We start from the raw sequence: 115343 nt of genomic DNA, 5'->3' as shown, positions 1-115343 counted from the left end.
GGATGAACCACAGGATATTCAGCGACTACTAATGATTCACCTGAATGCGGAATTTTACCCCAAATTTCTTCTGTCACAAATGGCATAATTGGGTGTAAAAGACGCAATGTTTGATCTAAAACATAAACTAAAATGCTCTTGTTGGTTTTCTTAGAAGCATCATCTTCACCATATAAAACCTCTTTACTCATTTCAATATACCAATCACAAAAATCATCCCACACAAAATTGTACAATTGACGACCTGCTTCTCCAAATTCAAATTGGTCGAACAAATTCGTTACTTTTTCAACTGTTTGGTTCAAACGAGTTAAAATCCAACGATCAGCTACTGTTTTTTCACCGGTTAAATCAATTTCTTCAACAGTCATGCCTTCTACATTCATCAGGACAAAACGAGAAGCATTCCAAATTTTATTAATGAAATTCCAAGCCGCATCCATTTTTTCATAACTAAAACGCACATCTTGTCCAGGCGCTGAACCATTAGATAAGAACCAACGTAAAGCGTCAGCACCATATTTTTCAATCACGTCCATCGGATCAATTCCGTTACCTAGTGACTTACTCATTTTGCGGCCTTGTTCATCACGAATCAAACCATGAATCAAAACATTTTCAAAGGGGCGTTCTTCAGTAAATGCCAAACTTTGGAAAATCATGCGACTTACCCAGAAGAAAATAATATCGTAACCAGTCACCAATGTATTGGTTGGGAAATAGCGTTTGAAATCAGCAGCCTCAGTATCAGGCCAACCCATTGTTGAAAATGGCCATAAAGCCGAAGAAAACCAAGTATCTAATACATCTGGATCCTGTTCCCAGTTTTCAGCATCTTTGGGTGCTTCCATCCCAACATACATTTCACCAGTTTCTTTATGATACCAAGCTGGAATCCGATGTCCCCACCAAAGCTGACGAGAAATTACCCAGTCATGGACATTGTCCATCCAAGATAGGAAGGTTTGATTGAAACGTTCAGGGAAAAATTTAACTGCATCTTCTGTTTTTTGATTGTCGATGGCTTCCTTTGCTAAAGGCTCCATTTTTACAAACCATTGTGTCGATAATCTTGGTTCAACTACCGCACCACTACGTTCAGAATGACCAACACTATGAGTCATTTTTTCAACTTTGATTAGTCGACCCATTTCCTTCAAGTCAGCAACAATCATTTTTCGGGCAGCAAAACGATCCATGCCAGCATATTTGCCAGCTAAATCATTCATACTACCATCGTCATTCATTACATTTACTCGTGGTAAATCATGACGGTTACCAATCTCAAAGTCATTCGGATCATGAGCAGGAGTGATTTTTACTGCCCCAGTACCAAAATCCATATCCACATAGCTATCGGCAATAATTGGAATTTCTTTATCTACTAACGGTAGGATTGCTGTTTTACCAATTAAATTTTTGTATCTGTCATCGTCAGGATGAACTGCAATCGCAGTATCCCCTAACATTGTTTCTGGTCGAGTTGTCGCAATTTCTAATACACCGCTGCCGTCAGTTAACGGATACGATACATGATAAAACGCACCTTCTAAATCTTTATGAATAACTTCAATATCAGATAAAGCTGTCCGCGCTTGTGGGTCCCAGTTAATAATATATTCTCCGCGATAGATTAAATCTTTTTCGTACAGTGAAACGAAAACTTTTTTAACGGCGTCAGATAAGCCATCATCAAGAGTAAAACGTTCCCGTTTATAATCCAATGATAAACCAAGCTTGGCCCATTGTTCCCGAATATGGCCGGCATATTCTTCTTTCCAATCCCAGACTTGTTCCACAAATTTTTCCCGACCTAAGTCATAACGAGAGACACCTTGTTCTTTAAGTTTTTCTTCTACTTTGGCTTGGGTTGCAATCCCGGCATGGTCCATCCCAGGAAGCCATAAAGTATCAAAGCCTTGCATTCTTTTTTGACGAATAATCATATCTTGTAAGGTTGTATCCCAAGCGTGTCCTAAATGTAATTTCCCGGTTACGTTTGGCGGTGGAATCACAATTGAATAAGGTTTTGCATCGGGGTTTTCTGATGGTTTAAATAAATCTTGGTCTAGCCATTTTTGATAACGACCCGCTTCCACTGCTTGTGGATCAAACTTTGTCGCTAAATTATTTTCTTCTGTCATATTAATCGCTCCTTTTTTTCTGATCAAACAAAAAAGCCCTAAAACATCGAAATGTTTTAGGACGTAATTTACGCGGTACCACCTAATTTGCAGACTTGCTGCCTCTTTGACATGAGTTAACGGTCATGACGCGAATCAGCCTACTAATTTCAGCCAATTTACTCACAAGCTACCTTCCAACTGTCTTTGAAAATGTTTCAGCCAGGCATTTTCTCTCTGAAAAGCGTACAGTCGTACTCCTCTTGATCATCGTATGACCAATTCTACAATGAAGTATACAACTTGTAAAGACCAAGCTAGCTGGGATTGACCATTTCATCGAAATAAATTAACGACTGTAGCTCCGAAGTCAAATCAATATAGCGAATATTAACATTTTCTGGCACATTTAAAGGATCAGGAGCAAAATTTAAAATTGCTGTTACACCGTTTTTAACAACAATATCAATCGCTTCTTGCGCATACCGACTTGGCACGGTTGAAATTGCCACTTGAATATTTTCTTTGACAAAAACTTCCGGTAACTCTGATAAATCATGGACCAAAAAACCATCAATAATTTGACCGATTTTATTTGGGTCGTTATCAAATGCACAAACAATATTCAAATTATCATTTCTACGGAAATTATTTTTTAGCAATGCTTGACCAAGATTACCCACACCAATCAATGCAATCTTTTTTTCTTCTTTCGTATCTAAAATACCACTAAAAACGGTGATCAAATCTTTTACATTATAACCATAACCACTGCGACCTAACTCACCAAAATGGGAAAAATCTCGTCGAATTGTTGCAGAGCCCACTTGCGTCAGATTTGCCAATTCAGAGGATTTTATTCGGGTAATATTTTTTGCATTTAATTCCTTTAAGCAACGTAAATATAAAGAGAGTCTTTTCGTAGTGGCTTTTGAAATTGCAGGTTTTTCCTTCATTTTTTCCATTTCAATCCACTCCTTGTTATTGTTTTCACATATTATCATAACATGTATCAAGAATCGTTACAAATAAGATTTCAAATAAAAAAACCACCAAATTACGAAAATTTGATGGCAAAAACTTTTTATAATAAATCAGCAAAGGCGTCAACCATTTCTTGTTGACTCTTCTCTGGTGTGATGGCTTCTATTTTTAAACCAGTTAACGCACGAGCTATCATTCCTTCAATATCTAAGCGGGTCTCTAATGCTTGGACTTTATCAAGTTTTGGTCGGGTTTTTGGTTGTGGCGGTGCAAAAATCGTACAGCAATCTTCAAAAGGTTGGATTGCTAACTCAAAAGTATCGATTTTTTCGGCTAATTCGATAATTTCTGTTTTATCCATTGTTACCACTGGACGAATAATCGGTGTCGTCGTCACTTCATTAATTGCCAACATGCTGTGTAATGTCTGAGAAGCTACTTGACCTAGCGATTCACCGTTGATAATTACTAAACCTTTTCGCCTTTCACGAATGGCATCCGTTATTCGCAACATCATACGACGGGTAATGGTCATCCAGTAACCTTGGGGTGTATGTTTTTTAATTTCTTCTTGAATTTCTGTAAAAGGAACTTCAATAAATTGGATGCTACCAACATATGGTGTTAGTTTTTCTGTTAAATCTTTGGCCTTTTGTAAAGCTTGTTCGCTGGTATACGGTGGCGATGCAAAATGGACTGCTTCAATTTCGACACCACGTTTCATTGCTAAATATCCTGCCACTGGCGAATCAATTCCACCTGACAACATCAACATTCCACGACCGCTAGTTCCTACTGGCAACCCGCCTGCACCTTTAATTGTTGCAAAAGATAAAAAGGCTGCATCACGACGAATTTCCACACGTAAATTAATATCTGGTCGTTTCATTTGAGCTTTGATATCTGGAAAAACATCTACGACTGCTTGACCTAAAAATTGTTGTAAATCATGGGTATTCATTTCAAACCCATGATCACTTCTTTTAGCTGTGATTTTAAAAGTTTCTTCACCAGTATAAATTTCTCGCATAATATCTTCTGCTACTGCTCTTAATGCTTCCGGTGTTTTTTCAACCCGGATACTAGGAGAAAAATTTTGAATTCCAAAAACTTTTTGTAGCTTTGGAATCACCAAGTTAGAATCTTCTCCATTTAAAATTAAATGCATCCGATCACGGTCGGCATGAATTTTTAAAGCAGGAAACTCAATAAGCGCACCGCGAACATTTTGTGCCAATTGCATAATAAAACTCCGGCGATTTTTTCCTTTTGTTGATAGTTCACCGTAACGAACCATAATTTCTGTATATTGCAAGAGAATCCTCCTAATTAATTTTGTTGAATTTTTCGTAGATATGATTGAAAACCACCATAAATTGTTCTATTTCAGCCATCGTATTGCTTTCATCTAAGCTGACGCGAATTGCTGTTGTCGCCAATTCATGAGGAATCTTCATGGCGCCTAAGGTTGAACTATCAGCTTTTTTCTTGCTAGAACAAGCACTGGTAGTCGAAACAAAAATTTGTTTTTCCTCCAAAGCATGAACCAATACTTCCCCACGAATATCTTTAATCCCAAAAGTTAAGATATGGGGCGCGGCATGTTCATCTCCCGAGAAAACGGTGACTTTATCATAGCGCTTCAATGCAGCTTTCAAAGCTTGACGCAAGCTATTCAAATGATCTGGATACACTTTTTCTAAATGAATCCGTAGCGCTTTACTCATGGCAACAATTCCCGGTGTATTTTCGGTACCACTGCGTTGCCCATTTTCTTGTCCGCCGCCATTAATTAAAGGCATTAATTTTCGGCCAGTTTTCCAATAATTAAAACCAACACCACGAGGACCATGAAACTTATGGGCTGAAAAAGTAGCAAAATCTACCCGTGGTGTTAGCCACAAGCTTTGATCAACTTTCCCAATAGCTTGCACAGCATCAACATGAAAGTGAATGGTTGGAAAATCTGCCAATAGCTCACTAATTTCTTGAATCGGCTGTAACGCGCCCATTTCATTATTCACGGCCATCACTGATACTAGAATAGTTTCTGGACGAATCAATTTTTTCAATTCAGCAATCTCCACGCGGCCAGATGAATCTACCGGCACAACACTGACATCAAATCCTTGCGTTGCTAATTGTTCCGCCGTATTTCTAACAGCCGAATGTTCAACACTGGAGATGATCAAATGATTACCAAAATCTTTTTTGGCCCACGCAGTACCTTTGAGGACCCAGTTGTCCCCTTCTGTCCCACCACTAGTAAAGAAAATTTCTTGTGGCTTGACTTGAATTAATTCAGCAATTTGTTTACGAGCTTGTTGCAGTAAACGATGCGCTTGACTCCCCAAGTCATGTAAACTTGAGGGATTTCCTATGATACGTTGACTCGTTTTTACATATGTATCTAAAGCTTGCGGATAAATCGGCGTGGTAGCACTATTATCAAAATAAATCATTTATTTACCTTCCTTCAAAAATTCTTTCTCATTATAACGGGTAATTCACTCAACGTAAAGCGCAGATGTCTTCATAAATTAAGGACAAAAAAAGCAGTTTAACCAAATAAAATAAAAAATTCTGTTTATTCCCGTTCCTGCCAATAGATTAATTCCTCCGGTGAAAAATAGAATTGCTGATCTGAACCAAAACGTACCAGGATTTGATTTTTCTCTTGATAGAAATTGACAATTGTCCCATACTCATTTTTCATTGATCCGGTTACTGGTGTAACGCCATCGCCAATTTTAAAACTTTTCATCAATATTTCTCCTCATTATTTTTATTGTTAAAAAAAGAAGCTGGAATGAAATCATTCCAGCTCCCTGATTTTTAAGCTAAATCACGATTATTAAAATAGAAATCCTCAATTCGTTTAAATGCACCTGGTTCAACTCTTTCTAAAGCTGTGCCAATTTCATCTAAAGCATCTTGATAGCGGAATTCCTTATTAAATAAATCGTAGCTAATTTCGATCGCTTCTTTCACATCCGCATGGGTGTGGCGGTAACGATTCGCATATTGCATCATTTGTTCAGTCAGCGCAGCTGCGTCCACCAAATCATTGGTTTTTTCATCCAATGAAATCATATCTTCATCACACAGAGCAACAAGTTTGTTGATGTCTGTCATGTTGATACGGATTTGGTTAAGCGAACGGCTTAACTCTTCCACCCGATCAGTCGCAATGAAGAAAAATTCTAGATAATCTGAAGGTAACCCTGGCAAACGTTGGTGTTCAACATAACGTTTAAAACCTCGAAGACGGAATTCATATTCCTCAATCCGGTCTTGTGCCACTTTTTCCCCTTTACGCAACTCCTGTAAGTCATTACCAATCTCAACTTGCTTCGCTTCAATATCTTCCAACACTTTGTAAGCATCTTGATAGAAAACTTCCACTTCAGAAAAAGCGATTTGATGTTTATCAATCATTGGTTCTAAGTTACGATTGCGACGTTCAAGTTCTTCGATTTCTGTTTGGAAACCGCGTGCCCGACCTAACTCATTGTTGTTTAAGGTATAGCTTTGGGAAGTGTGATCCAGTTCCACCATCAATTGATGATTGTTAGCTGCTGCATGTTGGATAAATTCAGCAATTAATTTGCGATTTTTTTCAACATATTGGCGAGCATTGAATTCTTTTTCAAGAATACTATATAACTCGTCGATTTTTTCAGCAGTTTCTTTGTTGGCTGTTTCCACTGTTTCCAGTTCAACTTTTTCTAAATCTTCTAACGCATGAGTGACTCTTCTGCGAATCTGCTCAAGTCGTTCTTCAAAGTCTTCTTCTGGTAAAACAACATCTTCATCCATCATCGTTTGATAGGTTTCTTCGAGTTCGTCAATTTGTCCTGGGAATGTTGCACTTAATTCTTCAAATATACTAGGAATTTTTTGGATCGTGGCTTGCACTTTGTACGTGTTGGCCTCAGCATCGTCTAGTACTTCACGGGCTTCAACTGGGTCACCTGATGTATTTAAGGTAACAAATTGGGTGAATTCAAGTTCGACATTTTTGACTTGTTTTTGAATCTCAGGTAAAGCTGGACCAAATTGATCATTGTTTTCCTGTAATTCTTTTTTCAATTCTTCAAAAATATCTAAGGCTTGTTGGACCGCCAATGAATTGCGCTCTTCAGTTTCACGGAGTTCTTTCAAACCCAGCTGCACTTCTTCAGCACTGGCTTCCATCTCATCCATTGTTTTTTCAGCAGCTTCAATTGCTGCTTTACTTTGGAATAAGCGGAAAGTTTCATTTTGGCTTTCGACTTCAAAGATTTGGCTTTCTAATTCAGCAAAATCATTGATGTAAACGTCGTTCCATTTTTGATTCCATTCGCGAAAGGTATTTTGACTTTGGCCTACAAGATGCATCTTTCTGACCTCATCAATTTCTTCCACGATCGGTAAATCAAACCAAGCTTCTTTGCGTTCCTCCAACTTTTTCAGTCGTTCTTGGTTTTTCTTGCGCATAAAATACCCAACCAAGTATAAAGCGGCCGCTATGATAGCTAAACCAATGATGATACCAATAATCAAATTGCTTCCCATGAATGATTTTCCTTTCAACTCATAATAAAAAGATTATTGTTTAGTATAATTGATTCCTATGTTTTTTTGACGAAAACATCTAGCTTAGATTATAGCATAAACTTTGCAAGCCTACACTAATACTTTTCAAATATTCTTCATTTTTTTATGTGAAATCTTTTGAGGTAACGATTCTTTTCTGAAATTTTTTAGTCTATTCGATTAAATAAACAAATATTTTTTCATTTTTCCTTTAAAAAGAACCTTGAAGTCATCGGGCTTTTCGGCTATGATTAAGCTTACATTAAAATAAGAGGTGATTAAAGTGAAAGTAATCAAATTTGGTGGAAGCTCGGTCGCTTCAGCCACACAATTAAAAAAAGTCTTAGCTATTGTGAAGAGTGATGTCACGCGACGTTTCGTTGTTGTTTCAGCACCAGGCAAAAGAAATAATGAAGACCAGAAAGTCACCGATTTATTAATCGCCTATTATGAAGCTGTAAAAGTCAAAACAGATACAACTGAAATCACCCAAGCTATCTTACGTCGCTACGGTGTGATGGCGGAAGAATTGGGAATATCAGAAGAATTGTGCCAACAATTTCAAGCTGAATTAGCTGAGTTGAAAAATAATTTTGATGAAAGCAATCCTTATATGCTAGATGCTTTCTTGGCAACTGGTGAAAACTTAAATGCGCAATTAATTGCTAACTTTTTTAAAAATAGCGGCCTAGATGCCCGCTACATTAATCCTAAAGAATTAGGCATACAAGTTTCTGCACAACCTCATAATGCCAGAATATTAGAAGAATCCTATGAAAAAATCTACCAATGGCGCGACAGTAATGATATTTTAATCATTCCCGGATTTTTTGGTTTTACCGAAGAAGGTCAGATCTGCACCTTTTCTCGAGGTGGTTCCGACATTACCGGTTCGATTGTTGCCGCTGGCTTAAAAGCGGATTGCTATGAAAACTTTACCGATGTCGATGGGATATTTGCCGCAAATCCCAAGTATATCCATGACCCAGAATTAATCGACGTTTTAACTTACCGGGAAATGCGCGAATTAAGTTATGCAGGCTTTAAAGTTTTCCACGATGAAGCCTTAATGCCTTCTTATCATGCAAAAATTCCGGTTGTGATTAAAAATACCAATAATCCTAATTGTACTGGAACAATTATTACTGAATCTTACAACAAAGCGAAACACCATAATGAAGTAGTCGGTGTTGCTAGTGATGGCGGTTTTTGTAGTATTACCATTGCTAAATATTTATTAAACCGAGAAATTGGGATTGTTCGTAAAATCCTCCAGGTTTTTGAAGATTTAGATATCAGCTTTGAGCATATGCCATCAGGAATAGATGATATTTCGATTGTTTTACGAGAAGAACAATTGACTCCTGAAATTGAAAAAGCATTATTAGAAAATATCGAGAATGCTATTTCGCCAGACCTAATGGAAATAGAACATGACTTGTCCGTGCTTGCGCTAGTAGGTGAAGGCATGCGAGATCGTCCAGGTACTACAGCAGAAAGTGCAGCTGCTTTAGCTAGAAAAAATATTAGCTTGCGAATGATCAGTCAGGGCGCTGACGAGCGGAGTATCATTTTTGTTATCCGGGGAGATCAGGAAAGACAAGCTGTACGATCTATTTATTACACTTTTTTTGATTAAAAAAAGACTTGGCAGCTGATTAGCTAGTCAAGTCTTTTTGTCTGTCTAATTCTTTAGAAATAAGTGGCTCCGGTGCAAAATCTTCAGCCCAATTTTCAGGCTTCATGACTTTATGAGTCACTGGATGATAATGTGCTTTACCATCTGGAAATAATTTCCCCATGTTTGCTCGATGAACAATTTCAAAAATTGGTTGTGGGTCAACGCCCATCAAAGCAAAAGAACCATAAGTAAAATACAACAAATCAGTTAAGGCATCCACTTCTGCAACCAGTGGATCTGGTACGGCTTCAGCTTTGTTTAAGATTTTAGTTTTAGCTGTCTCAATACTTTGATGAAGCTCCTCGGTTAAGGCTGAAAAAAGCTGTTCCTCTCCAGCTGCCGCGCCATATAAATATTCAACGATTTCTTCTACTTTAAAACCTGCCCGAAAACTTGCAGCACTACTTTGATAAGCTTGCGGCTTGTTAGGCGGATGAGGTTCAAATTGCTGATGAAATTCTTGGGCCATTTCGTAAGGTGTTTTCATACTTTCTCCTTCATCAAATAATATCAAAATGTTTTAACGCTTTTGCAATACCATCTGCTTCATTGGTGTCCGTTACATAATCTGCACTAGCTTTCGTTTCTGCCTGACCATTTCCCATAGCAACACCGATTCCAACATGGGTGAGCATTTCTATATCATTAAAATGATCGCCAAAAGCCATCACTTCTTCCGGTTGAATATCAAAAGCGGTTAAAAATTTTTCAATCCCATGATATTTTGAGCCATTCTTAGGAATAATGTCTATCGAATAAGGATTGGAACGCTGAAAGGAACAGTTAGGCAATAATTCAGCCAATTTTTGATTTTCTGATTCGGCAGCGAACAAGACACATTGATAAATCGGTTCCTTTAAAATTCCTAGTTTGGCAAAACGTTCTTTTTTGCGATTCGAGCTGAACTTTTGCATGAATTTCCTCGTCATTCTTACTGGAAACCAAGAAGGTATAAAACCTGCAATTTTTTTCACAGCAGCTGACTGAGAGAATTTCATAATACTACTGCCTTCAACATGATGGCGCCCGCCAAAAATAATCTGTCGCCGTTCACGATCAGCAAAATCAACGATTTCATCCAATACCTCTTGGGAAAAAGGCTCGGCAAAAATTGTTTTTTCTTTGCTAAATACAATTTGTCCATTATAGGTCACAAACATATCCATCGGTAAGTGATCAATGCGTTCTTCAATATCTACCGGTCCACGTCCAGTCGCAATCCCGCATAAAATACCTTTTGCTTGAGCTGCGGCAATCGCTTTTCTAGTACTATCCAAAGCTTTTGATTCAGTTGTTACTAATGTCCCATCAATATCAAAAAAAATTGCTTTAATCATGTTCATCCCTTTTTCTAAAATAAGCCTAACTGACTAGGATTTAAGGCTTGATAATCTAAATTTAGTATCTCTTTTAATGTTAAAGCATTTCCGGCCGCATCGCCACCAGAATTATTATTAAAAATAATTGCTACTTCATCCACTTCGGCTGCAACTTGTTGAATTTTCTTTGCCAAGTCATTTAATTCTGTTTGATTATAGCGATAAAGGGTTCTTTTTTTACGCCATTCAGGACTATTATCTTTCCAAAAAGTTTGATTTCTGCCATGAAAACGAAACAGTACAAATTCTGGATTGGTAATCGTCAGATCCAACGGAACTGTATCTAATAATTTCGGTTCATCCACCATTACTAGACTATATTCTAATTTCTTCATGAGCGCCATAGTTTTGTCATGAAAGCCTTCTGCATACCAGCTAGCGTCTCTTAATTCTACTGCTATTGGTAACTCCTGAAACATTTCTCGCAATTCTTCCAGATAACGCACATTTTCTTTTGTTAATTTAAACTGCGCTGGAAATTGTGCCAAAAAACAATAAAGTTGCCCATTTTTTATGATAGGTGCCATCACTTTTAAAAATTGCTGGTAAATCTCTTGCAGGCTTTCTTCTGGCGCCAAATCTTTTTGTTTGGTTAATGGACTAGGTAATTTTATAATAAAGCGAAAAGTCTGAGGTACTTGCGTCAGCCAATTTTCAACGGTTTTTGCTGCGGGAATCCCATAAAAACTGGTATCTAATTCCACCAAAGGTAAAAAACCAGCGTATTCAAATAGGCTGCTTTTCTTTTTACCAGTTAAAGTATCATGTTCACTAAAAGAAGTTAAGCCAATTCTAATCATATCTCTCTCCAATTATTTTTTTACTAGTATACAATATCTTTAGAAGATAGAAAAATTTATAAGAAGGTGATCAATTGAAAAAGATTTTGATTTTACATACTGGCGGGACAATCTCCATGAGCCAAGATGACCATGGTACCGTTCGTCCAGATGAAAAGAATCCTTTAGTCGCTGCCGGTCATGAGATGAATGTTCCTAATAATATTGAGATTGTGGTGGAAGAGTTCTCTAACTTACCCTCTCCCCACATTACTTTAGAAATTATGTTGCAGCTAAAAGAAAAAATTAAAGAAGCTAAAAAAAATGGTTTTGACAGTGTAGTCATTACTCATGGCACTGATACATTAGAAGAAACCGGCTACTTTTTAGATCAAACTATCGGCAAATTAATGCCGGTCATTATCACTGGTGCGATGCGTTCAATTAATGAATTAGGTTCAGATGGTTTGTATAATTTTGCTAGCGCTATTCGAGTGGCTGCTAGTGACGACGCACAAGGCAAAGGTGTGATGGTGGTAATGAATGATGAAATTCACTCTGCTCGTCACGTAACCAAGACCCACACAACGAATGTGGCGACATTTCGGACACCAACTTTGGGACCCATTGGTTTAGTCACCAAGACCCACATTTTATTTTTACAAGAATTACCAGATACCACCCATTATGATATTCAAAGTGTCGACAACATGATTCCAATTATCAAAGCTTATGCTGGGATGCAAGGTAAATTTTTTGAAATATTAACCCAAACTGATTGGGTGGACGGCTTAGTAATCGAAGCTTTAGGTGCTGGTAATCTACCACCACAAACTTTAGGCGCACTGGATACCTTGATTCAAAAAAAACTACCGGTGGTTTTAGTTTCTCGTTGTTTCAACGGCATTGCAGAGCCAGTCTATGATTATCATGGCGGCGGTGTGGAACTTGCCGAAAAAGGTGTAATATTCTGTCCTGGAATCAATGGCCAAAAAGCCCGCATCAAATTATTAATTGCTTTGAATGCTGGCTTAAACTTTGAAGAATTAAAAGCTTATTTAGAAGAATAAGAAAAAAGCCTTCTGAAATTCAGAAGGTTTTATCTTTTTTCCCATAAAAAGTTCGCTTCACAAGCTAATTGATCGCCAAAACGAATTGCATGACGGCTTCGCAATGCCTCTTCTTCTAGTAAATCATAATAACTATCGATATCTACACCGTATAAAACTTCTTTATCAAACTTCAGATTAGCATAAGTCGGACGATATGTTTCCATAAATTCTCTACCTAACACATCAATTAACCAATTAAAATAAATAGCATTATTCACATGATGATTACTATCCAAATCATAATAGCGAACATGATAAGGACGGCTGGTTTCTGATTCAACCTGTTCAATCTTTTCCCAGCGATGAATTTTCTTAATTTGTTCTGATTCGAAAGGTGCCATCAATTCTGCGGAGACACTGGTGATTTTCCGTGCCTTCACGTCCATTAAGGCAAAAGCCATGTTAATTTGCACCAATTCTTCACCGGCTTCATTGTAGATCCAAAAAGAACGATAACAGAAAAATTTATTAAAAGCCGTCGGTTCAGTCACAATCTTGATGGTTTGATCGACTTTCGGCAATTGTTGAATGATCACTTCAGTCTGGGTAATCACCCAAGTAATTCCTAGCGTATTGATGTAATCTGAGCCTACTCCTAGAATATCGCTTTGTTCTGATGATACTTTTATCGCTACACTAATCATCATTGGAAAAGTCATTTCTCCGTTGAGATCACATTCATAATAACTGACTTGATGCATGGTTTCGTGTTTCTTACCCACCTAAATTTCCTCCTAAAATTTTATCTACAGCTCCGCCATAGCTTTCGCCAAACATATTTAAGTGAGCCAATAAATAGTACAGTTGATATAATGGCAAGCGTTCTTCAAAACCTGTCGTCAACAAATATCCTGCTTGATAAGTTTCCAAAAATTCATTGCGAAAGCCACCAAATAGTTGCGACATGGCGATATCTAATTCTCGATGTCCAAAATATACTGCTGGGTCAACAAAAATAGGTTGTCCCGCTTGATCAAAGAAAGTATTGCCACTCCAAAAATCCCCATGTAACAAGGATGGTTTGAAGGTTAAATCGCCCCAATTTTTATAGGCAACTGCCTTTAAATGTGCATAATCTGCCGCTCTTTCCGGTGTCCAATGATTACGGTTTTTAGCAATTTCAATCTGGACTTCTAAACGATTTTTAAAATAAAAATCCCACCAGTTTGCTTCTGGATGATTGATTTGCGGTAATAAACCAATAAAATTATCCTCTGACAAACCGAACAAATCTGATTTGACTTGGTGAATTTTGATTAAATCTTTTGCCAAGTCTTGTTGATCACCATTTCCAGGTTCAATCCATTCCAATAAAAGAAAGGCATTCCCTTCAAAATCGCCAACTTGAAAAACTTTTGGAACCCGCACGACTTGTCCTAGCTGTTCAAGACCAAAAACTTCCGCTTGAAAAAAGGCAGCATCAACATGGGGATGATATTTTAAAAAATAATCGGTTTTTCCATCGGTAACACGATAGGCTTGATTAATATCACCACCAACAATTGGTAACGATTTTTCTTTTAACCCTAATTGCTTTAAAATCGGATCCATTTCAAGCCACCTCTTATTCTAAATATAATCGCTGTAAATCTTTCAGATCTGCTGCATGTAAGCCAATACCATCGATTAAGAAATTGTCTACTGTACCATAATTTTCATCAATCAAATTTAGGCTTTTTGTTAAATATTCCTTGCGAGCCATTGTCATATCTTTAACGCTGGCTAATAAAGCGTCAGGCACACCATTTTCTTTTGCATGTTGCAACATATTATCAGTGAAGCCCTTTAAAAATTCATTGGTAGCTAAATAATCGGTCATGGCAGTAACACGGTCTACACCTAAGCCACTCAATAACAATAACGCTGCAAAACCTGTCCGGTCTTTTCCAGCAGTACAATGAAACAAGACACTTTCATTAGGATTTTCATTGGCTAACACAATCTCAAAAAATTTGTGGTATTGTTTTCTAACATAGTCATCTAATACAAAACTTTCATAGGCATCCATCATTTGTCCAAAGGCTGATTCACCGTTTTCCATGCGCTTCAATAAGGCTTGCGGAGAGGCGGTTGATTCTTCCTTCTTCTCTTGTTTTTCTGGAAAAATTGGCAGAAAAATATTTTCCGCTAAAGTAACGTCTTTGTCTGGTTGAGAAGAACGTTCATCCGTTGAACGAAAATCGACAATCTTACGAATACCATATTTTTCTAAATAATTTTGGTCAGTTTCATCTAATAAATTAATCGCAGCTGAGCGAATCAACTTTTGACTGGCCACTTTTTTTCCATCTTTATTGGTATAGCCACCCAGTTCTCGCATATTTTCAGCATGTTTTACAGCTAAGGGTTTTCCCATTTTTATTCCCCCTCGGTCAAATTTATTTTCTTTAAGTATAGCATAGAAAATTATTTTCGCTGGTGAAAACAAAAAGACCGACTCTTCTAGAGAAGTCGATCTAGTATTTTTAGGCTAAGGCACCCATCGGATCCCACGGTGCTAAAACTTTTGGCTCTGCTTCAAAAGCAGCCCGTTGTTCTGGTGATAAGAATTCTTTTCTCACAACGATTTGATAGGTGTATTCGCTCATCCAGTCATCACTCATGACAAAATAACCTTTTTCACCGACTTTTTCGCCCCAGCTATTTTCTACTTTCCATTTCGCTGATTCACCGTTAATTACATCCACACCGGTTAGAACCATCGCATGAGTCATCATACTTTCACCATAATCTAAGCGTTCTGCTTTCGTCATAGCAAAATCTGTATCAAATAGATCATCCATGTCAAAAATGTCCAATGCCATGATACCATCTTTGCTGACAGAAGACTGACCCACATCACAACCAAACCAAACTGTTTCGCCTTGTTCCAATTGTTGTAAGGCTAATTTTTTCAATTCAGGCATTTCCAAGTTAAGATACTTCACTTGTTTACCACCGACTACATTACCCAGCATGTCGACAGTGTAAGATTGGTTAAATGGTTTATCGTCAGTTGGTGCATGGATAATGCTGACATATTCATCTAAATCCACATCAACATATTTCTTATAAAAACTTTGTGGCGTCATGCCTTGGTCAATATGGTAATTTTTTTCTTCATCCCGATATTCAAAATCAAATTCCTCTGGTGGTGTACCTAGAGAAATGGCCAAGAAATTATAAACTTCTTGTAACATCGCTTGGCGATTGTCTTCAATTTGTTCTGGAGAAGCATTTTCAGCCACCAGTTGACGTAAGATTACAGCGTGTTTCCGCAATAATTTATTTAAGTAATTATTTAAATTGCGTGAATTGATACTGTTTTTACTTTCTGGCATCACAGCTTTTGGTACAACACCGTATTTTTGGAAAATAGAAACAATCATGTCCCATTGCCCGCCATCTTGTTGCGGTGTTTGCATCAAAAATGCAACTTCTCTGCTTGCTGTTGGTTCTTTGGCAGTATTTAAAATATTTTGATAGAAATAATTAGCCTTCTCATATTTGTCCCAAAAGAAAGTATAATTCTGTGACAATTCAAAATCCTTCAGTTGATAACTAGTAATCATTTTGTGGCGGAAAGTATTCAAAGCGGCAAACATCCAGCAACGACCTGATTGTTTTTGGTCAGATACTTTTCCGGTAGTTAAATCAATGGAGAAGACCGGTGCATTTTTTACGTGAGCGCTGACATTTTCAGCTGACTCCACAATCCCATTTTTAACTACACCCCGTTGTAACGCGACTTGTTTACGATTCATTAAAAATTCTTCACGAAATGTTTTTGTAAGTTCTTGATTAATTTCTGTCATGTCAAAAACCTCCTTGCTCTTATTCTACGACTAAAATGCTTGTGAAACAATCCTAACACTCTTGCTTTAATGCCCACAAAAAAACAGTTGAAAAAGTTTCTTCCAACTGTCTCATTTGTTCTATAATCCATTTTCTACAAAATCTATCATTTCATCGACGCTGTCTTCTGCTTGTGCCCAAACGCCAATTTTATCTGCAAAGCCATGACCTAATCCACGATATTCGATGATTTTCACTGGTACATTGGCTTTGTTTAATTTTCTAGCAAAGGCTTCATCTTCAATGCGTAAATAATCAAATTCTCCGACTATCAAAAGAGTCGCCGGCAAATCTTGTAGCTCGCCTAAATAAGGACTTAAATAAGGATCTTCCAAATTTTCTGCTTTTAACATATAACCTAAATTGTTCGATGCCGTTAAACGCAAAGCTTCCAGAGATACTTCAATCAAATCTTTTTGTTCAGTAGCTGGTTTAAAATCAAAAGCTTGGTAATTTAGATTTTCATCTTCTTTAGTGGACATATTAACACTAGGATAATACAGAACTTGTTGATGGACCATTTTTGTTTGCTGGTCGCGATCCATCATGCTACAAACCGCTGCCAAATTTCCGCCAGCTGAGTCACCAGCAATAGTAATTTTTTGGGGATCGCCTTGATATGTTTGAATATTTTGATAGACCCAAGTTAAGCCTTCAAAGCAATCTTGTAAACCCGTCGGAAATGGATTTTCCGGCGCCAAACGATAATCGATTTGCACTGCTAAAAATCCAGTCTTCTCAACGAACAATTTACACAATTCTTCCACCACTTCTGGTTGCCCCGCAGAAAAACTACCACCGTGAATATAATATAAAACCGGTGCATTTAGTTTCGTATTTTTTCGATACAAACGTAAGGGGATCTGATTATCGGTGGTTAAGTGAATCGTCTCAACACCATCAGTAATCGGCAGACTCTTAACCCCATTATTCACCATGCGAGTCAAAGTACCGTCGGGTTCACCACTGCGTTGCCCTAATTGACTCATAAATGCTAAAGTTTCTGCGCCACCGTCCTTTTCAAAGCCAGGCAAAATTTCCGCGTAGTATTTAGGATCCAAAACGCCTTTCGCTGAAACATTGGGAATCGGCTTAATTATTTTTTCTAGTCCGTCTTCTACGATTATTTCCGTTTCTTTTTTTAAAGTAGCTAAATTTAAATTTGTATATTCTCTTTTCAAAAAAATCACCTCATTAAGCTTGTTCGCGTTTTTCTAAGTCAGACATAACTTGTGGATAAATTTTATCTAATTTGTAGAATAGATAAATGATTGGAATAACAATCAATACTGGCAATGGTAAATATAAATATAAAAAGTTAATCGCGTCGATTGCTTTTGTTGCCTGTTCAGCTGCTACACCATTGTAGCCAGCTGCGCCTAAAATTCCTAAAGCAACCGCTGGCGCCAAACCCGCGCCCACTTTTGCACCAAAAGTAGTAGTAGAATACAACATTCCTTCAACTCGCGTACCGGTTTTCCACTCACCGTATTCAATCGTATCGGCTACCATGGCAAAAATAGTTCCCATCAAAGTGGATAATGCCAGACCACGAACGACTGAACAAACAAGTAACCAAGTGATATTGGTTGGATTGATAATCATTAAAACTTGTACGACAACTAAACCAACGCCACCGATTAATGAAAGATTCCTTTTACCAATTTTACGGACAAAGATTGGTAATAAGACCATCGCTAAAATGGCTGGTAATAAAGTTGCAGATAGTAATAATCCACCTAAGTTTTCGTCGCCTAAGATCCATTTGCCATAATATGAAGCCGTCAACATTGATAAATTAATAAAGAAAGATAAAAATACCCAAACAACGACTAACAATAACCAATAGTTATTTTTGATAATAATTTTGAAAGAAGCGATAAACGATAAATTCGTTTTTTGTTCTTCAGAAACGGTCACGCGTTCTTTGGTATTACTGTAACAAAATAGGAAAATAACTGCTGCTAGCACACCATAAATGGCGCCAACGATAATCCAGCTTTTTTGATAGCCAGAACCACCTACAAAATTAACTAATGGCAAAGTAACACCAGAAATGACCAACTGACCAATCTGTGCCATAAACATTCGAAAAACATTAATCACCATACGTTCGTCTTGGTCGCGAGTCATTAATGAATTCAACGTTCCATAAGGCACATTAATCATGGTATAAAAGAACGTACTCACTAGGTTATAAGTAATCGCAACATAGATATATTTGCCGATAGTTCCCAAATTCGGTACGGCAAACATCATAACTGTGGCAATCCCAATCGGAATCGCTAACCACAAAATCCAAGAGCGCGCCTTACCGTGTTTGGAATGCACGCGATCCATCACAAAGCCCATCAAAATATCACTGGTACCATCTAAAAGTTTTGATGCTAATAAAATACCGCCAATAATTCCGGGATTCAAACCTAATGCATCGGTATAAAAGAATGTTGCATACGTAGTAGTTAAAACTAAAACCAAATTACTGGCTAAATCCCCACTACCATAAGCAAGTTTCTCGAGAAAACTAATCTTCCCTGGTTGTTTTGTTTGTTTTTGACTTAATTGCATTTTTTTCACTCCTCCTGATTTAATTGCTTCAATAATTGCGTCAGATCATCTTCACTTACTGCGCCTGCCAATTTAAAACTGCGTAAAGGCATGGTTTCAATACTGGCCATCAACATCTGATAAAGTGCTGGATCTCCTCCAATGGCTTGTTCTAAATTACTAATTAAACTTTGGTAAATCATTTCACCGCCGACTGTTTTCACATCAGCTAATGTGCTATCCACTGTCAATTTTTGACTAGCCGCCATGGTTGGCATTTTTTCAGCTGGAAATAATTCCGCAAAATCTTTTTCCGTAATCGCAAAAGGATGCTCATTTGAATGATTGCTAGGATGAATTTTTTCACCGGGAATTTTTACATCAGTAACGCCTGAAAGAGCTAACTGCATTTCGGCTAAAATATTTCGACTAGAATTCGCTAGATAAATCGTATATTGATCTTCTACTACCTGCCATTTTTTCGTTGAAACATCGTAATAAGCAAAATCATCTCGCTGCAATTCAAAATGAACCATTTTTTTCTCGCCAGCATCTAAATGAACTTTTTGGAAAGCTTTTAAGGTTTTTTCGGCAGTTGGAATTTTTTTGCTGCCAACAACATAAACCTGTAGAACCTCTGCACCGGCAATCGAGCTTGTGTTTTCAATTTCTACGGTGACTTGAATATTGTTATTTCCTTTTTCTATTTCTGGTGTGGCGACTTTAAATTGACTATAGGAAAGGCCAAAACCAAAAGGATACGCCACTTCCCGTTTATTCGTGTCATAAAAACGATAACCGACATAAATGCTTTCTCGATACTGAGTATTTTTAACATCTTTGACAAAGGTCAGTGCACTAGGCGCATCGCTATATTTTTTAGGCCAAGTTTCCGCTAATTTTCCTGAGGGATTTGCTTTACCTGTCAATAAATTTGCAACGGCTGAACCGACTGCTTGACCGGCAAGGTAAGTTAATAAAATACTTTTGACTTTTTCAGCCCACGGTAAAATGACTGGTCCGCCACCCATTAAAATTACTGTGATATTTGAATTTACTTCCGCAATTTTTTCAATTAAATAATTTTGATTCTGCGGTAAATCTAAATGTTGGCGGTCATAACCTTCCCCTTCAAAACTATCTGGTAACCCGGCAAAAATTACTATATTGTCAGCTTTTCCAGCATTTTTTAAAGCTTCAGCTAATAATTCTTCTTCAAATAATTCCTCTGAATCTAGTTGATAGCCTTGACTATAAGTCACATCATTTCCAGTAATAAAATCAATCGGACAATCTAAACGAGTTGGGTTAATTTTACTTGAACCTGAACCTTGAAAACGTGGTGTTTTTGCTAAAGCACCGATCACGGCGGTCTGATTAAAATTAGTTAGTGGTAAATGATTGTCTTGATTTTTTAACAAGACTGCTGATTCTTCAGCAATTTTTCTAGCAATTTGATGTTGTTGTCCCTCAGTAAAAGTTGATTGATGGATATTTTGTTGCGTTTTTTTGACAAAAGTTAAAATAGCGGTTACTGCTGTATCTAATTTTTCGATAGGTAGGTCACCAGATTCGGCTGCAGTGATTATTTTTTCAGCATTGGCTTCATCTTGGTAAGGCATTTCTAAATCCATGCCAGCTAACAAAGTCGCTACTCGATCACTGGTACCTCCCCAATCTGAAACGACCATGCCTTGATAATTCCAATTTTTTCGTAATTTTTCTTGCAATAATTCTTGGCTTTCGCTGGTATAAATCCCGTTCAATCGGTTGTAACTAGTCATCACACCCCACGGTTGACTTTCTTTGATGACCGCTTCAAATTGTGGCAAATAAATTTCTGCCAAAGCCCGCTCATCAATCACAGAATTATTAATCAAGCGTGCCGTTTCTTGACTATTGGCAGCAAAATGTTTGATACAAGCGCCAACACCCTTTGCTTGCAACGCTTTAACTAAAGGAATCGTCAGTTGACTCGTTAAGTAAGGATCTTCACTTAAATATTCAAAATTTCGTCCGCCTAATGGATTCCGTTTAATATTTATTCCGGGACCTAATAATAAGCCGACTTTTTCTGCCAGTGCTTCATTAGCAATCGTGTCGCCTAATAATGCGGTTAATTCTGGATCAAAACTACAGCTATAACTAGCTGCAGTCGGAAAACAAGTCGCCGCTTTACTATCATTAATACCTAGATGATCCGTCGCATCTTCTTGAATCCGCAAACCATTTGGTCCATCTGCCAGCAATACCGCAGGCACTTCTGCTATTGGCAAACTTTTCGTATGCCAAAAATCTTGCCCACAGACAAAATCAGCTTTTTCTTTTAAACTCATTTGTGGGATAATGTCTTTAATCTTTTTTTCCAAAACAAAAACTCCTTTAAAAAATAATCGAGGTAAATTCATGGCGAATATCAATCACGAGGAAGATTTTTCCCTCACTTTAAAACGTGTTGCTAAAAATTTTCAGTTCCAACCAATCACACTAGATAAGCAACCTTCTGATCAGTTTTTCTTTGAACAGCGGGAAAATTTGAACACCCACGACTATTCAGAAAGTTTCAATCTCTTACTAAAATTAATCAAAAACGGCGATACGGAAAAAATTGCTGAAGTTTTAAGTAATCCAGATCCTTCACTACGAGTAGGAAAAATGTCTGCCGATCCTTTACGTCAAGCCCGCTATTCTTTTGTCGTTTTAGTGACATTAATTTCACGGTTGGCGATTGAAGGGGGTATCGATAGCGAAAGCGCATACAATTTGAGCGATTTATACATTCAAAAAATGGATTTACTGACGACTTCTCAAGAAATTGCTGAAATCACCTATAGTATGATTTACGATTACACTTCTCGCATCAATCTCTTACGTTATCCGGCAGAATATACCCAGCTGACGCGTATGACGATTGATTATATTTTAGGTCATTTGCATTATCCGATTCGGATTGAAGAGCTGGCTAATTACGCTTCTGTCAGTAAAAATTATTTGTCGACAAAATTCCATCAAAATACTGGCATCACCATCACTGATTTTATTTTAGAAGCCCGTTTGAAAGAGGCTGCTGAGTTATTGCGTTTTACCCAACAAACGATTCAGGAAATCAGTATGAGTGTTGGTTTTTCGTCGCCCAGTTATTTTGCCAGTCGCTTTAAAAAAATCTATCAAATCAGTCCCAAAAAATATCGTGAACGTTTTCAATAATTATCTTGTCTAAAAATTATCAAATTATCTACGCAAATTATATAAATATTTTACGATTGCTATCATTATTCTATTTTAATAACGCAAAAAAAAAGCTGTGATGTTTTTAAACATCACAACTTTTTTAATCATCATAAGCTTCATCATCAACATCGACACCAACCACATCGCCAGTCAACGCATTAATTGTTACTTCTGTTTCATAAGTACCATCAATAACTTTGACTTCCCAAGTCGTACCGTCAGTAGACGTTTGATCTAGCGCCCATTCTTTTGCTTCACCACGCTTGGCTTGGTCTTCGGCGATTTTACTTGCTTCATCACGGGTGATAATGCCGTCTAAATTCAACGTATATTCAGCTTCTAGCATATCTTCTTGATCTTTCGGATCGGTTTCATGACCTACAACACTTCCTGTTTGTGCATCAATTTTCAACGTGTAATCAGTCGTGTCGTCAAAACCTTCCACTGTATAAACATATCCTGCGCGAGAAACTTCTAATTCCACTTGATTTAATTCTTTGCCTTCAAATTGTTGATTGAATTGTTCAATTGCTTCTTCTTGAGTTACTTTAATTTGACTCGTATTTACAGTTGCCATTTGTTTTGTTTCACTTGCATTACTGTTTGCGTAAACCAAACCTCCTGCAATTCCTGCTACTGCGACTGCTGCAACACCTGCGATAATTTTTTTCGTATGTTTAATCATTTTAAATTCCTCCATCTCTTTGATGACTTTATCTTATCAAGTTCCGAAAAGATAAAAACCAAGATTTAAGTGAAGGTAAATGAAGAATTCTTCATTTTAGAAAATAATCGTAAAAATCGTTCCCTGTGGCTGATTATCCGTCACAGTAATCTCCCCTTGATACTTTTTAACTAACGCATCAACAATCGATAAACCAATTCCTGAACCTTCAATCACACTAGAATGGGCATCATCTACCCGATAAAAACGTTCAAAAATTTTAGTCTTCTGATCATCTGAAATCCCAATTCCTTGATCAATCACCGCTAATTTAATTTTCCCATCAACATTTTTTAAAGTTACTTCTATAGGTTGTTTGTCTGGCGAATATTTCACAGCATTTTCCAATAAGTTTTGCAAAATTTGATTTAAATCATTTTTGACAAAGGTACCTGTAACATCCGGTGCGATTTGGTAACTAATCACGTGATCACTAATCGTTTGGATTTTTTCGATTGATTCCTTAACTAACTGAGATAAATTAACAGTCTCGGTGGCTTCGTCTTTTTGGCTACGACCTAATGTTAATAATTGATTACTCATGACTTCCATCCGTTTTGATTCTTGGTCAATAAAGGCCAATGATTTTTCCACTACTTCTGGATGTTCTTGACCACGACGTTTAATTAGATTAACATGCCCACGAATTGCTGCAATCGGCGTCCGCAATTCATGGGAAGCATCAGTAACAAACTGACTTTCTCTTTCCATAGCTGCTTTTTGTTTGATTAACAACTGATTAAAACTTTGGGTCACCGCCTGCATCTCCATTGGTTCATTAATTTCGGTCACTTGGGGTAAATCTTCGGTTTCTACTAAATGAATTTCATTTGCTAAACGACTTAATTTTTGGCTCCATTTACCCACCACGTAATAAATTAAGGTTGCACCAACAACAATCGTCACGACATTAAGAAAAATATTTAGCATCACCATGCTACTGGTAATATCTAAAATCGTTTCACTATTGACAGCGACCTCAATTTGTCCACCGTTATATTTCTCACTCTGATAAAGATAAATCCCTTCTTCGCTGGATAATAAATCACTAAAGAAAGGCAAATAGCGGCCTCGTGACAATTCGGAAAAAATTTCTTCAGCATCGTCAGAATAGTAAGTCGTGCCATCAGTTAAAATCACCCGCACCGCATCCTCATCGTCACTGGAAACTGTCGCATCTAAAATTTGCTGCAAATTATCTTGGCTGCCCTTTTGAATCGCTTCAATCATATTGTCGCTACGATCTTCTAAATATTCATAAGCCGAAAAAAAAGAAAGGAGGACAAAAAGTAAATTGCCAATAATTAGCAGTAGTAATAACACACCTGTTAAATTTCGGGTTAATTGTTTTTTAGCAGTAATTTCTTTCTTCTTTTTCATTCTCCCACCCTCAAAACATAGCCAACACCACGAACCGTCTGTAAATAGTTCTCATCGTCGACTGCTTTCAATTTATTTCGCAATGTTCGAATATAAACGTCTACAACATTGGTTTGACCAAAATAATCATAGCCCCAAACTTCATTTAATAATTCATCACGGGTTTTCACGGCTTCGGGTTCTTTCATTAATTCATATAAAATACCAAATTCTTTGGGCGTCAAATCAATTATTTGCTCATTCAATAAAACTTGGTGTTTCGCCACATCCATCGTAATGCCATGATATATTAAATGTTGCTCCACTTGTTTTTGCTTTTCCACTCGTCGCTCAATTACCCGAATCCGAGCAAATAATTCTTCAATTTCAAATGGTTTGGTTAAGTAATCATCCAATCCTGTGTCTAAACCTTGGACAATATCTGTGGTTTGGTCTCTTGCCGTCATCATAATAATCGGCACTTCTGATTGTTTGCGGATTCTTCTGGCAACAGTAATCCCATCAGTTTTTGGTAGCATCCAATCTAATAAAATTAAATCGATCGCTTCAGGGTTTTCAAAAAAGATTGTTAGCGCCTCTTGCCCATCGCTAGCCCAAACAGTTTCATAACCCTCAAATTTTAATTCTGTCTCAATAAAATTAGCCAAACTTTCTTCGTCTTCCACGATTAAAATTTTCATACTAACCCAACCTCCTTAGTTCCTCTCACTTATAGCATACTAGATTTTCACAAATAATCCGTCTTTTTTTTAATAAACAAGATGAAGATTTCTTCATTTAAGCAAAAAAAGACAATCCATTAAGGACTGTCTTTAAAAAAAGCAATTAATTTTCTTCTTGTTTCACTTTCTTTTTCTGCCGGTCGGTGTAAATTTTTCTAAATAAGACGATTAATGCCGATAAAGCAAATAAAATCATTAACGCACTCACCAACATACCAGCACCGCCAGTTAACATGCCGCCCACATAAGAATAAATAATCGTCGCCGGTAACTGCCCTAGTCCTGTCGCAATTAAAAAGCTCCCAAAGGACATCGCTGTCAAGCCTGCTGCATAACTAACAATGTCAAAAGAAATAAAAGGTAGTAGTCGCGCAATCAAAATACTCAGTCGACCGTATTTTTCAAAAAAGGTGTCAATTTGTTGCAAGCCACCCTTACTGGTTAATTTCTCAACCACATCCCGACCTAAAATGCGGGCAATCCAAAAACACAAAGCGGCTCCAGCCATCGAGGACACCCAAGACAGGATCGCACCTTGCCACCAACCAAAAAGATTGGCATTGGCAAAGGTGATCAAAAATGCCGGTAAAGGTGCTGCCACTGACTGAAAAATCATTAAGAAAAATGAAATCAGCACGGCATAGCCACCATAAGAAGCTATAAATTGCCGTACCACGGTAAAATCTCCACTGGCAAACATACCGACAATTTGGCGTACTATTTGATTCACACTAGGTACAAGAAAATAGATCAGTACCAAAATAACGACAACACCAACAACAATCAATTTACTAACTAAGCTTTTTTTTGTTTCCTTTTTCATAGGCTCTCCTTTTGTAAACGTATTTCAAACGCCACAAAAAAACCATCCATCCACTACCTATTACTACAAATATACTTACAACAATTCGCAAAGGGATTTTTTGTGGAAAAACTTAGAAACTCTAAGTGTATGGTAACTCAATTTTTTCTCATAAAAATCCCTCCCAATCTAAAATAAAGCGCTTTTTTCTTATTATAAGTATAGCAAAACAAAAAACAGCTATCAATGAATCTTTCTATTTGAAGTCAACTAAAAATAACTAATTTATAAGCCTTTGAAAACTTCCAATTAGGACCAAATTTTTTAAATTTAAATTTGATTGACTTTTAAAAAAAGCTTTTATATAATTATCTGTGCAGCTTAATAAGATAACAAATGCCGCCTTAGCTCAGCTGGTAGAGCGCCACCATGGTAAGGTGGAGGTCGACGGTTCAAGCCCGTCAGGTGGCTTTACAAAAACCAATCCTTTACAGATTGGTTTTTTTGTATCCAAGCAAATTATTTTTTTCTACCTGGCATTTCTCGTATACTGAAATAAAAAAAGCAGGAGATTCCTATGGACTTACAAGTATCCATCGAAAAAAACGAGATTAACATTATTCATCAAAATATAATGATTAGCATCAGCTCAAACCCTAGCAATATACCTCTCAACCATCTATTGCTTTACACTAAAAATCGTCAATTAAACGGAATTGGTATCGACAATCATCAGCCAAGTGTAGATTTTGATACGCTGATTACGATTAGCTGTGACTTTGATTTTCCATTAGCCGACTATGGTGAGTTTTTCTATCAACAGTTAACTGATGCAAAATTAACGATTGCCCGCGAGTTTCCAGCGAAAAAGATTCCACAAAATTATATCAATCAATTAGACGACTTTTACGAATCGGTTGCAACAATTTTAACGGCTTTTGGTTATCCTATGAAAAAAATCAAAAAAGCACCCGCAAAGGCGCAACATCGCTGGCGTAAAGAAATCAGTACCGTTGAATTTTTTATTGATTATAATGAAGCAAAAGGCACTGCCATTTGGCAAAAGCGCAACGAGTTAAAACTTTTAGCCGGCGCAACATTAAAAAAAGAACCCCCTTTAAACAAAGACGGTTCTCTTGGTTTTGCTGCCAAATTCACTCAGAGCTTGCGAGCAGAGCATGCTAAACAAATAAAAAATTTTACTACTACCGAAGATATTATTTTCAAAAGCGTCAATGAGATAGGAAACTTCTTATATTTTGCCGGTACCAACAGCTGGCTCATCTTAAAAGATGTTAACGGTAAAACGATTGATGACTACACATTAGTTAAATAATCTTTCGGCTTAAACCAGTCCTTCAAAAAATGACTGGTTTTTTATTTGATTTTTTTTATCGCAAAAGGTAATTCAGTGACAGACTCGATGATTTCATCAGCTCCGGCAGCCGTTAGCTCTGTACGATCACCAAAACCATATAATACACCAATTGTTTTTAAATGGTTTTCCCTTCCACCAAGGATATCAAATTCACGATCACCCACCATTATTCCCTCTGTCGTGTCCAGCTGATCCAACGCATACTCGATGACTGCTGTTTTACTTGATAATTTCCCGTCCATATCGGCACCAAAAACACCTTCAAATTGATTTAATCCTAGGTTTTTAATAATTTGTTTCGCATATTTTTCAGGTTTTGAAGTGGCTACAGCCAATCTATTTTCTTTTGCCAAACTAGTCAATGTCTCAGCAATATTGGGGTACATCGTTAATTCCTTCAAACCAGCAACCGCAAAATGCTCACGATAAGTGGCAATCGCTTGGTCGATTTCCAGCGGATCAGTCACTTCTAAATATGTTGATAAAGAATCTTTCAAAGGTGGTCCGATAAACAAACGTAAAGTTGCTTGATCTAATTTTTTTAAGCCTAACCGATCAATCATATAGTTTAAACTATTAATGATTCCTTCACTGGAGTCTACCAAGGTGCCATCCAGATCAAATAATATTGTATTTTTCATAAGAGCGCCTCCTTATTTTCATCCTAGCGATTTTTACTTGAATTATCAAGCGGAGTTGAAATTCTTGCTTTAAAAAATTAATCCTGTATACTTACTTTTAGTAAGAGTTAATCAGACAATCAAGGAGGATTTTTCAATGGATACACAAATTAGAGGATTACACCACGTTACTGCAATGACTTCCAGCGCCGAAAAAAATTATCGTTTTTTCACTGATGTACTAGGTTTACGCATGATTAAAAAAACAGTCAATCAAGATGACATCAGTGCTTATCATTTATATTTTACTGATGATGTCGGCGGTGCCGGTACAGACATGACTTTCTTTGACTTCCAAGGACTACCAAAAGGCCAAAAAGGAACGAATACGATTGCTCGAACTGGCTTCCGTGTAGCAACTGATGCTAGTTTAGCTTATTGGGTAGAACGTTTTGATCGTTTAAATGTTGAGCATGGTGAAATTAAAGAACGTTTCGGTAAAAAGTATTTGGAATTCAGTGATTTTGATGATCAATTAATGCAATTGGTTTCCGATGAACATAACAAAGGGGTTGCAGCAGGTATTCCTTGGAAAAATTCCAATGTTCCCGCTGAACACTCAATTATCGGCTTAGGCCCAACCATTGTAGTTGTTTCAAACTTTGATCATATGAAACTTGTCTTGAAAAATGTTTTAGGCTTTGAAGAAACAGCTTCAGACGGCACGATGCATTTATTTGAAGTTGGCGAAGGCGGTAACGGGGCTACTATCATCGTAGATCATCGTGAAGATTTGCCACCAGCAATGCAAGGCTTTGGTAACGTTCATCACCTAGCTTTACGGGTTGCTGACGATGAAGCTTTACGTTTTTGGATTAAAAAAATCAATGAATTAGAATTCCCAAATTCAGGTTTTGTTGACCGTTTCTATTTCCAATCTGAATATTTCCAAGCAGCACCTGGGGTTTTATTTGAATTAGCAACAGATGGTCCTGGCTTCTTACAAGATGAAACTTACGAACACGCAGGTGAAATCTTATCATTACCTCCACACTTACAAAGTGAACGGGAAGAAATCGAAGCATATGTGAGACCATTTGATACATCCGATGCCAATACAAAACGTCAATAAAATAAAGGCTGGACCATTTATACTGGCCCAGCCTTTTTTTAGGAGGAAAAAGATGATTGAATATGAAGCAAATAACTTAACTACACAACAGCATTATAAATTTTTAACTGGTAGTATTATCCCACGCCCGATTGCTTGGGTCACAACATTTAATAAAGCAAAAGAGGTAATAAATGCTGCCCCTTTTAGTTATTTCAGTGTCATCGCCAAAGATCTACCTTTGGTCAGCCTGTCAATTAATCGACAACCCAATCAACAAATGAAAGATACTGCCAAAAATTTATCTGAAACAAATGAAGCAGTTATTCAAATTGTAAACGATGACGTCCTAGTATTGATGAATGCAACAGCTGCGACCTTATCAGAAACAGAAAGTGAATTATCAAACCTACCCGTCACTATGATCGACAGCAAAAAAATAGCCGTTCCAGGCATCCAAGAAGCACCAATTCGTCTAGAAGTAAAAGTCCATCAATACATTCCTATCACTAATAATCAAATAATTATCAGCGACTTATTCATCTTAGAAGTATTGCACTATTCATTTTCAGAAGATGTTTTCGATGCTGACAAAGAATACATTTTACCTGAAAAATTATCTCCAGTTGCCCGATTAGCCGGCGAAACATATAGCCATATCTCAAATCTTATCGATATCAAAAGACCTAAATAAATATAAAAACAACGCTTTGCATTGACAAAGCGTTGTTTACTATAATTATTTAATTTAGTTGCTAATTTTTTCTCTCAAATCAACAATCTGTACGTTTCCATCAATCATACCACTTGGGCCTTTTAACTTAATTAATGACATTCTTGGATCATAATCTAAAATTAAATTGTCTTCCAAATACATTTCAGAGTGTTTTTTTATTGGCATTTCACCAATATCACTAGAAATTACTTCAGTATAATCAGATTGATCTTGATCTTTTCCTAATACCAACAATCTGAAACTTATATTTATAGCACAAGTTCCAAACTTAGAGTATTTGCCCACACCATCATCTAAATCGAGAACAATCGTCCCGTTTTTTTGATAATCTTTCAACTGGTCTATTAATGATTCAGAAATTTTCATGTACATAATTTCATCCCCTTTATGTAAGAAGAATAACATCAAATCAATTTAAACCACAGAAATTTGCTCACAAAAAAAACAATTCAATTTATGAATTGTTTTAATGACTCCGGCAGTAGGACTCGAACCTACGACATCATGATTAACAGTCATGCGCTACTACCAACTGAGCTATGCCGGAATAAATTACGCGTGGCGACGTCCTACTCTCACAAGGGGCAACCCCTCACTACGATCGGCGCTAAAAAGCTTAACTTCTGTGTTCGACATGGGAACAGGTGTATCCTTCTTGCTATCGCCACCACACTATTTAGTTGAGTAAACTTCGCTCACTCAAAACTGGATCAAAAAACATTCCATCTTTTTTTAACTTCCGAGTCCATTTTTTCTTGGTTAAGTCCTCGATCGATTAGTATCAGTCCGCTCCGTACATCACTGCACTTCCACTTCTGACCTATCTACCTGATCTTCTCTCAGGGATCTTACTTTCTTTAAGAAATGGGAAATCTCATCTTGAGGTGGGCTTCACACTTAGATGCTTTCAGCGTTTATCCCTTCCCTACATAGCTACCCAGCGATGCCTTTGGCAAGACAACTGGTACACCAGCGGTAAGTCCATCCCGGTCCTCTCGTACTAAGGACAGATCCTCTCAAATTTCCAACGCCCGCGACGGATAGGGACCGAACTGTCTCACGACGTTCTGAACCCAGCTCGCGTGCCGCTTTAATGGGCGAACAGCCCAACCCTTGGGACCGACTACAGCCCCAGGATGCGACGAGCCGACATCGAGGTGCCAAACCTCCCCGTCGATGTGGACTCTTGGGGGAGATAAGCCTGTTATCCCCAGGGTAGCTTTTATCCGTTGAGCGATGGCCCTTCCATGCGGAACCACCGGATCACTAAGCCCGACTTTCGTCCCTGCTCGACTTGTAGGTCTCGCAGTCAAGCTCCCTTGTGCCTTTACACTCTGCGAATGATTTCCAACCATTCTGAGGGAACCTTTGGGCGCCTCCGTTACTCTTTAGGAGGCGACCGCCCCAGTCAAACTGCCCATCTGACACTGTCTCCCATCACGATTAGTGATGCGGGTTAGAGTGGCCATAACACAAGGGTAGTATCCCACCATTGCCTCCGTCGAAACTAGCGTCCCGACTTCTACGGCTCCTACCTATCCTGTACATGTGGTACAGACACTCAATATCAAACTGCAGTAAAGCTCCATGGGGTCTTTCCGTCCTGTCGCGGGTAACCTGCATCTTCACAGGTACTAAAATTTCACCGAGTCTCTCGTTGAGACAGTGCCCAAATCGTTACGCCTTTCGTGCGGGTCGGAACTTACCCGACAAGGAATTTCGCTACCTTAGGACCGTTATAGTTACGGCCGCCGTTTACTGGGGCTTCAATTCGTACCTTCGCTTACGCTAAGCACTCCTCTTAACCTTCCAGCACCGGGCAGGCGTCAGCCCCTATACTTCATCTTTCGATTTTGCAGAGACCTGTGTTTTTGATAAACAGTCGCTTGGGCCTATTCACTGCGGCTGATCGTTAGATCAGCACCCCTTCTCCCGAAGTTACGGGGTCATTTTGCCGAGTTCCTTAACGAGAGTTCGCTCGCTCACCTTAGGATACTCTCCTCGACTACCTGTGTCGGTTTACGGTACGGGTCATTGTTTTCTCACTAGAAGCTTTTCTTGGCAGTGTGACATCAGAAACTTCGGTACTTGTATTTCCCTCCCCATCACAACTTGTCCTTAGAAAGATAAGCATTTGACTCATCTTAAGACTCATTGCTTAGACAGACATTTCCAATCGTCTGATTTCTTAGCCTACTGCGTCCCTCCATTGCTCAAACAAAAACAACGAGTACAGGAATATCAACCTGTTATCCATCGCCTACGCCTTTCGGCCTCGGCTTAGGTCCCGACTAACCCTGGGCGGACGAGCCTTCCCCAGGAAACCTTAGTCATACGGTGGACAGGATTCTCACCTGTCTTTCGCTACTCATACCGGCATTCTCACTTCTAAGCGCTCCAGCAGTCCTCACGGTCTACCTTCAACGCCCTTAGAACGCTCTCCTACCATTACACCCTAAGGTGTAATCCACAGCTTCGGTAATATGTTTAGCCCCGGTACATTTTCGGCGCAGGGTCACTCGACTAGTGAGCTATTACGCACTCTTTAAATGGTGGCTGCTTCTAAGCCAACATCCTAGTTGTCTGTGCAACCCCACATCCTTTTCCACTTAACATATATTTTGGGACCTTAGCTGGTGGTCTGGGCTGTTTCCCTTTCGACTATGGATCTTATCACTCACAGTCTGACTCCCAGAGATAAATGTATGGCATTCGGAGTTTATCTGAATTCGGTAACCCGAGATGGGCCCCTAGTCCAAACAGTGCTCTACCTCCATCATTCTTACTCTGAGGCTAGCCCTAAAGCTATTTCGGAGAGAACCAGCTATCTCCAAGTTCGTTTGGAATTTCTCCGCTACCCACACCTCATCCCCGCACTTTTCAACGTACGTGGGTTCGGTCCTCCAGTGCGTTTTACCGCACCTTCAACCTGGACATGGGTAGATCACATGGTTTCGGGTCTACGACCACATACTCATTCGCCCTATTCAGACTCGCTTTCGCTACGGCTCCGTCTCTTCGACTTAACCTCGCATGGGATCGTAACTCGCCGGTTCATTCTACAAAAGGCACGCCATCACCCATTAACGGGCTTTGACTTGTTGTAGGCACACGGTTTCAGGATCTATTTCACTCCCCTTCCGGGGTGCTTTTCACCTTTCCCTCACGGTACTGGTTCACTATCGGTCACTAGGGAGTATTTAGCCTTGGGAGATGGTCCTCCCGGATTCCGACGGAATTCCTCGTGTTCCGCCGTACTCAGGATCCTCCTAGGTGTGATTCAAATTTCATCTACGGGGCTTTTACCCTGTCTCGCAGACCTTTCCAGGTCCTTCGATTATTTCAATCAACTACCATATCGGAGTCCTACAACCCCAAGAGGCAAGCCTCTTGGTTTGGGCTTTTCCCGTTTCGCTCGCCGCTACTCAGGGAATCGATTTTTCTTTCTCTTCCTGCAGGTACTTAGATGTTTCAGTTCTCTGCGTCTACCTCCATTCAGCTATGTATTCACTGAACAGTAACATCCTGTTAAAGATGCTGGGTTTCCCCATTCGGAAATCTCCGGATCAAAGCTTACTTACAGCTCCCCGAAGCATATCGGTGTTAGTCCCGTCCTTCATCGGCTCCTAGTGCCAAGGCATCCACCGTGCGCCCTTATTCACTTAACCTTATCAACCTTACGGTTGGGTCTTTATCTTCCCTCTAGCGATAGAGTTCCAATAAATAAAAAATAAGCAATTGAACTATTAAAAAACTCATTCAACGCGGTGTTCTCGGTTTGTTTTAAAAATTTTTGGTTTGTTTTTTGTATCCAGTTTTCAATGAACGATTTGAGAGTAGACCTCTCAAAACTGAACGAATAAAGATAAACTTGTGTAGTCTCCGTAATTTTCCTTAGAAAGGAGGTGATCCAGCCGCACCTTCCGATACGGCTACCTTGTTACGACTTCACCCCAATCATCTATCCCACCTTAGGCGGCTGGCTCCATAAAGGTTACCTCACCGACTTCGGGTGTTACAAACTCTCGTGGTGTGACGGGCGGTGTGTACAAGGCCCGGGAACGTATTCACCGCGGCGTGCTGATCCGCGATTACTAGCGATTCCGGCTTCATGTAGGCGAGTTGCAGCCTACAATCCGAACTGAGAGAAGCTTTAAGAGATTAGCTTAGCCTTGCGACTTCGCGACTCGTTGTACTTCCCATTGTAGCACGTGTGTAGCCCAGGTCATAAGGGGCATGATGATTTGACGTCATCCCCACCTTCCTCCGGTTTGTCACCGGCAGTCTCGCTAGAGTGCCCAACTAAATGATGGCAACTAACAATAAGGGTTGCGCTCGTTGCGGGACTTAACCCAACATCTCACGACACGAGCTGACGACAACCATGCACCACCTGTCACTTTGCCCCCGAAGGGGAAGCTCTATCTCTAGAGTGGTCAAAGGATGTCAAGACCTGGTAAGGTTCTTCGCGTTGCTTCGAATTAAACCACATGCTCCACCGCTTGTGCGGGCCCCCGTCAATTCCTTTGAGTTTCAACCTTGCGGTCGTACTCCCCAGGCGGAGTGCTTAATGCGTTAGCTGCAGCACTGAAGGGCGGAAACCCTCCAACACTTAGCACTCATCGTTTACGGCGTGGACTACCAGGGTATCTAATCCTGTTTGCTCCCCACGCTTTCGAGCCTCAGCGTCAGTTACAGACCAGAGAGCCGCCTTCGCCACTGGTGTTCCTCCATATATCTACGCATTTCACCGCTACACATGGAATTCCACTCTCCTCTTCTGCACTCAAGTCTCCCAGTTTCCAATGACCCTCCCCGGTTGAGCCGGGGGCTTTCACATCAGACTTAAGAGACCGCCTGCGCTCGCTTTACGCCCAATAAATCCGGACAACGCTTGCCACCTACGTATTACCGCGGCTGCTGGCACGTAGTTAGCCGTGGCTTTCTGGTCAGATACCGTCAAGGGATAAACTTTCCACTCTTATCCTTGTTCTTCTCTGACAACAGAGTTTTACGATCCGAAAACCTTCTTCACTCACGCGGCGTTGCTCGGTCAGACTTTCGTCCATTGCCGAAGATTCCCTACTGCTGCCTCCCGTAGGAGTTTGGGCCGTGTCTCAGTCCCAATGTGGCCGATCACCCTCTCAGGTCGGCTATGCATCGTTGCCTTGGTGAGCCGTTACCTCACCAACTAGCTAATGCACCGCGGGTCCATCCTCCAGTGACGCAATTGCGCCTTTCAAAAGAAAACCAGGCGGTTTTCTCTGTTATGCGGTATTAGCACCTGTTTCCAAGTGTTATCCCCCGCTGGAGGGTAGGTTACCCACGTGTTACTCACCCGTTCGCCACTCCTTTTCTTTCGGTGGAGCAAGCTCCGGTGAAAGAAAAAGCGTTCGACTTGCATGTATTAGGCACGCCGCCAGCGTTCGTCCTGAGCCAGGATCAAACTCTCATTAAAAAGTTTGCACAGTCTTGCGACTGTTAGCTCAATTGTATTAATTGACTTGTTGCTAGCATATTGCTTGCTTTGTATTGTTTGTTCCTATAAATAGGAACGCCCTACACATTTGGTTCGTCTTATTCGTTCAGTTTTCAAAGGTCTATTTCTGTTGCATCAGCAACTTTTATATCATAACAGCTGACCGAATGAATGTCAATAACTTTTTGAAATATTTTTTTCGAAACTTTTTAAATCATTTCAAATTGTTTGCCTTCGTCATTTGACAGCTTAGTTAGATTATCATTTCATTTACAGTCCGTCAATAGTTTTTTTCTGAAAAAATAAAAAAATCTGAAAAGAAATTTTTCTTTCCAGATTTCACAGTATTTTATTTAAATAATGGTACGCCTTCAATTTGTACACTGCTTAAAATTTCTCTCAAACTATCTGGTGTTTCCCAAAAATAATCTTGGGGTAAAGCGGTGGTTGTACCTTGCATTTCAAATACATAAAGCGGCATGCTTTGTCCTCTACTTTGCGTATTTGTTAGCTCCATTAAATTAATATTGTTGACATCAATTAGCAACTTTTCCTTCAAAAAGTTCAAAAAGCTTGCTAAAACAGTGTTTCCAGTTTGGGTATCCGTGCGAGCGAATTCTTTCGTACTTCCATCTTCGTGAACTAAAAAACGTTTTGAACCATCTTCCAGATGTAACATAATCGTTCCAGATATTTGTTTTGTCACAATATTCACCTCTAAGTTTTACTGGTTAAAACATTGTAACATCTTTTCTGAAAAAATGGAATTTCCAAATGAAAAATATCATTGGTTTCCATCTTTTATTTTCGCAGCAGCATTTTCTTGTAATGCTTCATAGGTTTCTTTTGTCCAGATAGGCATGTTTTCTGCTAATGAACGAAAACCGATATGCTTGTTACGGTTGGTAAAGTATCTTTTTCGATGCAAAGATGGCGGTGCTGGATGCGTCATTAAAGTTCGTAAAGACAAACTGATTTTTTCAGTATACTCGTCAATATCAATGATTTGAACCTTGACTGTCTCACCGACATTTAAATATTGATGAATATTTTTAGTGTAGCCAGATTGGATTTCGGATACATGAATTAGTCCTTGTGTCTGATCATCTAATGATACAAATGCACCGTATGGCTGAATACCGGTAATTTTTCCTTTGATAACTTGTCCTATTTTATAACTCATTTGATTCCCTCTCTTCGCTTTTTCATTATACTTGAAAAGTTTAATTTATTATAGTTTTTTAGAAGAAAGCATTTTTTATTACTATTTCTTGCTTGTAAAACGTATACTGTTAATGAGAGAGGTCATGTTACGAATAGGAGGATTTTTTTTATGGTAAATTTTGATCAAGAAATTAATCGGACCGGAACACAAAGTATTAAATGGGACGAAATTAATAAGATGCACAATGAAAGTGGCTTACTTCCTTTGTGGATTGCCGATATGGATTTTAAAGCTCCTGAAGGGGTGATTGACAGCTATCAAAAATTATTGAATCACGGAATTTTTGGTTATACAGCAGCCAGTGATGACTTGTTTTCCGCTTTGATAAATTGGGAGAAGAAAAGATATAATTTATCATTAACCACTGAGAATATTTTACTTTTCACTAGTGTATTAGCAGGAATTACAACGGCGATTCAAACCTTCACACAAGCAAATGACGCTGTTTTGATTCACGATCCCATATATCCACCCTTTGCTGACATTGTAAAACGAAATAAAAGAAAATTGGTCCGTAGTCGTTTAATTGAAGAAAAGGGACAATTTAAAATGGATTTTTCTGATATGGAAGAAAAATTCAAAAAGCAAAATATCAAAGCTTTTATTCTATGTAACCCCCATAATCCCGGTGGACGTGTCTGGTCGAAAGCGGAACTTACACAATTAGGCGAACTATGTAAAAAATATCATGTTATCGTGTTGGCAGATGAGATTCATCAAGATCTAGTATTTGAACCAGCCGAAATGACTTCATTTCTGACAGCCGGTTCCTTCGATGACTTTGCGATTAAATTTACTTCAGTCACTAAAACATTTAATTTAGCTGGCATCAAAAGTGCTGTAGCCATCGTTAAAAATCCTGCCTTGAAGACACGCTTGGAACAATATCAACAGATGAACTTCCAACACGAGGTCAATACTTTTGGAATGGTGGGCATGCAAGCCGCCTATGAAACCGGTGGAGAATGGCTAGCCGAATTGCTGGTTTATTTAAAGAAAAACATTGCTTATACTTTAGAATTCTTTGCTGAAAATCTTCCAAAAGTCAAGATCATGCAGCCGGAAGGAACCTATCTCTTGTGGTTAGATTTTTCTGAATATGGTTTAACTGATGAGGCATTAGAAAATAAATTGGTTCATGAAGGAAAAGTCGTTTTAAATCCGGGGATTAGCTATGGTTCTGGTGGCGCCCATCATATGCGTTTAAATGTTGCTTGTCCGCTAAAAACATTGCAAGCAGGTTTAGAGCGCATCAAGAAATGTTTGTAAAAATTAATTCATCTAAATAAAATGCCCCTCAAAAGCTGACTTAAAAACCAACTTTTGAGGGGCATTATTTTTTATTCTACTTCGATTGATTCGATGATTACATCGTTGACTGGTTTATCTTGTGGTCCACGTTTCACTGCACCGATGGCGTCGACAACGTCCATTCCATCAATGACTTGACCGAAAACAGTATGGCGACCATCTAACCAAGGTGTTCCACCATCTTTATAAGTTTCGACAATTTCATTTGGGAAACCAGCATCAGCCAATTGACCTAACATATTATCTGGTACATTTTGGTTGTTTACGATGAAAAATTGGCTACCATTAGTGTTTGGACCAGCATTTGCCATCGATAATGCACCACGAACGTTAAATAATTTTTGTGAAAATTCATCTTCAAATTTTGCACCATAGATACTTTCGCCACCCATACCAGTACCGGTTGGATCGCCACCTTGAATCATGAAATCAGGAATAACACGGTGAAAAATTACACCATCGTAGTAACCTTTGTTAGCTAATTCAATAAAGTTTTGAACTGTTCTTGGTGCTTCGTCGATAAATAATGCGACTTTAATATCTCCCATATTGGTTTTGATTGTTGCTTTTGGACCAAAATGAGCATCAATGTTTAATTGTGGAAACAAATTAATTTCCTCCTTTAATTTTACTGATTACATTTTATCAGATTTTCGCCAGATTTCACATTAATTCATTTCTCATAAAAGATTTGTTACAATAAGAGCTCGAAAGGAAGTTTGCTATGGAAATATATGATGTAACAATTATCGGAGCCGGACCAGTCGGTATGTATGCCGCTTTTTACGCTGGAATTCGACAAGCAAAAACTAAAATCATCGACTCTTTACCACAGCTTGGCGGACAGTTAACCACACTCTATGCCGAAAAATATATTTATGATATCCCAGGATTTCCTGCAATTAAAGCCGGTGACCTGATTCATAATTTAGAAGAACAGCTACAAACTTTTTCTCATACTTATTGTTTAGCTGAAGAAGTCATACATTTAGAAAAAAAAGAAGATTACTTTATCTTGACCACCAATAAAGACGTTCATTATAGTAAATCGGTCATCCTTGCCTTAGGAAACGGTTCTTTCCAGCCACGAAAATTACAAGTGGAAAAAGCGGATTACTTTGAGAATAATGGGATTGCTTACTATATAAATGATTTGATGCAATATGCTGGCAAGAAAGTTGCGATTGCTGGTGGAGGTGACTCGGCGATTGACTGGGCTTTAATGCTAGAACCAATTGCTGCAGAAGTCTCCTTAATTCATCGCCGCCCAGAATTTCGGGGGCATGAACACAGTGTGACAAAATTAAAAAATTCAACTGTTAAGCTATATACCTCGTATTTAATTAAAGAACTCCATGGTGAACAAAATTTAACGGGAATTACTTTGCAAAAAGCTAAAACAGATGAGTTTGAAACTTTAGACGTCGATACTTTGATGGTCAATTATGGTTTTACTTCTTCATTGGATCATTTGACAGTTTGGGGAATTGACAATTCTCGCCGTGGGATTGAAGTGGCTTCAAATATGGAGACTTCCTTAAATGGCGTCTTTGCTGCTGGTGATATTGTCGACTATGATGGCAAGGTAAAACTAATTGCTACTGGTTTTGGTGAAGCACCGACAGCCATTAACAATGCGCTATTTTATAATGATCCTAAAACAAGACGTCAACCCGTCCACAGTACCAGCTTATTTCCAAAACTAAAAGAACAGGAGAATTGATATGGTTTTTGAGACAGATCATTTAGAAGAATTTGCTCGCGGTTTATTGGTAGAACGAGGTGTTTCAATCAACGACATCGCCGAATTGGTTTTCTTTTTACAAAAAGATTATGTGGTGGATTTAACCCTTGAACAATGTGCTTACAGCGTTGATCGAGTGTTGACTAAACGAGAAGTCCACAATGCGATTATTACCGGTGTGCAACTGGATAAATTAGCCGAAGAAAAAAAACTAGACTCACCCTTGCAGGAAATCATCGAGGAAGATGAGGGCTTGTATGGCATTGATGAAATCATGGCGTTATCGATCGTCAATGTGTTTGGTTCTATTGGTTTTACTAACTATGGCTATATCGACAAAGTCAAACCAGGGATTTTAGAAAAATTAAACAGCCATGATGGTGTTCATGTTCATACTTTTTTAGATGACTTAGTGGGCGCAATTGCGGCGGCGGCGGCCAGTCGTTTGGCCCACGAAGAACCACAAAAATTAGATGGCTCAATGAAATAAAACGAGACAGCACTAGATTTTTTTCTAGCGCTGTCTCATTTTTATTTTACTGGTATTTGAATTTCTGTCAGCCATTCTTCAGTCGATTCTTTATTCCAGATACCGTCAATATAATTTTCTCGCGGCAAATCAGCTATTTCGAAACCATGGGCTTCAATATAATTCAATATCGCTGCGTAGGCTTGTGGTAGATTTTCATAAGCGCCTCGATGCATCGTACAAACAGCTCGTGGCACTTCTTCGATTATCTTAAATTTCAACTCGCCAAAATCGGCCTTCATTTCGGTGACCGCTTCACAAATTTCGTAATCAATTTCACTTTCGCGATATTCCTGATCGTGATAAATGTTGAAACAATATTCAGGAATCCGACATTCACAACCAGCTTGTTCCATTAAGCGCCCCATTTCTGGCACAACGGTTAAAAGTTCCTGATAAGTATTGACTGTTCTGCGAACGGAAGCAATAATCACTTCTGGCAGTCTCTTTTCCACCATGTGATAAGTCTGCAAATAATCTTGTTGCATATAGCTTTCAATCATCGATAACATTTGAGTCTTCTCGGCAATTTCCCGTAAAAGTTGGACCTTTTTGTGCTGCAGCAAATTATTCTCTGCTTTCCCCTGGGTGCTGGCTTGAATTTCTTCAATCGAAAAACCAATCTTTTTTAGTGCCAATAATTGATGCAACTGTCCTACTTGACCTGCACTATAATAGCGATAACCATTATCAGGATCAATAAAACGTGGCTTCAACAAGCCAATATCATCATAATAGCGCAATGTTTTAATCGTCACTTGATTCATTTTAGAAAACATGCCGATCCGATATAATTTTTCTTCTTCCATCTCATCTACTCCCAACGAAAAATTTTGATTGCCACAACGAAGGTGAGAATACCTAGAAGGACTAGGTAGCTAATGATCATCCCTTGATTTTCTAACGGCTGCGCCAAAGTGATACTCTTTAAAAGTTTGATACCTTGGGTTAAAGGTAAAACAGTAGCGACCTGTTGAACTACCTTAGGAAATAATTCAAAAGGAATCACCGCTCCCGATAAAAACAACATTGGAAAATAAACAAAAGTACAAACAACGTTAGCAATCTTCAAATTTTTACACAAGCTAGCAATCAATAAACCTAAACCATACATACTGAACATCACTAAAAAGTAGCCGCCAATTAATTTTAGCCAACTGCCCTGCATTTGATAATTCAAGAAGACAATCCCTACAAATATCACGATAACCGCTGAAGCAATCGCGGTCAAGGCTGCTACGATAAATTGCGCCAATATAACTACCAGCGGAGAAACCGGCGTCACAAAAAAATGTTTCAAAATCTTTTTGTCCCGATAATCACAGATCGTCAGCGGAATCCCCATAAAAGCTGTTGCACAGATACCGACAGCCAACAAAGACGCAAAACTACTGTCTAAAAAAGTATAATCCGCACCGTTTGCCGAATGATTGCCAGCAATCATCTCAATCAAAAGTAATACACAAACAGGCATACCAATCCCAAAAATAATGCCATCCAATGTTCGCGTCGCTAATTTCCCTTGAATTTTTGTTAAGGTTAATAAACTATGCATGCTTGTTCCCTCCCATATAAAAAAGATACGCCTCTTCTAAATTGTCGTACATTGTTTGTTGAATGACTTCCTCCACTTCACCCGTGATCACTTTTTGCCCATCCTTTATTAAAAATACCCGATCACACAACATTTCAGCCTCTTCCATATAATGAGTTGTCAAAATAATCGTCAAGCCTTGCTTCTTTAGATCTAACAACGTTTGCCAAACTTCTCGCCGCGCTTCAGTATCTAAGCCAGTCGTTAGCTCATCTAGAAAAATCACTTGCGGTTGCGGAATGAGGGCTAAAATAATTGAAAGTTTTTGTCTTTGTCCACCTGATAAATCTGCTACTTTTTGTTTCAAGAATGGTTCAAGACCAAATAATGTCAGCAATTCTCGATAGTCTCTTGGCGCTTCGTACAAGCTAGCCATCTCTTCACACAATTCTTGCACCCGAATCATGTCCTGATAACTGGATGATTGCAGCTGAACCCCGACCTTTTGAAAAACAGTCTGACGATTCTTTCTAGGATTGCTACCGAAAATTTTAGCTTCTCCAGCATCCAGTTTGCGAATACCTAGGAGACATTCAATTGTAGTAGATTTCCCAGCGCCATTAGGTCCCAACAACCCAAAAACTTCTCCTGCCTTGACTGAAAAGCTTAAGCCCTTTACAACTATTTTCCCTCCATATTTTTTGGTTAGATTTTTTGCTTCGACACAGATTGTCATCATCGACCGCCCCTTTCATTTACTAGGATATAATCTCCCCTAAGTGGAGGGTCAACCGATTTTTTGCAAAAAAAAAGCAACGAAAATTCGTCGCTTACAAGACATCTCTTTTTAAAGAACGTTTGCCAATGAAAATCTGCACCAAGAAAAATACCTCTAGTAATACAAAAAATAAAATAAAACAATACATAAAGAAATCTTCTGGCAGTACATTGATAATCGGATCAGTCACCGGATTAAATATCCAGTCATCATTACTGAAAAACGTTTCATGGAATAAGACAAAGAACTGATTAAAATTCAACGCACCAACAGCTGCAATTACCAAAGGAATGACAAAAGCAATTTTAAAGGGTCGCTGCATGGTCCATAAACGCTTCGTCTTCACTAAATGACGCAAATAAAAAATACTGGGAATGATGGTCACAATTAACACACCATAATTCAGTAGAAATAACTTTTTCACATCTACAAAATGCACGGCACCACTTTCAGAGACTGGAAAATCAGACATCTTTAATTGATCTACCCAAGGTAAATTCAAATAATGCATCAGCTGATCGAAGTTTTTCATCAGTTGATTTTTTGAAAAAGTTACATAGTCCAACACATTTAAATGATCCACCGAAAAGCTATATAACCAACGAGCATTAATCGTTAAAGTAATCGCTAAAGTCAACAAGGTAAAAATCCAACAAATTAAACCTAATCGCTCCAGCCATTTCCAGCTATTCAAATGACCACTCATCTAAAGAATCCACTACATATGTCGGTGCTTCTGGTAAAGTGGCTACTTCAGCTTTTTGAGTAAAGCCTGATAAGACAAGAAGTGAATCAACTTGATTATTGATTCCTGCTAGAATATCCGTCGTGTAGTTATCCCCTACCATTAAGACTTCTGATTTTTTTAAATTGAGAATTTCGATGGCTTTATCCATGATGATGGCTTCAGGCTTACCGATGTAAGTCGCTTTTTGTTGCGTCGAAGCTTCCACCATGGCAATCACAGAACCAGCTCCTGGTAAAAGTCCACGTTCTGTCGGAATATTTTTATCTGGATTGGTGCCGATAAATTTCCCGCCTTTTTGAATGGCTAAAGTAGCTTTGACAAATTTCTCATACGTTAATTCTGTATCTAGGCCAACTACTACATAGTCTGGAGTTTCTTCATCCCAAACAAAACCAGCTGCCAAAATCGGCTCAACCAAACCGGGTTCACCGATAATATAAACCTTGTTGCCTAAATGTAAATCCTTCATATAATCAATCGTTGCCAAAGTAGCGGTATACACCGTTTCCTCCGGTACATTGATCGCAAATTCATTTTTCAAACGACTAGCCACCATCGCTGGAGTTTTCGTTGTGTTATTGGTTAAAAATAAAAACGGAATTTCTTGTTTTTGTAAGCTTTCTACGAAGCGGCGTCCCGCTGGAATCGGCTCTGTTCCGCGATAGATGGTTCCATCTAAATCAATTAAATACCCTTGATATTTCACATACTCACTCTTCTCTTTGTCGAATCACAAAACGACCTTGGTTATCTTGTTCTTTTGGTTTACTAGTTGTTTCTTTTTTCGGTTTGCGATTTTTTATCACTGGTTTTTTCTTGGATTGATTACTAACAGCCACCTTTTTTTCTTCTGTGTAGGCTTGGTTAGTCACTTTTTTATTTTTTGGTCGTTTACGTTTCTTACGATTGGCATTACTTCTTTTACCACCAGTCCGCTCAATCACAAAAAAAGCACAGCCAAAGTTACAATATTCATATAAATAGTCTTCTAACGTATCAATCCGTTGTTCGGGATTGCTTTTACGATCATCACTTCTAAAGAAACCTTTTAAACGTAATTTTTCATAGCCCCAGTCACCTACGACATAATCATAGCGACTCAAGACATCGCTGAAGCGTTCACCTAACATGTCGGCATCAAAGCCGTCACGATAATTTTTTACTAGTTGATATTGGCGTTCGCCTACCAGTAGATTTTTGTCGTCTACCATGGTTACCAACTCACCTTTTTTCTTTTCTTCAACGGGGGTTTCTACGATTTCTTCAAGTACAGATGTCATTTCATCTGTGACATTTTTTTCTTTTGTTTCTGACATCTTCTCACCACCTGAAAGTTATTATACCTTGTTTTTATTGGATTGGGTAGTGACGATGGAGATAGTCTCCCAGAACTGTCCGAATAAAAGCCGGAAATAAAAATTGATAATCACCAGCAATTTCAATCGTTGGGAAAAAGGGGACAAACATAAAATGATCCACCGTAACAATACTATACGTACCAGCCGGATCCACCAGCTCACCTAAATAACGGACTTGGTGATTAACGGCGTCATATTCGATACCGTCATACACCAAATGACCAAAAACCTTTCCACGAAAGCCCATGCCCATCACAGGAAATTGAATTAGAAAATGACGATTCTTTTCCATTTCAAAAATCAAACGAATCAAATCACTGCCGCTAAAAGTTACTTTGATTAAATGCATCGGATGAGGCAAAGCTTCATGGAGCTGATCTTGGTTGACGACCCCTTTAGGTAAATCTGCTAAAAATAAACCGGTATTCAAAATAGCCGCCTCTGTATTTGCGGATTCTTCCACTGCCTTCAAAGCATATTTAATCATGGGATGATCGCCAAAAGGTTTTTGGGTCATCTCAAAAGGAATCTTAGCGACGGTCTTTTCTGCTAATAACTGATGCCCTTCTGCAAAATAGCCAGCAATTTCTTCTTCATCCTCTGGTAATGCCAACATATCAGCTGTCGCAAAAGTATCGGCTTTGGTCTTAACAATCTTATGATCATCATCTAAGTAGAGATCGACTTCACCGACATACTGACCGAATTTTCCAGCAGCCGCCAGCTGAACATTGCCGATTTTTTCGCCTTTTTCAAATAAATGATGGGTGTGAGAACCTAAAATCAAATCGATTTGAGGAAATTCTACCGCAATGCGGCGATCGACACTAATCCCTAAATGGCTCAGCAAAATTAGTACATCCACTTTCGGACGCATATCTGCCACCAAGCGGGGTAAAATATCCGTTTCTTGGCGAATATCCCAGCCATTGGGATTATAAGTCAATGGAAAAGGCGCAGTAAAAGCGATTAAGCCAATTTTGGTCCCTTTTTCTGTCGTCATTATTTTACTTGGTTGCGCCCATTCCGGCGGTTGTAACGTATTTTTATCAAATAAATTATCTAATAAAACATCAAAATTTGCTTCATCATATAGATGGTTTAATTCCGCTTTTGAATTGCCCACCCCTTCATTATTACCGATGGTGGCAGCATCATAATGAATCTGATTCATTAGCTGGACATTCGCCTGACCATTGGTTGCTTCAGTTAAAGGATGCCAGCGATCCACAAAATCACCTAAATCCACGGTAATAATTGGACCATCGGTAGTTTCCGCTTGTTTACGACTCAATAAAAAGCGGCGAATTTTAGGCCAATTTTCTAAATGGGAGTGCAAATCATTCGTATGTAAAATGTTAATTTTTTCCATAACAAGCCTCTTTCTCACTAGTTTAAACTGTTTTTATAGTACCATAGAGTTATAAAAATCCCGAAGTAAAGGAGCCATTGCCATGAAATTTTCTTCTATTCTTGGTCCGATTTGGTTAGATGCTGATGAAACTAGCTTGACGCAGGTTTCCTACAGTGAAATTCCTGAAACTGCTGAGGCTAATCAAGCGATTCTATTGCAAGCCAAAGATGAAATCATCGGCTACTTAGCTGGCGAACGAATTGACTTTAGCGTACCAATAAAATTTTTAAGTGGCACGCCTTTTCAACAAGCTGCTTGGCGGGAATTACAAACCATTCCTTATGGAGAAACCCGCAGCTATCAAGAACAAGCGACAAATATCGACCGACCAAAAGCTGTCCGAGCGATCGGTCAAGCCAATCGCAACAATCCCCTGGCAATCATTGTCCCTTGTCACCGCGTCCTAGGAAAAAATGGTCAATTAACTGGCTATTCCGGTTCTGGTGAAAAAGGTTTAGCCATCAAAGCCCAATTATTAAAGATCGAAAAAAGCCGAGAAAGCTAATCACTTTCCCGGCTATTTCTAACTACTAGAACCTGAGCTACTATTCGCTGATTCATCTGCTTTTACCCGATCAATGGCAATTACAATCGACAAGATCATAATTAAATAGTCTTCATCAAATATTTTAATTTCGTAGGTATCGCCCCACGAAACCCATTTTTTGTGAATTTCTGCCAAGGTTTTTCCTTTACGTTCAACGCTAAAATCCATGTCCCACCAATTGCCATCAACACTGACACCATCAGCATTAATTTCATACTTGGCTTTTAAAAAAGTCAGTTTCTTTTGAATCTCCACCATTTCTTTACCGTCAATTTCAACAAAGAATTTTGGTAATAGGCTGATGGTTTTCTTAGTGATCTTACTGACTTCTCGGCCTTGTTCATCGGTAATTTCAAAAGTTTTTGGAATCTTCATAAAGCTACCATTCACGTAAAATCGTGGTTGCTGATTTTCATCAGTGACAGTAAATTTTTCGCCAATACTAAAGACTTTTTGCTTAATGTATAAAGTTTTCATTGGTCACCTCGCTAATTGTCCACATCGCCAGTATTAATCACTGGTTGAGTTCCTTTATCGGTAATAATAGACACCAGTAAATTATTAATCAATTGAATTTTTTTATCGTCGCTAAAAGCGATTTGTTGACCAGCTTCGATTTGTTCTAAAGCCATTTGCGTCATGGTCACTGCACCTTCCACGATTGTTTGTCGTGCAGATAAGATTGCTTTGGCTTGCTGACGTTGAAGCATTGCGTTGGCAATCTCAGTAGCATAAGCCAAATGATTCAAGCGGGTTTCCACGACTTCTACACCAGCAATTGCTAGACGTTCTTGTAATTCTAACGCCAATTTTTCAGAAACTTCTTCAGTATTTCCCCGCAAAGTTAAATCATTTTCATCAAAGGTGTCGTAAGGATATTGAGTGGCAATATGACGAATCGCTGTTTCACTTTGGATTTCGACAAAATCTAAATAGTAATCAACATCAAACAAAGCTTTCGCCGTATCGACTACTTTAAACACAACCACTGCTGAAATCTCAACTGGATTACCGTCAGAATCATTAACCTTCAACAATGAACTATTAAAGTTACGTACCTTCATTGAAATATTGGTTTTTTGGGTCAAAGGAGTTGTGATAAACAAGCCATTATCCTTAATCGTGCCTAAATATTTTCCAAAAAATAAAACTGCTTTGGCTTGATTCGGTCCGACAATCGTTAACGAACTTAAAAACAGAACTGTAATAATCCACAAAACAATCCCGATAACTACCAAGCTGCTACTTTCACTCAAGGTTCCCCGTAAAAACAATAAGCCCCCGGCAACAAATAATATCACCAAGCCTAACAAACCAACATATCCATTCATATGAAAAGCTTTTTTCTCTTGCATTTTCAAAACCCTCCTCTTAAGTTGCCCTTAATTCTACGCCTCTTTCATGTAGCTTTCAAATTTTTGTACAACAAAAAAAGCACCTTCCAACGAAGATGCTGAATCAACAATATAATCAGGCACATAGCAGATCCTGCTTAGTGCTGCTTCCTTCCGGATCTGACACAATTCACAAGCCTGCCATTGCCCTAGCCTTTCGGCAAAAGTTAGTATAACAAAAACTACTCTTTTTGACCAGTCTTTTTTTTCTTAGCTCTAATTTGTCTAAAAAAATTGGTCAATAAAGTGCCACATTCTTCAGCTAAAATATCGCCTTCTACATATGCTCGATGGTTAAACCGCTGATCTGTCAGCAAGTTCATCAAGGTTCCGGCAGTTCCACCTTTCGGATCGGCTGCCCCAAAATAAACTTCCTCCACTCGTGCCAAAATCATTGCGCCACTACACATGGGACAAGGTTCTAGCGTCACGAAAAGTTGGCACTCTTCTAGGCGCCAGCTTTCAATTTTTCGGCAAGCCTCTTGAATCGCAAACATTTCAGCATGGCTGGTGGCATCTTGACTGTGCTCTCTTAAATTATGTCCGCGACCGATAATCTCACCTTGATACACGACGATTGCTCCGATGGGAACTTCGGCGATGGCTTCCGCTTTTTTTGCTTCCTTGATGGCTTCCATCATAAAAAAATCTTTTTCTGCTTGATTAAACGAACTGATTCTTTCCATAAAAACTCCAATAATCATTTTCTTTTACTATAACAAAAAAACCAATGGAAATTATCCACTGGTTCAAAATTTTACATCATTTTATCAACAAATTGGAACAAACGATCTTTTAAATCTTCTGTACTGTCTTTGATGGATTCACCATAAACAGATACACGTTTTTTGCCGACCTTTATCTTTGCTAGGATATTCATCAGATTTTCTAAATCTTCATCTGATAATTTATCCACGATTCCTAGAAGTCTTTCGCTACCATCGAATTTATCATTGACGAACCGTTTCACTTTACAACGGTTTGACAGATGATGGGCTTTTTCAATGACCTTCCCAGAAACCACTGCAACACTTGCGACACCGACAACAGCTAAAGCACTGACACCAATTTTGATTTTTGTTGAATTTTTCATAGTTTTCGCCCCTCTTTTTCATCATACCACAGGTTTGAAATTTGTAAAAAAATTCAGTGTTAATTTCGGCGATTGTTACCGCCAAATAATATGACTAGCCGCAATAACTGCAAGAAAGTCGCCATCGCACCAGCGACATAAGTCAAAGCTGCCGCAAATAGTACTTTTTTGGCTGCTGCTAGTTCTTCACTATCTAACAAATCCCCTTGACCTAAAATTTTCAAGGCTCTTCTTGAAGCATCAAATTCCACTGGCAAAGTGATTATTTGAAATAATAAAGCCAATGAAAAAGCAAAAATCCCGATATTGATCAAGGTTTGATTCCAGCTCATAAACACGCCGATTAAAATCAAAGGAAAGGCCAAGGTAGATCCTAAGTTTGCAACAGGAACGATCGCACCACGAATCTTCATCGGTATATAATGTTTAGCATCCTGAACCGCATGACCGCACTCGTGAGCGGCTACACCAATCGCTGCAACTGATGTTGATTGTGCGGTTGATTCCGACAAACTCAACATTTTATTGCCACTATTGTAATTATCGGTTAAATCTCCCGAAATTTGGGTCACACCGACATCATTGATTCCTTGGTTTTGTAAAATATAGCGAGCAGCTTCTGTCCCAGTCACGCCTTTGCGACTACGAACTTCATCGTATTTTGCATATGTTGATTTTACATAAGCGGAAGCAGCACCGGTAATGACTAAACCAATAATCACTAAAATAAAGGTTGGATCAAAAAGACTAAATAATCCATAACCACCGTACATAACTTGTCACTCTCCTATTCTTCACTAATCCTCTGACGACTAATTTATCATTTTTTAGTGAACTTATTGTGAACTGTTTCCTAAGAATTGCTTTGTTTAAAGTCCCGACACAAGGCTTGAATTTCTTGATAAATTTCTTGGGCTTCTTTTTTATCATGGGCATTGGCACCACTGGCTAATGGATGTCCACCACCGTGATGTTTTTTGGCTAATTGGTTAATCACTGGTCCTTTAGAACGTAATCGCACACGATAATAACCTTCCGGCTGTTCTACAAAAACACCCCAAGCCAAGACTTCATCGATCACACCTGGTAATGGTACCAGCGCTGAAGTATCGGCATCGATAATCCCATATTCCGTCATGATTTCTTTGGTTAAATAGACATAAGCTGCCCCATTTTCATCAACGGTTAAATGTTGATACAGATAACCTGAAAGTCTCGCTACACTAAAGGAGATTTGCTCGATTTCACGATTTAGTTTTGCGGCATCAATCCCATAATCTAAAAGCTCCGCGGCTATTCTTAAAGTATGACTAGTGGTCGCTGGGTATAAAAATCGTCCGGTATCACCAACAATTCCCGCATAAAGTAATCGCGCGGTATTTTCCGACATATTTAAATCTGTTTGATTAATCAAATCTGCAATCATTTCACTACTACTACTGGCACTCGTCTTAACCCAATGGATATCTCCATAAGGTTCATCATTGGGATGATGGTCAATTTTTATTAAAAAATCCCCGGTATGATAACGTTGGTCGCTGACCCGCGGAGTATTGGCTGTATCAGTCACAATCACTAGGGCAGTTTGATAATAATCATCAGGAATTTCTTGCATTTCCGCTAAAAATTCTAAGCCTTCTACTGGTCCACCGACTTGATAGACTTCTTTATTCGGAAAAGTAAAACGAATCGCTTCTGCCAATCCGACTTGTGAGCCTAAAGCATCTGGATCAGGCCGTTGATGACGGTGAATAATAATCCGTTGATATTCTTTTATCTTGCTAAAAATCTCTTCTAAAATTTCCATACGTTCTCCATTCTGTCTCAAAAAATATTAACTCCGTTCCATTACTTGCATCACAACAATGGCTTTAGCTACAATCATTTTATCAATATACACTTCGACATCTAAACGCCCCGAACGACGTCCTAATTCTAAAATTTTCTGATGGATTTCAATCTCACTTTCCAACTGAATCAAGCGTAAATAATGTAAATTAATCTGTTCAATCATAGTATTGCGGCGTTGGTCCATAAAAATCGAACGTTGGGCTACATTGGCGACTAACTCACTTAATACGCCAAACGAAATCGTTCCGACACTATTAACCATCTGAGGTGTCACATCAAATTTGAAGTAAGGTGTTTCTAAAGAATTGCCCTCGCGGTCGGTATCGATTGTTTGTAGATCCCCAATAATTTGATCGGAAATCGTATTAGACATTTGCGGCTGTCTTTGGACTAGCTGCATCGCCTTCATGACATCTTGCCGAGAAACCATCCCAATGATGGTTAAATCATCTTTTACTACTGGCATCATTTCTAAGCCATCCCAAATCATTTGATGGCTGACTGAAGCGACACTGGTATTTCCTTTAACGGTCAAAGGGTCTCTCGTCATGACTCGATCGATTAATTGATTTTCCGGTTTTCCAATCACGTCTTTTGCGGTAACGACACCCATCACTCGCAAGTTTCGGTTCACTACTGGAAAACGTGAATGTCCCACTAAATCAGATGTTTGATTATAATCAGCAATCGTATCGCCTAATTGTAAATAAGAGGTTTTTTCTAATGGCATAAAAATATCACTGACTTGCATGATATCTTTTTTGATTAACTGGTCACTCAAAGCCCGGTTAATCATCGTCGCTACCGTAAAACTATCGTAAGTAGTCCGTAATACGGGTAATTCTAATTCATCGGCTAAAGCAGCAATCTCTGCTGACGTATCAAATCCACCGGTAATTAAAACAGCGGCACCATCTTTTAAAGCCAAACGCTGCGCACCTAGACGGTTCCCCACAATCAGTAAAGCGCCTGGCGTAATGTAGCGTTCCATAGCTTCTTCTGTCATGGCACCAATCACAAATTTATGTAAGTCTTTGTCTAAACCACTGGCTCCGCCTAAAACATCCCCTTCGATGATTCTAACTACTTCACCAAAAGTTAAACGTTCAATATTCTTTTTAAGTTTTCTCTCAATCCGAATCGTTCCTACCCGTTGAATGGTTGAAACCAATCCGATATTTTCCGCATCTTTAATAGCACGGTAGGCTGTTCCTTCACTGACTTGTAAATTTTTTGCTATTCCACGGACTGAAATTCTTTCGCCGACTGGTAAGCTTTCTATGTGTTCTAAGATTAAATCGTGCTTTGTTGCCATAATCCACCCCTGATTTCTATTTCATGAAAATAGTACAGCTTTGCGAATATAGTATAACAGAAGTAATACAAAAAAAGAAGTTAATCGCCATCGATATGGTAGCGATTAACTTCTTTTTAGACTTTTAATAAATCAACCACCGACGATTGTAACAGTTCTAATAAATCAGTCACAGCAATTTCAACAGCGTGACCTAATTCACCACTGGAAATAATGACTGACGGATAATCCTTGATACTTTGGTCAATTAACAACGTATATTCAGGATGGTGCATTTGGATACCAATCGGTGTGTTGGCTCCGTGAACATAGCCGGTATGCTCTAAGACAAAATCCATTGGCGGAAAACCAATTTTGCGATTTCCCGTTGCTTTAGCTGCTTTCTTATAATCTAATCGGGCTTGCCAAGGTACTAAAGCAATCACGACACCGGTTTTATCCCCTTTTAAGACTAACGTTTTAAAGATTTTTTCAGCATCCTTTGGCACTTCAGTTAATTCTTCATCTTCAACTGGTAGTGTGATTGCTGTGAAAGGAATCTTTTTTTCAATTAAATAAGTTTCAACTTCATTGGCCATCTTTTCCACCCTTTCTAAATCTGAAAATTGATAAAATCAATGCGACAAAACACAAAACAAAGGAAGCAGTGAAAGTGACGCGCATCCCAAAAATAAAAATGTCGGGACGATTGGTCAGATAAGTCGTTACTTTTTGACCATAAGCTGCGCTCATGCCGCTATACAAAATCGTGGTAGATAAAGAAACCCCGATCACCATCCCCAAATTACGGGCAAAAGAATTCAAACTACCAGCTACGCCTAGATTTTCTTTGGTGACACTACTCATCACCATTGTATTATTAGGTGACTGGAATAATGAGTTACCTAGACCCATCAACGCAGTGGTAATGATGAAATACCACAACGCCGTTTTAACATCCATAAAGTTATACATTAATTGCGCTGCCGACAGTAAAACCAAACCCGTTAGGATTAACATTTTAGGACCGATTTTATCAGTCAAATAGCCACTCAAAGGAGAACCAATAATCATCAATCCAGGAAAGACCATCATTAATAATCCAGCAAAACTCGCACTTAAACCGCGGGCATCTTGTAAATAAAACGGCAACACGACGTTGATAAAGAAGTTTGATGAAAAAATCAAGACAGCTGTAATCAAACTAATGGTGAACATTTTATTTTTAAAAATACTGAAAACAATTAATGGATTGGCTTTTTTCTTTTCGATTTGGATGAATGCCACAAAAGCAATCACCGCAACAACCACTAAACTCACTGGTAAAGCGTGTAAATAACCGACTTCTTGTCCGATAAACACTCCGCCAAAAAAGGTCATGATGGTTACAGAAAAAGTCATAAAGCCCAGCCAATCAATTTTTTTGCGGGACATCGTTAAATCTTTCGGTAAGAAATAGTTACCAACTAAAATAGTAATCAAACCCACTGGAACATTGATCCAAAAAATGTATGACCACGGTAACTGAGATAAAATCAAACCACCAAGTCCCGGACCGGCAATCGAACCTAACGAAACAAATGCTCCAATGGAACCTAATGCGCGACCTCGTTCATTCATTGGAAAAATTTCAGTAATAATACCTGAATTGGTCGCCATCGTCATGCTAGCGCCGACTGCTTGAACAATCCGTCCAAACAATAAAAAGGCCAACGAATGATTGAATCCACATAATAATGAACCAATCGTAAAAATAATCGTGCCTACTCGATAGACTTTAATTTTACCGAAGCTATCGCCGACTTTCCCAAATAATAATAGACAAGAACAGACCACCATCAAATAAATTGAGACAACCCATTCCGCTTGATTCATTGGTACCTTTAAATCTTTCGACATGGTAGGTAAAGCAATGTTAACGATACTTCCATCCAATGTCGACATAAAAGTAAATAACGCCACTGATACCAAAATCCACCAACGATTTTTTTGGACTTTGGTATCTTCTTGATAAGTGCCCATGAAAAACTTCCTTTCAAATTCATTCCCTTTCATATTATCGCTAAATTTCTAATTATTGCTAGTAATAAATTGTGAAAAACAAAAAAAAGCAGGAGAAAACGGATTCTCCTGCTTTTTGTTAACGATAAATCGCCAATGATTGATATGATTTTAAAACTAATTCTTTTGTCAGTTCTGCCGCTGGATAATTATTAATCAGGACTTCACCCTTCATAAATCTTTCTGGGAGTTCAATCACGACTGCTTCAGCAAAAAAGTTATTTAACACCAGTAATTCTTGGTCTTGATAGCTACGAAGATACCCATAAATCGCTGGATGCTCTGCTAAGAAGGCTTGATAGGTTCCTTCCGAAATAACTGGATATTCTTTTCGTAATTGAATCAGTTGCTGATAATAACTAAAGATTGATCCTTCTGTCAGCTCTTTTTCTACGTTGATGCTGTCTGCCGTTTTACCTAGCGGTAGCCACGGTGTTGTCTCTGAGAAACCACTGTAAGTGGTTTGATCCCACTGCATTGGCGTCCGAGAGTTATCACGGGATTTAGCTTTGACGATTTCAAACGCTGCTTTTTCCGTTTTACCAGCAGCGATTAATTCTTGATAAGCATTTAAGCTCTCTACGTCGACATATTCTGCCATAGAATCAAAATCAGGATCTAGCATGCCGATTTCTTCTCCCATATAAATATATGGCGTACCACGATTTAAATGGATGGCACTGGCTAACATTTTGGCGCCTGCAACCCGATATTCTGCCACTTCGATAAAACGATTCAACGCTCGTGGTTGATCATGATTATTCCAGAAAAGTGCATTCCAACCATTTCCAACACTCATTTGTGTGCCCCAGCTATGGAATAGTTCCTTTAATTTTTCAAAGTCAAAGGGCATTTGCGTCCATTTCTTACCGTCTTGATAATCAACTTTCAAGTGATGGAAATTAAAGGTCATATTTAATTCTTCCCGTTGGGGTTCTGTGTACAAAATACAATTTTCAATTGTCGTTGAACTCATCTCTCCAACAGTGATCACTTCAGGATCATGACCAAAAGTAGCTTGGTTCATCATATGAATAAATTCGTGATTAATCGGGCGATCGGTATAGGCTGGCTTGCCATCATTTTCAGGACAATCCTGTAAGACTTGATCTTTACCAATCACATTAATCACATCAAAACGGAATCCTTTGACGCCTTTATCCAACCAAAAACGTAAAACGTTGAATAGTTCATCCCGTACTGCTGGATTATGCCAATCTAAATCAGCTTGCGTTTCATCGTATAGATGTAAATAATATTGATCGGTATCACCAAATGGTGCCCAAGCATTGCCACCAAATTTTGATACCCAATCCGTTGGCTGATCTCTTAAAATAAAATAATCCTGATATTTTTTTTCACCCGCCAAGGCTTTTTGAAACCACTCATGATCTGTCGAGACATGATTGAAAACCATGTCCAGCATAATTTCAATATTCAAGTCTTTTGCGGCTGCCATCAAGCTTTCAAAATCTTCCATAGTACCAAACAACGGATTAATCGCCGTATAATCTGCAACATCATAGCCATTATCATTTTGAGGGCTAGGATAGATTGGGCTCAACCATAACATATCCACCCCTAATTTTTTTAGGTAAGGTAATTTTTTTTGAATCCCTAACAAATCCCCGACACCATCTTGATTGGTATCTAAAAAGGATTTGGGATAAATTTGATAAATGACTTTGTCTTTAAAACTCATATTTTCCTCCAGTTTTTATAAGGCAGTTGCCGTTAAGATTTTTTCATCGGTTGTAACTGGTCCATCTGCTACTAAAGAATCTACTTGGAAATCCGTTCCGTTAGTAACGATGACTGGTGTTTGAATTTCATAACCAGCGGCTTTGATAGCTGCAACATCAAACTCCATTAATAACTGACCTTTTTTAACAGTGTCTCCTTGACTCACATGACTAGTAAAATATTTTCCATCTAATTGAACGGTATCGATCCCGATGTGAATCAATACTTCGGTGCCTTCTGTGCTAATCAAACCAATCGCATGTTTAGTCGGGAACAATAAACTAATGTTGCCATCAAATGGCGCATATAATTTCCCTTCACTTGGATCAATAACCACACCTTGTCCCATCAATCCTTCAGCGAAGACGGGATCTTTGGCGCTACTTAATGGTGCTAAATTACCAGCCAATGGTGAAAATAAATCAACGATAGCGCCCATTTTTTTAGGTGCTTCATTATCTAAAGTTGGTACATTAGCTGCTTCAATCCGGTCAATTTTATTAAAGATACCCATTCGACGAAAAGCAATCGTTAAAATAAATGGAACGACAATGGCAATCACCATGCCTATTGCAAAAATTAAATAGTTTTGCGGTAGAATTGCTAGAATTCCAGGAAGTCCGCCGACACCGATAGACAAAGCCCGAACTTTAAATAAAGTAATAAACAAACCAGCAATCCCACTACCAATCATGGCAGCTAAAAATGGGTAAGCATATTTTAAATTGATCCCAAACATCGCCGGCTCAGTGACTCCTAGCCAAGCAGAAATGACTGAAGGAATCGATACTTGTTCTTCTTTTTTGTTGCCGCGGTGTTCAAATACAACAGCTAAAACAGCGGCCCCTTGGGCAATATTGGATAAACAAATCATCGGCCATAAATTCGTTGAACCAAAATCAGCAATCAGCTGCGTATCAATCGCTAACGTCGTATGATGCAATCCAGTAATAACCATCGGTGAATACAGCGCCCCGAACAATCCACCAAACAACCAACTAAAGTTAGAAGTTAACCCTGCATTCACTACATTAGAAATAGCAGTTCCGATTTGCCAACCAATTGGTCCTAAAACTAAATGAGCAGCCATGATAGTAGGAATCAATGATAATAATGGAACAAAAATCATTGATACAGCTTCAGGAATATGTTTTCTGAAGAAACGCTCTAGATAAACTAGTAGGAACCCAGCTAACATTGCTGGAATGACTTGCGCTTGATACCCAATTTTATCAACTGTAAAGAAACCAAAGTTCCAAGTCCAATCGCGGGCAATTTCTGCAGCAGTCGTACCATTTACCGCATAGGCATTTAATAACTGTGGTGAAACCAACGTAATCCCTAAGACAATTCCAAGAATTTCGGTAGCACCCATTTTGCGGGCAATACTCCAAGTAATCCCCACTGGTAAGAAATGGAAAATCGCTTCTCCTGGCAACCATAAGAAACTATTAATACCACTCCAAAATTGTGAAACTTCAACAATTGTCTGACCATTCAGCCAGCCCATCGGTACCGCTTCTAAAATATTACGAAAACCTAAAATCAAACCACCGACAACAATGGCAGGTAATAATGGCGTGAAAATTTCTGCTAATACGGCAATTCCCCGTTGGACTAAATTTTGATTTTGTTTAGCTGCAGATTTAGCAGCTTCTTTGGAGATGCCTTCGATTCCTGATACACCCTTAAATTCATTGTAAAAAACCGAAACATCATTTCCGATAATGACTTGAAATTGACCAGCGTTGGTAAAAGTCCCCTTCACACTAGGAATTTCTTCAATCTGTTCTTCGTTTGCTTTTTTAGGATCATTTAAAACAAACCGCATCCGAGTAGCACAATGTGTGACTGCTGAAACATTTTCTTTTCCACCAATTGCTGCCAGCAAGTCTTTTGTATCCTTTTCATATTTCCCCATCTTTTTTCCTCCGAATTTAGTTAACTTGTATGGACAAGTTTTTATTATGGATTAAATATAAACGCTGTCTCTTGATTTGTAAAACGCTTACAGCTCCGACTTCTTTTCAATTATTAGTAAATTCTCATTTAATTGAAAATCTTTTTAAACATTACGCAATTTGTCGGTATTAAGTTTACCAACAGGTTGGTAGTATCCCCTACAAGTTCCCGCTAAAATAAAAATTTTCTCATTTATATTTTTAATTCTATTTTGCCATATAAAAATTTTACTTGTATAATAACATACATATACGGACAAGTTAGGAGGATTGGATGAAAAGTTATGAAGTAATTTATCAGGCGATTGAACGAGGTATTTTAAAAGGAAATTATGAGGCGGGAACATTTTTACCTAGTGAAAATAAATTGCGAGAAACCTATCATGTTTCCCGTGATACGATTCGTAAAGCCTTGTCACTTTTAATGGCTAATGGCTATATTCAAAAAATCCAAGGTAAAGGGTCTCTAGTCTTAAAGAGGGAACAATTACGTTTTCCAGTATCTGGTTTAACGAGCTACAAAGAATTGCAAAACTCTTACGGCTACGATAGCAACACTGAAGTCGTCAGTCTAAAAAAAATCACGATCGATGAAAAAAACAGTCGCATAACTGGTTTTGAGGAAAGTGCGGTTTGTTGGGAATTGATTCGGACGCGGGCGATTGACCAGAAAAAAGTAATCCTTGATAAGGATTTATTGCTAACTACGCTCGTACCGGAATTAGACACTGAAATTGCTAAGGATTCAATTTATCGCTTTTTTGAAAATCAATTAGGCTTAAATATCGCTTTTGCTGAAAAAGAAATTACCATCGACGCGTTAACCGACGAAGACCGCGAACTATTGGATCTGAATCAGCATGACATCAATATTGTTTCGGTAAAGAGTCGTGTCTTTACCAATGATGCCAAGCATTTTCAATATACCGAAAGCCGCCATCAAGTGGATAAATTCCGCTTCTTTGATTTTGCCAGACGCCATCCTTCAACTATGTAAAAAATCTTATTGAGTATTTCTCTACTCAATAAGATTTTCTGTTTATTTTAAAGATCGTTTTATAAAACTTTGCCCTCGTTCAGTTGCGGGACAATCAAAGAATCGTTCTGGCGAACTATCTTCCACAATTTCACCGTCTACCATAAATAAGATCCGATTGGCGACTTCTCTAGCAAAACCCATTTCATGGGTGACGATAATCATGGTCTTGCCTTCTTCAGCCAAATCTTGCATCACATCTAAGACATCTCCGACCAATTCAGGATCTAAGGCAGAGGTTGGTTCGTCAAATAGCATAATTTTAGGATCCATAGCTAAACTACGGGCGATTGCTACCCGTTGCTTTTGTCCACCTGACAATTCATCAGGAAAATCATCCGCCTTATCTGCTAAACCGACTTTTTCCAGCATGGCTAAAGCTTGTTTTTTGGCGAGGGGTTTGTACATTTTTTTAACAATTTCCAGTGGCATCAGCACATTTTCTAGGACAGTTTTTAAAGGAAATAAATGAAAAGATTGAAAAACCATCCCAATTTCTTCTCGCATCTTTCTGACATCATATTCTGTAGCGATAGTATTTTCCCGATTATAAAAGATTTCACCTTCGCTAGGAGCTTCTAACTGATTGATACATCTTAAAAATGTACTTTTCCCAGCCCCTGATGGCCCTAAAATGCAAGTCACTGTCTGAGATTCAATCGCGACAGAAATATCTTTTAGAACAGCTTTATCTGGTCCGAAATCTTTATTTAAATGTTTAATTTCAAGAATTGACATGACGCTTTTCCTCCTTTGCCAGTAACTGAATTTTTTTCAAACGGATACTTTTCTTACGAGCGGGTAAGTTTAGACGTTTTTCTAATTGCTTTTGCCCTAAAATCAACAGACTAATTAAAGCTAAATAAAAGACTGCTAGCACGCTATAAGTATTCACATAATCAAAACTCAAAGATGCATAGTTCATCGCTTGCTGAGTCATTTCACCCACTGCTATAACGGTTAATAGCGAGGTATCTTTGACTGAAGTAATAAATTGATTGCCTAGTGCAGGTAAAGCAGAGCGAAATGCCGGCGGAATAATAAAATGAAACAAAATCTGACCATCTGTCATTCCAAGAGAACGTCCTGCCTCCCATTGTCCCGGATCGACACCAGCCAATGATCCTCGGACAATTTCCGAAATAAAAGCACCAGAATTTAAAGCAATCACAATAATTCCTGCAGACGTATTATTTAAATCGATATTCAATAAGTTGGGAATAACAAAATAAACATACAAAGCTTGCACAATCAGCGGTGTGCCACGAATTATCCAGATATAGACACTCGCTACGCCGCGTAATATTTTATTTTTAGCATTTAATGCGATACCGGTAAGGCTACCGATTAAAAAGCCAATTCCAATACCAATAATTGCAACTAACAGTGTTAAACGTAAGCCATTCAATAAAAGGGGTACTAAAGTTGTTAAGGTCAAATCCATCTAATCATCCTCTATTCTAACCATTTTTCTTGCAGTTTAGCTAAGGTACCATTTTCTGCTAATACTTCTAATGCTACTTCAAAATTTTCTTTATAAGGACTATCTTGCGCTAAGGCCACGGCATAAGGCGCTTCTTCTTTATTAAATTCATCACCCACACCAGCTAATGTTGTATCAGGATTGGTTTTTACGTAATAAGTTACATTTGGTGCATCTTGAATCACCGCATCGACTTTATTTTGATTTAATGCTTCGTAAGCTCCGGATATTTTGTCATAAGTTAAAAGTTCAGTATCAGATAGATTTTTTTGTGCATAAGTATGAGAAGCAGTCCCTTTTTCAACTGCCACAGTCTTTCCTGACAAATCATCGACCCCAGTAATTCCTGTATCAGCTTGATTATTTATCATGACCTTTTGACCAGAATTTAAATAAGGTTCTGTAAAATCCATCACTTTTTGTCGTTCCGAAGTCGCACATAAGGCAGCTGCCGCTACATCAATTTTCCCTTGGGTCAAAGAAGTAACTAAAGGTGCATAATCTTGGACTTGATATTCTCCACCCTTCACTTCATAACCTAGTAAAGTTTGCAGTTCATTTAACAAGTCAATATCATAGCCAGTCAAAGTTGTCCCATCTGCTTCATAATAAGAAAAAGGTGCAAAGACGCCTGAAGTCCCAATCGTAATCTTTTCTCCTTCCATCGATGCTTCAACATTTTCTTTGGTAATTTTTTCACCACTATTTTCACTATCTGCATTTCCCGCACTGCAACCAGTAACAAATAATGCCGCGCTAAATAAAATAAAACCACTCATCATCTTTTGAATTCTTTTCATCGAAGGTCCCCTTTTCCTCTTTAAAAGTATTTTTTAAATTTATGTTAGATATTATAACACGAAATATTCGTTTTTCTAGTAATTTTTTCATCATTTTGCCATTTTTTATTTAGTCTTCTACTTAATATCATTTTTTATTTTTTTGAAATAAGCATCATTAAGCGGTATATAAGCATAAATAGAAAGTATACAATAAAAAATAATTCCCTTGACTGTCATTTTAAAAGATGTTACTTTTTTTAACATACAAAATATTTTTCTCATGAAAGGTTGGATGATGATATGAAATTGAAGGATACTTCTTACACCGCAGAAGAAATTATGGCTTTAACAGACAAATATTTGATGGAAACTTATGAACGGTTTGATTTTATGGCTGAATCAGCCAGTGAAATGTATCTTTACGATGAGACTGGACGAGCATTTTTAGATTTTTATGGCGGCGTCGCTGTTAACAGTGTCGGTAATTCTAATCAACGTGTCGTTTCAGCGATTATCGATCAAGCCCAAGACCTTTCTCATACTTTTAACTATCCTTATACGATTCCTCAGGCTTTATTGGCAAAAACGATTTGCGAAGCCATCAAGATGGATAAGATTTTCTTTCAAAATTCAGGAACTGAAGCCAATGAAGCCATGATTAAGTTAGCTAGAAAATATGGTACAGATCATTTTGGACCAAATAAGTTCCAAATCATTACCGCCACAAATAGCTTTCACGGTCGTACATTTGGCTCATTATCTGCCACCGGTCAACCAGATTCAGCCAACCAATTAGGTTATTTGCCTGGTGTGCCAGGATTTTCTTATGTTCCTTTCAACGATTTGAAAGCTATTAAAGAAAGCTATAACGAAAATGTCATCGGGATTATGTTAGAACCTATTCAAGGAGAAGGCGGCGTTAACCCAGCAGAATTGGAATATTTACAAGGTGTTCGTAATTTTTGTGACGAAAAAAATATTTTACTTTTATTAGACGAGGTCCAAACTGGTTGGGGGCGAACGGGGGAATTAATGGCTTACATGCATTATGATATTCGGCCTGACATTGTTTCGATGGCCAAAGCTATGGGTGGTGGAACGCCAATCGGAGCCATTTGCGCCACAAAAAAAGTGGCAACAGCATTTTCTCATGGCGCTCATGGTTCAACTTTTGGCGGTAGTCCACTATGTTGCGCCGCTAGTTTAGCAGCCGTTAGCGAGATTATTGAGAGAAATCTTGCTATCAATGCACATTTAGTTGGCAAAGATTTTATGGCTAAATTAACTGATTTACCTGGCGTAAAAGAAGTGCGGGGGCGCGGCTTAATGATTGGGATTGAATTTAAAGATCCGATTGCTTATGACGTAAAACATCACGCCTTTGATCACCGGTTATTAGTCACCGCAATCGGTGAACATACAGTTCGTTTAGTGCCCCCTTTGATCGCTACTGTAGAAGCCTGTAATGAGGCTTTAGCAATTTTGATGGAGTCCAGCCATACTGCCTTGGAAAAACTGGAAGAAAAAAGAAAATCAGCCTGGCAAAAACACCTGTGACTTCAAAATTGAAATCACAGGTGTTTTATATTTCAAATTGATAACCCCGCGAGGCTAACGGTGTGGAAAAAACAATTTGGGTATTGGTTGGTCCGAAATGTTGCATTTGATTCACAAAATGATCCAGCTCTTCCGTGTTACAAAATATAACCTTCATCAAAATCGAATAGGATCCCGTCACACAATCACATTCTAAAATATTAGGAATCTTTTCAATGTAAGGATAAAATTCCGTTTTGTCTTGCGGATCCAGATTCAAACGAACATAAGCCTTAATCATCAAATCATTTTTAGCATAATTTAACTGTGCTTGATATTGTTGAATAAGCCCTGCCTCTTCCAGCTGACGCAGTCGTTGAGAAACTGCTGGCCCACTGATAAATAATTTTTCTGCCATTTTTTTAATCGATAGACGGCCATCTACTTGCAAAAGATTCATGATTCTCTGATCTAATTGATCCATTTACTTCACCTTCACTTTTTTATTTTACTTTGTTTAACAAAGCAGTTTGTTTAAAATCCCGATTTAAACAAACAATTGCTCAATTTGACTAGTCAGCCAAACTCTTATGTGATATTTTATCACATATATTAAAGGAGTGGTATTCGATGATGCGAATGGAAGAGGACCAATTTGGAAAAATGCCGATTTATCAAGAAGCTTATTATGGTATTACTAGTTATCGACAACGTAGAAAAAAAGAATTGGCAGTTGATCAAAAACTGATTCAAGTTTATGGTGCAATCAAACAAGCCGCAGCTTTTGCTAACTTTAAAACAGGAAAATTAGCAGCAGCAGACTATCTTTTATTAGAACAAAGCAGCCAAGAAATGAAACATGGACAATTTAATCAAGAAGTCCTTGTGGCGGCAACAAAGCAAGGCACGGCTGAAGCATTAAATCAAAATATCAATGAAATTTTAGCCAATCGCAGTTTGGAGCTGGCTGGTAAAAATAAAGGTGCCTATCAAGACTTCCCCCTTGATCAGGTTAATCACAATCAGGCCAGCCAAATGCTGTATACCACAGGTGTAATTCTAGCTAGTTTGGCTTATCAACAGCAATTAGCTGAAAAACTCCATCAGTTTTTTATATACGTAAATAAATTACCAGAAATGAATGCCACGACCTTAGCAGAATTGCAAAAAGCTTTGCACTTCTTACAGGATGCTCGTTTCGAGACAACCTTTATTCCGATAATTCAACTGAAACAAGCAGATCCGATTTGGTCAACGATTTATTTAGAAAAATTAAATCAAGTGAGAAAAATTAAGCTAAAATTTCCTGCTGAACAAATCGTGGATTACACGCCATTGCCTTATTTAGCCGTTTTGGCAGAAGTTACCGAAGCAGTCTTAAACTTTTTGACTACTCGCATTACTTCTAATATCGGTGTGATGCGCGAACTAAGTCTGCCGTTTGAAAATATTGAAGCCCATAGCTATCACCGACTATTTGCTATTCATGAGGATTTTTCTCAAGTGTTAACCACTTTGATTTCCGAAAATTTGTTCCAAACAGCAACCGATAAAATTGCCAAACTAGATTTAATCAGTTGTCTCCATCAAGTCAATTTTCTTAAGAGTCAAATTAGTGATTTACAAGACGAAATCATTCAGCAACAACAAAAGAAATCTAGTTAAAAAGAGAGTCAAAAGTTTTTCAACTTTTGACTCTCTTTAAGCTTTCATAACCCCTAATAAAACCCCACCGAGGATAATTGCGAGACAACCGCAAATGACGTAGACCATTTCTTTTTTTGTTTTTCGTTCTCCCAATAAGAAGATACCTCCCAAAGTTGAGATGATAATCCCCATTTGTGACAGAGAAAAACCAATTGCTAAACCAATGCTACGAACGGTCAGTAACATACAAATATTTCCGACACCCCATAAAAGGCCGGTTAAAATATTCCGGGCCACAAAACGATCGATTTTTACTTTTTTAAAGGCAAAGAAGCCAGCACCAATTAACATGCCGCAACTTTGAGGTAAAACAATTGCTAAAGGGTCTAAGTGAGCCCAAGTAATCACAATCGTATAAGCGCCAAAACCAATAGTTGAAAAAATTACGGCCCGAATGCCACGACCAAAATTTAACATCCCGTCACTAGTTGCCACACCTGAATCATCATCTTTACGGGCAGTTAAGTAGGCGCCAAAAATTAATAATGCTAAGGCACTAAGACCTAAAATATAATCTCTGCTACCCCGCCACTCGCCAAAGAAAACGGCACCGGCAATCGTATTTAAAATCAATTGAAAACCAGTCGATACAGGCAGTCCAACAGAAATTCCCATATATTTCATGGCATGAAACTGACCATTTTGCCCAGCACTCCAAAAAGCACCTGATAAAAAGCCAATCAAAAATATCCATGGGCCCACAGTCACGCCACTAATAAAAAATACTGCAATGGCAAAAACAAAGGCACCAATCGTCATGCCTAATGTTTGTTGGTTGGCGTCGCCACCTAATTTTCCGCTTACCAAGCCAATACTTCCCCATGCAATCATGGGCACTAATGCAATTAATACTGCCATTCATCTACTCCTTAACGTTCTTCTTGAAAATAACTTAACTGAGGAAAAAATAATGTCATGGTGGTTCCGACATTTTGTTGAGAAGTGGCTGACAACTCTACGCCTATTTTTTGACTTAATGTTTTAGCCAAATACAAACCAATTCCGGTTGAATGCTGTTGTGCTCTACGCCCATTCTCGCCGGTAAAACCCTTATCAAAAATTCGGCCTAAATCCTCTTTTGGAATACCAATCCCAGTATCACTTATTTTGAGTGTGGCCCCTTTTTCTTGCGGGACAATTTCGATAGTGATCTTTCCATTAGCTGGTGTATATTTAATCGCGTTACTTAATAATTGACGAAAAATAAAACCTAGCCATTTGCTGTCTGTTAAGACTTTTGCATCATTTTCCGGCATCACCAATTGTAAACTGTTTTGAATAAAGTAATTGGCTTGACTAGAAATAATTGGCTGAATCATTTTCTTCAGACTATATTCCTGAATCAAATAATCATTGATAAACTCATCTGAACGAGAATAAAAAAGCACTTGCTCGACATATTCATCAATTTTTTGTACTTCATTTTGCAAAGTAACAAATTGTTGGTCCTCAATCTCAAACTCGATACGCTGCAACAATAGATCAACAGCTGCCAGCGGAACTTTAATTTCATGAATCCAAGAATCCATATAATCCTTTTGTTCACTTTGGCGAGCGACAACCTGTTCTAAGGTTTGATGATGCTCACTGACTTGCTGATTCAAATAACTTTGCAGCCATCTTTCTTCATTGGTTTGCGCCTTTTCAACAAAGTGCTGCAAACTATCCTCTGCTTGAAATTGGTCATACCATGGCTTCTTACGATAATAATCAATTGCTAAAAAAACCATCAAAAAAAAGAACTGCAACACAAATAAATAAAACAGATTATCCCAAAAATTATTGACCTCTGGTGTCAGCCAAACCATTAGGACTAACAAAAGACTTAACACCAACCAGCCAATAAAAATCAAATAGCGGTCTTTCAAATACTTCAAAAAAGTCATGATTTTCTCCTAAGGCACGATGTAGCCTTGACCTACTTTCGTCACAATATAATCCTTGATTCCAGCATCTTCAATTTTTCGACGGAGACGATTGATATTTACCGTTAACGTATTATCATCTACAAATCGCTCATCATCCCATAATGCCCGCAATAATTTATCCCGGCTCAAGATTTTTCCATGTTGCTTCATTAAAATATACAATAACCGGTATTCATTTTTTGACAGATCAATCATTTCACCATTAATTTCCATACTACTATTGTCTAAATTCAAGGTGATATCATTGTGGCTCATGATTTCTCCGCTTTCAGCATAATTGTATGAACGACGCAGTAAGGCATTGATTTTAGCCATTAAAATATCCACTTGAAAAGGTTTCGTAATATAATCATCGGCCCCCATATTCATCGCCATAATTTGATCCATATTGGTATTTCGCGAAGAAATAAAAATAATCGGTACTTTTGAGACTTCACGAATTTTTTGACACCAATAATAACCATCATAAACCGGTAAATTAATATCTAATAAAACCAACTGAGGTTCTTCGATTTCAAAATCTGCAAAAACATCATTGAATTGCGTGACTTGAAAAACATCATAGCGCCACTTTATTAATTCATCGCGAATCAAGCCAGCGATGACGGCTTCATCTTCCACAATCATAATTTTCGCCATTTTCTTTCCTCCTATTTCATATTCATAGTATCAAAAAAAAGCCAAAAAAGAAAAGGAGTGCCTAACACTCCCTTACCTTATTTTTCAGTAAAATCAATAAAACCTAGATTATCATCAATTACGCCAACTTCTCCACTTAAAATGAGATTGTCTAAACGTTCATTTAATTTGATCGTCATTAGCTCTTGCAAATCTTCCTTTGAATAACCTTTAATCCAAAAATCACCGATATTTGTAGGAATTGTTTCATCGTATCCGGCTTTATCCATATCTTTAGAAATAATATTGATACTAAACTGTGTTTGCATATGAATCATCGCATGTTGCGAATAAGCGCCCACACCATCTTCAAAGGTTAATAGAACCAATTTATCTGGTGACAAGTGAGCGGTAATTTTAGCTTTTGCACCTTCATCTAGCGTAATTTTCATAAAATCCCTCTTTTCAAATCTTATGATGAATCGCCAGTCAAAAAAATGCAAGAAAATTGCTTTTTAGCCTTTGATGATTGCGTCTAATTTAGTTAAATCAATCTGTTTGTCTGATGCTAAAATATCTCGTAAGATTGGTAAGATTTTTTCAATTTGTCCAGCTTGATCATTTTCAACTTGTAAAACCAATAACGGCTCATGGAGACTCATCCGCAACAATAACCAACCTTGACCAAAAGGTGCGCTGACACTAAATCGTACCCCTTCTTCATTTTCTGGATTAACGGCAAAGCCCTCAACTTTTGCCAACTCATTTTTGAAGGTTTCAATCATTGCTACGCCGGTATTTTTATAATCTTCTCCAGCAATCTTGAAACGAACTTCCAATGTTTCTTCTGGTTGGACCAATTCAGCCATTAAATCCGTTAACGTTTGACCATCTTTTTGTAACTGAGGTAACAACATCAAAATTTTGGCAATAACATAGGCACCATCATCTAAGAAATAATTTTCTTTAAAAGCCGCATGTCCACTTGTCTCAATCGACAATGGTGTATTGATACCAGCTGCATTTAAATCCATTCCTTTATTAATTACATTGCGGTACCCTGAAATATAGCGGTATTGTTTGCCGCCTTTTGCCTCAATGAAATCTTTCAAATGATCTGTCGTTGGAGAATTGGTCACAATTGTTGCACCCGGTTCTGCTTGTAAAACAATCGCTGCTAAAACGGCAATCAAATTATTGCGATTAATCATTTGACCATCTTTTGAAACGATGGCAGAACGATCCACATCAGTATCAAAAATGACCCCTAAATCAGCTTCATTTTCTAAAACAGCAGCTTTGATACTAGCCATCGCTTCTTTGTTATCAGGATTTGGGATATGGTTAGGGAAATTGCCATCTGGTTCTAAAAATTGTGAACCAGTTGTGTCGGCGCCTAAAACAGCTAAGACTTTCTCTGCAAAATAGCCTCCAGCGCCATTTCCAGCATCCACAATAATTTTAAAATCTTTTAGTGGTTGATCGGTCTCAGAATCAATTCCAGCTTTGATTTTTTCCACTAAATCTTGGGCATAGCGAGATAGCAAATCAGCTTGGCTCACTTTTCCATCGCCGCTTGGTAAACTTTCCGTGTGAGCTAAAATATAAGCGATATCTTCTTTTTCAGCACCACCCGTTTGACTAAATATTTTGATCCCATTGAAATAATAAGGTAAATGACTGGCTGTTAGCATAATACCAGCATCTACAGCAAATTCATCAAACTGAGTCGCCATAAATAAAGCAGGTGTGGTAGCCAAACCAAAATCCAATACTTCTACACCAGCGGCTACAAAAACATCTATCATTGCTTGTTTTAAGCTGGGTCCAGTTAAACGACTATCATGACCAATCCCAATTTTAAAAGGTTTTTTAACCCCTTTATTTTCTAGCCAATGAACAATTCCGTTTGCAACTAAAGCGGCTTCATTTTCTCCCAGGTTTTTTTCTAAATCCTCTGTTGTGATTGCAATTCCACGAATATCTGAACCATTTTGTAAATCTGCTAAAGTCATCTGCGTGCCTCCTAGGCATTTTTTTTAAGTATATCATACCAAAAAAGCCAGGAAAACATTTTCTGTTCTCCTGACTTGATTTGTTTTAAGTGAAAGGTCGGAATTTTCTTCGTTGCCAGCGTCCTCGCCAATTCACCACGTGATGCATCATGCTAGTTAAGAAATTAAAGAACCAGAATCCGCCAAATGCCAATGGAATGACAAAGAATAAATCACGGTCCAATAACTGGTCAAAATTAAAGAAATCTCTAAATACTAAGAAGCAAGCCAAGTATAGTCCTGACATGACTACAATTAACAAGACTTTATTTTGATCAAATGGTTTTGAAACGGTGTAAAGTACAAATAATCCTACGCACCCAGTAAAGAAAACGGAAATCGTTGAAGTAGACAACGTCGTTAAATTAAACGACCAGCCAGCCAATTGTGCCAGCATAATTCCTACGACCACCGTAACCGCTCCAGGAACCGAGACCCGCAAAATATTATTTAAGAAATCGCCTTTGATTCGCTCGTAGCTAGGTTTCAAAGCTAAGAAGAAGGACGGAATACCTACTGTTAACGCGTTTATTGGCGTTAATTGAATCGGTTCAAATGGGTACGGCCACGTCACTAGCATGAAAATCACTGCCAAAATGACGGAATAAATTGTTTTGACTAAATACATCGAAGCCACACGCTCGATATTGTTAATCACGCGCCGGCCTTCTTTTAAAACATCCTGCATCTTTTTAAAATCAGAATCTAGTAAAATGACATCTGATGCGGCTCGGGCCGCACTACTACCATTCGCCATCGCCACACCTATATCTGCTTGGCGAAGTGCCAAGACATCATTGACCCCATCCCCAGTCATACAAACTGTGTGTTTTTGTTTTTGTAAAGCTTCTACCAAACGCTGTTTTTGTTCTGGTGATACTCGGCCAAAGACAGTATTTTCTCGTGCCAAGGTTTGATAGCTTTCACTACCTAATAAACTCGACATATCAACATAACTATCAGCATCTTTAATGCCAGCTTTTTGTGCAATTTTCGAAACGGTTAATGGATGATCTCCCGAAATAACTTTTAAAGTCACATCTTGTTGTTCAAAATAGCCGAAAGTTTCTGCTGCATTTTCTCGTAAATTATCTGAAATAATTAAAATTGCTAATAATTCGACTGGTTCAGTTAATTCAGTTGTTAAAGTTTTCGGATAACTCGCTAAAACTAGAATCCGATAGCCTTCTTCCATAAAGGACTGGGCATGTTCATAGACAATCGCCGGTACCCGAGTAAAAACAAATTCTGGTGCACCAATCACATAACTGCCATCATCTTCGAAACTAACGCCGCTCCATTTACGAGCAGAAGAAAAGGGGATAATTTTTTTCTTGTACCAATTACTTTTTTGCTTGAAGCGTTCTCGTAAAGCATTGGCTGTCGCATTCGTATCTGGTAATTGGGTCATTAAGGCATTCATAATTTGTTCAAAACGTTGCCCACTAACTTTTTCTAAAATGGCTTTTTCAAATTTCAAGGTACCATCTGTAATCGTCCCAGTTTTATCGAGACAAATCGTATCTACTCGCGCCAAGGTTTCAATTGAAGACATTGATTGCACCAAGACTTTTCGTCGCGCTAGATTGGCTGCTCCGACGGCAAAGGCAACACTCGTTAACAACATCAATCCTTCTGGAATCATGGAAACTAATGAAGCCACTGTACCTAAGACCGCTTGCTTGAAAGAATCTGTACTTAAATATTGGGAATACATCATCCCTAAACCGACAGGTACGATTAAAACCGTTAATACTGCAATCATTCGGCCTAAAATTTTAACTAAATCCGAAGAAGTATTTTTTTTACTTTTGGCTGCTTGGGTTAATTTTTGGGCAAAATTATCTTTTCCGACAGCTGTCGCTTCATAAAAAGCTGTTCCCGCTGTCACAAAGCTACCACTAAAAACTTTGTCTTCTATATTTTTTGAGACCCGATCACTTTCACCAGTTAGTAAAGATTCATCGACCTCTAAACCTTCTGTCTGAATAATTTTGCCATCAACTGGAATTTGATCGCCATTTCGTAGGAGTAGCGTATCGCCTAAAACAATTTCATTTTGATCCACCAAGGTTTCATAGCCATCTCGAATAACGGTAGCTTGAGCTTTGGCTAAGACTGACAACTTATCAATGGTGTGTTTGGCTTTTAATTCTTGGAAGACACCAATACACGTATTGATAATTACTACACCAAAGAACAGCGCATTTTTAGGAGAACCAACAAAAATAACCAATGCTGCTAAGACTAAGTTCAATAGGTTAAACACGTTAATCGTATTTTCTTGAATAATTTGGCGGTCAGATTTCAAGAGATCTTCTTTGACTTGGTTAGTCTGACCGGCATCCGTCTTTTCCTTCACCTCATCAGCTGACAGTGAAGCAATATCGATTTTTACACGTTCTTCTGTTTCTGTTTTTTTCTCTACATTTTCACTATCCATCTTCATGTCTCCATTTTCTTAAACATCTTTAGGAACATAAAAACTACGATTATCCATACCAAAAATTCTTTCCGTATATGTTCCCGGCTCCGCATTTTTGACTGCGCTAGTCATCATCTGCATTGAAGCATCAATATTATCAATTTGATGTAAGATTTCTGCTTCCATAATTCTTGGTCGTACCGGAGAACCATATTCCAATAAGCCATGATGAGCTAAAACCATATGCCGTAAAACTACGACATCTTCATCAAATTCGCTAATCTTTAATTCTAGACAGGCCTTCGTAATTTCTTCGTCCACCAATACTAAATGACCGATTAAATTTCCTGCCACCGTATATTCAGTAGCTGCTGCACCGGTTAATTCCAACACTTTTCCTAAATCATGTAAAATAATGCCCGCATATAACAATGATGCGTTAAGTTGTGGGTATTCTTTGGTAATAGATTTACCCAAGCGCAACATAGTCAAGGTATGAAAAGCTAATCCGCCAGAAAAAGCATGGTGGTTACGCTTTGCCGCTGGAAAGTCGAAAAATTCTTTTTGATATTTGTTCAACAAAAAGCGGACAATTCGGTTCCAATGAGCATTCGTGATTTCAAACAAGGTTTGATTGAATTCTTCTTCCATTTCTTCTCGTTTGACAGGTGCCTTTTCCATATATAAGCCTGGATCACTCGGTTCATCTGGACGCGTCAGCCGTAAATGTAAAATTTTGACTTGAGGATTGCCTTGGTAGACTTCTCGTTTACCATTCAAAGCCACTACTAAACCAGCTTTAAAGCGGGTAATTTCATCTTCTGACGCATCCCAAAATTTACCATCAATGCTGCCAGAAGTATCTTGGAAAGTAAAGGCGATGAATTTTTTCCCATTTTTTGCTAATCGAACATCGGCATTTTTAATTAAGACATACATCTCAAATGTTTCATCTACCGTCAACTCTTTAATTTTTTTCATGTCATGCTCCCTTCAATTCCCAAACTGTCTGATGGAGTTCTTGATAATAGCTTACCATTTCTTGATCAGATGACAAACAAATCACTTGATATTTTTGGCTAAATTTTGCTAAAAGTTCGGCTAATTGTCGTTTTCTTTGGTGATCATAATGTAACCAGCCGTCATCAATGATAATTGGCCCCACTGGATCTGCTGATTCGACTGCCAAATAAGCAAAACGAAAAGCCATAATAAGCTGATCTTTAGTACCTGTCGACAATTGATAAACTGAACGTTGATTGACTGTCAATGTTCCCTCATAAAAATCTAAACGGGCTTTTTTACCAGTTAAAATTTGGAAGTATTCCGCCGCTTTAGTAACTAACTCTGGTAACTGCTGTTGAGATAACTCTGTCGCGATATCTTGCAGCAACTGTCCTTCAATTTTTGCTATCGCATATTCTTTTAACAAGTCGCTGATGACTGCTTGTTGTTGACTTTGTTGCTGGTACAACTGATCCAGCGTACCATCCTTTTGCATCTGTTGAATTTCAATTCTCAAGCGTTGTTCTTTTTCTTGGGCTTGTTGCAACTTCAACTGAGTTTCCTCTAACTGTCGTTGTACAGCTATCATTTGTTGATTTATTTGTATCAAATCCACTGTTTCTGGAAACAATGGCGCTACTGTCTGACTTAAATCTTGTAAACGTTGTTGCTGCTGCATAATTTTTTGTTGCTGCGCCAAATAATCATTAATCTCAGCTGGATAGCTTAACCCGCTACTCTTTAACAATTGCTGGTGCTGATTTAACAACAATTGTTGCTCTTTTTGATTTTGATGAATCCGTTGCTGTAAGACTGCATTTTCTTGATACGTTTCCGCAAAGCGAATTTGTTCCATTTCTTGCGCAAAATCATTCAATTGTTGAAATTGGGCCACTATTGGTTTATCTTGCAGCGGTAACCACTCTGTCAGAAATTGAAATTGTGCAGTTAGCTGTAACAGCTGCTGATTAATTTCTTGATTATTTTTTTTTAAGTTGGTTTGCTTTTGTCGTTGACTTAAAAATTGCAGCGCTTTTTGATTACTGGCTAATAAACGAACTTCTTCCAATTCTGTTGAAAGATTTCGCCGCTTTAATTCCTGCTGAGCATTTGCTGCTAAATTACTCTGTTGTTCAGCTAAAATAGCGACTTGCTTTTTCACAGTCATTAGCTGTTCATTGATTAAATCCAATTGATTTAAGCGATCTTGCCAAGTTTCTTTATTCCCACTAGCGACTTTCGGCTTAATTGCAAAAATAATGGCAACTAGTGCCATTGCAATAAACACAAAGCGAACAGGAGACGGTAAAAATACCGCGGCTAACACACTCACACCAGCTAACAAAAATCCCCATGGTTGTTTTTTCTTCGGTTTAAAGACTTCAGGATGTTTTTTCTCGTAAGCATTTAGCTGCTCTTCCGCTGTTTGTTGCTGTTCTGTCAGTAAATTTAACCGAATTTGATATTCTTGTAATTCTTGATTCACCACTTTTACTGGTTTTAAGAAGCTTAATACGGCTGTGTCATTTTCAAAAGGTTCTGGCAGATTTGTCTGCCAGAAAGGATCGGTTGTTTCTCGCAGCTGTTGCTGATTATGACTTTGTTCATCAATCAGACGATTAACTGGCAGTTGTTGCGCCAATAATTCTTTGATTTTTGTCTCATTTTCTAAATAAAAATAATAGCGAGCTGACGCTTGATTGCCACTGAATTTTTGCAAAGCTTGATGGAGTTGTTCTTGCTCTTTCATTAATTGCTGGTAGGTTTGATAATACTCCTGCAAAGCCGTCTGTTCAGCTGGAGTGCTAGTCAAAGAAAGATCTGTTTGTTGTAATTGACGTAATTCTTGATAATTATCAAAGTTCAGTCTTTGTTGCTCAAGTGTTACTTGTTTTTTTCGCAACTCCTGGTCAGTGGTTGATAAATGCGTTACTTGTTTTTTAGCTTCATCAGCCGCGACTACCAACTCTTGGAAATTTTTTTCCTGTTGCTCTTTTTGTTGGATCTTTTCTGTTAGTTGTTCCAGTTTTTCCAAGGCAAGATTTAATGGTAATTTGCGTCCTCTTGGTCGATAAAGGGTTTCGGCTTGTTGCTGTAGCTGATTTTTTTGAGTGAACAATTGATTGCTACCTGATAATCCTAAAGAAATCAGCGCATCATGCAATTTATTTTCTTGCAGTTGCTCTAATTGTTGCAACTGTTCCTGTTGAAAAGTAAATACATCTTGAAATAAATTGATGTTTAAAGGATACAATAGTTGCGCTAAACGCCCCTCATCTCCAACCGTCCCATCAGCAAAACGTAATTGTGCCTTGCCTTTATTTTTATTTTTAAAACGTTCAATTTGGATTTCTCCTATAGTGCTATGGACAATCGTCAGCTTACCACCAAAACCACTTCCGTCAGTAGGCGAATAATCAGCACCTTTTTTCTTCTTTGTTGGAAAACCAAAAAGCATTGCTTGAATAAATTGATATAATGTGGATTTCCCTGCTTCGTTTAAACCAAAAACCAGCTGATTATTCGCTTCAAAGAGAAATCTCTGCTGTTTTAATTTACCAAAGCTAGTAATTTCCGCTTTTTTAATCCACATCTTTTTCCCTCCTGAAGCGATAGGTCTGCTTGATTTTTTCTTGAACATTTTGTAACACTTCTGTTTGGAAATCAGCTGTCAAAAGTCCCTGTAATTTAGGATTAACTTCCGCTAACTGTTCTGTAAAAACTGCCTCTGACTGATAAGTTGTCAACAATTGATCCACTAAGCTCTCATCGACTGCTAAATAATGTCGCTCATTTGTCGTGGAGGTAAATGCAACCTCAGTCACAAAAATTTCTGCCGGTAAAGAAGTGTTTAAGGTTTCCAATAATTCGCCAGAGGCTAATTGATATTGAATTTCTTCTGCCAGTGTCGGATTATCGGTTAATTTAAGTTGAATTAAAATCGGTTCCGTCATCGTTATTTGACTCACTAAATAAGGTAATAATTGATTACTACGACGAATTTCTTTTAAGGAAATAGTCAGCTCCTGCCACACAACAGGTGCGACTGGCACTTTTTGCAACTTGATTTTTCCCGCCAGTTCCTCAACTAACAATACACCTGCTAGATTTTTCTCTTTTTTAGTATGACCTAATGGTGTTCCCGAATAATAAGCTGGAGGCATTTCAGAAACCATTTGTGGTACATGAATATGGCCCAGTGCCCAATAATCATAACCTTTTTCCGCTAGCTTTGAGGTAGTAAAAGGCGCATAAGGAAATTGACCTCCATGATACATACCGATATGAAAGTTACTTGTTTTTCTAGGAAACTGATCAATTTTTTCAGCTTCAATGATGGGACCTTCAAAACTAAAACTGCTAATAGCAATTTCTTGTCCGTCTTTTAATTGTAGTTTTTTAGTGGCTACTGTTTCATCAGTAAACAGCTGCATATTTTCAGGAAAATCAAACCAATACCGTTGACTTTGATAATAATCGTGATTACCAAAGTTCATCACCACTGGAATATTTTTTTCCGCTAAACGATTCATTTGAGCAAAAAAATGTTGTTGTGTCTTTAAAGTAGGACGATGTTGGTGAAAAGTATCCCCCGCCAATAAAACAAAATCCACTGCCTCAGTAATCGCCAAGTTGACAATGTTTTCCAACATTTTTTGGTTTGCTTCCATTAAATAAGGTTGAAAGGCGTTTTTTACATTGGTTAACCCTTCAAATGAACGGTCTAAATGCAAATCTGCCCCGTGTAAAAATTTCATCCTAATCCCCCCAATCTGATATATTTTACCACAAAAAACGAAAACTTGTTCGTATTTTTATCGAGAAAAAAACCGCTAAATTTAGCGGTTTTCTGACAATAATTCGAATAAATGATTGTTTACAGCACCTAGATCAGTTTGGTTAGTATTTCCCAACAGCACAACATAAATTTTCCCATCTCGACTGATACTATTCATCGTATTGAATCCACCGATAACCCCATGAGATGTATATTTTGTCGGTTCAGCATAAAATCCTGCTCCGTAAGTGGAGCTGCTGCCAGAAGTTAACATTTCCGTACGTTCTTTTTCATCGATTAAAGTCCCCTTCATCAAAGCTTGATCGAATAAATATAAATCTGTCGCCGTCATAAACATATCCCCTGCACCAAATAATTGACTCATATCTGGCATAACTTGTTGATCGTATTGACCATCTTTAACCCGATAGGAAGTTACAGGTGCCGGTAAACCTCTTGGTGCTTCACCAAAACCAGCATGTTGCATCTTGGCTTTATCAAAAATATGTTCTTGAATATATGTTTTTAAATCCATCTGACTAACAACTTGTACAATATAGCCTACCAAAGCATAATTACTATCTGTATACGACCAATTTCCTGGTTCTTCTTTAATTCCTTTGGCTGCAATTTCTGACACAACTTGTTGTGGAGTAACTGCTAGACTGCCTTCAGAACGACCATTAATACCACTAGTGTGATTCAACAAATTTTTTAAGGTAATTTTGTCTCCATTAGGAAAATCAGGAATATATTTTCCAATCGGATCAGTAATTTTTAATTTGCCTGCTTCTTCTAACTGTAATAAGGCCGTAGCCACAATCGCCTTTTGCGCAGAACCAATATAATAACCGTCTGCCACTGTATTTTCTTCTCTTGTTTCACGATTGGCCAAATCAAAACTTTTACTCAACAAGACTTGATTATTTTTCACAACCAAAACGGTGCCAGAAAAATGTTGTTGCGTCAAATAATCACTTAACTCTGGTGCTTTATCTACTGCTGCAATCGTATTGTCTTTTTCTTTTTTTTCAACCACTTCAGACTTAGGTACACTCTTCTTCTCTTCCGTCTGCTCAGTTTTCGCTAAGGTGACTTCCTTTTTGGGATGATATGCAAAAAACATCCCCGCTAAAAGAATCATCCCTAACAAAGTCAATGTCGTCAAAAAAATTTTTATCCCACGCATAATCTAGCCTCTTTATACTATTTTCCTTATCCTATCACAAGAAAAATTTTTAACAGCCCAAAAACCATCGAAGTGACGAAAATGTTCGTTAAAAAACGCTCTTACCGTAGTAAGAGCGCTCACTTTAAATTTCTGGATATTTGGCTAATACATATTCTTCCGCCGCTTTACTCCAAATACCATCTGTTTGACTTAAGATTTCTGCCAATGGACTATTTTCTGGTAATTCTGCCAGATTAGTTAAATCAGCTTTTTTGTGGGTATAAACTAATTTTTTTCCACCACCGATAGCTGGTTGATCTAATGTAGTTTCTGCCACTGCATTTAAACCTAAGATATGAGTCACTACATTGGCAACTTTTACTTGTTTATTTTCAATCAAAGCCACCGCTTTTCGCATGTCTTCTGTATTTCCACCAGATGTACCGACAAAATGCGTTGCTGAATAATGAACATCATAAAAGTTCACCGTTGCAGTAAATTCTTTATCCTGTGGTCCGGCAAAAAAGTTTAAACAGCCGTCAGGATTCAATGCTTTAGTCGCTTCCGTCAACACTTCACCGATAGGTATCATCACAAAAATATCATCAAAGCCGCCGCCAACAATTTCTGATAATTTTTCTGCTTGATTAGGTAAGTCTTTTACATTCACATAACTAACTTCAATACCATTTTGACTAGGATACAATTTAGCTGCACGATTTAATTTATCGTCATGTTGATCAGTCACTACAATTTTTTTAGGTTTGACTGGTCCATTTAGTGCATAATCAATCGCCAATAATCCCATTGGACCGGTTCCACCCATAATTAACAAATTTCCATCGGGTTTGATTCCCATGTGGTGTTCATAGCTACCATTTTTAGTATGATAATTTGCTTCAAAAGCACCGATTACGCAAGACAACGGTTCGATTAATGACCCTTCAAAATAAGTTTCTCCATTATATGGAATTAAACAATCCTGATTCATCACATCTTCTGAAATAACAATATACGTCGCATCACCACCCGTATAAGGATAAGAATAACCAGGACAATCTGGTCGATCTGGCAGTTGTAAATTTGCCTGAACAACGTAACGTTCACCTTTTTTATATTTGTGAGACCATTTACCCCCAACTTCTAGAATTTCCCCACAAAATTCATGTCCAATAATAATGGGGTTTTCAGCCAAATCGTTCGGTGATTTTTTATGATCTGCTCCTTGATTGGCCAGTTTCCAAGTGGACATACAAATACTGTCTGTCACAACTGAAGCCAAAATCTCATTTTCTTTAATTTCAGGTAATTCAAATTCTTCTAAACGCAAGTCCTTTTTTCCATATAAGCGAACTGCTTTTGTTTTCATGACTAAATCCCCCATTTTTTTTATGCTAAAATACCTAACCAGTAACCAATAATCCCGACAGCAAATAATGCAAAAATCAAAACAATCGGACTGACTTTTTTCTTCAATAAATACATCATTAACAATGTTAAGCCTAATGCCGGCAAACCTGGCACCAAATCATCTAAAACATTTTGAACAGTTGTGATTACCGTATTGCCATCGGTACCTGGTGTTCGAGAAACCACCAATGGAATATTAATTGTTGTCCATTTAGTTACCAAGACACCCATAATAAATAGTCCTAAAATAGTTGCACCCTCGGTTAATTTTTGTAATAAATTCCCCGATAAATCTTTAACAATGTCCATTCCTTTGCTGAAACCGTAAGTTAAACCAAACCATTTCATCGATAATCGAACAGCGTTAAAGGCCACGAAGAATAAAATTGGTCCCATAATATTTCCGCTTAAGGCTAACGAAGCACCCAATGCTGCTGTAATCGGTCGTAAAGTTCCCCACACAAGTGGATCGCCTACCCCTGCTAAAGGCCCCATCAAACCAACTTTCAAACTATTAATCGTACCAGCATCAATATCTGCCCCAGTTGCTTTGGCTTCTTCCATCGCCATCGTCACACCAATTACTGGTCCACAGACAGCTGGTGTTGTATTAAAGAAGGTCATGTGTCGCTGCAAAGCTTCAGCCTGCTCTTCTTTCGTATGATAAACTCGTTTGATTGTTGGAATCATATCAACACAAAAAGCTAATGCATGAATTCGTTCGTAGTTAAAAGAGGCTTGTTGGAAGTTTGAAAAAACAAAAGTCGTCATTAAATCTTTTTTAGTTAATTGCGATTGCGAATAAATATTTTTTTTAGTTTTTACTGTTTCAGTTATCTCCATCTGATCTTCCCCCTAGTCTTCTAACTCATCGTCAGCTAATTCGCCTGCGACAACGGCTGCTACGTAATTTCCTTGTACTTCATTTTTCTTGAAGTTAGGATTTAATTGAATGTAAATCAAAGCTGTAATTAATCCGACAACCCCAAATGCCAACAAACTAAAGTCAAGATAACCAGCTAAAACGAAACCTAGATAGAAGAATGGCATCAAATAAGCAACGCTCATCATATTTAAGACCATGGCATAACCTACCACTACGATAAAGCCACCGGCAACGGCCAAACCACCAGTAATAACATCTGGAATCATATCTAACATTTTAGTCACCATCTGCGCATTAACGAAGGTCGCCACGATAGTAGCTGGAATTGCAACCCGTAACGCTTGTACAAATAAGGCGCTAAAGTGTATGAAAATAATTTTATTAAAATTGGCTTTTTCAGCTTCTTTGTCTGCTGCGTGTTGAAATGCAACTGTGATAGTGCGGGCAATTACCGTCAAGACTTGACCAGCTGCTGCGACCGGTAAAGCAATCGCAATGCCGGATTGAATATCTTGCTGCCCTACTACTACTAAAATCGTTGAAATGACACTAGCCAGCGCAGAATCGGGTGATTGAGCTGCTCCGATATTCATCCAACCTAGCGCAATTAATTCCAGCGTACCGCCTAAAATAATACCTGTTTGAACATCCCCTAAAATTAAACCAACTATCGTACAAGCAATCAGTGGGCGATGTGTCTGAAATTCATCTAGCACACTGCCCATTCCGCAGATACATGAAAAAATAAAAATAAGTACAATTTGTAGAGTTGATATTTCCATTTACACTTCCTCCTCTGATTAAAGCCCCGCTTCTTTTAATTTCCCTTCAAAATCTCCTTTTGGATCAGTTGCCACCACTCGTAAATCTAGTTCAACACCCATCTCTGCTAATTTTCTAAAGGCTGCCACTTCTGTTTCATCCACTGAAACAGCTTTTGTAACTTGTGTTCTACCTGTTTTAAATTGCATTCCGCCGATATTAATTGATTGAATTGGAATTCCCGCTTCAATCATAGTTACCACTTCCATTGGATTGGTAAATAAATAGAAAACCGTCTCGTCAGCATATTTAGCATTGTTGTATACTTTTACCGCTTTTTCCGGATCGACAATGTTCACCTTAATTCCCGGTGGTGCTGCTTGTTTCACTAAGGTTTTACGAATATCATCTTCACTAACCTCCTGGCTGACTACAATAATGCGACCAGCTCCCGCTTCTTTTGCCCAAACAGTGGCAACTTGCCCGTGGATCAGGCGATCATCAATTCTTGATAGTTTAATTTTCATTTTTAAAAATCCTCCTCATCTTCGATTACTTGTTGACTAAAAGCTTGAACTGTTTGACTAGGAATAGTCGTCAGGTGAGTAACAATTTCTGATAACTGACTATTTTCCAGCATACTAGCTGCTTCTAAAACTAAAGGTAGTGACATTCCAGATACAATTTCAATTTTTTGATCGGGCTGTTCTAACGCTAATCCACAACTGGCGTTATACGGTGTCCCACAAAATAAATCACATAGAATTAAATAATTGGCTGCGTCCGTCATTGATTCTTTAATTTTTTCTTGTAAGGTCTGTAAACCATCGCCATTTAGAAACTCGACTGTCTGAAAATCTTTTAATTCACCAAAAATCATTTCGGCTGAATTTTTCATTTCATGTGCCAATTTTCCGTGGGCAACTAAAATGACTTTATTCATAATTAAACTCCTTATCCTCTGGTTTTTCCTCCAGCTACATTGACGGTCACTCCAGCGATGTAACTTGAACGATTGGACATAAAGTAAGCAACTAAATCAGCAACTTCAGATAATTTTCCATCTCGTCCTAAAGGAATTGTTTTGGTATTGGTATAGCCTGCTCGTAATTCTTCTACTGTAATACTTCTGGTGTAGGCTAAGGCCGTCTCATAATCAATGGTTCTTAAACCTGTTTCTTCCATAATGCCAGGAGCAATTCCGACTACTCGTACACCTTTTTTTCCTAATTCTTTCGCCCATGACCGTGTCAAACTATTTACTGCCGCTTTGGTTGAAGCATACACACTTTGACCTTCAGAACCCTCCAGACCAGATTCAGAAGACATATTGATAATCACGCCATCACCTTGTTTCACTAAAACCTTACCGACCGCTTGTGCCATTAAATAAACACCCTTTAAATTAATATCAACCATCTTGCTAAAAATACGTTCATTCACTTGAAACTTGCCATCGTCTGTTAATTTTTCATCTACCAAAAGTGCTGGAATATTTACGCCTGCATTGTTAACTAAGGCATCAATTCTTCCAAATTTTTCCACGGCTAGATCAACTGTTTGATTGACTGAATCAGCTAGAGTCACATCCGTTTGGCTAAATAATAAATTTTCATGGCTAAACTTGCCTGCTTGGATATCGGCATTTACCACGTTAACCCCTAACTCGCATAATTCTTCTACAATCGATGCACCAATTCCTGAAGAACCGCCTGTCACAATCGCTGTTTTCCCACTAATTTCTAACCAATCCATTTTTTTGCCCACCTTTTTAACATTTGTGATTTTGTTTTAACATTTGTTATAAGTTAGTTTAATCCCTTATGTAATCGTTGTCAATAACTATTTTCACTTTTTTTATTCTTAAATCACAAAAGTGCAGATTTAGGCAAAAAAAAATAAGCGGTTTTTTAGACCACTCATCTCTTTAAAACTTCTTTGGCTGTTTCTTCGGTAGTCACCAAAACATTAATGTAATCACCCTTTAAAGCTGCAGCGATAGAGTCCGCTTTTTCCACAGATTCGGCAACGCCAATTCGATAAGCAGCACGTTTTAAATCTGTTCCATCAATGCCAATCAGACGCTCGTCTAATTCATTTTCAATATGTTCACCAGCAATATTATAAAACCGAGATACCACATCACCAATAACTTTTTTTCCTTCCAAATAAGCTAGCACATCTTCGCCATAAAATTGTTTCCAACTTTCGCTAGCTTTTAAACTAGGTGAGCCAATTCCTAAAATAGCAATATCAATTCTGCGCCAATAGGTAATTAACTCTTGATTAAACTCATTTTCCATCAACGCTTTTTTTAGTGAGACCGTCTCAGGAAAAGCCGGTGAATCAATTAATAATGCTCGTCCATTTAATTTTTTGGAAGCTTCATAAGTGATAGTGTTAACGTGAAAATCACTACTTAATCTGCCAGAGGGCCCACCAATCATAGGTACACATAAAATATTTGAAGCATGATGATCCGTCAACCCCGAAGGAATGGCAGACATGGTCTCGCCCCATGAAAACCCGATAATCATATCATCAGCAATAATTTCCTTCAAATAGGAATCCAAACCGTCAGCCAATAAAAGATCCTTTTGTCCGCGGCTTAAGTCGTTCGCCGCTGGTACAATGATCGCTTTTCTTAATCCAAATTTCTCTTGTAACTCTTTTTCAATGTGATAGGAACCAGCCTTATCATAGTTGATGGAGATATTCACGATTCCTTCATTTCTCGATCGTTTTAATAAACGGCTAATGGTACTACGGTGAATATTTAGTTCTTTAGAAATTTGATTTTGATTTTTATCTTCTTGGTAATACATTTCGGCAATTCTAACCAATAATTTATCTTCTTCCGTACTCAAAACGACATCCCACCTTTTCACGTTTGTGCATAATTGTAACTAATGTGATTATACCTTTTTATTGCACAATTGTGAAGTTGTTCGAACTGCCAAGCCTTTTTTTATCATTTAGTTAACTGATTCAATTCTTCCACTATCTTTTTATTTTGAAATTTACGGTAAAAATAAAAACCAATTACGTGTAAAACTAGATTAATCAATAAAAATAATCCCCAAAATGGCAAGATAATTTGAAACATTTCCACTGAGAATAGATAAACTGCTAAATAACCAGCAGCAAAATTTATCAAAGTTGTAATCACAATATTCACCGGTGCCGACCATGTCCCAAAATTCCAAAGATAAGGATAAATTACGCCAAAAACACCACCGATAATTATTGCGATAACAATAATATGCCAAAAATAGGAAAATTGTACTTGTGGATTGCCAAAGCCGAGATTGATGATGATTAATAACCATACCGTAGTTAAAAACGCTGCTTGCATAAACTGATTTTTTAAATTTTTCATTGTAATGCCTCCTTGATTTGTTTTGCGTAATGGCGACTGACTGAAAAAGTTTGTCCATTTTTAGTAAATACTTCTAGCCTGGCATACTGACCATTTTTGAAACTAGTCACTTGCGCCAAATTTAAAATGACTGAGTTATTAATCCGAAAAAGTTGAACTGCTTGTAAATCAGTAAAATCTTTCAAACGACCTTTCAAATAAAACACTTGATCATCATTTGTATAAACTTTTGATAACTGGTCCATCGCTTCAATCATAAAGATCATTTGAGAATCTATTTTAAAGCGTCGTTCATTTACTGGTTGAATGACTTCTAATTCAACCGTTTTTGTAAACAATGACTGAAGTTTGTTGGTCAACTTTTCATTGACTGGATGTAACGTTACTCCCAGTTCTTCTTTTGGATAATTTTTATCCCACAACCAATTAATTTTCATCTTGCTCCCCCTCTGTATTGATAATTTAGCATTAAACTAAACCAGAAGCTTCTGTTTTTTAGTTTGTTGCAAAAGATGCTTCCTTTGTTGCAACAAAAAAAGACTAGAACAAAAATGTCCTAGTCTTACAAAAGTTTTGCTTAGCCTTGGTAAAGATCACGAATCGGTGTCATAATGATGCGATTTAAGTCGTTGATAATTACGCTGAATGCTTGTTCTTTTTCCATCAAGCTGTTGATTAATGCTTCTTGTTGGACTTTCATTGCGATTTCTTGCGCTTTGTCTGCATCTTCATCAGTGAAAGTTTCACCATTCATTTGTTTTTCTTGTAAAATTTGTTGCATTTCTTGGAATTCTTTGAATAAAGCGAAAGCTGCTTCGTCTGCTTGTAATGTTGCAAAAGCTGCTTCTAATGCTTTAAATTCGTCTAATTCTCGTAATTCTTGTTCTAATCCATTTGCTGAATCATAAATGTTTGCCATGCTTATATCCACCTTTTCTTAAAGAAATTTACACTTGATTGTAACATGAAACTGCTTTATCGGCTAATTTCCTTGTATCCTTTGCCAAAAATTATTGATTCCTTGACGAGCCTTGTCGACAGCCGAATCAATCCCTTCACTAGCTTTATCGCCGAATTCTTTTATTTTGTTTTCCCAATCAGTCGTTCCACCATCAGTAGTATTTGGATCAACGGCTTGTTCATTGACTTCATCAGGTGTCATTACTTCACCGCCAGTCACGTATGCATCTGCTACTTCAAAATTGGCTGTCTCGACATGAGGTAAGATGCCTTCTGCTTCTGATTTGAAAATTTGACCGACTTGTTGTCCACTTGTACCGGTTAAGTAATGGGATTCACTAACATTTTCATAGCCTAACCAAGTCGAAATCACCACATTCGGTGTATAACCGACAATCCATTGGTCGTTAACTTTAGTGGCATCAAAGTTTGTTTCTGTCGTACCCGTTTTTCCTGCCACAGTATAACCATACGGTGCAGCCTCTACGCCGGTTCCGTTACTAAAGACACCCAACAACATACTGGTCATTTCATTAGCTACTTTTTTCGACACCACTTGTTCATATTTCGGTTTCGTATTATCAACAATCACTGCGCCGGTCGAATCAATAATTTTAGTAATTAAATAAGGATCATACATTTTTCCTTCATTCGCAAAAGCACCATAAGCTCGAGCCATTTCAAGGGGCGAAGCACCAGTTTTTAATCCACCTAAAGCCAAGCCATAATATTTATCGGAATCATCTAAATCAATCCCAAATTCTTCAACTTTATTAAAGCCCTTCTCAATCCCCATTTCATGCAGCAACCAAACGGCTGGAATATTCAAACTTTGAGCTACCGCTTGATACATAGCGGCTTCCCCAGAATAGGTGCCATCATAATTTTTCACATCATAATAATCTAATGGTGAGTCTTGTAAAGTACTGCTAGGAGTATAACCAGATTCTAAAGCTGGCGCATAAACACTCAGTGGTTTCAAAGTTGAACCTGGTGAACGGCGCATTTGAGTAGCAAAGTTAAATTCTCTAAAGACGTGCTCGCCACGACGACCAACTAATGCTTGAACGCCTCCGTTTTGCGGATTTAAGGCAACTGAAGCGGATTGTGGTGCAACACCATCATCAGCAGCGGCAGGAAAGTTATAATCATTATCATAAGTACTTTCCATTTGTTTTTGATAATCTTGATCCAACGCAGTATAAACTTGATAACCGTTGTTTAATAATGCTTTTTCGCTAATGCCATATCGATCAACAGCTTCATTAATAACCGCATCAAAATAAGATGGGTAAGTATATCCGGCTTCTTCCGATGAATAAGTATCATTTAACAAACTGCCTAAATCAACACTAGCTTGCTGAGTTTGTTCTTCGGCACTAATTTTGCCGTTTTCTGCCATTAAACTTAAGACCGTATTGCGGCGATTGGTGGCATTTTCTAAATTATCGATCGGATTGTAAATACTTGGTCCCTTCAACATCCCGGCAATTGTCGCGGATTCTCCCACAGTTAATTGACTAGCATCTACACCAAAATATTTGTGGGCTGCATCTTGGACACCCCAGACTCCGTTACCAAAATAAGAATTATTTAAATACATCGTCAGAATTTCATCTTTGCTGTATTTTTTTTCGATTTCCAGTGCCATGAATAATTCTTTGGCTTTTCGCTGAAAAGTTTGATCTTGACTGAGATAGGCATTCTTAGCCAACTGCTGCGTAATGGTGGAACCACCGCCGGTAATCCGACCACTAGTCACAATTCCTAAGGCCGCTCGGGCGATCCCTTTAATATCAAATCCATGATGCTCGTAAAATCTTCGGTCTTCAGTCGAAACCACCGCATTTTTTACTGAGTCAGATATTTGATCTGCTTCAACATAGGTTCCTTTTTGACCGTATAAAGTCCCCGCCTTTTGACTATCCTGATCATAAATCACCGTGGACTGTTTTAAGCTAGACTCCAAAGTTTCTACATCAACTGACTTGGCTAAAACAAAAAGGTAAATACTGGTAACCAAAATCCCTACCAATGCTAAAAGCAGCAAGATTTTATTGATATAAAACTTTTTCCAAATTCGTTTGCGCCAGTGGTGAAAAGTAATTAAATGTGGTTTCAACCAGCGCCAAAAAATCCCTAGACCACGTCCGATAGAGCTAAAAAAAGCTTTTAGTTTGTCTAAAATCGTTTGAAAATCCATCAATCGATCTCCATTTCTATAAATTCTATTCAAAAGTGTAGCATATTTATATTTTGTTTGACCTGAGTCTTAAGACCGAGAGTCATAATGACACGATTTTACCACGAGAAAAGTAGAAAAAATTAATATTTTCCTTAAATAATCGTTAAATGATACAATATCCAAGATATGAGGTGAAATAAAATGGAATTTACTATGACATTAGCAGAAGATTTTAAAACTATGACGGTCAAAGAATTATTGGAAGAAGAATGGCTGGTTCCTAGAAAAGTCCGTCATTTTATCCGAACTCGAAAAAGTATTTTAGTCAATGGACAACCAGTGCATTTCCAAGACCAAGTAAAAGCCCACGACCAAATTGATTTAGAAATTGCTGACAGCGATTATCCTGTCCGTAACATTTTATTAGGCGATGCCAAACTAGTGCAGCCTTTATATGAAAATCAACATTTCATCATTGTAAATAAACCTGCTGGTATGAAAACTCATCCTAATCAGCCAGCAGAACAAGATACTTTATTGAATCATTTAGCTGCTTATTTAGCGCCAGATTTCCAGCCCCATGTGGTCCATCGCTTAGATAAAGAAACTAGTGGCGCTATCTTATTTGCAAAAAATCAATTCGTACTACCAATTTTGGGGCGATTATTAGAAAGCAAACAAATTTATCGTCGCTACCAAGCGCTTGTTTGGGGAAACATCACCAATGATTTAACAATCAACCAAAAAATTGGGCGTGATCGTCACGACCGTCGGAAACGCCGAATTGATCAAAAAAATGGACAACCAGCCATTACCCACGTCACAGTCGCCCAACATTTAAAAAAACAAACTGCAATTTATTGCCAGTTAGAAACTGGTCGCACTCATCAAATTCGCGTGCATTTGGCTAGTATCGGGCATCCTTTAGTTGGGGATCCGCTATACAGTAAAGACGCCACTGGTCGTTTAATGCTACACGCCTGGCAACTTCATTTGACTCACCCTTTTACACAAGAAAAAATTTCTGTTACGGCGAAACCAGGTATTTTCACGGAGGAAAGCACATGAAAAATAAGCTAATTTTAGTGATTGCACTGTTCCTATTCGCCGTCGGTTTTGATTATGAATTATTAGGGTTAGCTGCCTTACCAATTAAGAATCAACAATATTTGATTTTGCTCGTCTCCTTTCTATTAGTGGCACTTTTTTTAATTCCGGCGACTTATTTATTTTACCGGCTAGAAAAGAAATTTAAATTACCTTATTATTTTTTTCCACTAGCTTTTGTTTGTGGCTATTTCATGCCTGGTTGGTTGGCAGCTTACGGCAATCAAGCTGGTGTCGAAATTTTGCATCTGGTTTTTGGTAATGGAGAGTTTATTAAAGCTTGGCAAGATGCACTAACTGCACCGATAGTAGAAGAAAGTGTTAAATTTTTAGTGGTCTTTCTTTTATTGAAATTGTTAAAAGTTAGACGTTCGGCAGCTGTCTTTGTTTTAGGTATGGCAGTCGGATTAGGCTTTCAGTTTTCAGAAGATGTTTCTTATTTAGTTAATCAAGCTAGTCAGGATTTTTCGCAAATTTTTGCCGTTGCCTTTTCACGCCTTTCTGGTGCCTTAGCTTCTCACTGGATTTATACCGGACTCGTCTCTTTAGGTGTATTCACTATCTATAGTAAAAATCGTCTGTTTAGTAAAAAATGGGGCTTTTTCTGGGTAATCGCAGCCGTATTGCTACACTTTGTTTGGGATACACCAATAAATGATTTCCAACTTGGTGAACTTTCTATCGTTGCTGACAGTTTAACCGCCTTTAGTTTATTTTTAATTTTTCAGATTATCTATCAGCTTTGGCAACAAGAAAAAAGCAGTTTAATTGGTTGACAGAACTGGCACTTCCCGTTATTATTTTTATTCTGTATGACAAATTAATAAAGTAATAAGGGAATGGTTTTACATGAAACAACGACTACTAGAAAAATGGCAGGAACGTAAATGGCTCTTACTTAGCACTGGTTCCATTGCTGTAATTGATGTATTTTATGCTTACTTAACCCACTAAAATAAAACAGCTGTAACGAAACAGATTCTTCTGTCCCCGTTACAGCTGTTTTTAAATGACTTTTCTTTCAAAAGCATCTTCAGAAATACCTTCTGCTAAAACTTTTTTAGACCATTCTTTAGCCGAAAAGAGCGAATGATCCCGATAATTGCCACAACTTCTGATATCTACGCCTTGCACGTCATCCCAAGTCACTTTGTCGGCAATTTCAATCAAAGCTGCTTTAAATGCCAACGCCACTTCTTGCGCAGTCGGTTCTCCCCAAGTAATTAGATGAAAGCCTGTCCGACAGCCAAATGGTGAACAATCGATCACACCTGATAATCTTTCCCGTAATAAATCTGCCAATAAATGTTCAATCGTATGAATCGCCGCTGTTGGTAATGCTGTTTCATTCGGTTGCGTCAATCGTAGGTCAAAATTAGAAATTTTATCTCCTTCTTTTCCTTGCGACACCGTAATCAGACGAACATAAGGTGCTTTAACTTTTGTATGATCCAAACCAAAACTTTCAACTTCTGCCATTTGCCGATACCTCCTCATCAATCTTTAATTTATAATTTCTCATGATTTAGAGATTCTTTCAAGTAATTTATTTTATGCATTCAACAAATAGTTATTTGATTCTTTTAGGTATTAAGATTTTGAAGCTCATGGCTCAATTCTTTTGTGGCATGATAAATTTTTTTATAAAGTACATAATACTTTTTATAAACATTGGCTGTTTCAGTTGGAAAATAACTTGGACCATATTGAACAAAAGTTTGAATCATTTCATTAACTGAATTAAACCAGCCACATCCCAAAGCTGCTAGCATTGCTGCACCTAGACCTGGTCCTTGTTCCGTTTGCAGGGTGATAATTTCTGTTTCAAAAATATCCGCTTGGATTTGTAGCCATACTTTATTTTTAGCACCACCACCAATTGAAACGATTTTTTTTAAACGTTTTTGTTGGATGCTTTCCATAATCATTTGACTATCTTTCAAAGAAAATGTTATCCCTTCAATAACGGCACGAACAAAGTGCTCCTGATGATGCCGATTATCTAATCCAATAAAACTTCCACGAATTTGACTATCCACATAAGGTGTTCTCTCTCCCATGATGTAGGGAGCAAACAATAACCCCTCAGATCCTGCTGGAACATTTTCAATTTCAGCTAAAAAATCAGTGAAGATTTCTTTTTTTGCAAAGTTTTGTTTAAACCAATTTAAACTCTGACCAGCTGCTAAAGTAACACCCATTGAATAGTAAGCGTTTGGTATAACATGATTAAAAAAATGTAATTTCCCTTGATAGTCGCGAATATTCTCGCCTTCAAATGTAAGGAATACACCCGATGTGCCGACACTCACTAGACCTTTATCTTCAGAATCTATCCCTGCACCAAGAGCTGCACAAGCGTTATCTGCTCCTCCTGCAACTATTTTAATCTTAGGAGACAATCCTAATTCTTTAGCTAAATCTTGACGAATTGTACCAATAATTTCTGTAGCATCTACAAGTTTAGGAAAAATATTTTTAGGTAACTCAAAAATATCTGCAATTTTCCAGTCCCATGTCTGATGAATCACGTCCAGTAGCAATGTACCTGCAGCATCAGAAAAATCGGTTTGAATATTGCCAGTCATCCAATAACCTAGATAATCTTTTGGTAGTAAAAAGGTTGCTACTTGTTCCCAAATATCTGGCTCGTGCTCTTTAACCCATAACATTTTAGGTAAGGTAAATCCTTCTAATGGGCGATTCTTAGTTTGTTCTAAAACAAGTTCCCCCGCATGCTCCATAATGTATTGACATTCCTTTGTTGTGCGAACATCATTCCATAAAATAGCAGGTCTTAGAATATTTTGTTTTTTGTCTAATAAAACTAAGCTATGCATTTGTCCTGAAAAACTAATTGCACTAATTTTATCCATGGCTTGCGGTTTTTCAGAAATAAGTTTTTGAATCACTGTTTTAGCTGCAGCAACCCATCCTAAAGGATTTTGTTCGCTATATCCAGCATGAGGATTACTCAAAGGATAATCTGCACTAGCTGAAACAATCATTTCTCCCTGTTGATTCACTAATAATCCTTTCAAGCTACTTGTTCCAAGATCTAAACCTAATACATATGTCAATGTGCTCTCCCCTATTATTTATTTGTATTTAAAAATTCAAACACAGTTTTGCTAGAATATGTTTTATTTGGTTCTAAAATTATTTTTGGATCAGCTTGATGAATAGCATCTGGCAGGTTTTGTGTTTCTAGGGTCACACCGCTGTGTTTAGACAGCCAACCATTCTCTGCTAAAAATATCTGATTCGGTAGCTTATTTCCCGTATAGACTACAATACTTTCTTCTGAAGTTGTTAATTTAATCATTATTCCCGTTTCTTCATTTTCTAAGATTGCCCCTTCAGGAGAATCAGTATTTATCAGGTAGGCTAAATCAATTCCTTGAGAACCAAGTGTCAATTGTTCATGCTCATCATTAAATGTCTCTTCAAGTCTTCCACCTTGCAACTGTAACCTTTGATTCCCTTCAACCGTGAGATTTAATAAATGACCTGTCGGTAATGTTCCTTGTTTAATTTCCTGAACTTTCTCTGCATTTATTTTTAAGCTGTGATTTTTGACAGATTCGGTTCTCGGATTAAGATTAAAATAGGTATGATTTGTCGGATTAAAAATTGTTTTTGCATCGGCTTTTGCTTGATATAAAATTTTAAAAGAATTGTTACAATCTAGTGAATAAGTCACTGAAAAATCAATTTTCCCAGGATAGCCTTTTGTTTGATGGTTAGTTAAGTAAAGAATCAACTGATCCCCCTGTTCATTTGTTGCTGTTTCTACTTGATAAAATTGTTTATGGTAACCACTAAAGCCACCATGCAAATGATTATCACCTTCGTTTTTTTCTAGTTGATAGCTAGTACCATCTAATTCGAAAGTGCCAGCTGCAATTCTGCCAGCTACAGGGCCTATGACCGCACCAAGAAATAAAGGATTTTCGTAATAATTTGAATAGTCAGCATAATTGAGTACACAATTAAACTTGTCGCCATTTTTATCAGGAACCTTAATACGTGTAATGACTGCACCATAGTTTAAAACAGAGATACTCATCCAGCCGTTGTCTAAGATGTATTCCACTAAATCGTCATTTATTTGTTTTTGAAAAATCGTCATTTTTATTCTCCGTTTCTGGAAATTAGCTTATTCCTTCACTTCATTTTTAATTTTCAAAACTAAGTCAACAATTTCTTTAAAATTTTGTGGATCATGACCAAAACGCCCAACAAAAACACCATCAACATTTTCATCTTTTACGATCGCTTCAGTATTCTCTTTACTTACCGAGCCACCATAAATAATTCTAACTGCTTGAGCAACTTCATCACTGAACAAATCAATCATTTCTTCACGAATAATTCGATGGGCTTGGTGCACATAATCTGCTGAAGCAGCCTCTTTTTGACCAATCGCCCAAATTGGCTCATAAGCTAGAATAACTTTTTTTAACTGTTCCTCAGGAATGTCTGACAAATCGGCCCTTAATTGTCTATTTAGTTGTTCTCGTAATCGTTTTTTTTGTGTTTCGTCTTCACCAATACATACTACTGGTGTAACTTGATTAGCTAAAGCCAATTTAATTTTTTTAGCAATACACTTATCTGTTTCGCCTAGCTCTTGGCGTCTTTCAGCATGACCGACTTCAACAAAATCGGCTTGCCAATCAATTAAAGACTCGATTGATAATTCTCCTGTCAATGCACCATTAGCAATCGGTGCAATATTTTGTGCACCAAAATGGATTTCTGTATTAACTAGATAATTACTAACTACAGCTAATGTTCCCATGCTTGGAAAAACAAATAAATCCGCCTCAATAGTTCCAACACACGATTTTTTTAACTCGCCCAGATATGTCTCCATGTCCGTTTTTTTATTTTTGTATATTTTAAAACTAATGCCAATCGCAGGTTTCCGCATAAATTTACCTCACATTTATTTTTTTGCTTCATATTGACTGATTTGATTAATCTTTGGTTCTGATCGTGTTCCTGGTTCAAAGGTGTGAGATAGGTACTCTGCTAACAATAATTTAGCTGAGTCAATTCCTTGAACAAATGCTCCAAAAGTTGCTATTTGCGCATTATTACTTAATTGTGCCCGTTCAGCTGAATATATATCAGTAATTTGAGCAGCACGAATACCTGCGACTTTATTAGCAGCAATCGCCATACCAATACCTGTTCCACAGCATAGTACACCACGGTCAATTTCTTTATTTTTAATCGCATGAGAAACATCAAAAGCTACAGCTGGATAATCCACTGAACTATCTACCGGTACACCGAAATCAACTACTTCATAGCCTAATTCCTCAGCATATTTTTTTAAATCATCTTTAAATTCAACGGCGTTATTATCTGCGCCAAAACCAATTTTCATTTGTCTTCCCTCCATATTTTTTTCTATATCAGTATTTTCAACACTTTTTAAATAATCATACATAGCTGTAAAAATAATATTAACTGAAGTAGCGCCAGCATCTTGATAACCAACCGTTCGATCACCTAAAAATTTTGATCGACCAAATTTCGCAGGATATTTTTTTGTTTTTTCGACACCGACAGTTGCACTTTCACTGGCTTTTTCCAAAGCAATCATGAAATCAGCTGTTTTGTAATTATTTAGCGTTTCTGTTGCAGGGATTAGTGCATCTAACATGGTTTTATCTCCAAGCTCAGCTTTCCCTCTTTTTTGAATGTCCTTAATTGCTTGCGCCATACCGTCATGTAAATCTTCTACTGAAATTGTTTTTTTATCTTTTGTCGTTTTAGCCAGTCCAAGAAATAAAGAGCCAAAAATTACTCCAGAAGCACCTCCCATCGATCCCATCATTGCCATACCAGCTTTTTTAAATATGTCACCAACAGTTGCTTGCTGTTCTTCATGTAAAGTTACTAAAATGGCCTGTGCACCGTTCCTCATTCCAATCCCATGATCACCATCGCCAATCTTTTGATCAATTTCACCTAGCTGTTCTTCATTTTGAATCAAAGCACTAGCAATTTGTGAAAGCATTTCATAAACTTGTTGTATGTTTAACTGCTTCATTGTTTTACCTCTCTTTTAAAGAAACAAGGACTATCGGCTGCCACTTGGTATAACTCAGCCAATTCCTGATTTAAACTTTGAATTGTAATAGAAAAACCAGCCATTTCTTGTGTAGTACAAATATTTCCAATTACTGTATCCACTGTTTTCAAGCCCTTTTGGCTTAACAGTTGTTGAATTTCATTATTGATAATATATAACTCCATCATCGTCGTAGATCCCAGGCCGTTGACACAGACAATAACTTCTTTTTCTGGATAAGTTGCGAGTTCTCCTTCTAAAGCTACAAACATTTTTTCTACTAATTCTCGTGCTGGTAATAGTTTCATTCGTTCCAGTCCCGGTTCCCCATGTATTCCTAAACCAAATTCGATTTCATCTTCAGCTAATTCAAAATTTGCTTTTCCATTCATTGGATTTGTTCCTGGAGCAATCCCTACACCAATTGAAAAAGTTCGTTTATTTGCTAACTGACCAAGCTGATGGCAGCGTTCTAATGAAAAACCTTGGCTAGCAGCGGCGGCAACTTCTTTAATAACAAATAAGTCTCCAGCGATTCCTCGACGTTCTGTTCGTTTCTCATAAGTAGCTGAAGCCACATCATCAATAATAGGTAAATTACATACTTCTATTTCTTCAAGTTCAGCAAGTTCTGCTGCTACTTCGAAATTTAAGACATCCCCTGCATAATTACCAAACAAACAAATAACTCCAGCTCCTTGATCAGCCTCTTTAATTGCCTCAAGAACTGTATCAGGAGTGGGGGCTGTGAAAATATTTCCAACAGCTACAGAATCAGCAAAATTTTCACCAATCAATCCAAAAAAAAGTGGTTCATGGCCACTACCACCACCCACAACCACACCTACTTTACCTGGTGTTTTATTTTTTTTATAAAGTACTCTTGGGTTATCATCTGATTGGATGATTTGGCCTTTTTCAGCGGCTAAAAAACCAGCCAACATATCTTCAATCAATGTTTCCGTTGTATTTATAATTTTTTTCACAAAGCAAACTCCTTTACTCACTGAATTCAATTAAAGCGCCTTATAAAATGTCCTATCTGTCCATTTTAAAAGCGCTCTAAGTTTATTTATCGATCTCTGACATTACGTTTAACAGAAGGATTCGTAAAAAGATCATATTCATCGTAACTAGGCGATGAAAACTCACTAATTACAGCTCCCTCATTTCCAGCCTGAAACCAATGCTTAATTTTAGGATCAATCGTATATTGTTCCCCAGGTAATAAACGAATTTCTTTTCTAGCTGTATAATATTCTTTACTTGATTCAGGGATAGTTACGCTAATTTTACTAGTATCTATGGTTTCTTCCGCTTCAACATATAAGTAAACTTCTCCCCAACGACAGCGAAAAGTTTCTTGCTTTCCTTCTAGTCCATTTTCTAAGTTAGGATGCAAATGTTCTGGGCAAGTTTGATTAGGTAAGAGGACCATTTCTTTTGCACAATAACGTTTATTATTAACATAAAGAATCAGATTTAAGGCTTCTTTTTCGATATTATTTAAACCAAAATCAGCATAGTCAATTGATGCTAATTCCTCGTCAGTTAAAACAATTTGAGACTTTTGATAAAGATCTTTTACTCTTTTTTTATAATCTTCAGTTACTTCACTCATTAACTATTCCTCCAATTATATTAGCTAATTTTTAATTCACTAAAATCAATATCTTTTTCATCTTCTTCAGTCAGCTCTTTGACATCTTCATAAGCAACTGGTCTTTTAAGAACAAATAGAATAATTGCATCAACTAAAGAACCAATTAGCAATGCTGCTAACCACGAAAGGGGATGTGTCATTGTTACCATCGCAAATAAACCACCATGAGGAACGGGAGAACCTGCATTCCAGATCATGCTCAACGCACCACCCACTCCTGCACCAATTCCTGTTGAAACAATACAACGCCATAAATCATTGAAAATAATCGGGTAACACCCTTCAGTAATCATGCAGACCCCCATTGGGAAAGCTGTCTTCAGTGTTTCAACCTCTGTTTTTGTATAGATATTTTTACCCACGATTTTTTGAAAGAAGTAAGCCATGGTCATGCCAAATGGTGTGACCATCGAAGCTAACATTAAAACCGCCATTGGTTCATTGATACCATTGGATTGTAAAGACAATAAGAAGGCAAATACGACTTTATTAATTGGTCCACCATAATCCACAGCTGACAATACGCCCACGATTAAACCAAACATTAATTTTTGATTAGTGTCTAATCCCAGTAAGAAATTATTTAACGCTTCAGTCAATGCAGCAATTGGAAAACCTAGAATATAATACATCACAAAACCAATCACAATTGAGGAAATAAAAGGAATAATCAACATCGGTTTTAATCCGTCTGCCCACATAGGAACTTTCAATCGATCTTTTAAAAATTTAGTAAAATAACCCGCAATATAACCACCGATAAAACCACCAATAAAACCTGCATTCATATTAATTGATATCATACCCACTAAAAACCCTGGTGCAATTCCGGGTTTGTCTGCAATCGAAAATGAAATTCCAGTTGCAATTACGACTGGTAACATGCCTAAAACTAATCCACCCATTGTGTACATTACGTCAAAAAAATTGTAAGGGTTATCAATACTTTCAATTGTTACGCCTCCCAAAAGACTACCAATTGCTAGCATGAAACCTGCACTAACAACTACTGGAATCAGATATGAGATTGCCGTTAGTGCATGTTGCTTAACGTTTGTAAAGAGTTTCCCACTCTGCTTGACTTCTGCCATTTTTTAAACTCCTCCTTTAACCACTTCTTCGACTTTTTGAATAAATTTGTTAGGAGATTTAATCACTAATTCAGTTGGTACTTCAATTATTTTCATCCCTTCAAAACGATCCTTTCCACTCACCTTTACATCAGCAGCAATGACCGCAACATCCGCTTCTTTTAGTACTGCTTCTGGAATAGCATCTTCTGTCCCAATAGTCCCTTGTGTTTCAATATGAATTTCATGTCCCGCCTTTTCAGCTGCGTTTACTAACTTTTCTCTAGCAATATAAGTATGGGCAATTCCCGCAGTACACGCTGCTATACCTACTATTTTCACAATATATTCCTCCTATATCTTATAAAAATGCTTGTTTTACTTCTTCAACCGTCGTCGTACTCATCAATTGTTCAACTACGTTATCATTACCTAACTTTCCTGCCAATGCTGCTAACATTCTTAGATGTTCACTTTCACCACCATCTCCAGCCTTTACACAGAACAAACAAACAATTCTTACAGGTTTATCATCTAAACTTTCCCAAGGAATTTCATTTTTGAACATTCCAATGGCTATACCATTTTTGATAACGCTTTCACTTTGTCCATGAGGAATAGCTATTCCATTTCCTATACCTGTTTTACCAAGTGATTCTCTGTAATAAATATCTTTCTCAAATGAGGGAATACTCGAAATATAATTTTGATCTGACAATAACTGTGCCATCTGTGTTATCGCCTCTGCTTTTGTACTACCAGTAAGATTCACAGCTATAATTTTCTCATCTAAAATATTGTTTAAATCTACTTGTTGCACGTTTGAACCCTCCTTTTTTAAGATTCTTCTACGTCAAGTGGTAAACAGCGCTTGACGTAGAAAGAACAAGCTTAATTAGTAATATAAATCTAACTTATTGTCTGACTTGAATAAATTAATCTTGTGTAAAGCAGTTTCTTTAGCAGCTAAATTACAGTCGGGGAACACCACATTAGGTTCACGAATTTCTGCATTTCCACTATCCAAAACTTCTCTTAATTTATCGGCAAAAGAAATTTTAATATCAGAAGAAATGTTAATTTTAGCGATACCTAAATCAACAGCTTGGCTTATTTCTTTATCTGGATTGCTTGATCCTCCATGAAGAACCAACGGAATATCAACAATTTTAGCAATTTCTGCCAAAATATCTAAGCGTAACTTAGGTTCTACATTTTTTGGGTAGATTCCGTGAGCAGTACCAATCGCAATTGCTAAAGAATCAATCTCAGTCCGTTCAACAAATTCTTTGGCTTTTGTCGGATCGGTGTAAATAATTTCACTTACGCCACCCTCAACCGTGTTTCCCGTATCACCGATTGTTCCTAATTCTGCCTCTACTGAAACCCCAACTGCATGAGCAGCTTCGACGACTTTTTGAGTCATTACAATATTTTCTTCAAAAGGTAAATGAGAACCATCAATCATAACGGAGGTAAAACCTAATTGAATAGCATGAATGACTTGTTCAAAAGATGCACCATGATCTAAATGAATTGCTACTGGTACTTTACTGTGATTTGCTTCGTAGATTACCTGACTAACAAAGCTGTCTCTGAGAAACTCTAATTCTAACGGATGAATTGCCATCATAAAAGGAGATTTTGCTTCTTCACAAGCTTCCATCACCGCCGTTAGCAATTGACCACTTCCTGCATTAAAAGCTGGAACTGCAAAATGATTTTCTTTTGCAACATCTAACATTTGTTTTCCCGTAATTAACATGACAGTACCTCTTTCTTTTTTTTGTTTTTTCATTCTTTATTTTTCTTTTTATTTCTTTTTATTTCTTTTTACAACAATAATATACAACTGAACACAAAAAATGTCAATGATTAATTTCTATTTTTTTCTTTTGTTTTTCTTTTGTTTTCTTTTGAAATGATTTATAATAACGATGAAGGAGTTGATAACTCATGTTAGCTACCGAACGTGAATCGCTAATCAGAGAAAAAATCATAACGAATGGAATAGTTTATGTGGCGGACTTAGTAAAGGAAATGAACGTAACTAGTCCAACAATTAGAAATGATTTAGACAAGTTAGTAAAAAAATATGATGACTTAGATCGTATTCATGGGGGAGTCATTTACAAATCGAAAGAAGAAAATTCTTTATCAGAAGTTATTACAGGTTATAGTGAACGATCTTTCGAAAACATTTCACTAAAAAAAACCATCGCAAAACGGGCTTTACTATTGATCGAGAACGGAGACACCTTATTAATGGATTCTAGTTCCACATGTTTTGAATTGGCCTCACTGTTGGCTGAATCAAATAAAAAAGTTACTATCATAACAAATGGCTTGTCTACCGGCACAGTTTTAAAACAAAATCCCAAATTAACTGTCTTAGTCATTGGTGGTTTGCTGCACCCTAGCTCGAATACTATTTATGATGAATTCAATAGCCCCATTTATACCATGTTTAATATTGATAAGTATTTTTTTTCTGCATCAGGTCTTTCTATCAAAAGTGGTTTTTCTGAATTTAATATTATGGAGGTTAAAAATAAGAAAGCAAATGTTGATAAGTCTCGCATTTCAATTGCATTAGTAGATAGTACAAAATTTGATAAAGACTCAACCTCAACCTTTTGCACGCTGGCTGAAGTTGATTATTTAGTCACCGATGATCAACTCGAGAACAATCTTGCGAATGAGTACCGCAAAGAAATCAATTTGCTAATTGGTTAACTGTTACTAATTTGATATTTAACATGGACTGACAATAGCCCCTGGTTTTATATAATAAAAAAAAGCTCTCGACAATTTTGTCGAGAGCTATATTTATTATCTTTATCTTAATACCAGCCGTTTGCTTGCCAGAAAGCTTGTGCGCCTGTCCATGAGCCGTAACGAGAAGTTACATATTGGTCAGCTACTGCTTCTTGGTTTGCTGCAGAATAGTCACCATTTAAGTATGAGTTAGTTAATTGGTAACGTCCAATGTATTGACCGTTAGTTGCAGTATATGAACCGCCTGATTCTTTTTGTGCAATCCATTCTTTTGCTGCTGCATCCGAACCAGATACAGTGGCAGCTGGTGCTGCTGTTTCAGCAACTGCTGGAGCTGCTTCTTCTACTGCTGGAGTTGGTGTTGCTTCTGGAGTTGCTTCTTCTACTACTGGCGCTGGAGTTGCTTCAGTCGCTGCTGCTGCAGTATCAGTTGCTGGTGTTGCTTCAGTATTGCCTGAGTTAATAGTTAAAGTTTGACCAGCATAAATCATGTTTACATCAGTAATGCTGTTTGCTTCTGCAATAGTATTAACTAAGCTGTTATCACCAGCAATTTTTTGAGAAATTTTTGATAATGTATCGCCTGATTGTACTGTATAGTTTTCAGCGGCTTGTGCTTCTGTTGAAACTGCTAAACCAGCACCTGCTGCCAATACTGAACCAAATAAAAGTGTTTTTCCTAAATTCATGAATATATATCCTCCGTTGTTTGAGTAAATTCTGTCTTATCGACTACGTTAGTAACTTTAACAGCTTTTTGTATTTCGTGGGTAAAAATACAATGACATTTGGTTACAGTCTGATGTAACAATGTAACAAAAAACTATTTTAACCTTCTTTCTGTCACAATTGATTTTTGCGGATTTTTCTTAAAATGCTTGTAAAATAAAGGAGAAAGCGGATTTTTCAGGATTTTCATTTTCTGCTTAGATTACGAGAATGTATCGGTGCAATATTTCTGTAAAAAAACGAGAGAAAAATTTATAAAACGCGACTTATAGTTTTTTTCATGCTGGAAATAATTATTGAAGAATTTTAGCTTTTTGATGATATCTATAAAAAAAGACCTACTTATAACCTTTACTTTACCTAAAAAAACTAAATTTAGGCTAATACCCACTATTTTAATATTACAAATTATTCGATTTTACTTATTTACGCCAAAAGAAATAGCGGCTGTAATATTCGCCGCTACTTACTTAATATGGAATTTTTTACGCCACTGTCGTACTTCTGGTCCAAACAGTTGATCCAGCAAGCGAATTTTCAAAGATATAAAGAAATAACTGAAGGCGGCCACCGCAATAACTACAACAATATTTATTACTGCTTGCCAGGGTTCATTAAAGTTTAAGCGTTTCAATAAAAAATGAGCACAGCCTGTCGCCAAACCAAAACTAAACAACGTCAAAACAAGAATCAATAGGATTCGTCGCCCTAACATCTTGTAATTAGCCGGATTTGATTGAATTAAATAAGCACTCATTAAAAGTACACTAACTAAACAACCTACTAATGAAGCAGACAATGGTCCGAAAACTTCTAGTAAATTAATGGCTGGTAATTGAAGAATTAATTTTACAATTAAACCAATTAGCCAAAAAACAATCACTTGTACTTCGCCACCGGTTGCCTGTAGGGCGCCACTAACTAATACAAAAAAGCTAAAGACTAACTGAACAATCACAGCTAAAATAAATACTTGACTGGCTAAAGTCTCTTTTTGATAAAACAATTGATACAATGGCCCACCTAATAACAGTGCGAGCAAACTAGGCAGCAATAAAAAATAAAAACCCAGCTGAAAATTCACGCTAATTGCTTCACCACGAGGTCGCCAATTGGTTAAAAGAGATAAATTAGCCACCACTATTAGTTGTGCCAGTGCGGGTAAGAAATTGAGCAAATGCAGTGGCTGACTAGTAAACAAACCTTGCAAATGAAGTAGTTGTTCTTGACTATAATTAGTAAAGCTTCTCATTTGATTCATAAAAGTCACTTGATCAACTAACCGATAACTTAATAGTGCTACCAGTGTCACTGCATAAGGAATGACTTTTTTAAAATCAAAGGATAAAACTTCCTTTTTTTCCAGATGTACTTTAGGTTCCAATATTTCCACCTGATGACGTTCTCTTAATAGTAGAAAAATAAAAATAAAGCAGGCGGCTAATAAGCCAGCAAATTGTGCAAAAGCAGCTTGGACTAAAGCAGCGTGATTATTTTCTTGCCAAATCAACTTAATGGTAAAGCCGCTAATTAATAAATAGATCGTGGTAATCACTGCTTGTGTCGTAAAGGAAAAATAAAAAGCTGGTTCCTTCGTTTGAAAATAGCTGCGTAAAACTTGTAGGCTAGGATAAATCAAGACACTAAAAGCCATCACTCTTAAGACGGAAATCGTATTTGCTAACCCGCCAGAAATATGAACCAAGACGGGCGCCAATAACCATAAAGCAGCTGCTAATATGACACCCGATAAAATAGCAATTTGTAAATACCAATATAGAATTTTACGTCGATTCAAATAAGCATAACGAGATAAATTACGATAAACCATTCCAATTACCGGAATACTTGCTAAAAACATAAAAAACAGTCCCCAGTTTAAAACCACTTGCCACAAACTGAAACTAACTTGGTTTCGCTCACCTAGCCAGTAATACCAAAAAAACAACCCGATTAAGTAAAATAAATTAGAAAAGACGGTTTGGGTACTTGTTAAGGTGAAATTTTGAATAATCTTGATTTTTGATGAATCATTGTTTAACATCTTTCCCCTTCTTTCTTTTCATTGTTTTTATTTTAGCTTAAGCTGGTCAATTTTACACGGGTCTTTTTGGGATATGCTATAATGTCTGAGAATAAAAATGATGGAGGTTTCAAAATGGGACTAACTTTAACAGAAGTCCAAAACCTATTGGCAAAAGAAAATTTATTACGTGAATTTATTACCCCTGATACTTGGACACTTGAAGCGCCGATGCAACATATTTTCCGCCATCTTTCTTACAATTCTAAAGATGTCGATGTGGAAACTTTATTTTTTTGCAAAGGCAATCATTTTAAAAAAAGCTATCTAGAAGATGCTTTAGCCCATGGTTTGCAAATTTATATTGCAGAAAAAGATTACGAAGTCGCTGCCCCTTTAGCTATTATCGTAACAGATATTCGTAAAGCTTTGGCTGTTTTAAGCATGGCATTTTATGACTATCCCCAAGAAAAATTAACTTTGATTGGTATTACTGGTACAAAAGGAAAGACCACCGTCGCTTATTTTACGAAAGAAATCTTAGCTGAAAGTACTGGGCAGAAGACTGCTTTACTTTCTACGATGAATACTACTTTAGATGGTGAAACGTATTTCAAATCAGCTCTAACCACACCAGAATCACTTGATTTATATCGGATGATGGATGAAGCCGTAAAAAATGGCATGACCCATCTGATTATGGAAGTCTCTTCTCAAGCCTACAAAGTCGATCGAGTTTATGGATTAACCTTTGATTTGGGCGTCTTTTTAAATATTTCACCTGATCATATTGGTCCGATTGAGCATCCCACTTTTGAAGATTACTTCTATTGTAAACGACAATTGGTAAATCATTCAAAACAAGTCATTGTTTATCGTGAGATGGATCATTTTAATTTGATTGCTGAAATGGCGAAACAAAATAATATTCCTTTGATTACCTATGGTGGTCAAGATGCCAACTATCAAGTAACACCGACAGATTCTTTACATTTTAAATTAACTAGTTCTGATGATCAATTAAAACTTGATGGTACTTATGAAATTAAACATGCTGGCGATTTCAATAAAAACAACGGTGCTGCGGCTGCCATTACAGCAAGCTTAGTCGGTGCCAACCAAACAGCAATTCAATCTGGTTTGAAAAAAGCATTGGTTCCTGGACGAATGAATTTACTACTTAAACCAAATGGCGCCCATATTTATATTGATTATGCTCATAATTATTTAAGCATGCAAGCAATCTTAGCTTTTGCTAAAAAAGACCATGGCGGTAAAGTAATTGTGGTTACCGGTTCTGCTGGTGGGAAAGCCGAATCTCGCCGTGAAGATATCGGAAAAGCCATCGGTGAACTAGCCGATGTGGTTTATTTAACGAGTGACGACCCCGATCATGAAGATCCTAAGGCGATTGCTAATCAGATTCTTCGAGGGATTAATCAAACTTTATATCGCCGTGATTTAACTATTAACTATGAATTTGATCGTAGTCAAGCGATTGTTCAAGCAGTTAAAGCTGCTGAAATTGACGATGCCGTCATTATTGCTGGTAAAGGAACTGAAATCTTTTTGACTATTGCTGGTAACAAGCAGCCCTATGAAGGTGACTACCAGATCGTTGAAAGAATTCTAAGAGAACAATAAAAACATCGTGATTTTTTTAACTGTTGCTTTTATATCAAGGAGGAGGACACATTATGTATTTTTCCGTTGATCCAAAAGTTTTTCAACAATTACCCAACGCTGTTTTCGCTGTGGTCATTGCTCGGGGCATAGACAATGCAAAGCCGCAAGCAGATATTCAACAGCTACTCGCAAAAAATATTCAGCTTGGCGAAGCGTATTTTACTGATAAAAATCTAAAAGAATCACCTGAGATTGTTCCTTATCGTGAGGCTTTCCGAACATTAGGCATCAATCCTAATAAATTCAAATGCTCAATCGAAGCCTTGTTAACGCGAATCGCCAAGCAAAAAGGACTACCTGTTATCAACCCTGCCGTTGATTTAGGTAATGCCGTTTCTATCAAACATTTTTTACCTATTGGTGCCCATGATTTAGCGACTATCAATGAAGGCTTAGAAGTGCGTTTTTCTCAGCCAGAAGATACTTTTATTCCTTTTGGCGGAACTGAATTTGAAGTGCCTGATGAAGAGGAATTATTATATGTCGCAGATCATCAGATCAGAACCCGTCGATGGACTTGGCGGCAAAGTGAAGTAGGAAAAATTATGGAACAAACAACCGACATTTTGTACCCGATTGATGCTTTTGCAGGAATCAACGCCGAAAAAGCGCTGGCAGCTGCGAATGATTTAGTCACTTATCTGCAACAATATTTTGATTGTGAAGCACAATTCGTTTTTGTCGATCAAAAAAAACCTCGTTTTGACTTTTAAAAAAACCGTTCAAAGGTAAGCGATTAAGCTACTTTTGAACGGTTTTTTGATTAATTTGCGACAATATTTACTAATTTATTCGGTACTACAATCACTTTGCGGATCGTTTTACCATCAATATTACGTTGAATTGCTTCATCGGCCATCGCAATTTTTTCCAATTCTACTTTATCGGTATCTAAAGCTACTTGGATTTTACTGCGTAGTTTGCCATTAACTTGTAAAATGACTTCCACTTCATCTTCGACTAGCGCACTTTCATCATAAGTAGGGAATGGCACATAAGAAATGCCACCTTCATGACCTAATATTTCCCATAATTCTTCTGCGATATGTGGTGCAATCGGTGCTAATAATTGTACAAAGCCTTCCACATATTCATAAGTCAATGCTTCCGCTTTATAAGCATCATTTACAAAGACCATCAATTGTGAGATTGCTGTATTAAAATGCAATTGCTCATAATCTTCTGTGACTTTTTTAACTGTTTGATTATAGACTTTGGTTAAGCTACCATCATTAAAGTTCGTAATATGATCCCGCATTTTGCCTTCTTCATCGACTAATAAACGCCATACACGATCTAAGAATTTACGACTGCCTTCTAAACCATTTTCACTCCAAGCGATCGAAGCATCCAAAGGTCCCATAAACATTTCATACATTCTTAAAGTATCGGCACCATATTTGTCGACCACATCATCAGGATTGACTACGTTACCCCGAGATTTAGACATTTTTTCATTATTTTCTCCAAGGATCATTCCTTGGTTGTATAATTTTTCAAATGGTTCTTTTGTTTGAACCACACCGATATCATATAAGAATTTATGCCAGAATCGCGCGTACAATAAATGTAAGACTGCATGCTCCGCCCCACCAATGTACAAATCAACTGGCATCCAGCGTTTTAGTTTTTCTGGATCCGCGATCATTTCTTTATTATGAGGATCAATAAATCTTAGGTAGTACCAAGAACTACCCGCCCATTGTGGCATCGTATTGGTTTCACGACGACCTTTTTTTCCAGTTTCAGGATCAACCACATTCACCCAGTCAGAAATGTTGGCCAAAGGTGATTCACCAGTGCCACTTGGTTGGATATTTTCAGCAATAGGTAATTCCAATGGCAATTCTTCTTCCGGAACTACTGTAGTCGTGCCATCTTCCCAATGAATAATTGGAATTGGCTCACCCCAATAACGTTGACGAGAAAATAGCCAATCTCTTAAGCGATAGCTAATTTCTTTTTTACCGACACCTTTTTCTTCTAGCCAAGGAACAATTTTATCAATCGCATCTTGCTTGTTTAAACCATCTAAAAAGTCAGAATTAATATGCTCACCGTCACCAGTATAAGCTTCTTTTTCAACATCGCCGCCAGCTAAAACGGGAACGATTGGCAAATCAAAGGTTTTAGCAAATTCATAATCTCGTTCATCATGGGCTGGTACCGCCATAATCGCACCAGTTCCATAAGAAGCTAAAACGTAATCCCCAATCCAAATTGGCATTTCTTTTCCATTAACAGGATTGATTGCGTACGCACCAGTGAAGACACCAGTTTTTTCTTTAGCTAAATCCGTCCGGTTCAAATCAGATTTTTTAGCTGCTTCGGCAATATAAGCATCTACAGCTGCTTTTTGGCCAGGACTAGTAATACGTTGTACCAAATCTAATTCAGGTGCTAGAACAGCATAAGTTGCCCCAAATAAAGTATCTGGACGAGTCGTAAATACGGTAAATTCTTCTTTCGTGTCTTTAATATTAAAAGCTACATTGGCTCCTACAGAACGGCCAATCCAGTTCCGTTGCATTTCTTTAATGCTTTCTGGCCAATCTACCAAATCTAAATCATCTAATAAACGGTCAGCATAAGCTGTAATTTTTAACATCCATTGACGCATTGGTTTACGGACAACATCGTAGTTCCCTCGTTCACTCTTGCCATCAATGACTTCTTCATTTGAAATAACTGTCCCTAATTCTGGTACCCAGTTAACTGCGACTTCTGCTTCATAAGCCAAGCCATGTTCATACATTTTTTCAAAAATCCATTGGGTCCATTTGTAATAATCAGGATCAGTCGTGTTAATTTCACGATTCCAGTCATAACTAAAACCTAGTGAATTAATTTGGCGTTTAAACGTTTCAATATTTTTCTTAGTAAATTCTGCGGGATCATTACCAGTATCTAAGGCATATTGTTCTGCTGGTAAACCAAAAGCATCCCAGCCCATCGGATGTAAAACATTAAAGCCTTGTGCTCTTTTTAAGCGAGAAACAACATCCGTTGCCGTGTATCCTTCTGGATGTCCGACGTGTAAACCTTGTCCTGATGGATAGGGAAACATATCTAAGGCATAAAATTTTGGACTGCCAACTTCATCTTTTGTGTTAAAAGTATTATGTTTAGCCCAATACTTTTGCCACTTGCGTTCAATAGTTTTGTGATTGTAACTCATCATGTTCCTCCTTATAATAAAAAAAGCCCCATAGAAGCAACTTCTATAGGACGTTATTAACGTGGTACCACCTATTTTTATCTGCCAATGCAGACCTTAAATGACGATAACGGGTCTCCCCGGAAAAATCAGCTCTAAGGTAAGTTCGAATTTCAAACCTGTGCACTCACAGCCCCGTACACTCTCTGAAAAGTTGGCCTTCTACTACTCCTTGTCAACACTTATATGAAATTAATTTAATCTTAGCAGATTCAAATAGTAAATTCAATTTAATTCCATCGATAAAACCTAAGAAAAATCCATTTTTCTGCTATAATAGTCTCGTTTAGTAAGAAAACATCATGAAACGATGTATTTTAAGGAGTTCCTATGAAAAATAAAATGTACTATCAATTAGCCGGCAGTTTTACTTTACTGTTTTTTGTGGCTTTGTGTTATATCCTACGTTTTTATCCAGATACCTTGACAGGTTTTGATCGTGGCATTATTTCAGTTGTCCACAGTTTATCCCCAGGTGCCGACAGCTTTTTTATCTGGCTAACTAAATTTGGCAATCCAGTATCAGTAGTGATTTTAACTATAGTCTTTCTTGGACTATTTTGGTTCAATCGACAAAAGTTAACAGCCTTATGGTTTGGAATAAATATTGTTGGAATCTGCGGCATCTTAAATCCTGTTATCAAACAATTTTTCAAACGTCCACGTCCAACTATTTTACCCCATCTGGTTGAAGAACACAGCTATAGTTTCCCCAGCGGACATGCGGTAACCAGTATGATTTTATTTGGCACCTTGATTTTTGTCATGCCACTATTTTTCAAAAATACTTCTTTACGATTAGTAGCGCAAATTGTTTTAGGACTGTTAATTTTGGGAATTGGCGTCAGTCGAATTTACGTTGGCGTGCATTATCCTAGCGATGTGCTTGGCGGCTTTTTACTAGGGATTAGCTGGCTATTATTTAGCTTTCCTTATTATCGTGAAAAAAAACTGATTTATGATATGAAACAGATTGGAAGAAAATAAAATGTTTGAATATAGTGATGATCCAAATAAACGATACCATTCTTGGAATTATGCGTTACGGCAAGAATTCGGTGGAAAGATTTTTAAAGTGCCGATTGACGGAGGCTTTGATTGCCCAAATCGAGATGGCACTGTTGCCCATGGCGGTTGTACATTTTGTAGCGTTTCTGGTTCTGGTGACATGATGGTCGCCCCGACTGATCCGCTACCAGCACAATTTAGTAAAGAAATCGACATGATGCATTTAAAATGGCCTAAAGTCGATCAATATATTGTTTATTTCCAAAATTTCACCAATACCCATGCACCAGTAGAAGTTATCCGTGAACGCTTTGAACAGGTAGTGAATCTGCCGGGTGTTGTTGGTTTATCTGTCGGTACTCGTCCCGATTGTTTGCCGCCTGAAGTCGTTGAATATTTAGCTGAATTAAATCAAAGACTTTATCTATGGGTGGAATTAGGATTACAAACAACTTATGAGGAATCTAGCAACTTAATCAATCGTGCCCATGATTATCCCACGTACATTGATGCTGTCGAACGTCTACGTAAGCATAATATTAATGTCTGTACCCACTTAATTAACGGATTGCCAGGCGAAAATTTAGAAATGATGCGGGAAAATGTCCGCCGGACAATTTTAGACTCAGACATTCAAGGCATCAAATTGCATTTATTGCATTTAATGAAAAAAACGCGGATGTTGCGAGACTATTCAGACGGTCGTCTCCAACTGATGAGTAAAAGAGATTACGTTTCGGTCATCTGTGACCAATTAGAAATGATTCCGCCAGAAATTATTATTCATCGTTTGACTGGAGATGCCCCTTGGGATGCATTAGTCGGTCCCATGTGGAGTCTGAAAAAATGGGAAGTTCTTAATGCGATTGATGATGAAATGACACGTCGTGATTCTTTCCAAGGAAAATTTGCTGTTCGAGGTGCTTTCTCATGTTAAAAACAGCTTTGCATTTCAGCCACCAGTTATTAACCGACATTGTGGGAAAAGGTGATACGGTGATTGATGCTACTATGGGTAATGGCAATGACACCCTTTTTCTCGCCCAACTTGTGGATAAAACCGGCAAGGTCTATGCTTTCGATGTACAAAAACAAGCTGTCGAAAATACTGCCGACAGGTTAGGCACAGCTTATCCCCAAGCCAGCTTATTTTTAGCCGGACACGAAGAAATCGATCAAAAGATATCCCCTGTGGAAAAAATCAAAGCAGCGATTTTCAATTTAGGCTATCTGCCAAAAAGTGATAAATCCATTATTACTCAAGAAGACACAACTATTCCTGCGATGAAAGCCGTTTTAAATCGCCTTTTACCCACAGGTCGAATGATTCTAGTGATTTATTACGGCCACCCCGGTGGAGAACAAGAAAAAAATGCTGTACTAAATTTTTGTAGCCAACTACCACAAGAAGATTTCAGCGTCTTAACTTATCAATTCATCAACCAAAAAAATAATCCCCCGATTTTAGTTTGTGTGGAAAAAAAATAAGCCTCGAGAATTAATTTTCTCCAGGCTTTTCTTCTAGCATCCAAACCAATACTCGCTGAATCCATTGATCCCAAAAGACCCAATCATGTTGACCAGGACCATCTTCAAAAGTCACTGGCATCTCAGCCTGCCTCATTTTATGAGCCATATATTGACTAGCTGGATGCAAACCATCTTCGGTACCACAAGCTAAGAAAAAGCGCGGACTCATTTTCCCACTGGCAATAAAATCCTTCAACATTTGACTAGGATTATTTTTCGAAGTCATAAACTGATCAAATGGCCCTAAAACACCTTCCCAATAAGCAGCATCTCGAACTGCTAAAAAGTTCTCGATATCATTAAAATAGACTGCTCCTGATAAAGAAGCCACAGCAGCAAAGTTATCTGGTTTCAATAGACCTAATTTAACTGCGCCATAACCGCCCATTGATAGTCCAGCTGCAAAAGTTTTTTCCCGTTTATAGGTAATCTGAGGAAAAAATTCATGAACGATTTTCGGTAATTCCTCTGAGATATACTGCCAATATTTCATATCGTAAGTGGTATCCGTGTAAAAACCTAAATCCGTTGAGGGCATCACCACAGCAATTTCATGATGACTAGCATAACGCTCAATCGAACTTTTTCTTAGCCAGATACTGTGATTTTGACCCATCCCGTGTAATAAATAAAGCACTGGAATATCCTCTGTCACACCGCGGGTTGCTGTACCAACCGTTTTTTTAGTGGCTTGTGGCAACAACACATTAAAAGAGACTTCCATTTCTAAAACATTTGAATAGGCACCAATTTCTAATAAAGCCATCTAACAACCTCCAATTTCTTATAGTTTATCACTTTTCAGTGATTTGCCCATCAATAAAGTCAAAGCTAAAGCCACAATAATCAAGACAAACCCGCCAATATAAATAAAATGTAAACTTTCAAATAATATTCCCCTTAAAATTTCCCGTAAATCAGTGGCAATTTGCATCGCTGTATGAGGATTGATTAATTTGTTCATAATGTCTGGATCCAATTGTTCCCCAATTTGAGGCAATCGTCGAGCAATATCCCAATTCATTAAAATACCGAAGATTGAAATCATAACTGTCTGTCCAATCGTCCGTGATAAAGTATTAAAAGATGTAGCCACCCCAACATCCTTGGCTGGCACACTACTTTGCGCTTCCACCGTTGTTGTTGTCATGGACAAACCAAAGCCTAAGCCAAAGATTGATGAAACTACAAAAAATAAAAAGAAAGGTGTATTTTGCGGAAACATTACCATCATGATTGCACCAGTCAAGATAATCGTCAAACCAATCGTTAAAACTTTGCGGGGCGAATATTTTGCTAACAATCGTCCTGATAGAAAAGAACCAATCATCCAAACTAACGATAAAGGTGCCAATACTAAACCGCCAATCGCCGCACTTCTACCAGCAACTCCTTGCATCCACATAGGAATATAGACATCCAAACTCATAATAAAACCACTCATTAAAGACGCTACTGCATTAACCACTAAAAAATTTCGATTTTTAAATAAAACTAAATTAATCACCGGATCATCGGCAGTTTTTTCCACCTTACGAAAAATCAAACCAAAAGTCAGTGTCAAAATAAATAATAAACCGACTCTTAAAGACAATCCATCGTCGCCTAAAAATTGAAAACCCAACAATAAACTCACTAAAGTCAACATTAAAAAAAGACTACCTAAGACATCCATTTTTTGCTTAGTTTGCTGACGCGGTTTTTCCACAAAATAATACTGCATCATAAAAATCACAACAATTCCAATCGGTACATTGATAAAGAAAATCCAATGCCAACCGATTGTATCAACAATCAAGCCGCCAGCCAAAGGTCCCACAACACTAGAAATACCCCAAGCTGCACTATTTAAGCCTAAAACCTTAGTCCGCTGTTTAAAATCATACATATCAGCAATCATAGTCAAAGAAACCGGCATAATCGCTCCAGCACCAAATCCCTGTAATCCACGTGCTAAAATCAAGGTTTCCATCGTGTTAGACAGTCCCGACAAAGCAGAGCCCAATACAAATAAACTAATTCCCAAAATCATAATTGGCTTACGTCCAATCTTATCTGCCAATTTCCCATAAATTGGCGTAACAGTCGCACTGGTCAACAAATAAATAGTAAACACCCAATTCATAATTTCAATTCCGTGCAAACTTCCCACAATCGTTGGCATTGCTGTCGTAACAATTGTCCCTTCAATGGCCGATAAAAAAGTTACAATAAAAATCCCAATCGTCACCATTTTTACATTTGTTTCTCGTTTCATTTTATCCTCCTAAAAATCCCACAAAAAAAGAGAGTCTCCGTTAATATCTTAACAGAAAACTCCCCTTAAATAATCTTATAAATTTAAACTTTTTTTCAATCCGTCGACTTTATCCAATTTTTCCCATGGCAAATCGATATCTGTCCGACCAAAATGTCCATAAGCCGCTGTTTGACTATAAATAGGACGTTGCAGATCAAGCATTTCAATGATGCCCGCCGGACGCAAATCAAAATTCTCCCGAATCGCTTCCGTTAGTTTTTCTTCAGAAACTTTACCCGTTTCAAAAGTATTCACTGCAATAGAAACAGGCTGTGCCACACCAATCGCATAGGCCAATTGTACTTCAACCTTATCAGCTAGACCAGCAGCTACAATATTTTTTGCAATATAACGAGCTGCATATGAAGCTGAGCGGTCTACTTTCGTAGCATCTTTTCCAGAGAAAGCACCACCGCCATGACGAGAATAACCGCCATAAGTATCAACGATAATCTTACGCCCAGTCAGACCAGCATCCCCTTGAGGACCACCAATCACAAAACGGCCAGTTGGATTAATAAAGTATTTGGTTTTTTCATCTAACAATTCAGCTGGAATTACATAATTGATCACTTTTTCAATCACATCACGCCGAATCGTTTCATTATCAACCGCATCATTATGCTGTGTGCTAATAACAATTGCATCGACACGACTAGGTTTTCCATTTTCATCGTATTCAACAGTTACTTGAGATTTCGCATCCGGTCCATAATAAGAAACCTCACCCGATTTTCTCAAATCTGCCAATCGTTTCACTAAATGATGACTTAATGAAATAGGTAAAGGCATTAATTCAGGTGTTTCATCCACTGCAAAACCAAACATTAAACCTTGGTCTCCAGCACCGATGTCATCTAAATCTTCATCTTTATCCCGAGTCTCTAGGGCATCATCAACCCCTTGAGCAATATCCGGTGACTGTTCATCGATTGCAACTAAGACTGCAACATTGTCGCCATCAAAACCAAATTTCGAACCAGTATAACCAATTCGTTTGATCGTTTCTCTGACAACTTTTTGGATATCTACATAAGCTGTTGTAGAAATTTCTCCAAAAACTAAAACAAGCCCAGTTGTCACTGATGTCTCGCAGGCAACTCTGGCTTCCGGATCTTTTGCTAAAATAGCATCCAAAATTGCATCACTGATTTGATCAGCAACCTTATCTGGATGTCCTTCTGAAACAGATTCAGAAGTAAATAAACGACGTTCTTTCATAATAATCATTCCCCCTAATTTTTTTCGGTTACAAGGCACCTCTGAAACTTTTTCAGAGCCTATCGGGAACTTGCAACGAACCTATTGTAACAGAAAGCACTAACAAGTCAAAGCTTTTTTGATTACACAAAAAAAAGACGCTTAAACGTCTTTCGAACAAATGACCCGTACGGGACTCGAACCCGTGTTACCGCCGTGAAAGGGCGGTGTCTTAACCGCTTGACCAACGGGCCTAAATTTTAAAACGGAGAAGGAGGGATTTGAACCCTCGCGCCAGTTTCCCGACCTACACCCTTAGCAGGGGCGCCTCTTCAGCCACTTGAGTACTTCCCCAAAAATCATTAGAAATGATTTTTTAATGGGCCTAAATGGACTCGAACCATCGACCTCACGCTTATCAGGCGTGCGCTCTAACCAGCTGAGCTATAGGCCCATATAATAAAACTAGCAAAGCGGGTGACGAGAATCGAACTCGCGACAACAGCTTGGAAGGCTGTGGTTTTACCACTAAACTACACCCGCATGGCGGTCCCGACGGGATTTGAACCCGCGATCTCCTGCGTGACAGGCAGGCATGTTAACCCCTACACCACGGAACCAAAAGGCTAGTTTTATTAAATTGCGGGAGCAGGATTTGAACCTACGACCTTCGGGTTATGAGCCCGACGAGCTACCAGACTGCTCCATCCCGCGATAATATTAAAAAAGGAGGATAAGGGATTCGAACCCTTGCACGGTTTTACCCGCCTGACGGTTTTCAAGACCGTTCCCTTCAGCCGGACTTGGGTAATCCTCCAAGTATAACTATGAAACAAATGACCCGTACGGGACTCGAACCCGTGTTACCGCCGTGAAAGGGCGGTGTCTTAACCGCTTGACCAACGGGCCATAAAAATATCGATGGGCCTAAATGGACTCGAACCATCGACCTCACGCTTATCAGGCGTGCGCTCTAACCAGCTGAGCTATAGGCCCCAATCAAAAAACTAAAAAAGCGGGTGACGAGAATCGAACTCGCGACAACAGCTTGGAAGGCTGTGGTTTTACCACTAAACTACACCCGCAAAGCTATTATGGCGCGGGACAGAATCGAACTGCCGACACATGGAGCTTCAATCCATTGCTCTACCAACTGAGCTACCGAGCCGTAAAAAGCGGTCCCGACGGGATTTGAACCCGCGATCTCCTGCGTGACAGGCAGGCATGTTAACCCCTACACCACGGAACCGTATAATTTAGTTTAATTGCGGGAGCAGGATTTGAACCTACGACCTTCGGGTTATGAGCCCGACGAGCTACCAGACTGCTCCATCCCGCGATAATATTAAAAAAGGAGGATAAGGGATTCGAACCCTTGCACGGTTTTACCCGCCTGACGGTTTTCAAGACCGTTCCCTTCAGCCGGACTTGGGTAATCCTCCATAAGAAAGTCATGATGGACCTTGTAGGACTCGAACCTACGACCGGACGGTTATGAGCCGTCTGCTCTAACCAACTGAGCTAAAGGTCCAAGCTCGAAAAACAATCGCGGCGGAGGGGATCGAACCCCCGACCTCCCGGGTATGAACCGGACGCTCTAGCCAGCTGAGCTACACCGCGAAAATAAAATGAAAATGGAGCCTAGCGGGATCGAACCGCTGACCTCCTGCGTGCAAAGCAGGCGCTCTCCCAGCTGAGCTAAGGCCCCATGACAATGGTATTTCTATTAATCGGGAAGACAGGATTCGAACCTGCGACCCCTTGGTCCCAAACCAAGTGCTCTACCAAGCTGAGCTACTTCCCGAAATACGCGCCCAAGAGGAGTCGAACCCCTAACCTTTTGATCCGTAGTCAAACACTCTATCCAGTTGAGCTATGGGCGCATCATTATTCGTACTAATGCCGAGGACCGGAATCGAACCGGTACGGTGATCACTCACCGCAGGATTTTAAGTCCTGTGCGTCTGCCAGTTCCGCCACCCCGGCATGTCCCTGGTCTTTTCAGAGAAAGCGGAAAACGGGGTTCGAACCCGCGACCCCCACCTTGGCAAGGTG

General features: G+C 38.0%; 106 protein-coding genes, 23 tRNA genes, 3 rRNA genes, 1 other RNA gene, 1 riboswitch and 2 other annotated features (2 of these 136 only partly in view). Of the genes, 22 read left to right on the top strand and 111 right to left on the bottom strand.

What is annotated here, in order from left to right; genetic code table 11:
- The 6 genes from ACVWNY_RS01895 to ACVWNY_RS01870 form a co-directional block, all read right to left on the bottom strand.
- Positions 1-2144 carry the 5' portion of a valine--tRNA ligase gene (locus tag ACVWNY_RS01895; RefSeq protein WP_218324145.1) on the bottom strand. Its footprint begins 502 nt before the window's first position, so only the first 2144 of its 2646 coding nucleotides appear in the window; it begins with the start codon at positions 2142-2144; its stop codon lies off the left edge, out of view.
- A gap of 54 nt (positions 2145-2198) precedes the next feature.
- Positions 2199-2403: a binding site (T-box leader), on the bottom strand.
- A gap of 37 nt (positions 2404-2440) precedes the next feature.
- Positions 2441-3088: a redox-sensing transcriptional repressor Rex gene (locus ACVWNY_RS01890; RefSeq protein ID WP_218324144.1), complete on the bottom strand. Its 648-nt coding sequence runs from the start codon at positions 3086-3088 to the stop codon at positions 2441-2443.
- Positions 3089-3207: 119 nt separating this feature from the next.
- Positions 3208-4422 carry a tRNA uracil 4-sulfurtransferase ThiI gene (thiI, locus tag ACVWNY_RS01885; RefSeq protein WP_454071588.1) on the bottom strand — a complete coding sequence of 405 codons (1215 nt, stop codon included), beginning with the start codon at positions 4420-4422 and terminating at the stop codon, positions 3208-3210.
- A gap of 10 nt (positions 4423-4432) precedes the next feature.
- Positions 4433-5569 carry a cysteine desulfurase family protein gene (locus ACVWNY_RS01880; protein ID WP_218324142.1) on the bottom strand — a complete coding sequence of 379 codons (1137 nt, stop codon included), beginning with the start codon at positions 5567-5569 and terminating at the stop codon, positions 4433-4435.
- A 125-nt stretch (positions 5570-5694) separates the two neighbouring features.
- The gene (locus ACVWNY_RS01875; RefSeq protein ID WP_218324831.1) at positions 5695-5871 is read right to left on the bottom strand and encodes a hypothetical protein; all 177 of its coding nucleotides are present in this window, start codon (positions 5869-5871) and stop codon (positions 5695-5697) included.
- A 71-nt stretch (positions 5872-5942) separates the two neighbouring features.
- Positions 5943-7664 carry a septation ring formation regulator EzrA gene (locus ACVWNY_RS01870; RefSeq protein WP_218324141.1) on the bottom strand — a complete coding sequence of 574 codons (1722 nt, stop codon included), beginning with the start codon at positions 7662-7664 and terminating at the stop codon, positions 5943-5945.
- A 304-nt stretch (positions 7665-7968) separates the two neighbouring features.
- On the opposite strand from ACVWNY_RS01870, the gene ACVWNY_RS01865 reads away from it, so the two are divergent.
- Complete coding sequence (locus tag ACVWNY_RS01865; protein ID WP_454071587.1) at positions 7969-9324, top strand: aspartate kinase; 1356 nt, start codon at positions 7969-7971, stop codon at positions 9322-9324.
- Between the two features lie 19 nt (positions 9325-9343).
- Here ACVWNY_RS01865 and ACVWNY_RS01860 read toward each other — a convergent pair whose 3' ends face one another.
- Genes ACVWNY_RS01860 through ACVWNY_RS01850 form a run of 3 tightly spaced genes read right to left on the bottom strand, consistent with a single transcriptional unit; the run spans position 9344 to position 11545 of the window.
- Positions 9344-9853, bottom strand: coding sequence for a pyrophosphohydrolase domain-containing protein (locus ACVWNY_RS01860; RefSeq protein ID WP_218324139.1), 510 nt, complete (start codon positions 9851-9853; stop codon positions 9344-9346).
- 13 nt (positions 9854-9866) lie between these two features.
- Positions 9867-10703 carry a Cof-type HAD-IIB family hydrolase gene (locus ACVWNY_RS01855; RefSeq protein WP_218324138.1) on the bottom strand — a complete coding sequence of 279 codons (837 nt, stop codon included), beginning with the start codon at positions 10701-10703 and terminating at the stop codon, positions 9867-9869.
- Between the two features lie 14 nt (positions 10704-10717).
- Positions 10718-11545, bottom strand: a complete 828-nt coding sequence (locus ACVWNY_RS01850; RefSeq protein WP_218324137.1) for a DUF72 domain-containing protein — start codon at positions 11543-11545, stop codon at positions 10718-10720.
- A 74-nt stretch (positions 11546-11619) separates the two neighbouring features.
- On the opposite strand from ACVWNY_RS01850, the gene ACVWNY_RS01845 reads away from it, so the two are divergent.
- Positions 11620-12594, top strand: coding sequence for an asparaginase (locus tag ACVWNY_RS01845; protein WP_218324136.1), 975 nt, complete (start codon positions 11620-11622; stop codon positions 12592-12594).
- Positions 12595-12623: 29 nt separating this feature from the next.
- Here the strand turns inward: ACVWNY_RS01845 and ACVWNY_RS01840 are convergent, their stop codons facing one another.
- From ACVWNY_RS01840 to ACVWNY_RS01810, 7 genes are all read right to left on the bottom strand, one after another.
- Positions 12624-13358 (bottom strand): acyl-[acyl-carrier-protein] thioesterase, encoded by a 735-nt coding sequence (locus tag ACVWNY_RS01840; protein WP_218324135.1) that lies wholly within the window; start codon positions 13356-13358, stop codon positions 12624-12626.
- On the bottom strand, positions 13351-14187 hold the full coding sequence (locus ACVWNY_RS01835) for a fructosamine kinase family protein (protein ID WP_218324134.1): 837 nt from the start codon (positions 14185-14187) through the stop codon (positions 13351-13353). The genes ACVWNY_RS01840 and ACVWNY_RS01835 overlap by 8 nt, the downstream gene beginning before the upstream one ends.
- Before the next feature lie 13 nt (positions 14188-14200).
- Positions 14201-14992: a tyrosine-protein phosphatase gene (locus tag ACVWNY_RS01830; RefSeq protein WP_454071586.1), complete on the bottom strand. Its 792-nt coding sequence runs from the start codon at positions 14990-14992 to the stop codon at positions 14201-14203.
- A gap of 109 nt (positions 14993-15101) precedes the next feature.
- Positions 15102-16430 (bottom strand): C1 family peptidase, encoded by a 1329-nt coding sequence (locus tag ACVWNY_RS01825; RefSeq protein WP_218324132.1) that lies wholly within the window; start codon positions 16428-16430, stop codon positions 15102-15104.
- A 120-nt stretch (positions 16431-16550) separates the two neighbouring features.
- On the bottom strand, positions 16551-17651 hold the full coding sequence (locus ACVWNY_RS01820) for an alpha/beta hydrolase (RefSeq protein ID WP_454071585.1): 1101 nt from the start codon (positions 17649-17651) through the stop codon (positions 16551-16553).
- Positions 17652-17664: 13 nt separating this feature from the next.
- Entirely contained in the window at positions 17665-19038 is a 1374-nt protein-coding gene (locus ACVWNY_RS01815; protein ID WP_218324130.1) for an MFS transporter, read from the bottom strand.
- A gap of 5 nt (positions 19039-19043) precedes the next feature.
- Positions 19044-21386, bottom strand: a complete 2343-nt coding sequence (locus tag ACVWNY_RS01810; RefSeq protein ID WP_218324129.1) for a beta-glucosidase — start codon at positions 21384-21386, stop codon at positions 19044-19046.
- 37 nt (positions 21387-21423) lie between these two features.
- Here ACVWNY_RS01810 and ACVWNY_RS01805 point away from each other — a divergent pair, with 37 nt between their 5' ends.
- On the top strand, positions 21424-22224 hold the full coding sequence (locus tag ACVWNY_RS01805; protein ID WP_218324128.1) for an AraC family transcriptional regulator: 801 nt from the start codon (positions 21424-21426) through the stop codon (positions 22222-22224).
- 124 nt (positions 22225-22348) lie between these two features.
- Here the strand turns inward: ACVWNY_RS01805 and ACVWNY_RS01800 are convergent, their stop codons facing one another.
- From ACVWNY_RS01800 to ACVWNY_RS01785, 4 genes are all read right to left on the bottom strand, one after another.
- Positions 22349-22933 (bottom strand): PepSY domain-containing protein, encoded by a 585-nt coding sequence (locus tag ACVWNY_RS01800; protein WP_218324127.1) that lies wholly within the window; start codon positions 22931-22933, stop codon positions 22349-22351.
- A gap of 96 nt (positions 22934-23029) precedes the next feature.
- Positions 23030-24352, bottom strand: a complete 1323-nt coding sequence (locus ACVWNY_RS01795; RefSeq protein WP_218324126.1) for a sensor histidine kinase — start codon at positions 24350-24352, stop codon at positions 23030-23032.
- Positions 24349-25032: a response regulator transcription factor gene (locus ACVWNY_RS01790; RefSeq protein WP_218324125.1), complete on the bottom strand. Its 684-nt coding sequence runs from the start codon at positions 25030-25032 to the stop codon at positions 24349-24351. The genes ACVWNY_RS01795 and ACVWNY_RS01790 overlap by 4 nt, the downstream gene beginning before the upstream one ends.
- Positions 25033-25177: 145 nt before the next feature.
- Positions 25178-25897, bottom strand: coding sequence for a TVP38/TMEM64 family protein (locus tag ACVWNY_RS01785; protein WP_218324124.1), 720 nt, complete (start codon positions 25895-25897; stop codon positions 25178-25180).
- 377 nt (positions 25898-26274) lie between these two features.
- On the opposite strand from ACVWNY_RS01785, the gene ACVWNY_RS01780 reads away from it, so the two are divergent.
- Both ACVWNY_RS01780 and ACVWNY_RS01775 read left to right on the top strand, forming a co-directional pair.
- Positions 26275-26347: transfer RNA gene (locus tag ACVWNY_RS01780), tRNA-Thr, on the top strand.
- A 106-nt stretch (positions 26348-26453) separates the two neighbouring features.
- Positions 26454-27212, top strand: coding sequence for a hypothetical protein (locus ACVWNY_RS01775; protein WP_218324123.1), 759 nt, complete (start codon positions 26454-26456; stop codon positions 27210-27212).
- Between the two features lie 41 nt (positions 27213-27253).
- Here ACVWNY_RS01775 and ACVWNY_RS01770 read toward each other — a convergent pair whose 3' ends face one another.
- Positions 27254-27895: an HAD hydrolase-like protein gene (locus ACVWNY_RS01770; protein WP_218324122.1), complete on the bottom strand. Its 642-nt coding sequence runs from the start codon at positions 27893-27895 to the stop codon at positions 27254-27256.
- A gap of 136 nt (positions 27896-28031) precedes the next feature.
- Between ACVWNY_RS01770 and ACVWNY_RS01765 the strand changes: the two genes are divergently transcribed.
- Together ACVWNY_RS01765 and ACVWNY_RS01760 are read left to right on the top strand one after the other, a co-directional pair.
- A complete protein-coding gene (locus ACVWNY_RS01765; protein WP_218324121.1) occupies positions 28032-29006 on the top strand; it encodes a ring-cleaving dioxygenase in 975 nt (324 codons plus the stop codon).
- Between the two features lie 52 nt (positions 29007-29058).
- Positions 29059-29679, top strand: a complete 621-nt coding sequence (locus tag ACVWNY_RS01760; protein WP_218324120.1) for a flavin reductase family protein — start codon at positions 29059-29061, stop codon at positions 29677-29679.
- Between the two features lie 54 nt (positions 29680-29733).
- On the opposite strand, the gene ACVWNY_RS01755 is transcribed toward ACVWNY_RS01760, so the two are convergent.
- From ACVWNY_RS01755 to ACVWNY_RS01725, 7 genes are all read right to left on the bottom strand, one after another.
- Positions 29734-30093, bottom strand: coding sequence for an iron-sulfur cluster biosynthesis family protein (locus ACVWNY_RS01755; protein ID WP_218324119.1), 360 nt, complete (start codon positions 30091-30093; stop codon positions 29734-29736).
- A gap of 101 nt (positions 30094-30194) precedes the next feature.
- A tRNA-Asn gene (locus tag ACVWNY_RS01750) sits at positions 30195-30268 on the bottom strand.
- A gap of 9 nt (positions 30269-30277) precedes the next feature.
- Positions 30278-30393 (bottom strand): 5S ribosomal RNA (gene rrf, locus ACVWNY_RS01745).
- Between the two features lie 83 nt (positions 30394-30476).
- Positions 30477-33389, bottom strand: a 23S ribosomal RNA gene (locus tag ACVWNY_RS01740).
- Between the two features lie 230 nt (positions 33390-33619).
- Positions 33620-35179: ribosomal RNA gene (locus ACVWNY_RS01735) — 16S ribosomal RNA — on the bottom strand.
- The 16S, 23S and 5S rRNA genes sit together here with 1 tRNA gene alongside, the layout of an rRNA operon.
- A gap of 370 nt (positions 35180-35549) precedes the next feature.
- Positions 35550-35906 carry a hypothetical protein gene (locus ACVWNY_RS01730; RefSeq protein ID WP_218327506.1) on the bottom strand — a complete coding sequence of 119 codons (357 nt, stop codon included), beginning with the start codon at positions 35904-35906 and terminating at the stop codon, positions 35550-35552.
- 78 nt (positions 35907-35984) lie between these two features.
- On the bottom strand, positions 35985-36383 hold the full coding sequence (locus tag ACVWNY_RS01725) for a CvfD/Ygs/GSP13 family RNA-binding post-transcriptional regulator (protein ID WP_218327507.1): 399 nt from the start codon (positions 36381-36383) through the stop codon (positions 35985-35987).
- Between the two features lie 150 nt (positions 36384-36533).
- Between ACVWNY_RS01725 and ACVWNY_RS01720 the strand changes: the two genes are divergently transcribed.
- Positions 36534-37694, top strand: coding sequence for a MalY/PatB family protein (locus ACVWNY_RS01720; protein WP_454071584.1), 1161 nt, complete (start codon positions 36534-36536; stop codon positions 37692-37694).
- 71 nt (positions 37695-37765) lie between these two features.
- On the opposite strand, the gene ACVWNY_RS01715 is transcribed toward ACVWNY_RS01720, so the two are convergent.
- Positions 37766-38350: a peptidylprolyl isomerase gene (locus ACVWNY_RS01715; protein ID WP_343214738.1), complete on the bottom strand. Its 585-nt coding sequence runs from the start codon at positions 38348-38350 to the stop codon at positions 37766-37768.
- A 110-nt stretch (positions 38351-38460) separates the two neighbouring features.
- On the opposite strand from ACVWNY_RS01715, the gene ACVWNY_RS01710 reads away from it, so the two are divergent.
- Positions 38461-39459, top strand: a complete 999-nt coding sequence (locus ACVWNY_RS01710) for an NAD(P)/FAD-dependent oxidoreductase (RefSeq protein WP_454071583.1) — start codon at positions 38461-38463, stop codon at positions 39457-39459.
- Position 39460: 1 nt separating this feature from the next.
- Positions 39461-39970: a phosphatidylglycerophosphatase A family protein gene (locus ACVWNY_RS01705; RefSeq protein WP_218327510.1), complete on the top strand. Its 510-nt coding sequence runs from the start codon at positions 39461-39463 to the stop codon at positions 39968-39970.
- Positions 39971-40011: 41 nt separating this feature from the next.
- Here the strand turns inward: ACVWNY_RS01705 and ACVWNY_RS01700 are convergent, their stop codons facing one another.
- The 7 genes from ACVWNY_RS01700 to ACVWNY_RS01670 all read right to left on the bottom strand — a co-directional run bounded on the left by ACVWNY_RS01700 (position 40012) and on the right by ACVWNY_RS01670 (position 45799).
- Positions 40012-40818 carry a MerR family transcriptional regulator gene (locus ACVWNY_RS01700; protein ID WP_218327511.1) on the bottom strand — a complete coding sequence of 269 codons (807 nt, stop codon included), beginning with the start codon at positions 40816-40818 and terminating at the stop codon, positions 40012-40014.
- Between the two features lie 5 nt (positions 40819-40823).
- The gene (locus tag ACVWNY_RS01695; RefSeq protein ID WP_218327512.1) at positions 40824-41564 is read right to left on the bottom strand and encodes an ABC transporter permease; all 741 of its coding nucleotides are present in this window, start codon (positions 41562-41564) and stop codon (positions 40824-40826) included.
- On the bottom strand, positions 41557-42279 hold the full coding sequence (locus ACVWNY_RS01690) for an ABC transporter ATP-binding protein (RefSeq protein ID WP_218327513.1): 723 nt from the start codon (positions 42277-42279) through the stop codon (positions 41557-41559). Before ACVWNY_RS01690 ends, ACVWNY_RS01695 begins: the two co-directional genes overlap by 8 nt.
- 94 nt (positions 42280-42373) lie before the next feature.
- Complete coding sequence (locus ACVWNY_RS01685) at positions 42374-43027, bottom strand: TIGR01906 family membrane protein (RefSeq protein WP_218327514.1); 654 nt, start codon at positions 43025-43027, stop codon at positions 42374-42376.
- A complete protein-coding gene (locus tag ACVWNY_RS01680; protein ID WP_218327515.1) occupies positions 43008-43775 on the bottom strand; it encodes a TIGR01457 family HAD-type hydrolase in 768 nt (255 codons plus the stop codon). The genes ACVWNY_RS01685 and ACVWNY_RS01680 overlap by 20 nt, the downstream gene beginning before the upstream one ends.
- 4 nt (positions 43776-43779) lie before the next feature.
- Positions 43780-44385: a YutD family protein gene (locus ACVWNY_RS01675; RefSeq protein WP_218327516.1), complete on the bottom strand. Its 606-nt coding sequence runs from the start codon at positions 44383-44385 to the stop codon at positions 43780-43782.
- 34 nt (positions 44386-44419) lie between these two features.
- A complete protein-coding gene (locus ACVWNY_RS01670; protein ID WP_454071582.1) occupies positions 44420-45799 on the bottom strand; it encodes a bifunctional metallophosphatase/5'-nucleotidase in 1380 nt (459 codons plus the stop codon).
- 82 nt (positions 45800-45881) lie between these two features.
- On the opposite strand from ACVWNY_RS01670, the gene ACVWNY_RS01665 reads away from it, so the two are divergent.
- Entirely contained in the window at positions 45882-46346 is a 465-nt protein-coding gene (locus ACVWNY_RS01665; protein ID WP_218327518.1) for a methylated-DNA--[protein]-cysteine S-methyltransferase, read from the top strand.
- A gap of 18 nt (positions 46347-46364) precedes the next feature.
- Here ACVWNY_RS01665 and ACVWNY_RS01660 read toward each other — a convergent pair whose 3' ends face one another.
- The 12 genes from ACVWNY_RS01660 to treP all read right to left on the bottom strand — a co-directional run bounded on the left by ACVWNY_RS01660 (position 46365) and on the right by treP (position 57745).
- On the bottom strand, positions 46365-46865 hold the full coding sequence (locus ACVWNY_RS01660; RefSeq protein WP_218327519.1) for an LURP-one-related/scramblase family protein: 501 nt from the start codon (positions 46863-46865) through the stop codon (positions 46365-46367).
- An 11-nt stretch (positions 46866-46876) separates the two neighbouring features.
- Complete coding sequence (locus ACVWNY_RS01655; protein ID WP_218327520.1) at positions 46877-47743, bottom strand: SPFH domain-containing protein; 867 nt, start codon at positions 47741-47743, stop codon at positions 46877-46879.
- Positions 47744-47844: 101 nt separating this feature from the next.
- Positions 47845-47943: signal recognition particle sRNA small type (ffs, locus tag ACVWNY_RS01650), an RNA gene on the bottom strand.
- Between the two features lie 21 nt (positions 47944-47964).
- Complete coding sequence (gene tadA, locus ACVWNY_RS01645) at positions 47965-48468, bottom strand: tRNA adenosine(34) deaminase TadA (protein WP_218327521.1); 504 nt, start codon at positions 48466-48468, stop codon at positions 47965-47967.
- A gap of 71 nt (positions 48469-48539) precedes the next feature.
- On the bottom strand, positions 48540-48875 hold the full coding sequence (locus ACVWNY_RS01640) for a hypothetical protein (RefSeq protein WP_218327522.1): 336 nt from the start codon (positions 48873-48875) through the stop codon (positions 48540-48542).
- A 59-nt stretch (positions 48876-48934) separates the two neighbouring features.
- Positions 48935-49648 (bottom strand): zinc metallopeptidase, encoded by a 714-nt coding sequence (locus ACVWNY_RS01635; RefSeq protein ID WP_218327523.1) that lies wholly within the window; start codon positions 49646-49648, stop codon positions 48935-48937.
- Between the two features lie 80 nt (positions 49649-49728).
- Positions 49729-50682 (bottom strand): DHH family phosphoesterase, encoded by a 954-nt coding sequence (locus tag ACVWNY_RS01630; protein WP_218327582.1) that lies wholly within the window; start codon positions 50680-50682, stop codon positions 49729-49731.
- 27 nt (positions 50683-50709) lie between these two features.
- Complete coding sequence (locus ACVWNY_RS01625) at positions 50710-52041, bottom strand: DRTGG domain-containing protein (protein ID WP_218327524.1); 1332 nt, start codon at positions 52039-52041, stop codon at positions 50710-50712.
- Positions 52042-52157: 116 nt separating this feature from the next.
- Complete coding sequence (locus ACVWNY_RS01620) at positions 52158-52619, bottom strand: YbaK/EbsC family protein (protein WP_218327525.1); 462 nt, start codon at positions 52617-52619, stop codon at positions 52158-52160.
- The gene (locus ACVWNY_RS01615; protein WP_454071581.1) at positions 52609-54042 is read right to left on the bottom strand and encodes an MFS transporter; all 1434 of its coding nucleotides are present in this window, start codon (positions 54040-54042) and stop codon (positions 52609-52611) included. The genes ACVWNY_RS01620 and ACVWNY_RS01615 overlap by 11 nt, the downstream gene beginning before the upstream one ends.
- A gap of 118 nt (positions 54043-54160) precedes the next feature.
- Positions 54161-55783: an alpha,alpha-phosphotrehalase gene (treC, locus tag ACVWNY_RS01610; RefSeq protein WP_218327527.1), complete on the bottom strand. Its 1623-nt coding sequence runs from the start codon at positions 55781-55783 to the stop codon at positions 54161-54163.
- 15 nt (positions 55784-55798) lie between these two features.
- The gene (gene treP, locus ACVWNY_RS01605; RefSeq protein WP_218327528.1) at positions 55799-57745 is read right to left on the bottom strand and encodes a PTS system trehalose-specific EIIBC component; all 1947 of its coding nucleotides are present in this window, start codon (positions 57743-57745) and stop codon (positions 55799-55801) included.
- A 314-nt stretch (positions 57746-58059) separates the two neighbouring features.
- Here treP and treR point away from each other — a divergent pair, with 314 nt between their 5' ends.
- A complete protein-coding gene (gene treR, locus ACVWNY_RS01600) occupies positions 58060-58782 on the top strand; it encodes a trehalose operon repressor (RefSeq protein WP_218327529.1) in 723 nt (240 codons plus the stop codon).
- A gap of 42 nt (positions 58783-58824) precedes the next feature.
- Here treR and ACVWNY_RS01595 read toward each other — a convergent pair whose 3' ends face one another.
- From ACVWNY_RS01595 to ACVWNY_RS01585, 3 genes are read right to left on the bottom strand one after another with little or no spacing between them, the layout of a single operon-like run.
- Complete coding sequence (locus ACVWNY_RS01595; RefSeq protein ID WP_246601582.1) at positions 58825-59559, bottom strand: amino acid ABC transporter ATP-binding protein; 735 nt, start codon at positions 59557-59559, stop codon at positions 58825-58827.
- Positions 59546-60265 (bottom strand): amino acid ABC transporter permease, encoded by a 720-nt coding sequence (locus ACVWNY_RS01590; RefSeq protein ID WP_218327530.1) that lies wholly within the window; start codon positions 60263-60265, stop codon positions 59546-59548. Before ACVWNY_RS01590 ends, ACVWNY_RS01595 begins: the two co-directional genes overlap by 14 nt.
- Before the next feature lie 11 nt (positions 60266-60276).
- Positions 60277-61104: a substrate-binding periplasmic protein gene (locus ACVWNY_RS01585; RefSeq protein WP_454071580.1), complete on the bottom strand. Its 828-nt coding sequence runs from the start codon at positions 61102-61104 to the stop codon at positions 60277-60279.
- Between the two features lie 282 nt (positions 61105-61386).
- On the opposite strand from ACVWNY_RS01585, the gene ACVWNY_RS01580 reads away from it, so the two are divergent.
- Positions 61387-62643 carry an aspartate aminotransferase family protein gene (locus tag ACVWNY_RS01580; protein ID WP_454071579.1) on the top strand — a complete coding sequence of 419 codons (1257 nt, stop codon included), beginning with the start codon at positions 61387-61389 and terminating at the stop codon, positions 62641-62643.
- Positions 62644-62668: 25 nt separating this feature from the next.
- On the opposite strand, the gene ACVWNY_RS01575 is transcribed toward ACVWNY_RS01580, so the two are convergent.
- A complete protein-coding gene (locus ACVWNY_RS01575) occupies positions 62669-63106 on the bottom strand; it encodes an Lrp/AsnC family transcriptional regulator (RefSeq protein WP_218327533.1) in 438 nt (145 codons plus the stop codon).
- Positions 63107-63252: 146 nt separating this feature from the next.
- On the opposite strand from ACVWNY_RS01575, the gene ACVWNY_RS01570 reads away from it, so the two are divergent.
- Complete coding sequence (locus ACVWNY_RS01570) at positions 63253-64287, top strand: lyase family protein (protein ID WP_218327534.1); 1035 nt, start codon at positions 63253-63255, stop codon at positions 64285-64287.
- Positions 64288-64323: 36 nt separating this feature from the next.
- Here the strand turns inward: ACVWNY_RS01570 and ACVWNY_RS01565 are convergent, their stop codons facing one another.
- The 21 genes from ACVWNY_RS01565 to ACVWNY_RS01465 form a co-directional block, all read right to left on the bottom strand.
- Entirely contained in the window at positions 64324-65187 is an 864-nt protein-coding gene (locus ACVWNY_RS01565; protein ID WP_454071578.1) for a GRP family sugar transporter, read from the bottom strand.
- A gap of 11 nt (positions 65188-65198) precedes the next feature.
- Complete coding sequence (locus ACVWNY_RS01560; protein ID WP_218327536.1) at positions 65199-66215, bottom strand: sensor histidine kinase; 1017 nt, start codon at positions 66213-66215, stop codon at positions 65199-65201.
- A 9-nt stretch (positions 66216-66224) separates the two neighbouring features.
- Complete coding sequence (sapR, locus tag ACVWNY_RS01555; protein WP_218327537.1) at positions 66225-66896, bottom strand: two-component system response regulator SapR; 672 nt, start codon at positions 66894-66896, stop codon at positions 66225-66227.
- Between the two features lie 77 nt (positions 66897-66973).
- The gene (locus ACVWNY_RS01550; RefSeq protein WP_438718928.1) at positions 66974-67327 is read right to left on the bottom strand and encodes an iron-sulfur cluster biosynthesis family protein; all 354 of its coding nucleotides are present in this window, start codon (positions 67325-67327) and stop codon (positions 66974-66976) included.
- A 63-nt stretch (positions 67328-67390) separates the two neighbouring features.
- A complete protein-coding gene (locus ACVWNY_RS01545) occupies positions 67391-68890 on the bottom strand; it encodes a phosphohexomutase domain-containing protein (protein ID WP_454071577.1) in 1500 nt (499 codons plus the stop codon).
- Positions 68891-68975: 85 nt separating this feature from the next.
- Entirely contained in the window at positions 68976-71372 is a 2397-nt protein-coding gene (locus tag ACVWNY_RS01540; RefSeq protein ID WP_454071576.1) for an HAD-IC family P-type ATPase, read from the bottom strand.
- 18 nt (positions 71373-71390) lie between these two features.
- The gene (locus ACVWNY_RS01535; RefSeq protein WP_454071575.1) at positions 71391-72335 is read right to left on the bottom strand and encodes a 3'-5' exoribonuclease YhaM family protein; all 945 of its coding nucleotides are present in this window, start codon (positions 72333-72335) and stop codon (positions 71391-71393) included.
- 1 nt (position 72336) lies between these two features.
- Positions 72337-74952 carry an ATP-binding protein gene (locus tag ACVWNY_RS01530; RefSeq protein WP_454071574.1) on the bottom strand — a complete coding sequence of 872 codons (2616 nt, stop codon included), beginning with the start codon at positions 74950-74952 and terminating at the stop codon, positions 72337-72339.
- Positions 74942-76117: a metallophosphoesterase gene (locus ACVWNY_RS01525; RefSeq protein WP_454071573.1), complete on the bottom strand. Its 1176-nt coding sequence runs from the start codon at positions 76115-76117 to the stop codon at positions 74942-74944. The genes ACVWNY_RS01530 and ACVWNY_RS01525 overlap by 11 nt, the downstream gene beginning before the upstream one ends.
- Before the next feature lie 81 nt (positions 76118-76198).
- Positions 76199-77326: a serine hydrolase domain-containing protein gene (locus ACVWNY_RS01520; RefSeq protein ID WP_454071572.1), complete on the bottom strand. Its 1128-nt coding sequence runs from the start codon at positions 77324-77326 to the stop codon at positions 76199-76201.
- Positions 77327-77450: 124 nt separating this feature from the next.
- A complete protein-coding gene (locus tag ACVWNY_RS01515; RefSeq protein WP_454071571.1) occupies positions 77451-78677 on the bottom strand; it encodes a zinc-binding dehydrogenase in 1227 nt (408 codons plus the stop codon).
- Between the two features lie 20 nt (positions 78678-78697).
- Complete coding sequence (locus tag ACVWNY_RS01510; RefSeq protein ID WP_454071570.1) at positions 78698-79561, bottom strand: mannose/fructose/sorbose PTS transporter subunit IID; 864 nt, start codon at positions 79559-79561, stop codon at positions 78698-78700.
- Positions 79562-79573: 12 nt separating this feature from the next.
- On the bottom strand, positions 79574-80386 hold the full coding sequence (locus tag ACVWNY_RS01505; RefSeq protein ID WP_438718937.1) for a PTS mannose/fructose/sorbose transporter subunit IIC: 813 nt from the start codon (positions 80384-80386) through the stop codon (positions 79574-79576).
- A gap of 18 nt (positions 80387-80404) precedes the next feature.
- Positions 80405-80893 (bottom strand): mannose/fructose/sorbose PTS transporter subunit IIB, encoded by a 489-nt coding sequence (locus tag ACVWNY_RS01500; protein ID WP_218327548.1) that lies wholly within the window; start codon positions 80891-80893, stop codon positions 80405-80407.
- A 2-nt stretch (positions 80894-80895) separates the two neighbouring features.
- The gene (locus ACVWNY_RS01495; RefSeq protein ID WP_454071569.1) at positions 80896-81309 is read right to left on the bottom strand and encodes a PTS sugar transporter subunit IIA; all 414 of its coding nucleotides are present in this window, start codon (positions 81307-81309) and stop codon (positions 80896-80898) included.
- An 11-nt stretch (positions 81310-81320) separates the two neighbouring features.
- A complete protein-coding gene (locus tag ACVWNY_RS01490; RefSeq protein WP_218327550.1) occupies positions 81321-82121 on the bottom strand; it encodes an SDR family oxidoreductase in 801 nt (266 codons plus the stop codon).
- A gap of 164 nt (positions 82122-82285) precedes the next feature.
- Positions 82286-83233, bottom strand: coding sequence for a sugar-binding transcriptional regulator (locus ACVWNY_RS01485; RefSeq protein WP_218327551.1), 948 nt, complete (start codon positions 83231-83233; stop codon positions 82286-82288).
- A 104-nt stretch (positions 83234-83337) separates the two neighbouring features.
- Positions 83338-83745, bottom strand: a complete 408-nt coding sequence (locus tag ACVWNY_RS01480) for a hypothetical protein (protein WP_218327552.1) — start codon at positions 83743-83745, stop codon at positions 83338-83340.
- A complete protein-coding gene (locus ACVWNY_RS01475; protein ID WP_218327553.1) occupies positions 83742-84182 on the bottom strand; it encodes a LytTR family DNA-binding domain-containing protein in 441 nt (146 codons plus the stop codon). Before ACVWNY_RS01475 ends, ACVWNY_RS01480 begins: the two co-directional genes overlap by 4 nt.
- A gap of 140 nt (positions 84183-84322) precedes the next feature.
- Complete coding sequence (locus tag ACVWNY_RS01470; RefSeq protein WP_218327554.1) at positions 84323-84664, bottom strand: YlbF/YmcA family competence regulator; 342 nt, start codon at positions 84662-84664, stop codon at positions 84323-84325.
- Between the two features lie 63 nt (positions 84665-84727).
- Complete coding sequence (locus tag ACVWNY_RS01465) at positions 84728-86908, bottom strand: PBP1A family penicillin-binding protein (protein ID WP_218327555.1); 2181 nt, start codon at positions 86906-86908, stop codon at positions 84728-84730.
- A gap of 183 nt (positions 86909-87091) precedes the next feature.
- Between ACVWNY_RS01465 and ACVWNY_RS01460 the strand changes: the two genes are divergently transcribed.
- Both ACVWNY_RS01460 and ACVWNY_RS01455 read left to right on the top strand, forming a co-directional pair.
- Positions 87092-87958 (top strand): RluA family pseudouridine synthase, encoded by an 867-nt coding sequence (locus tag ACVWNY_RS01460; RefSeq protein WP_218327556.1) that lies wholly within the window; start codon positions 87092-87094, stop codon positions 87956-87958.
- On the top strand, positions 87955-88773 hold the full coding sequence (locus ACVWNY_RS01455) for a PrsW family glutamic-type intramembrane protease (protein ID WP_218327557.1): 819 nt from the start codon (positions 87955-87957) through the stop codon (positions 88771-88773). Before ACVWNY_RS01460 ends, ACVWNY_RS01455 begins: the two co-directional genes overlap by 4 nt.
- A 229-nt stretch (positions 88774-89002) precedes the next feature.
- Here ACVWNY_RS01455 and ACVWNY_RS01450 read toward each other — a convergent pair whose 3' ends face one another.
- The 11 genes from ACVWNY_RS01450 to ACVWNY_RS01400 all read right to left on the bottom strand — a co-directional run bounded on the left by ACVWNY_RS01450 (position 89003) and on the right by ACVWNY_RS01400 (position 98583).
- Positions 89003-89476 (bottom strand): S-ribosylhomocysteine lyase, encoded by a 474-nt coding sequence (locus ACVWNY_RS01450; RefSeq protein WP_218327558.1) that lies wholly within the window; start codon positions 89474-89476, stop codon positions 89003-89005.
- A gap of 104 nt (positions 89477-89580) precedes the next feature.
- Entirely contained in the window at positions 89581-91077 is a 1497-nt protein-coding gene (gene xylB / locus ACVWNY_RS01445) for a xylulokinase (protein WP_218327559.1), read from the bottom strand.
- A 14-nt stretch (positions 91078-91091) separates the two neighbouring features.
- The gene (locus ACVWNY_RS01440) at positions 91092-92129 is read right to left on the bottom strand and encodes an aldose epimerase family protein (protein ID WP_438718947.1); all 1038 of its coding nucleotides are present in this window, start codon (positions 92127-92129) and stop codon (positions 91092-91094) included.
- A gap of 27 nt (positions 92130-92156) precedes the next feature.
- Positions 92157-92933, bottom strand: a complete 777-nt coding sequence (locus tag ACVWNY_RS01435; RefSeq protein ID WP_454071568.1) for a triose-phosphate isomerase family protein — start codon at positions 92931-92933, stop codon at positions 92157-92159.
- 15 nt (positions 92934-92948) lie between these two features.
- A complete protein-coding gene (gene dhaL, locus ACVWNY_RS01430; protein WP_438718949.1) occupies positions 92949-94064 on the bottom strand; it encodes a dihydroxyacetone kinase subunit DhaL in 1116 nt (371 codons plus the stop codon).
- Entirely contained in the window at positions 94061-95071 is a 1011-nt protein-coding gene (locus ACVWNY_RS01425) for a dihydroxyacetone kinase subunit DhaK (protein WP_438718950.1), read from the bottom strand. The genes dhaL and ACVWNY_RS01425 overlap by 4 nt, the downstream gene beginning before the upstream one ends.
- A gap of 86 nt (positions 95072-95157) precedes the next feature.
- Entirely contained in the window at positions 95158-95706 is a 549-nt protein-coding gene (locus ACVWNY_RS01420; protein ID WP_438718951.1) for a D-lyxose/D-mannose family sugar isomerase, read from the bottom strand.
- A 20-nt stretch (positions 95707-95726) separates the two neighbouring features.
- The gene (locus tag ACVWNY_RS01415) at positions 95727-96839 is read right to left on the bottom strand and encodes a PTS fructose transporter subunit IIC (protein ID WP_218327565.1); all 1113 of its coding nucleotides are present in this window, start codon (positions 96837-96839) and stop codon (positions 95727-95729) included.
- A gap of 3 nt (positions 96840-96842) precedes the next feature.
- Positions 96843-97160, bottom strand: coding sequence for a PTS fructose transporter subunit IIB (locus ACVWNY_RS01410; RefSeq protein ID WP_218327566.1), 318 nt, complete (start codon positions 97158-97160; stop codon positions 96843-96845).
- Positions 97161-97179: 19 nt separating this feature from the next.
- Positions 97180-97638, bottom strand: coding sequence for a PTS sugar transporter subunit IIA (locus tag ACVWNY_RS01405; RefSeq protein WP_218327567.1), 459 nt, complete (start codon positions 97636-97638; stop codon positions 97180-97182).
- A gap of 75 nt (positions 97639-97713) precedes the next feature.
- Positions 97714-98583: a ketose-bisphosphate aldolase gene (locus ACVWNY_RS01400; RefSeq protein ID WP_218327568.1), complete on the bottom strand. Its 870-nt coding sequence runs from the start codon at positions 98581-98583 to the stop codon at positions 97714-97716.
- Between the two features lie 191 nt (positions 98584-98774).
- Between ACVWNY_RS01400 and ACVWNY_RS01395 the strand changes: the two genes are divergently transcribed.
- Positions 98775-99554, top strand: coding sequence for a DeoR/GlpR family DNA-binding transcription regulator (locus ACVWNY_RS01395; protein WP_454071567.1), 780 nt, complete (start codon positions 98775-98777; stop codon positions 99552-99554).
- Positions 99555-99661: 107 nt separating this feature from the next.
- Here ACVWNY_RS01395 and apf read toward each other — a convergent pair whose 3' ends face one another.
- Entirely contained in the window at positions 99662-100285 is a 624-nt protein-coding gene (gene apf, locus ACVWNY_RS01390; protein ID WP_218327570.1) for an aggregation-promoting factor, read from the bottom strand.
- Between the two features lie 506 nt (positions 100286-100791).
- Positions 100792-102369, bottom strand: coding sequence for an MATE family efflux transporter (locus tag ACVWNY_RS01385; RefSeq protein ID WP_218327571.1), 1578 nt, complete (start codon positions 102367-102369; stop codon positions 100792-100794).
- Positions 102370-102483: 114 nt separating this feature from the next.
- Here ACVWNY_RS01385 and ACVWNY_RS01380 point away from each other — a divergent pair, with 114 nt between their 5' ends.
- Both ACVWNY_RS01380 and ACVWNY_RS01375 read left to right on the top strand, forming a co-directional pair.
- Positions 102484-103992: a UDP-N-acetylmuramoyl-L-alanyl-D-glutamate--L-lysine ligase gene (locus ACVWNY_RS01380; protein ID WP_454071566.1), complete on the top strand. Its 1509-nt coding sequence runs from the start codon at positions 102484-102486 to the stop codon at positions 103990-103992.
- Positions 103993-104045: 53 nt separating this feature from the next.
- Positions 104046-104747: a B3/B4 domain-containing protein gene (locus ACVWNY_RS01375; protein WP_218327573.1), complete on the top strand. Its 702-nt coding sequence runs from the start codon at positions 104046-104048 to the stop codon at positions 104745-104747.
- A 50-nt stretch (positions 104748-104797) separates the two neighbouring features.
- On the opposite strand, the gene leuS is transcribed toward ACVWNY_RS01375, so the two are convergent.
- On the bottom strand, positions 104798-107212 hold the full coding sequence (leuS, locus tag ACVWNY_RS01370; protein ID WP_218327574.1) for a leucine--tRNA ligase: 2415 nt from the start codon (positions 107210-107212) through the stop codon (positions 104798-104800).
- Positions 107213-107255: 43 nt separating this feature from the next.
- Positions 107256-107439: a binding site (T-box leader), on the bottom strand.
- A 142-nt stretch (positions 107440-107581) separates the two neighbouring features.
- On the opposite strand from leuS, the gene ACVWNY_RS01365 reads away from it, so the two are divergent.
- The 3 genes from ACVWNY_RS01365 to mnmM are packed head-to-tail and all read left to right on the top strand — an operon-like array spanning position 107582 to position 109747.
- Positions 107582-108238, top strand: coding sequence for a phosphatase PAP2 family protein (locus ACVWNY_RS01365; protein ID WP_218327575.1), 657 nt, complete (start codon positions 107582-107584; stop codon positions 108236-108238).
- Position 108239: 1 nt separating this feature from the next.
- On the top strand, positions 108240-109196 hold the full coding sequence (gene mnmL, locus ACVWNY_RS01360) for a tRNA modification radical SAM protein MnmL/YtqA (protein WP_454071565.1): 957 nt from the start codon (positions 108240-108242) through the stop codon (positions 109194-109196).
- A complete protein-coding gene (mnmM, locus tag ACVWNY_RS01355) occupies positions 109190-109747 on the top strand; it encodes a tRNA 5-(aminomethyl)-2-thiouridylate-methyltransferase MnmM (protein WP_454071564.1) in 558 nt (185 codons plus the stop codon). Before mnmL ends, mnmM begins: the two co-directional genes overlap by 7 nt.
- 10 nt (positions 109748-109757) lie before the next feature.
- Here the strand turns inward: mnmM and ACVWNY_RS01350 are convergent, their stop codons facing one another.
- From ACVWNY_RS01350 to ACVWNY_RS01235, 24 genes are all read right to left on the bottom strand, one after another.
- A complete protein-coding gene (locus ACVWNY_RS01350; protein ID WP_218327578.1) occupies positions 109758-110555 on the bottom strand; it encodes an alpha/beta hydrolase in 798 nt (265 codons plus the stop codon).
- A gap of 18 nt (positions 110556-110573) precedes the next feature.
- Positions 110574-112046 (bottom strand): MDR family MFS transporter, encoded by a 1473-nt coding sequence (locus tag ACVWNY_RS01345; protein ID WP_454071563.1) that lies wholly within the window; start codon positions 112044-112046, stop codon positions 110574-110576.
- Positions 112047-112121: 75 nt separating this feature from the next.
- The gene (gene metK, locus ACVWNY_RS01340; protein ID WP_218327580.1) at positions 112122-113309 is read right to left on the bottom strand and encodes a methionine adenosyltransferase; all 1188 of its coding nucleotides are present in this window, start codon (positions 113307-113309) and stop codon (positions 112122-112124) included.
- A riboswitch (SMK box riboswitch) is annotated at positions 113307-113390 on the bottom strand. Its footprint overlaps the gene before it by 3 nt.
- A gap of 80 nt (positions 113391-113470) precedes the next feature.
- Positions 113471-113542, bottom strand: a tRNA-Glu gene (locus ACVWNY_RS01335).
- Positions 113543-113554: 12 nt separating this feature from the next.
- Positions 113555-113642 (bottom strand) — tRNA-Ser (locus ACVWNY_RS01330).
- A 26-nt stretch (positions 113643-113668) separates the two neighbouring features.
- Positions 113669-113742: transfer RNA gene (locus ACVWNY_RS01325), tRNA-Ile, on the bottom strand.
- An 18-nt stretch (positions 113743-113760) separates the two neighbouring features.
- A tRNA-Gly gene (locus tag ACVWNY_RS01320) sits at positions 113761-113831 on the bottom strand.
- A gap of 1 nt (position 113832) precedes the next feature.
- A tRNA-Asp gene (locus ACVWNY_RS01315) sits at positions 113833-113908 on the bottom strand.
- 20 nt (positions 113909-113928) lie between these two features.
- Positions 113929-114002, bottom strand: a tRNA-Met gene (locus ACVWNY_RS01310).
- A gap of 13 nt (positions 114003-114015) precedes the next feature.
- A tRNA-Ser gene (locus tag ACVWNY_RS01305) sits at positions 114016-114105 on the bottom strand.
- A 20-nt stretch (positions 114106-114125) separates the two neighbouring features.
- Positions 114126-114197: transfer RNA gene (locus ACVWNY_RS01300), tRNA-Glu, on the bottom strand.
- Positions 114198-114210: 13 nt separating this feature from the next.
- A tRNA-Ile gene (locus tag ACVWNY_RS01295) sits at positions 114211-114284 on the bottom strand.
- 18 nt (positions 114285-114302) lie between these two features.
- Positions 114303-114373: transfer RNA gene (locus tag ACVWNY_RS01290), tRNA-Gly, on the bottom strand.
- A gap of 10 nt (positions 114374-114383) precedes the next feature.
- A tRNA-Phe gene (locus ACVWNY_RS01285) sits at positions 114384-114456 on the bottom strand.
- An 8-nt stretch (positions 114457-114464) separates the two neighbouring features.
- A tRNA-Asp gene (locus ACVWNY_RS01280) sits at positions 114465-114537 on the bottom strand.
- Positions 114538-114553: 16 nt separating this feature from the next.
- Positions 114554-114627: transfer RNA gene (locus ACVWNY_RS01275), tRNA-Met, on the bottom strand.
- A 13-nt stretch (positions 114628-114640) separates the two neighbouring features.
- A tRNA-Ser gene (locus tag ACVWNY_RS01270) sits at positions 114641-114730 on the bottom strand.
- Positions 114731-114745: 15 nt separating this feature from the next.
- Positions 114746-114819, bottom strand: a tRNA-Ile gene (locus tag ACVWNY_RS01265).
- 15 nt (positions 114820-114834) lie between these two features.
- Positions 114835-114908, bottom strand: a tRNA-Met gene (locus ACVWNY_RS01260).
- Positions 114909-114923: 15 nt separating this feature from the next.
- Positions 114924-114996: transfer RNA gene (locus ACVWNY_RS01255), tRNA-Ala, on the bottom strand.
- A gap of 22 nt (positions 114997-115018) precedes the next feature.
- A tRNA-Pro gene (locus tag ACVWNY_RS01250) sits at positions 115019-115092 on the bottom strand.
- Positions 115093-115097: 5 nt separating this feature from the next.
- Positions 115098-115171, bottom strand: a tRNA-Arg gene (locus tag ACVWNY_RS01245).
- Between the two features lie 17 nt (positions 115172-115188).
- Positions 115189-115274 (bottom strand) — tRNA-Leu (locus tag ACVWNY_RS01240).
- Positions 115275-115297: 23 nt separating this feature from the next.
- Positions 115298-115343: transfer RNA gene (locus tag ACVWNY_RS01235), tRNA-Gly, on the bottom strand (it continues 26 nt past the right edge of the window).

The sequence above is a fragment of the Enterococcus sp. JNUCC 77 genome, from assembly GCF_054819945.1.
This window is presented reverse-complemented; position numbering and strand designations above follow the sequence as displayed.

Coding starts and splice junctions, on each gene's coding strand:
- mnmM (WP_454071564.1), top strand. CDS start 109,190: ATGTTAAAAACAGCTTTGCATTTCAGCCACCAGTTATTAACCGACATT.
- ACVWNY_RS01635 (WP_218327523.1), bottom strand. CDS start 49,648: ATGTACGGTGGTTATGGATTATTTAGTCTTTTTGATCCAACCTTTATT.
- mnmL (WP_454071565.1), top strand. CDS start 108,240: ATGTTTGAATATAGTGATGATCCAAATAAACGATACCATTCTTGGAAT.
- ACVWNY_RS01695 (WP_218327512.1), bottom strand. CDS start 41,564: ATGCATAGTTTATTAACCTTAACAAAAATTCAAGGGAAATTAGCGACG.
- ACVWNY_RS01550 (WP_438718928.1), bottom strand. CDS start 67,327: ATGAAAATTACGCTAGATGAAGGTGCAAAAGCTAAAATTACCGCTCAC.
- ACVWNY_RS01665 (WP_218327518.1), top strand. CDS start 45,882: ATGAAATTTTCTTCTATTCTTGGTCCGATTTGGTTAGATGCTGATGAA.
- treP (WP_218327528.1), bottom strand. CDS start 57,745: ATGGGGAAATATGAAAAGGATACAAAAGACTTGCTGGCAGCAATTGGT.
- ACVWNY_RS01350 (WP_218327578.1), bottom strand. CDS start 110,555: ATGGCTTTATTAGAAATTGGTGCCTATTCAAATGTTTTAGAAATGGAA.
- ACVWNY_RS01835 (WP_218324134.1), bottom strand. CDS start 14,187: ATGGATCCGATTTTAAAGCAATTAGGGTTAAAAGAAAAATCGTTACCA.
- ACVWNY_RS01465 (WP_218327555.1), bottom strand. CDS start 86,908: ATGGATTTTCAAACGATTTTAGACAAACTAAAAGCTTTTTTTAGCTCT.
- ACVWNY_RS01490 (WP_218327550.1), bottom strand. CDS start 82,121: ATGGATTGGTTAGAAATTAGTGGGAAAACAGCGATTGTGACAGGCGGT.
- ACVWNY_RS01540 (WP_454071576.1), bottom strand. CDS start 71,372: ATGGATAGTGAAAATGTAGAGAAAAAAACAGAAACAGAAGAACGTGTA.
- sapR (WP_218327537.1), bottom strand. CDS start 66,896: ATGGCGAAAATTATGATTGTGGAAGATGAAGCCGTCATCGCTGGCTTG.
- ACVWNY_RS01525 (WP_454071573.1), bottom strand. CDS start 76,117: ATGAAATTTTTACACGGGGCAGATTTGCATTTAGACCGTTCATTTGAA.
- ACVWNY_RS01595 (WP_246601582.1), bottom strand. CDS start 59,559: ATGTCAATTCTTGAAATTAAACATTTAAATAAAGATTTCGGACCAGAT.
- treC (WP_218327527.1), bottom strand. CDS start 55,783: ATGAGTTTTAAAGACAAAGTCATTTATCAAATTTATCCCAAATCCTTT.
- ACVWNY_RS01565 (WP_454071578.1), bottom strand. CDS start 65,187: ATGGCAGTATTAATTGCATTAGTGCCCATGATTGCATGGGGAAGTATT.
- treR (WP_218327529.1), top strand. CDS start 58,060: ATGAAAAGTTATGAAGTAATTTATCAGGCGATTGAACGAGGTATTTTA.
- ACVWNY_RS01880 (WP_218324142.1), bottom strand. CDS start 5,569: ATGATTTATTTTGATAATAGTGCTACCACGCCGATTTATCCGCAAGCT.
- ACVWNY_RS01670 (WP_454071582.1), bottom strand. CDS start 45,799: ATGGAAAAAATTAACATTTTACATACGAATGATTTGCACTCCCATTTA.
- ACVWNY_RS01825 (WP_218324132.1), bottom strand. CDS start 16,430: ATGACAGAAATTAATCAAGAACTTACAAAAACATTTCGTGAAGAATTT.
- ACVWNY_RS01535 (WP_454071575.1), bottom strand. CDS start 72,335: ATGAAAAAAATTAAAGAGTTGACGGTAGATGAAACATTTGAGATGTAT.
- ACVWNY_RS01505 (WP_438718937.1), bottom strand. CDS start 80,386: ATGGAAATATCAACTCTACAAATTGTACTTATTTTTATTTTTTCATGT.
- ACVWNY_RS01615 (WP_454071581.1), bottom strand. CDS start 54,042: ATGGGCACTTATCAAGAAGATACCAAAGTCCAAAAAAATCGTTGGTGG.
- dhaL (WP_438718949.1), bottom strand. CDS start 94,064: ATGAAGCAGTTAAACATACAACAAGTTTATGAAATGCTTTCACAAATT.
- ACVWNY_RS01375 (WP_218327573.1), top strand. CDS start 104,046: ATGTATTTTTCCGTTGATCCAAAAGTTTTTCAACAATTACCCAACGCT.
- ACVWNY_RS01455 (WP_218327557.1), top strand. CDS start 87,955: ATGAAAAATAAGCTAATTTTAGTGATTGCACTGTTCCTATTCGCCGTC.
- ACVWNY_RS01700 (WP_218327511.1), bottom strand. CDS start 40,818: ATGGAAGAAGAAAAATTATATCGGATCGGCATGTTTTCTAAAATGAAT.
- ACVWNY_RS01510 (WP_454071570.1), bottom strand. CDS start 79,561: ATGGAGATAACTGAAACAGTAAAAACTAAAAAAAATATTTATTCGCAA.
- ACVWNY_RS01545 (WP_454071577.1), bottom strand. CDS start 68,890: ATGACTTTAGCAGATTTACAAAATGGTTCAGATATTCGTGGAATTGCA.
- tadA (WP_218327521.1), bottom strand. CDS start 48,468: ATGGAAAGAATCAGTTCGTTTAATCAAGCAGAAAAAGATTTTTTTATG.
- ACVWNY_RS01640 (WP_218327522.1), bottom strand. CDS start 48,875: ATGAAAAATTCAACAAAAATCAAAATTGGTGTCAGTGCTTTAGCTGTT.
- ACVWNY_RS01890 (WP_218324144.1), bottom strand. CDS start 3,088: ATGGAAAAAATGAAGGAAAAACCTGCAATTTCAAAAGCCACTACGAAA.
- ACVWNY_RS01765 (WP_218324121.1), top strand. CDS start 28,032: ATGGATACACAAATTAGAGGATTACACCACGTTACTGCAATGACTTCC.
- ACVWNY_RS01570 (WP_218327534.1), top strand. CDS start 63,253: ATGATGCGAATGGAAGAGGACCAATTTGGAAAAATGCCGATTTATCAA.
- ACVWNY_RS01755 (WP_218324119.1), bottom strand. CDS start 30,093: ATGTACATGAAAATTTCTGAATCATTAATAGACCAGTTGAAAGATTAT.
- ACVWNY_RS01620 (WP_218327525.1), bottom strand. CDS start 52,619: ATGGCCAATGAAGTTGAAACTTATTTAATTGAAAAAAAGATTCCTTTC.
- ACVWNY_RS01795 (WP_218324126.1), bottom strand. CDS start 24,352: ATGAAAAAGAAGAAAGAAATTACTGCTAAAAAACAATTAACCCGAAAT.
- ACVWNY_RS01805 (WP_218324128.1), top strand. CDS start 21,424: ATGGCGAATATCAATCACGAGGAAGATTTTTCCCTCACTTTAAAACGT.
- ACVWNY_RS01815 (WP_218324130.1), bottom strand. CDS start 19,038: ATGCAATTAAGTCAAAAACAAACAAAACAACCAGGGAAGATTAGTTTT.
- ACVWNY_RS01385 (WP_218327571.1), bottom strand. CDS start 102,369: ATGTTAAACAATGATTCATCAAAAATCAAGATTATTCAAAATTTCACC.
- ACVWNY_RS01450 (WP_218327558.1), bottom strand. CDS start 89,476: ATGGCAGAAGTTGAAAGTTTTGGTTTGGATCATACAAAAGTTAAAGCA.
- ACVWNY_RS01710 (WP_454071583.1), top strand. CDS start 38,461: ATGGAAATATATGATGTAACAATTATCGGAGCCGGACCAGTCGGTATG.
- ACVWNY_RS01675 (WP_218327516.1), bottom strand. CDS start 44,385: ATGTCAGAAACAAAAGAAAAAAATGTCACAGATGAAATGACATCTGTA.
- ACVWNY_RS01855 (WP_218324138.1), bottom strand. CDS start 10,703: ATGATTAAAGCAATTTTTTTTGATATTGATGGGACATTAGTAACAACT.
- ACVWNY_RS01560 (WP_218327536.1), bottom strand. CDS start 66,215: ATGACTTTTTTGAAGTATTTGAAAGACCGCTATTTGATTTTTATTGGC.
- ACVWNY_RS01625 (WP_218327524.1), bottom strand. CDS start 52,041: ATGGCAACAAAGCACGATTTAATCTTAGAACACATAGAAAGCTTACCA.
- ACVWNY_RS01875 (WP_218324831.1), bottom strand. CDS start 5,871: ATGAAAAGTTTTAAAATTGGCGATGGCGTTACACCAGTAACCGGATCA.
- ACVWNY_RS01870 (WP_218324141.1), bottom strand. CDS start 7,664: ATGGGAAGCAATTTGATTATTGGTATCATCATTGGTTTAGCTATCATA.
- ACVWNY_RS01775 (WP_218324123.1), top strand. CDS start 26,454: ATGGACTTACAAGTATCCATCGAAAAAAACGAGATTAACATTATTCAT.
- leuS (WP_218327574.1), bottom strand. CDS start 107,212: ATGAGTTACAATCACAAAACTATTGAACGCAAGTGGCAAAAGTATTGG.
- ACVWNY_RS01380 (WP_454071566.1), top strand. CDS start 102,484: ATGGGACTAACTTTAACAGAAGTCCAAAACCTATTGGCAAAAGAAAAT.
- ACVWNY_RS01800 (WP_218324127.1), bottom strand. CDS start 22,933: ATGATTAAACATACGAAAAAAATTATCGCAGGTGTTGCAGCAGTCGCA.
- ACVWNY_RS01830 (WP_454071586.1), bottom strand. CDS start 14,992: ATGGGAAAACCCTTAGCTGTAAAACATGCTGAAAATATGCGAGAACTG.
- ACVWNY_RS01440 (WP_438718947.1), bottom strand. CDS start 92,129: ATGACGATTTTTCAAAAACAAATAAATGACGATTTAGTGGAATACATC.
- ACVWNY_RS01790 (WP_218324125.1), bottom strand. CDS start 25,032: ATGAAAATTTTAATCGTGGAAGACGAAGAAAGTTTGGCTAATTTTATT.
- ACVWNY_RS01495 (WP_454071569.1), bottom strand. CDS start 81,309: ATGAATAAAGTCATTTTAGTTGCCCACGGAAAATTGGCACATGAAATG.
- ACVWNY_RS01720 (WP_454071584.1), top strand. CDS start 36,534: ATGGTAAATTTTGATCAAGAAATTAATCGGACCGGAACACAAAGTATT.
- ACVWNY_RS01725 (WP_218327507.1), bottom strand. CDS start 36,383: ATGAGTTATAAAATAGGACAAGTTATCAAAGGAAAAATTACCGGTATT.
- ACVWNY_RS01770 (WP_218324122.1), bottom strand. CDS start 27,895: ATGAAAAATACAATATTATTTGATCTGGATGGCACCTTGGTAGACTCC.
- ACVWNY_RS01500 (WP_218327548.1), bottom strand. CDS start 80,893: ATGAAAATTAAACTATCAAGAATTGATGATCGCCTGATCCACGGGCAA.
- apf (WP_218327570.1), bottom strand. CDS start 100,285: ATGAATTTAGGAAAAACACTTTTATTTGGTTCAGTATTGGCAGCAGGT.
- ACVWNY_RS01585 (WP_454071580.1), bottom strand. CDS start 61,104: ATGAAAAGAATTCAAAAGATGATGAGTGGTTTTATTTTATTTAGCGCG.
- ACVWNY_RS01400 (WP_218327568.1), bottom strand. CDS start 98,583: ATGTTAATTACGGGAAAACAAATGTTAGATGTTGCAAAAGAAAATCAT.
- ACVWNY_RS01705 (WP_218327510.1), top strand. CDS start 39,461: ATGGTTTTTGAGACAGATCATTTAGAAGAATTTGCTCGCGGTTTATTG.
- ACVWNY_RS01520 (WP_454071572.1), bottom strand. CDS start 77,326: ATGCGTGGGATAAAAATTTTTTTGACGACATTGACTTTGTTAGGGATG.
- ACVWNY_RS01395 (WP_454071567.1), top strand. CDS start 98,775: ATGTTAGCTACCGAACGTGAATCGCTAATCAGAGAAAAAATCATAACG.
- ACVWNY_RS01685 (WP_218327514.1), bottom strand. CDS start 43,027: ATGAGTGGTCATTTGAATAGCTGGAAATGGCTGGAGCGATTAGGTTTA.
- ACVWNY_RS01415 (WP_218327565.1), bottom strand. CDS start 96,839: ATGGCAGAAGTCAAGCAGAGTGGGAAACTCTTTACAAACGTTAAGCAA.
- ACVWNY_RS01365 (WP_218327575.1), top strand. CDS start 107,582: ATGAAAAATAAAATGTACTATCAATTAGCCGGCAGTTTTACTTTACTG.
- metK (WP_218327580.1), bottom strand. CDS start 113,309: ATGAAAGAACGTCGTTTATTTACTTCTGAATCTGTTTCAGAAGGACAT.
- ACVWNY_RS01470 (WP_218327554.1), bottom strand. CDS start 84,664: ATGGCAAACATTTATGATTCAGCAAATGGATTAGAACAAGAATTACGA.
- ACVWNY_RS01590 (WP_218327530.1), bottom strand. CDS start 60,265: ATGGATTTGACCTTAACAACTTTAGTACCCCTTTTATTGAATGGCTTA.
- ACVWNY_RS01760 (WP_218324120.1), top strand. CDS start 29,059: ATGATTGAATATGAAGCAAATAACTTAACTACACAACAGCATTATAAA.
- ACVWNY_RS01690 (WP_218327513.1), bottom strand. CDS start 42,279: ATGACAATCTGTGTCGAAGCAAAAAATCTAACCAAAAAATATGGAGGG.
- ACVWNY_RS01480 (WP_218327552.1), bottom strand. CDS start 83,745: ATGAAAAATTTAAAAAATCAGTTTATGCAAGCAGCGTTTTTAACTACG.
- ACVWNY_RS01850 (WP_218324137.1), bottom strand. CDS start 11,545: ATGATTAGAATTGGCTTAACTTCTTTTAGTGAACATGATACTTTAACT.
- ACVWNY_RS01580 (WP_454071579.1), top strand. CDS start 61,387: ATGAAATTGAAGGATACTTCTTACACCGCAGAAGAAATTATGGCTTTA.
- ACVWNY_RS01515 (WP_454071571.1), bottom strand. CDS start 78,677: ATGAAAACAAAAGCAGTTCGCTTATATGGAAAAAAGGACTTGCGTTTA.
- ACVWNY_RS01345 (WP_454071563.1), bottom strand. CDS start 112,046: ATGAAACGAGAAACAAATGTAAAAATGGTGACGATTGGGATTTTTATT.
- ACVWNY_RS01860 (WP_218324139.1), bottom strand. CDS start 9,853: ATGAAAACACCTTACGAAATGGCCCAAGAATTTCATCAGCAATTTGAA.
- ACVWNY_RS01630 (WP_218327582.1), bottom strand. CDS start 50,682: ATGGAAATTTTAGAAGAGATTTTTAGCAAGATAAAAGAATATCAACGG.
- ACVWNY_RS01785 (WP_218324124.1), bottom strand. CDS start 25,897: ATGAAAAAGGAAACAAAAAAAAGCTTAGTTAGTAAATTGATTGTTGTT.
- ACVWNY_RS01575 (WP_218327533.1), bottom strand. CDS start 63,106: ATGGATCAATTAGATCAGAGAATCATGAATCTTTTGCAAGTAGATGGC.
- ACVWNY_RS01460 (WP_218327556.1), top strand. CDS start 87,092: ATGGAATTTACTATGACATTAGCAGAAGATTTTAAAACTATGACGGTC.
- ACVWNY_RS01530 (WP_454071574.1), bottom strand. CDS start 74,952: ATGTGGATTAAAAAAGCGGAAATTACTAGCTTTGGTAAATTAAAACAG.
- ACVWNY_RS01660 (WP_218327519.1), bottom strand. CDS start 46,865: ATGAAAACTTTATACATTAAGCAAAAAGTCTTTAGTATTGGCGAAAAA.
- ACVWNY_RS01435 (WP_454071568.1), bottom strand. CDS start 92,933: ATGCGGAAACCTGCGATTGGCATTAGTTTTAAAATATACAAAAATAAA.
- ACVWNY_RS01655 (WP_218327520.1), bottom strand. CDS start 47,743: ATGCAAGAGAAAAAAGCTTTTCATATGAATGGATATGTTGGTTTGTTA.
- ACVWNY_RS01420 (WP_438718951.1), bottom strand. CDS start 95,706: ATGAGTGAAGTAACTGAAGATTATAAAAAAAGAGTAAAAGATCTTTAT.
- ACVWNY_RS01475 (WP_218327553.1), bottom strand. CDS start 84,182: ATGAAAATTAATTGGTTGTGGGATAAAAATTATCCAAAAGAAGAACTG.